The following is a 115,343-nucleotide window of genomic DNA, read 5'->3' as shown; positions in this document are numbered from 1 at the left end:
TATGCTATCGCGAACGGTGCAGACATAATAAGCATCTCGTCTGTCGGCGGAAGCAGCTCGAGACTACGTGAATCTATCCGCAGTGCCCTCGACGCAGATATCGTCATCGTGGCCGGTATTGGTAATCTCCCCCGAGATCAAAGCGTCGGCTATCCGGCCAGCGAAGAGGGCGTTATCGCGGTTGGGGGCGTCGATCGCGCTGGACAACATGCTCCCATCTCGGTCACCGGGCCGAAGATCGATGTGGTCGCTCCTGCGGTCGACATCTACAGCACCAGCTACGGCGGAAAGTACTCGAAGGGGACTGGCACGTCGAGCGCGACGGCGATCGTGGCGGGTGCGGCTGCGCTGATCAGGTCTAAGTACCCGTACCTGCCCGCCCGAGAGGTGGCGCACCGGCTTACGACTACCGCCGTCGACAAGGGTCCTCCAGGGCGCGACGACGAATACGGCTACGGGGTGATCGATCTTGTGGCGGCGCTGACGGCAGACGTACCGCCGCTGGGGTTTGAGTCGGTTAGCGCTCCGGCCGGTGCTGGCCCGACCACGACGGCTGATGCTCGGCAGAGTGACGAAAGCGATGGCGCGACCGCGCGCGGCCTGGCCGTCCTTGGGGTGATCGTGGCCGTCGGGGTTGGGTGGGCAGTGATAGCGCGGCGGCGCCGGCGCGGTGATGATCCGCCGCCCAGAATCAGTCGCTGATCGATCAATGAAGCGGTGATCGACTCGGGTTCCTTGATGTCGGCGTGTCCTGGCAGCGGGACACCCCGACATCGCCGACATCGAGTCGATCCCCGTATTGGGCCGGGGCGGCAAGGGCGGTGATCCACTCGCCTTTCAGGAAACCGCGGTATCCGGGGCGAGGGGATGCCGCGTTTTCCTGAAAGTCGAGTGGATCAAGGATGGCTGACCATCCGGGCCAGCCGAACACCGAGCCACCGAGCAGCCGGCTCGCCGGGCAGCCTGCACTGGGCGGGGTTTCGGTCTCGGTGAGGGTTAGCCGGTAACGTCGGGTGGGTGTCTGAGACTCTGCCGCTCCGCCTCGTGCTCGCCTCGGCGAGCCCTGCCCGTCGCAAGTTGCTCCAGGCTGCCGGGATTGAGCCAGATGTGCTGGTCAGCGGGGTGGACGAGTCGTTGGTGGTGACCGAGCGGGCCGAGGAGTTGTGCCTGGAGTTGGCGCGGCTCAAGGCGCAGGCGGTGTTGACCCGGCTGAGCCCTGGCGCCGACCAGCGGACGTTGGTGATCGGGTGTGACTCCGTGCTCGCGTTCGACGGGGAGATCCTCGGCAAGCCAGCGGACCCAGCGGATGCCACCGGGCGTTGGCTGCGGATGCGGGGGCGCAGCGGCGTCCTGCACAGTGGGCACTGCCTGATCGACGTTGCCGCCGGGCGGCGCGCGGAGGCGGTCGCCTCGACCACTGTCCACTTCGCCGATATCAGCGACGACGAGATCGCCGCGTACGTGGCAAGTGGCGAGCCACTGGCGGTGGCCGGCGCGTTCACCATCGACGGGTTGGGCGGGCCGTTCGTGGAGCGGATCGAGGGTGACCCGGGGACGGTGGTCGGGTTGTCGATGCCGCTGCTGCGCCGCCTCCTCGCCGAGTTGGATCTGCGGATCACCGACCTGTGGACGAAGGTCGCGCCGGGCGGCCAATCGGTCGAGCCACTCGGTAACGTCCGGTCATGACCACGAAATCGATCCCGCTCACCGACGAACTGCACGAGTACCTGGTCGCGCACGGCTCCCCGCCCGACGAGATCATTTTGGACCTGGCCGAGGAGACCCGGTCGGTGCTGCCGGAGCACGCCACCATGCAGGTGGCACCGGAGCAGGCCGCCTTTCTGACATTCATGACGCGGCTGCTCGACGTACGGCAGGCCGTCGAGATCGGCACGTTCACCGGGCTCTCGTCGCTGGCGATCGCCCGCGGGTTGCCCGAGGGTGGGCGGCTGACCTGCTTCGACATCTCCGAGGAGTTCACCGGCATCGCCCGGCGCTACTGGGAGCGGGCCGGCGTGCAGGACCGGATCGAGCTGCGCATCGGCCCGGCCGGGGAGACGTTGCGGGAGTTGCCGCACGAGCGCTACCTGGACTTCGCGTTCATCGACGCCGACAAGACGGGCTACCCGGTCTACTGGGCCGAGTTGGTGCCCCGGATGCGGCCCGGTGGAGTGATCGCGGTCGACAATGTCCTGCGCGGCGGACGGATCGTGGCGCCGCAGGACGAGGGCGACCGGGCGATCGCCGCTTTCAATGATGAGGTGTTGGCCGACGTACGGGTGGACCCGGTGATGCTGCCGATCGCGGACGGCCTCACCCTCGCCCGGGTGCGTTGACCGGCAACGCCCGCCGGCCGTTCTGATCCACTCGGGTTCCTGAAAGTCGCGGCATCCCAGGCGTTAGGACACCGCGACTTTCAGGAAAGCGAGTCGATCACGCCCGGACCAGGCGCCGAACACGCCGGGACCGTCGGATCAGCGGACGCTGCGGGCGAACTGGCGGGCGGCCCAGTAGACGCCGAGCGCGGCGAGCACCGCGGTGATGCTGAGGCCCTGCCAGACCTTGTCGCTGGCCAGGTCACCGGCGAACAGCGCCCGGGTGCCGTCGACCGCCCAGGAGAACGGGTTCCAGTTGGCGATGCCCTGCAACCAGCCGGGGGCGAAGGTGAGTGGCAGCAGGATGCCGGACAGCAGCAGCACCGGCTGCGCCACAGTGTTCATCAGGGGGGCCAGCGCATCCTCGCTCTTGACCTTGAGAGCGACGCCGTAGGAGACGGCCGAGGTCATGAGGGCGATCAGGGCGAGCATCAGGTACGCCAGCAACAGGTCCCCGATGAACACCCGCAGGTCGAACAGGAGCGCCAGCAGGGTGATGATGATCGCCTGCACGACGAGCGACACGACGTCACGCAGCGAGCGACCGAGCAGCAGGGCGAGCCGACTGATCGGGGTGACCCGGGAGCGTTCGATGACGCCGGCGCGCAGTTCGGCGATCAGGCCGAAGCCCTGGAACAGACCCCCGAAGATCGCCAGCAGCACCAACAGGCCGGGTACGAAGATCTTGTAGGCGGCGGCCTGGGTGGGCGCGTTCAGTGCCGGCTTGAGCAGCGGGGCGAAGAGCAGCAGGTACATGACCGGCTGGAACACGCCGACGAAGACCCAGACCGGGTTGCGCAGCAGGAGTTGCGTCTGGCGCTGGAAGATCAGCCAGGTGTCACGGGCGAATTTCATGAGTGGTCTCCGGGTGGTCAGGACTCGCGCAGCGAGCGGCCGGTCTTGGTGAGGAAGACGTCGTCCAGGCTGGGTCGGTGCAGCTCGATCGAGCGCAGCTCCAGCCCGGCCTGGTCGAGCCTGCGCAGCACCTGCGGGATGGCGGTGGCGCCCTCGTCGACGTAGAGGCGCAGGCCGCCCTCGTCGATGGCCTCCAGCTTGTTGACGTAGGCCTCGCCGTCGAGCACCTGGGTGGCCTGCGGGGTTGCGGCCAGGTCGAGACCGACAAGCACCACGTCGCCGGAGATCTCGCGCTTGAGCTCGGCTGGCGTGCCCTCGGCCACCACCTCGCCGTTGTCCATGATCGCGATCCGGTCGCAGAGCGCGTCGGCCTCGTCCAGGTAGTGCGTGGTGATGAAGACGGTCATCCCGTCGTTGCGAAGCCGCCGGATCTCGTCCCACATGTGTGCGCGGCTCTGCGGGTCGAGGCCGGTGGTCGGCTCGTCCAGGAAGACGATCTTCGGCTCGTGGATGATGCCGAGCGCGATCTCGACCCGTCGGCGCTGACCTCCGGAGTAGGTCTTGCACTTGCGGTCCGCGTACTCGGTGAGCTGGAAGGCGTCCAGCGCGCGGACCGCGCGCCGCTGCGCGTCGGCCTTGCTGATGCCATACATGCGGGCGTGCAGCACCAGCTCGTCGCGGGCGGTGGACTCGTCCCAGGTGCTGCCGCCCTGCGGGACGTAGCCGATGCGCCGGCGCACCTCGGCTGGGTCCTTGCGCAGGTCGGCACCGGCGATGGTGGCGTCACCGCCGTCCGGCTCGATGAGCGTGGCGAGCATCCGCAGCGTAGTGGTCTTGCCGGCGCCGTTCGGGCCGAGGAAGCCGAAGATCTCGCCTTCGGCGACCTCGAGGTTGACGCCGCGTACGGCGTCCACCGTCTTCGTCTCTCGACCCGCGCGGGAGCGGAACGACTTCCGCAGCCCCCTGGTCTCGATCATTTCTGCTCCTGGTCGTTCGGGCCGGCGGGACCGGCCGTCGAGTGTCGTTCGGGCCGGCCGCGCGCCGGCCGTCGAGTGGGACGAACGCCGGACGGCGCACTCCCCCGCTGTGCCGACAGCAGGCTAACGCGATATAGCTCTTTTAGTCAACGTTGATTATTCCGCCTGTGTCGGTGGCGCCGACTCCGGGCGCCCCTTCCACCCCGACCAACCCTCGGCGCTCTCCAGCTCAGCAGGCAGGTACGACACGCCGGAGTCGATCCGTTCCGCGATCCGCTCGCACCACCCCATCTCCGCCTCCGCCCGCGCCGCCCACAGCTCGAACATCCAGCCCACGTGCGCCGGCTTGCGGTTACGCACCCAGTCCGACTCGAGGGAGGCCCGCATCGACTCGACGCCGGCACGCAGCAGATTGGCCCGATTGCGCAGGGCGGCGGCGGCCTCGGCACGCGGCATGGCCGGCAGGAAGGAGAAGGCCACCGCGAAGGGGTCCGATGGCTCGACGAGGTTCCACCAGAGGTTGCGCAGCATCGTCTCGAACTCGTCCTCACCCTTGGCGGTCACCTCGTAGGTGGTGCGGGCCGGACGGGCGCCGACCTGCTCGGTGGCGACGGCACGGAGCAGCCCCTCCTCGGTGAGCTTGCGCAGGGCGTGGTAGATCGAGCCGGGCTGCACGTTCGCCCACTTGTCCGCGCTCCAGCTCAACAGCTCGCGGCGCACGTCGTAGCCGTGCACGGGCTGCATCCACCGCACCAGACCGAGGATCATCATTCGAGTCGCAGACACCCAGCAAGCGTAATAGCCAAGTTTGACTATGATGAGTGCCGCATTCCACACTGAGCGATCGTTAGGGTCAGCGGGGCGGCCGATACACTCCCCGTCAGTAACCTGCCCGGTGAGGAGCTACGAAGGTGCGCAAGGTACTCATCGCCAACCGCGGCGAGATCGCCGTTCGGGTGATCCGTGCGTGCCGCGACGCCGGCCTGGGCAGCGTCGCCGTGTACGCGGACTCCGACCGTGCGGCCCTGCACGCCACCCTCGCGGACGAGGCGTACGCGCTCGGCGGGGACAGCGCGACCGAGACCTACCTGCGCATCGACAAGCTGCTCGACGTGGCCGCCCGCGCCGACGCGGACGCCGTACACCCGGGTTATGGCTTTCTCAGTGAGAACGCCGACTTCGCCCAGGCGGTCATCGACGCGGGGCTGACCTGGATCGGCCCCACCCCGCAGGCGATCCGCGACCTGGGCGACAAGGTCACCGCCCGGCACATCGCGCAGCGCGCCGGCGCGCCGCTGGTGCCCGGCACTCCCGACCCGGTGGCCAGCCCGGACGAGGTGATGGCGTTCGCCGTCGACCACGGCCTGCCGGTCGCCATCAAGGCCGCCTTCGGCGGCGGCGGGCGCGGCCTCAAGGTCGCCCGGACGATGGAGGAGATCCCCCAGCTCTTCGAGTCGGCCACCCGGGAGGCGGTCGCCGCGTTCGGCCGCGGCGAATGCTTCGTCGAGCGTTACCTCGACCAACCGCGCCACGTCGAGGCGCAGGTCCTCGCCGACCAGCACGGCAACGTGATCGTGGTCGGCACCCGGGACTGCTCGTTGCAGCGTCGGCACCAGAAGCTCGTGGAGGAGGCGCCCGCGCCGTTCCTCACCGACGCCCAGCGGGCCCAGATCCACGACAGCGCCAAGGCGATCTGCCGCGAGGCCGGCTACCACGGTGCCGGCACCGTCGAATACCTGGTCGGCAAGGACGGCACCATCTCCTTCCTGGAGGTCAACACCCGACTCCAGGTCGAGCACCCGGTCACCGAGGAGACCGCCGGCATCGACCTGGTGCGCGAGCAGTTCCGGATCGCCGACGGCGCGAAACTGCGGAGCACCGAGGACCCGACGCCGCGCGGGCACTCGATCGAGTTCCGGATCAACGGCGAGGACCCGGGCCGTAACTTCCTGCCCGCCCCGGGCACGGTCACCGCGCTGCGACTGCCCACCGGCCCGGGTGTGCGGGTGGACACCGGCATCTCGGCCGGCGACGTGATCGGCGGCAACTTCGACTCACTGCTAGCCAAGCTGATCATCACCGGGGAGACGCGGGCCGAGGCACTGGAGCGCGCCCGCCGGGCCCTGGACGAGATGATCGTCGACGGGATGGCGACCGCGCTGCCGTTCCACCGGCTGGTCGTGCGGGACGAGGCGTTCACCGCCGAACCGTTCACCGTGCACACCCGCTGGATCGAGACGGAGTTCCACAACACCGTGCCGCCGTTCGCCGCCGCCGCCGGCGCCGCCGAGGCGCCGGCCGAACGCGAGACCGTCGTGGTCGAGGTGGGCGGCAAGCGCCTGGAGGTCAGCCTCCCCGCCGGCTTCGGCGGGAGTACGACCACCGCGGCACCCGCCTCCCGTAAGCCGACGCGACGCGGCGGGGCGGCCAAGGCCGGCGCACCGGTCAGCGGTGACGCGCTCACCTCGCCCATGCAGGGCACCATCGTCAAGATCGCGGTAGCGGACGGCGACACCGTGGCCGAGGGAGACCTGGTGGTGGTGCTGGAGGCGATGAAGATGGAGCAGCCGTTGCACGCGCACAAGGCGGGCACGGTCAGCGGGCTCACCGCCGAGGTCGGCGCCGTGCTCACCGCCGGTGCCCCCATCTGCACCATCGCCTGACGGGCCCTTCCGAAGAGCTGGGCGCGGTGGGAGTGGTTTGCGGCACCGCACCCGGCAGCGGCGGCCGGGAGCGGGAATGATGGTCGGGTGCGGTTCCTTCACGGCGCGGCCCCCGCGCACGACCTGACCTATACCGACGTCTTCATGGCGCCGGCCCGTTCCGACCTGGGTTCCCGGCTCGACGTCGACCTGTCCACCGGTGACGGCACCGGCACCACCATCCCACTCGTGGTGTCCAACATGACGGCGGTCGCCGGCCGGCGGATGGCCGAGACGGTGGCCCGGCGCGGTGCGATCGCGGTGATCCCGCAGGACATCCCGATCGAGGTCGTCGCGACCGTCGTCGCCTGGGTGAAGCAGCGGCACCTGGTCTACGACACGCCGATCACCCTGGGCCCGACCGAGACCGTGGGTGACGCCATCCACCTGCTGCCCAAGCGCTCGCACGCGGCGGTGATCGTGGTCGACGACGCCGGCCGGCCGATGGGCGTGGTCACCGAGGCGGACACCACGGGCGTGGACCGGTTCGCCCAGCTGCGGCACGTGATGTCCACCGAGCTGCACACCGTCCCGGCGGACGCGGACCCGCGTACCGGCTTCGACCTGCTGTCCGCGGGTCGTCGCCGGCTCGCTCCGGTGGTGGACGCCGACGGCCGGCTGGTCGGGGTGCTGACCCGCCAGGGCGCGCTGCGCGCCACCCTCTACACGCCGGCCGTGGACGACCGGGGCCGACTGCGCATCGCCGCGGCCGTCGGCATCAACGGTGACGTGACCGGCAAGGCCGCCGCACTGCTGGAGGCGGGGGTGGACACGCTGGTCGTGGACACCGCGCACGGCCACCAGGCGCGGATGATCTCCGCGCTCCAGGCGGTCCGCAAGCTGGACCCGGGAGTGCCCGTGGCGGCCGGCAACGTGGTCACCGCAGAGGGGGTACGCGACCTGGTCGAGGCAGGTGCGGACATCATCAAGGTCGGCGTCGGGCCGGGCGCGATGTGCACCACCCGGATGATGACCGGCGTGGGTCGGCCGCAGTTCTCCGCCGTCCTCGACTGCGCGACCGCCGCCCGGCAACTGGGCCGGCACGTCTGGGCCGACGGTGGGGTGCGGCACCCCCGCGACGTGGCGCTGGCACTCGCCGCCGGTGCGTCGAACGTGATGATCGGCTCGTGGTTCGCCGGCACCTACGAGTCCCCCGGCGACCTCTACAGCGAGCCGGACGGCCGGCGGTACAAGGAGAGCTTCGGGATGGCCTCGGCTCGGGCGGTCAGCGCCCGAACCGCCGATGACAGCCCGTACGACCGGGCCCGCAAGGCGGTGTTCGAGGAGGGCATCTCCTCGGCCCGGATGTACCTGGACCCGGCCCGACCCGGCGTCGAGGACCTGATCGACGAGATCATCGCCGGGGTACGCAGCGCCTTCACCTACGCCGGCGCCCGAAACCTGACGCAGTTCCACGAACAAGCCGTCGTGGGCGTCCAAAGCGCCGCCGGCTTCACCGAAGGAATGCCCCTACCCACAAGCTGGTAACCCCCACCCCCGCTCCTCCCCCCAACCCCCACCCCCCTCCCGCCCCGCCCCGCCCCCGTTGATCATGGAGTTATTGCCACCCGCGTCGGCGTGTCGTGGCAATAACTCCATGATCAACCGAGGGAAGGGGGGAGGGGCGAGGGAGGAGCGGGGGTGGGGTGGGGTGCTTTGGTTGTCTCGCTTGGGCCGCGCACCGGTCCTGTAGATCGTGTTCGTGGCTACCGCTGCGGTAATATCGTTTGGCCCCTGACTATCAGGGAGCTAATCTGCTTCCTGTGGAAATCGTGACCCTCCAGGACGTGCCGCTCGGCAGGCTGCTGATGGTGGCCGGGCACCTCGTCGAACAGCGGTGGAACCGCTACCTCGCCGAGGAGCACGGTCTCACCCACGCCGGCATGGTGACGCTGATGACGCTCGCCCGACACGGCGAACTGCCCCACCGGGAGGTCGCCGAGATGGGCTTCGTTCGCCCGGCGACCCTGACCGGCATCGTGGACACGCTCGCCCGGGACGGGCTGGTCGAGCGGCAGCGCGACGACAGCGACCGACGCAGCATCCGCCTCGCGATCACCCCCGCCGGTCGGGACCGGGTGGCGGCACTCACGGCCCTGATCCACTCCGGACGCCCCATCACCTCGGTCGACGCCGACCCGGCGAAGGCACAGGTGATCCGGGAGTTCCTGCTAGAGGTCATCGGCAGCGGGGACGACCCGCGGATGACCGGCCGCCCTACCGAGCAGAAGGACCCGGCGTGCTGATCCGACTGTTGCGCAACCAACTGCGCACCTACCAACGACCGTTGCTGGCGGTGGTGCTGCTCCAGTTCGTGGGCACCATGGCCTCGCTCTACCTGCCCAGCCTCAACGCCGACATCATCGACAAGGGCGTGGCCCGGGGCGACACCGACTACATCGTGCACACCGGCGGGTGGATGCTGCTGGTCAGCCTGGTCCAGATCGTCTGTTCGATCGCCGCGGTCTACCTGGGCGCGCGGGTCGCGATGGGCTTCGGCCGAGACGTCCGGGCCACGCTGTTCGGGCACGTCAACCGCTTCTCCGCCCGCGAGGTGGCCCGGTTCGGGGCGCCGTCGCTGATCACCCGCAACACCAACGACGTGCAACAGGTGCAGATGCTCGTCCTGATGAGCTGCACCATGCTGGTCGCCGCGCCGATCATGAGCGTCGGCGGCGTGGTGATGGCGCTGCGCGAGGATGTCGGGCTCTCCTGGCTGATGCTGGTCAGCGTGCCGGTCCTGGCCATCACGCTCGGCGCGATCATCCGTCGGATGGTGCCGGGCTTCCGGCTGATGCAGACCCGCATCGACACGGTCAACCGGGTGCTGCGCGAGCAGATCACCGGCATCCGGGTGGTCCGCGCGTTCGTCCGCGAGCCGTACGAGACGGACCGCTTCGGCGTGGCCAACGCCGACCTGACCGCCACCGCCCTGCGGACCGGCCGGTTGCTGGCGCTGATCTTCCCGGTGGTCATGCTGGTGCTGAACGTCTCCAGCGTGGCGGTGCTCTGGTTCGGCGCACAGCGGGTGGACGCCAACGCAATCGAGATCGGCGCGCTCACCGCTTTCCTGCAATACCTGATGCAGATCCTGATGGCCGTGATGATGGCCACCTTCATGCTGATGATGGTGCCCCGGGCCGCGGTCTGCGCCGAGCGGATCGTCGAGGTGCTGGACACCGACTCCTCGGTGGTCCCGGCCGCCGCGCCGGTCAGCGAGCTGGCCACCCGGGCCGAGTTGGAGCTGCGCGGGGTGCGCTTCCAGTACCCGGGCGCGGTGGAGCCGGTGCTGCGGGACATCTCCTTCCGGGCCACCCCGGGCACCACCACGGCGATCATCGGCAGCACCGGCGCCGGCAAGACGACACTGCTGTCGCTGATACCCCGCCTGGTCGACGTCACCGCCGGCGCGGTGCTCGTCGACGGGGTGGACGTGCGCGAGCTGGCGCCCGACGAGCTGTGGCGGCGGATCGGCCTGGTGCCGCAGCGGCCGTACCTGTTCACCGGGACTGTCGCCAGCAACCTGCGCTACGGCAACCCGGACGCCACCGACGAGGAGCTGTGGGCGGCGCTGGAGATCGCCCAGGCCCGGGACTTCGTGTCCCAGATGCCCGGCGGCCTGGAGGCACCGGTCGCGCAGGGCGGCACCACCGTCTCCGGTGGGCAGCGGCAGCGCCTGGCCATCGCGCGGGCGTTGGTCCGGCAGCCGGAGATCTACCTCTTCGACGACTCGTTCTCGGCGCTCGACCTGGGCACCGACGCGCGGCTGCGCGCGGCACTGCGGCCGGTCACCGCGCAGTCCGCGGTGATCATCGTGGCCCAGCGGGTCTCCACGATCATCGACGCCGACCAGATCATCGTTCTGGAGAACGGAGGTGTCGTCGGAGTGGGACGACACGCGGACCTGTTGGAGACCTGCCCGACGTACGCCGAGATCGTGGCGTCCCAGCAGACCACGGAGGTGGCGGCATGAGCGAGCGCGACGAGCCGCGCGGCGCGGCCGTACCCAGTCAGAAGCCGGCCGCCGACGGACGGACGCCGGGAGGTGGCGCGCCGCAGGGCGCAGCCACGCCGCAGCCCGGCGGTGGCGGGGCGACGCCGAAGCGGCTGCCGCCCGGCCGTCCGGGCGGTGGCCCACCGTGGATGAGCGCCGGGATGCCCGCCGAGAAGTCGATGAACTTCGGGCCGTCCGCCCGGCGGTTGCTCGGCCGGCTGCGCCCGCACCGGCTGCACCTGGCCGCGATCATCACGTTGGCCGTGGTCAGCGTCGGGTTCAGCGTGGCCGGGCCGAAGATCCTCGGCCACGCCACCGACCTGATCTTCACGGGGGTGATCGGCCGGGACCTGCCCGCCGGCACCACCGCCGAGCAGGCCGTCGCCGCGGCGCGAGCCAGCGGCAACAACAGCTTCGCCGACATGCTGGCCCGGATGGACGTGGTGCCCGGTGTGGGCATCGACTTCACCGCCCTGGGTCGGGTGCTGCTGCTGGCGCTCGGGCTCTACCTGGCCGCGAGCGTGCTGTCCTGGTGGCAGGGCTGGCTGCTCAACGGGGTGGTCCAGCGCACCGTGCTGCGGCTGCGCGCCGAGGTGGAGGAGAAGCTCAACCGGCTGCCGCTGCCGTACTTCGACAGGCAGCCGCGCGGCGAGCTGCTCAGCCGGGTCACCAACGACATCGACAACATCTCGACAAGCCTCCAGCAGACGCTGAGTCAGCTGCTCACGTCGCTGCTGACCGTCGTCGGCGTGCTGGCCGTGATGTTCTGGATCTCACCGCTGCTGGCCCTGGTGGCCCTGGTCGCCGTGCCGCTGTCGGTGCTTGTCACCCAGCGCATCGCCAAGCGCTCGCAGAAGCAGTTCATCGCCCAGTGGACGCACACCGGTGAGCTGAACGGCCAGATCGAGGAGGCGTACACCGGTCATGAGCTGGTGAAGGTCTTCGGCCGGCAGCGTGAGGTGGAGGCCGCGTTCCACGCGAAGAACGAGGAGTTGTTCCGGGCGAGCTTCGGGGCGCAGTTCATCTCCGGGATCATCATGCCGTCGATGATGTTCATCGGAAACCTGAGCTACGTGGCGATCGCCGTGGTCGGCGGGCTGCGGGTCGCCTCCGGCACGATGAGCCTGGGCGACGTGCAGGCGTTCATCCAGTACTCCCGCCAGTTCACCCAGCCGCTCACCCAGCTCGCCTCGATGGCCAACCTGCTCCAGTCCGGCGTGGCGTCGGCCGAGCGGGTGTTCGCGGTGCTCGACGCCGACGAGCAGACTCCCGACCCGGTCCAGCCGGCCCGGGTCACCAACCCGCACGGGCGGGTCGAGTTCGAGCACGTCTCGTTCCGCTACAAGTCGGACAAGCCGCTGATCGACGACCTGTCGCTGGTCGCCGAGCCGGGGCACACGGTCGCGATCGTCGGGCCGACCGGCGCCGGCAAGACCACCCTGGTCAACCTGGTCATGCGGTTCTACGAGCTGGACGCCGGCCGGATCACGCTCGACGGGGTGGACATCACCACGATGCGCCGCGACGACCTGCGCGGCCGGATCGGCATGGTGCTCCAGGACACCTGGCTCTTCGGCGGCACCATCCGCGACAACATCGCCTACGGGCGGCCGGACGCGACCGAGGAGGAGATCCTCGCCGCGGCTCGGGCGACCTTCGTGGACCGGTTCGTGCGCAGCCTGCCGGACGGCTACGACACGGTCATCGACGAGGAGGGCAGCAACGTCAGCGCCGGTGAGAAGCAGCTCATCACCATCGCCCGCGCGTTCCTCGCCGAGCCGTCGCTGCTGATCCTGGACGAGGCCACCAGCTCGGTGGACACCCGCACCGAGGTGCTGCTGCAACGGGCGATGGCCGCGCTGCGCTCGGACCGGACCAGCTTCGTCATCGCGCACCGGCTCTCCACCATCCGCGACGCCGACCTGATCCTGATGATGGAGGACGGTCAGATCGTCGAGCAGGGCACCCACGAGCAGTTGCTCGCCGCCCACGGCGCCTACCACCGGCTCTACCGCTCCCAGTTCACCGGTGCCGTCGCCGACGAGGAAGCCGCCGATCCGGCCGCCCAGCCCGCAGCGGTCTGAGGCGGGTCGCCGTGCGCGCCACGCGACCGACGGCGACCCACCCCAGCTCGGCGGGTGGGTCAGCCGACCGGCAGCAGCTCGGCGGCGCGCGCGGCGACCTGCCCGCCGATCAGGGCGAGCGCCGCGTCCGCGGGCATCGGATCCAGGGACCGACCGCCGCGCAGACGCAGCGCGAGGCGCCCGCCGGCCGCCTCCCGGGCACCCAACACCCCGAGGTACGGGATACGGCGGCGGGCCGCGTCCCGGATCCGGGCGCCCAGCGAGCCGGCGACGTCCACCTCGACCCGCAGGCCGGCGTCGACGGCCCGCCGGGCCAGGTCGGCCGCCGCATCGGCCTGCCCGGTGTCGACCGGCAGCAGGACCAGCTGGACCGGCGCGTACCAGGCCGGGAAGGCGCCCTCGTGCACCTCGATGAGGTACGCGAAAAGCCGCTCCATGCTGCCGACGAGGCTGCGGTGCACCATGACCGGTCGACGCCGGCTGCCGTCCGAGTCGGTGTACGACAGGTCGAACCGTTCCGGCTTGTCGAAGTCCAGTTGGATGGTGGAGATGGTCGACTCGCGGCCGGCGGCGTCGACGATCTGAATGTCGATCTTCGGGCCGTAGAAGGCCGCCTCCCCCGGCGCCTCGACGTACTCCACCCCGGCCAGCGCGCTGCGGAGCAGGTCCTCCGCGAGGCCCCACTGCGCGTCGTCGCCGACGTACTTCTCGCCCGGTCCGCGCAGCGACAGCCGGAAGCCGGCCGGACGGACGCCGAGCGCGGCGTGCGCGGCGCGGATCAGCCGGAGGATCTCGACGACCTCCCCGCCCACCTGCTCGGGGGCGCAGAAGGTGTGCGCGTCGTTGAGCGAGATGGCGCGTACCCGGGACAGCCCGCCGAGCACCCCGGAACGCTCCGAGCGGTACATTCCGCCCAACTCCGCGATCCGCAGCGGCAGCTCGCGATAGGAGCGGCCCCGGGCGCGGAAGACCAGGGCATGGTGCGGGCAGAGCGCCGGCCGGAGCACGAACTCGTCGTCCGCGCTCAGCCGCATCGGCGGGAACATGTCGTCGGCGAAGTAACCGAGATGCCCGGAGAGTTCGAACAGTTCGCGTTTACCCAGCGGGGGCGAGTAGACGTGCTGGTGGCCGGAGCCGCGCTCCAACTCCCGGAGGTACTCCTCCACGGCATGCCGGGCGGCGGCGCCGGCCGGCAGCCAGATCGGCAGGCCGGCACCGGCCAGCGGATCGGAGACGAAGAGGTCCAGCTCGCGGCCGAGCCTGCGGTGGTCGATCATGTCGGGCTCCTGGATCGGGTACGACCCGGAGGCGACCTGGGCTCCGTTCGGCGCGCGGCCCTCCGGGGCGGATCGCCCCGGGGCCTGGTCGACGGTGGTTACGTCAGAGCGGCGCGCCGGGGATTCCCGGCGTCGTGGTCACCACTACCGCACTGCGCATACGGCGACCGTACTCGCCGGACGACCGGGGGCGCACCCGGATTCGCGGCGGCGAGGGAGGAGGTGGGCCGCCGGCGCGGGACCCGCCGGCGGCCCTCGCGGCCCGATTCGTCAGGAACGGGGGACCCGACGGGCGTGGGCCGCGCCCGTCAACGGTACGCCGACGTACGCCGATTCGCCGACCGGTCCGGCACGGGTGGGACGGGCACCGGACCCGTCACCCGAGACTGGTTCGCCTCGTTGTATCCGGGTGGGTCCTGTCGTGTCGACCGTCACGACGGGCCGGGCCTGTCCACCGTGACGCCGGACACGCCGTCAGGCTCAGGGCACCCAATCGGCCGCATTCGGCGAGGTGGCAGGCGTGCCCGAACTACTGACTGACGTCGCATCGCCGACGTGGGCGTACCTGGTGCTGCTCGCCCTGCTGATCGCGGACGCCTTCGTCCCGGTGATCCCCACCCAGATCGTCATGATCACCAGTGGTGCGCTCACCGTCTACGGCGGGCTCAACCTGCCGGTCACCATCGCCGTCGGCGCACTCGGCGTCTTCGCCGGCGACCTGGCCTGCTACCTGCTCGGACGCAACGCACCGGACCGGCGGGCACCCCGGCACGCCGAGCTGAGCCGGGCCCGCCGAGTGGCCAGTCGGGTCACCAAGGGGCTGCGCCAACCCGGGCCGATGGTCATCCTGCTCTGCCGGTTCGTGCCCGGCGGCCGGATGGCGGCCTGTTTCTCGGCCGGCCGCAGCCGCTACCCGTACCGGCTGTTCGTGCTCTACGAGGCAGTCGCCGCGCTGGGCTGGGCCACCTACGGCGCGCTGGTCGGGCACCTCGGCGGCACCGCGCTCACCGAGTCGGCGTGGCGGCTGGCCATCATCGCCACCGCCGCCGCGGCCGGGTTCGCCGCGGCCGGATGGGCCATGACGCTGCTCAGTGCCCGCCACGCCCGCGCCGCCGGAGCAGACATCCCCATCGACTGAGTGTCGGCCCGCCCTTCGGGTATAAGCTGGACTTATATTGACACGATGTGGGACGTCAAACTTCATCCTCAGGTCGAGGAGTGGTTCCTCGACCTCTGCAGGACGGCCGTACCCTTGGCGGACGATCGGTTTCAGGAGCACCTCATCAGCCTGAAAGGCACACAACGATGACCGGTGGAACTGACTGGCGGGACGTGAAGGCGAAGGCCCGGGAGCTCGACCCGTCCTGGGATCATCCGGAGCGGGTTGCCCGACGGGCTCAGCAGCGCGAGCAGATGTTGGCGTCAGTCAGCGGTGCGCAGTTGGCGGAGATCCGTAAGCAGTTGGGCATGACCCAAACCCAGCTCGCCGAGGCCGCCGGGCTAACCCAGGCGAGGATCAGCCAGATCGAGAACGGCGAGCACACCAGCCTGGAAACACTCCGTGCCTACGTCACTGGACTCGGGGGCCACCTCGACGTCGTCGCCCGCATCGGGAACATCCGCCTGAACGTTGCCTGACCGAGCGATGGCCGCCTGTGGAGAGGCCAACACACGGCCGCACCTGAGGGGACCACACCGACTCTCCGGATGCCTCTAGGGGTCGTCTCTCGGGGCGATCTCGGTGTCCGTCCCGGATCCGGCTCGGGTGTCAGCGGCGACAGGCTGAGTCATGCCTGGAACCCGCAACACCGGCCTGCTGGCGCTCGGCGGGATCGCCCTGGCGGCGCTGCTCACCGTGATCGGTCACCTCGAAGTCAACGACGACCTCAACCCGTGGGCGCTGACCATCAGCGACTTCGCGGTCTCCGACCGGGGCGGCGTCATCGACGTCGCCATGGTGGTGCTGGCGCTCGCCACGGTGGCGCTGCTGTACGGGCTACGCCGCACCGGCCCGCCCCGACCGCGCGCTGGGACCGCCGAGCTGCTGCTCGGCGGGTGGGTGGGCGGGCTGCTGCTGGCCGCACTGGTGCCGACGAACGAGCCCGGCACCGCCATGACCACCGCCGCGTACGTCCACCGGTACGCCTCGGTCGTCGCCTTCCTGGCGCTGCCGGTCGGCGGTTGGCTGCTCGCCCGCCGACCGGATCTGGCCCCCGCGGCCCGGACGCTCCGCACCCTCGTCCTGTTCAGCCTGGCCCTGGCGGCGGCCATGGTCTGGTCCGCCTACCCCGGCGACCGGGTGCTCATCGGCCTGGCCGAACGCCTGCTCATCCTCACCGAGGTGGCGGTGCTGGCCACGGTGGCGATGACCCAGACCCGGCGGGTCACTCCAGTTCGTGCAGCATGAGCTGGCGGGCCGCCTCGGTGATCGAGCCGGACAGCGACGGGTAGATGGTGATGGTCTGGGCCAGCTCGTTGACCGTCAGGTTGTTCTCCACGGCCATGGTGATGGGCAGGATCAGCTCGCTGGCCTTCGGCGCGACCACCACACCGCCGATCACCTGGCCGCTGGCCGGACGGCAGAACAGTTTCACGAAGCCGTCGGAGAGATCGTCCATCTTCGCCCGGGCGTTGCCGGACAGCGGCAACATCACCTGCCGGGCCGGGGTCTTGCCCGCGTCCACCTCGTCCTGCGAGACGCCCACCGTGGCCAGCTCCGGGTCGGTGAAGACGTTCGCGGCGACGGTACGCAGCCGCAGCGGGCGCACCGCCTCACCGAGCGCGTGCCACATGGCGATCCGACCCTGCATCGCGGCGACGCTGGCCAGCAGCAGCACCCCGGTGCAGTCGCCGGCGGCGTAGATGCCGGGCACGTTGGTGCGGGAGACCCGGTCGACTGTCACGTAGCCGCCCCGGCCCAGCTCCACGCCGTACTCGGTCAGGCCCAGGTTGGCCGTGTTCGGGATGGACCCGACCGTGATCAGCGCGTGCGAGCCGGTGACCCTGCGGCCGTCGGAGAGCTCCACCTCGACGCCGTCGGCGGTACGCCGGACCGCGTCGGCCCGGGAGTTGTTGAGGATCTCCATGCCCCGGTTGCGGAAGACCCGTTCGATGGCGGACGCGGCGTCGGCGTCCTCGTGCGGCATCACCCGGTCGCGACTGGACACGAGGGTGACCTGGACCCCCATCGCCAGGTACGCGCTGGCGAACTCCGCACCGGTGACACCGGAACCGACCACGATCAGGTGCTCGGGCAGCTCCGGTAGGTCGTACACCTGGCGCCAGGTCAGGATGCGCTCGCCGTCCGGGACGGCGGTGGGCAACTGGCGGGGTGTCGAGCCGGTGGCCACCAGCACGGTGGTCGCCGCGATGGAGTATTCCTCGCCGCCGTCCGCGGGAGTCACGACGACCCGGTGGGTGTGCCCGAGGGCGTCCTCGCCGAGCCGCGCGGTGCCGGCCACGACGGTGACGCCGGCCTTGAGCAGCTTGGCGTGGATGTCGGCGGACTGCGCCAGCGCCAACCGCTTGACCCGCTCGTGCACGGCCCGCGCGTCGACGGTGACCGCCTCCAGGCCGTCCGAGTGCACCCCGAACTCCTCGGTGTCCCGGTAGCCGGTGACCACCTGGGAGCTGGCGATGAACGTCTTCGACGGTACGCAGTCGGAGAGCACACACGCGCCGCCCGCCCCGTCGGCCTCGACCACTGTGACATCGGCGTCCAGCTGGGCGGCGACCAGGGCCGCCTCGTACCCGGCCGGCCCCCCGCCGATGATCACGATCCGGCTCACAGCGTTCGCCCTTCGTCCATTTTCACAGTGACTTTGTTCTCCCGAGCGCATTCGACACGCACTGTCGTATTCTCCCCCACCCGTCCGCCGGGCTATCGTCATCGCCGTGCGTCATCACGCCGCCTACGGCTCAAATCTCGACCCTGCCCGGATGCGTGCCTACTGTCCGCATTCGCCGATGGTGGGCACCGGCTGGCTGGAAGGCTGGCGGCTGACCTTCGCCGGGGCGGACGTGATCGGCTGGGAGGGCGCGGTCAGCACCCTCGTCGAGTCGCCCGGTGACCGGGTCTTCGTGGCGCTCTACGACATCCACCCGTACGACGCGGGCCAGCTCGACGAGATCGAGGGCGTGACCGCCGGCACGTACCGCAAGCTGCACGTCCGGGTCTCCACCCTCGACGGCGACGTGACCGCGTGGATCTACGTCTTCAACGGGTACGAGGGCGGCCTGCCGACCTCGTGGTATGTGTCCGAGATCGCGAACGCCGCCGAGAAGGCGGGCGCCCCGGACGACTACGTCACCGAGCTGCGGTCCCGCCCCACCGGCACCGCGTCGGCGTAGCAGCGCGTCTCGCACGCCTCCAGTCTGCTCCCGCCGCCGACCGGACCGGAGGGCGGGCCCGACCGGGGTCGGCAATCACACACCGGCGGCGAGGTCGGCCCGGGTGCGGTGCAGCAACTCCACCAGCTCGGCGCCGTCCGCCGGGCCGAGAGCCGTGAACGCCGGCGCGACGAGACGGTTGGTCACCGCCTCCGCCCAGAGTCGTCGGCGCACCAACGGCCCGATCGGCGGGTAGGGCGGCGGCCAGCCGCAGGCCACCGCCCCGGCCTCCCCCTCCGGGCCGGCCAGCACGGCCTCCAGCGGGGTCATCCCGGCGGCGCGTACGGCCAGCAGGTAGGCACCGGTGAAGTGTTCCCGCAGCAGTCGCAGCCCGGCGGCACTCCGGGCACCCGGGGAGAGATCCGGCAGTGGCATGACCCGCCACGCGGCGAAGAGCGGCATCCCGCTGGCGTCCGCCGCCGCCACCGCCCGCTCGACGAGCACCGCCAGGCGCTCGGTGGTGGGCAGGGCATCGAGCTGCTGCGACCCCCACCGGCAGCACTCGGCGAGGCTCGCCGCCGCCACCTCGACGGGCGGGACGACCCGGGCGGCGGCGTCCCAGCCGTCGGCGACCGCGTCCGGGGCGATGAACCCGAGAGCGGCGGCGGCCGTCTCGGCCCGCACGTCGCCGAGCGCGCCGGCCCGGCCACTGATGTAGAACGCCCAGCCGGAGATGCCGAGCAGCCGGGCACGACGCAACGTGGCCGGGTCCCGGGCGAACGCGTCGCCCAGGTCCAGCACGACGGGCTTGCTGGCGGCAGCGACCTGCTCCGGTGTCATCCGAGCAACCCTCTGGGGCAGCCCGGTCCGTCGACCACGACGGGGCCCCGACCCGGGGTCACCCGCCCTGGACGGCCCGCACACTCGTCGTCGTCCATCGATGGTCAGTCTGCCGCGCCACCGCCCGCGTCCGCATCCCCCTCTTCGGCGGCCAACGCCTCGACCGCCGCCTCCACCTCACCCGCACGCCGCCGCGCCACGGTGACCGCCCGCTCGGCGGCACGCCGAGCGAGTTTGGCCCGGCTGAGATCCTGCTCGGCGACCGCCCGCCGCCGCTCCAGTTCGGCCAGTTCGGCCTCGATCCCATCGAGTACGGCAGCGTCGTCCCGCTCCTGCCCGGCCGCCTCGGTCAGCTCGGCCTCCGCGCGCTGCTGGTCGGTCCGGGCTTTGGCCAGCTCCCGATCCAGGGCACGGCGCTGCCGGGCCCGCTCGGCGCGGGCGGCCCGCTGCGCGGTCCGTTCGGCCTGCTCGGCGCGCTCCGCCGACCGGTCCGTGCGGGGCACCGCCTCGGGACGCCCCCGCTGGGCAGTCGGCCGGCGGGTCGGGCGTTCCTCCGCCGGCTCCTCGTCCTCGCCGGTGACCAGCCTCAGCTGTGGCCGGGGCACCTCGCCGAAGCCGGCGTAGCTGGTCGCCCGGAGCAGGCGGCCGGCCCGGACCTGCTCGGCGACCTCGACGTCGGAGAACGCGGCGTTCAGGGTGGCCTCCACCTCGGCCAGTGGCAGCCGGCTGGCCGGTGGGGCGTCCGGCTCCGCCGCCGCGAGCCTGCGGACCTCGGCGACCAGGGCGCCGACCACCGCCCGGCGCTGCGCGGACAACTCCCGCAGTCGGGCACCCCGCAGCTCGCGCTGGGCGGTACGCAGCGCGTCGGCGAGCTGAACCAGGTCGGCGACCAGCTCCGGGCGTTGGATGGCGAGCAGGTTCACCAGCCAGGCGGCCACCGTCGGACGACGTAGTCGGGCCACCTGTCGGGCGGTGCCCGGATCGCCGGCCCGGCGGGCCTCGGCCACGGCGGCGTCCCGGGCGGCCACGAACCGGTCCGGTGGGATGCGGTAGAGCTGCTGCACCAGCTCCGCTGAGGGGCCGGGCATCGGGTCAGACGTCCACCCGGCTGCCGGGCTCCAGCCGCTGGTACTCGGTGCCGGACAACGCGGTGTACTGCCGGTCGAGCACGCCCAGCCCGTTGTCGTTGAGCAAGGCGTCGTGCAGGGCGTACGCGCGCCGGGGCGCGACCGCGCGGATGAAGTCGACCACCTCGGAGAACTTCGACCAGGGGGCGTGGATCGGCGCGAAGAGGGTGTCGACGGGTGTCTCGTCGGGCACCACCAGGGAGTCGCCCGGGTGGTAGACCACGTCGTTGATCAGATAACCGAGGTTGTCGATCACCGGGATGTCAGGGTGGATCACCGCGTGTCGCCCCCCGTACGCGCGGACGGCGACCCCGGCGGCGGTGAACGACTCACCGGGGGCGACCGGGCGCAGCGTCTCGGCCGTGTCGCCGAGTGCGCCGGCGAGCGAGGCCGGCCCGTGGATCGGGAACGGCTGCCTGTCCAGTTGCCGGCGCACCGCGGCCAGGTCGAGGTGGTCGGGGTGTTCGTGGGTGATCAGCACCGCGTCCGCACCGTCCAACGCCGTCGCGGAGTCGCTGAACACGCCGGGGTCGACGACGAGCACTCCCCCGTCGTGTTCCACCCGGAGGCAGGAGTGGGCGTACTTGGTGAGCCGCATCGTGACTCCTCGATTATCGAATCGTGATGTCCTCAGCGCAGTCTGCCGGAACCAGCCGACGCGTGCGCCGCGTCCGAGCTATCACCACACCGGATCACGACGATGGGAGCGGGGATGGACGGACAGGCGGTACGACGCCGCGGCACACTGCTGGCGGCAACGGCACTGGCGGCAGCGCTGCTGTTGACCGGGTGCGGGGCCGGCGACGACGGATCGACGGGCACCGCGGCCGACGCCCCGGCGAACGGCGACGCCGCGAAGCGGGACAACGCGATGGGAGCACCCGAGGCCGCGGCGGACCCGCAGAAGGGCGGGGCCGGGGCACCCCAGGAGGGCGGCACCGGCGCGGCGGACCTGCGGGTCGACCAGCGGGCCATCATCTACACCGGTTCGATGCGGGTGCAGGTGGACGATGTGGACGCCGAAGCCCGGGAGGTGACCGCCCTGGTCACCCGAGCGGGTGGCTTCGTCGGCGGTGACCAGCGGCGCAGTGCCGGCGCCGACGCGGTGGCGGAGTTGGAGTTGCGGGTGCCGGCGGAGAAGTTCACAGCTGTGGTGGACGAGATCGCGACGCGCGGCAGCCAGCTGAGCCGGGAGATCAGCACCGAGGACGCCACCGAGGCGATCGTCGACCTCGACGCGCGCATCACCAGTCAGCGGGCCAGGGTGGACAGCGCCCGCCGGTTGCTGGCCCGCGCCAGCTCGATCACCGACCTGGTGTCGTTGGAGAACGAGTTGGGTCGCCGCGAGGCCGACCTGGCGTCGCTGGAGGCCAAGAAACGGCGACTGGCCGACCTGACCGCCCTCTCCACGATCACCGTGACGCTCGTCGGGCCGGCGGCGAAGGCCACCGGGGAGAAGGCCGAGACCGGCTTCCTGGTCGGGCTCAAGGGCGGCTGGAGGGCGTTCGTCGTCTCGTTGACCGTCCTGCTCACCGTGCTGGGGGCGCTGCTGCCGTGGCTCGTGGCATTCGGCGTGCCGGTGGCGGCGCTGCTGCTGGTGCTGCGTCGGCGCAGGAAGGCCCCGATCCCGACCGCTCCGGTCAGCGCGCCGCCGCCAGTGCCCGCAGCGCGGTCTGCACCATGACGCGTACGCCGGCGGGGATGGCCCGCTCGTCCACGTCGAAGCTTGCCCGGTGCAGGTCGACGTTGGGGCCCGAGCGACCCACACCGAGCCGGGCGAGGGCGCCGGGGACGTACTCCAGATACCAGGAGAAGTCCTCGCCGCCCATGCTCTGCGGTGTCTCGGCGATCCCCTGCGGGCCGAGCGCGGCGGCGGTGGCTGCGGTCAGCAACTGGATGGCCTGGGCGTCGTTGGACACCGGCGGCCGGCCGCGCAGGTATTCCAGGTCGACGGTGGCACCGGTCGGCGCGATCACGTCCCGGACCACCTGAGCGACGATCTTGGGTGCCTGCTCCCACGTGTCGCGGTCCATCACCCGCAGGGTGCCGGAGGCGCTCGCTTCGGAGGGGATGACGTTGTAGCGGGTGCCGGCCGAGGCGTGGCCGAAGACCAGCAGCAGACCACTGTTGGCCGGCACCCGGCGGCTGACCAGGGCGGGCACCTCGGTGACCAACCGGCCGAGCGCGTCGACCAGGTCGACGGTCAGGTGCGGGCGGGCGGTGTGCCCGCCCGGACCGGAGAGCCGGACGGTGACGTTGTCGGCGGCCGCGGTGATCGGGCCGACCCGCAGCCCGACCCGCCCCACCGGCAGGTTCGGGTCGCAGTGCAGCGCGAAGATCTGCACCACGTCGTCCAGACCACCGGCCTCGATGACCTCGAGCGAGCCGCAGGGCAGGATCTCCTCGGCCGGCTGGAAGATGAGCCGGACCCGCCCGTCCAACTCACCGAGGTCCGCGAGTTGGGCCAGCAGCATGCCGACGCCGAGCAGGATCGTGGTGTGCACGTCGTGGCCGCAGGCGTGGCAGACGCCCGCCACTGTCGACCGGTAGGGCACGTCCTTGGAGTCGTCGAGTGGCAGGGCGTCGATGTCGGCGCGCAGTGCGACCACGGGGCCGTCCGGCCGGCCGTTGACGTCGCAGATCACGCCGTTGCCCTTGGGCAGCAGGCGCGGGTTGAGCCCGGCCAGCGAGAGCTCCCGGGCGATCAGTGCGGCCGTCTCGAACTCGGAGCCGGAGAGCTCAGGGTGCGAGTGGAGGTGACGGCGGGTAGCGATCAGCCCCGGCACGCGGAGCGCTAGGAGGTGGTCCAGCTCGCGGGGCAGTGGCTCGGATCCCGGGGGCAGCTCCCGCCAGGACGACGCCAGCTGGCCATCCGTGGGCAGCGTCAACGCACTCGTCACGTCGAATTCTCGATCAGTAGAAACGGATGGATCATCGGGGACAGCAGACAGCCTAGACCTCCGACGGTGACGCTGCGCAACCTCGCTACGGTAATGATCAGACCGCACAGCGTCACGTATGCCCCGTTCTGGGCGCTCGGAGATGCCTGGGACAGCAGGTAGATCGCCGTCGAACGCCGCCATCCGTCCCTCACCTCCTACAACGCGTAACCAATCGCGGCGGCCGTGAAGCTGGTGGCACACGCGCGGGTCCTGGTGCGAATTGTCGCATTAGTCGGGGTGATGAACTGACACTCCGACAATTAGCCGACCACACTCCGCAACCAGCCGGATAGGGACGCTCACATGGCGCCGTCCGCCACGGGCGCACACCGTGTGCGTCCGTGTTCCCCCGTCCCGGTACCCGCCAGGCCCGGCGGACACACCGCGTCCGCGACCGGAAACGGTCAGAAGCGGTCGGTGGGCCGGTACAGCCCCCACACCTCGCGCAACGTCCCGCAGACCTCACCCACGGTGGCCCGGGCCCGCAGCGCCTCCTTCATCGGGTAGAGCACGTTGTCCGAGCCCTCCGCCGCGGCGCGTAGGTCGGCGAGGGCCCGCGTCACGGCGTCGGCGTCCCGCTCGGAGCGCAGCCGCGCCAGCCGCTCGGCCTGGGCCGCCTCGATCGTCGGGTCGACGCGCAGCGGCTCGTACGGCTCCTCCTCGTCCACCGTGAACCGGTTGAGCCCGACCACCACCCGCTCACCCGAGTCGATCTCCTGCGCGATCCGGTACGCGGACTGCTCGATCTCCCGCTTCTGGAACCCGGCCTCGATGGCGTCCACCGCCGAACCGTGATCGGCCACCCGTTCCATCAACTCCAGGGCGGCGGCCTCGATCTCGGCGGTCATCGCCTCCACCACGTAGGAGCCGGCGAAGGGGTCGACGGTGGCGGTCAGGTCGGTCTCGTACGCCAGCACCTGCTGGGTCCGCAGCGCGAGCCGGGCGGCCTTCTCGGTGGGCAGTGCGATGGCCTCGTCGAAGCTGTTGGTGTGCAGCGACTGCGTGCCGCCGAGCACCGCGCCCAGCCCCTGCACCGCCACCCGGACCAGGTTGACCTCCGGCTGCTGCGCGGTGAGCTGCACGCCGGCCGTCTGGGTGTGGAACCGCAGCATCATCGACTTCGGATCCCTGGCGCCGAAGTCGTCGTGCATCAGTCGGGCCCAGATCCGCCGGGCGGCGCGGAACTTCGCCACCTCCTCCAGCAGTGTGGTGCGGGCCACGAAGAAGAACGACAGCCGGGGTGCGAAGTCGTCCACCGCGAGCCCGGCGGCCAGCGCCGCCCGCACGTACTCGACGCCGTTGGCCAGGGTGAACGCGATCTCCTGCGCGGGCGTCGCGCCGGCCTCGGCCATGTGGTAGCCGGAGATGGAGATGGTGTTCCACTTCGGCACCTCCTTGCGGCAGTACGCGAACGTGTCCGCGACCAGGCGCAGCGACGGCTTCGGCGGGAAGATGTAGGTGCCCCGGGCGATGTACTCCTTGAGGATGTCGTTCTGGATGGTGCCGTTGAGCGCCACGCCGGGCACCCCGTTCTCCTCGGCGACGAGTTGGTAGAGCAGCAGCAGCACCGAGCCGGGCGCGTTGATGGTCATCGAGGTGGAGACCTTGTCCAGCGGGATGTCGGCGAAGAGCAGCCGCATGTCCTCAATGGAGTCGATCGCGACGCCCACCTTGCCGACCTCGCCGTGCGCGATCGGCTCGTCCGAGTCGTAGCCCATCTGGGTCGGCAGGTCGAAGGCGACCGAGAGGCCCATCGTGCCGGCCCGCAACAGTTGGTGGTAGCGCGCGTTGGACTCGGTGGCGGTGCCGAAGCCGGCGTACTGGCGCATGGTCCACGGACGGGAGGTGTACATGGTGGGATAAACCCCCCGGGTGTACGGAAACTCGCCGGGGGCGCCCAGCCTGGAGTCCAGATCCTCCGGAAGGTCGGCACCCGTGTAGACGCCCTTGATCGGAAAACCGGACTCGCTTGACCGCCGTTCACTCATCCCCGGATGGTAGGACGCGCAGGCAGCCGCCGGGGGGAGGGATACCGCACAGCGGATTCCGACCCGCCCACAGGAGGTGAACGGAGCAGTACTTTCTGTCGACTTCGACAAACGTCCGTCGCGTCGGCTTTCGCATCGGGCGTCGGAACCAGCAAGATAGGGGGGTTGTGTCCCAGCCCCCCTCGATTTCCCCCGGTGGCTTTTCTGTGACTCAGATCCCGACGTGGAGCGGCGGACCAGTCAGTCCCGCCAACGGCCGCGCAGCACCAGGCACCACCATCGGTGACCGGTACGCGCTGCGGTCCTCGGTGGGCAACGGCGGCATGGGCACGGTGTGGCGCGCCACCGACACCCTGCTCCGCCGCGACGTGGCGGTGAAGGAGGTCGTCCTGCCCCCGGGGCTGGCCCCCAGCGACCGCGACGCCATGTACGAACGCACCCTGCGTGAGGCGCGCGCCGCCGCCGCCATCCAGCACCCGGCCGTGGTGCAGGTGTACGACGTGGTCACCGAGGCCGGTCGGCCGTGGATCGTGATGGAGCTGCTGGACGCCCGCAGCCTCGCCGACATGGTGATCGAGGACGGGCCGGTCGCGCCCCGCGCCGTCGCCAAGATCGGCATCGCGCTGCTCGGCGCGTTGGAGGTGGCGCACGCGATCGGCGTGCTGCACCGCGACGTCAAGCCGGCCAACGTGCTGATCTGCACCGACGGGCGTTGCGTGCTGACCGACTTCGGGGTCGCCCGGATGCCCACCGACGTGCAGCTCACCACCCCCGGCATGGTGCTCGGCTCGCCGCACTTCATCTCGCCCGAGCGGGCCATGGGCCAGGAGTTCGGCCCGCCGAGCGACCTGTTCTCGCTGGGTGTGACGCTGTACACGGCGGTGGAGGGGCGGCCCCCGTTCGACAAGGGTGACCCGATCGAGACCATGCACGCCGTGGTCGAGGACCCGCCCGCCCCGCCGCAGCGCAGCGGCCCGCTGACCCGCGTGCTCATGGGCCTGTTGGAAAAGGACCCGGCCCGCCGACTGGACGTGCACGCCTCCCGGGCCATGCTGCGCGAGCTGCTCGCCGGCCCGCTCGGCAGCACCGCGACCTCGGTGCACTCGGTCACCGACCCGTACGCGGTGGTGCCGGTGCAGCAACGCCCGGTGCCCGTCCTCCCACCGGCCCAGCCGGAGCCGAAGCCGGACAACCAGATCGGTGGCCCGGCGATGCTGGCCCCGAACGAGTCCCTGACCGACCGGCTGGCCGCGCTGCGCCGGGGCGAACGCCCACAGCCGGTCACCCCGGTCGGCGGCAGCGGGTTCGACGAGACAAGCGCCGACGCGTTGGCCGGCCCGCTGCACACGCCCACCGGCGCGATGCCCGGCCCCGACCAGTCGCCCAGCGGGCGCACCTACGGCGGCAGCGCCGACGCCACCCAGCGGGTGGACGCCGGCGCACACCCGGACGCCACCCAGCGGGTCAGTTACGGCAGCCCGGCCGATGCCACCCAGCAGGTCGGCTACGGCGGCGCACCGGAGGCCACCCAACGAATCGGCGGCGGCGCACCGCAGGCCAGCCCGCGCGGCGGCGGCACCTACGGCGGCGGCAACCAGTGGTCGGTGCCGGGCACCGGCCAGCCCTGGGCCACCTCGCCCGCCGCGCCGGGCGGCGGCGCTCTCGGCAAGGTCCGCGCCACCGGTGGTCAGCTCGTCAGCACGGTCAAGGGCTGGCCCCGCAAGGTGCAGCTCGCCGCGGCCGGCGGGTTGGCCGTCGTGCTGCTGCTCACCGTGGTGGCCCTGTCCAGCGGCGACGACCCCCCGCCGAACACCCCGGCGGCCCAGCCCACCGCGTCCGCCCCGGCGGCTCCCACGGTCGAGATGCAGGAGCACACCGCCCGCGGCATCCAGGTCATGGTGCCGAAGGGTTGGAAGAAGGCCAGCGGCGGCTCGTACACCGACTACATCGACCCGGAGGACAGCGGCCGCAAGGTCCGCATCATCACCGAGAAGTGGTCCAGCGACTCCAACCGCTGGGCCGAGACGGCCGCGAACGGCCTGCAGACCAGGAGCACCTCCTGCGTCAAGCCGTACGCGCAGGTCGCCTCCAGGGAGACCCAACTGGCCGACAAGCCGGCCGCCGAATTCGAGTACACCTGCGGCGCGGGCGACACCATGCGGCACGGCATCTGGCTCGGCGTGGCACAGGACGGCAAGGCGTACTCGTTCTACCTCACCGCAAACGACGCCAAGTTCGCCGAGAGCAAGCCGATCTTCGACGAGATGGTCAAGACGTTCCAGCTCACCGGGGAAGGCTGAGCCGGAGGGAACCGCCAGCGGTGATCCGCCGCCGTGCTATCAAGGGGCATGGCGGCGGACACCACTGACATCGACGACATTCGCGAGCAAGCCCGACGCTGGCTCGCCGACGACCCCGACCCGGCCAGCCGGGCCGAGCTGACGGCGGTGCTCGACCGGCTGCCGGCGAGCGCCCCCGAGCTGGCCGACCGGTTCGCCGGCCCGCTGACCTTCGGCACCGCGGGCCTGCGCGGCCCACTGCGCGCCGGCCCGAACGGAATGAACCTCGCCGTGGTCACCCAGGCCGCTGCCGGCCTGGTCGGCTGGCTCGCGGCCCAGGGTGGCACCGGCCCCCTGGTGATCGGGTACGACGCTCGGCACGGCTCCCGGCAGTTCGCCGAGCGGACCGCCCAGGTGGCGACCGGGGCGGGCCGCCCGGCGCTGCTGCTGCCCCGCCCGCTGCCCACCCCGGTGCTGGCGTACGCCGTGCGCCACCTCGGCGGTGTCGCCGGGGTGATGGTCACGGCCAGCCACAACCCGCCCCAGGACAACGGCTACAAGGTCTACCTCGGCGCGGAGCTGGGCGGTGAACTGGGCGCGGGGGCGCAGATTGTGCCGCCCGCCGACGCCGGCATCGAAGCGGCCATCCGAGCGGTCGGGCCGCTGACCCAGGTGCCGCTGGGCCAGCCCGGGCAGGTGCTCGGCGACGACCTGGTCGCCTCGTACGTGGAACGGGCCACCGCCGTGATCGACCCGGACGGGTCCCGGGACCTGATGGTGGCGTACACCCCATTGCATGGGGTGGGCGCGGCGGTGCTCACCGCCGCCTTCGCCCGCGCTGGTTTCCCGGTTCCCGGTGTGGTGCCCGACCAGGCCGAGCCGGACCCGGCGTTTCCGACTGTGTCGTTTCCCAACCCGGAGGAGCCGGGGGCGGTGGACCGGCTGATCGCGCTGGCCGACTCAACCGGCGCGGACCTCGCCATCGCCAACGACCCGGACGCCGACCGGTGCGCGGTGGTCGTCCGGAACGACCGCGACGGCTGGCGGATGCTGCGCGGCGACGAGGTGGGTGTCCTGCTCGCCGACCACCTGATGCGCCGTGGGGTGACCGGGCTCTACGCCACCACCATCGTGTCGTCGTCCCTGCTGCGAGCGATGTGCGCGGCCCGGGGCCTGCCCTACGACGAGACACTTACCGGCTTCAAGTGGATCGTGCGGGCCGGCGGTGGCAGCGCGCCGCTGGTCTTCGGCTACGAGGAGGCGCTCGGCTACTGCGTCGCCCCGGAGCACGTCCGGGACAAGGACGGCATCACCGCCGCGCTGACCGTGGCCGAGCTGGCCGCCGGACTCAAGACGCAGGGCCGCACGTTGACCGACCGGCTGGACGAGCTGGCCGCCGAGTTCGGCGTGCACCACACCGACCAGCTCTCCGTCCGGGTGGACGACCTGCGGGTGATCGTCGACGCGATGGCCCGGATCCGGGCGGCCACCCCGACCACCCTGCTCGGGCAGCCGGTCGACAGCGTCCGGGACCTGCTACCCGAGGCGGACGTGGTGATCCTGCGGACCGCTGTGGCCCGGGTGGTGATCCGCCCGTCCGGGACCGAGCCGAAGCTCAAGGCGTACCTCGAGGTGGTGGAACCGGTCGTGGACGGTGACGTGCGGACGGCCCGCAGCCGGGCAGCGTCGGCCGTCGCGGCGCTCCGCGGCGAGGTCAGCGCTGCCCTTGGCATCTGAGCCCGCAGGTCCCACCCACCACAAGTCCGTCCTTTGCTCTGCACCCGCGGAGGCGCCGGTCACCTGTCGCCCGGTGGCGCCCCGGCGGGTGCAGAGCAAAGGACGGCGCCCCGGCGGGTGCAGAGCGGCCGGGTGTGGCGCCTCCGCGGGTGCAGAGCCGGGTGGCGCCTCCGCGGGTGCAGAGCCGGGTGGCGCCTCCGCGGGTGCAGAGCCGGGTGGCGCCTCCGCGGGTGCAGAGCAAAGGGCAGGCCGAGCGGGGTCGGTCCGACGGTCAGCGGCGCGGGCCGAGGGCCTGGTCGACGGCGCGGCCCAGAGCGGCGACGACCAGGCCGACCGAGGGACGGACCACCGAGTCGTCGGTGCTCACCTCACCAGAGAAGCCGGCTCCGGTGGCGATCTCCTCCAGCCGACGGCGCGCGTCGGCGGCGGTGTCGCCGCTCACCCCGAGCGCGGACTCCATCCGCAGCACCACGACCAGGGTGGCCAGTGCGGCGGTCCGCTCGTCCGGGGCCGCCGCGCCGGCCAGGGCCTCGGCCAGCCGCTGCCGGGTCTCCGCCTCGACGGAGGCGTCCACGACCGGGTAGCGGTGCACGTGGATGAAGCCCAACTCGGTCTCGTCGACGTCGCGGACCACACCCTGGCTGCACAGATCCCCGAGGATCCGGTCCCGCAGGCCGTGCCGCAGGCGCTGCACCCAGGAGGCCGGGCTGTGCGGGGTGTCGGCCGCGACCCGGCCCAACACCTCGTCGGCGACCGGCTCGCCGGTGGGCGTCGGGTCGATCACTGCCAACGATCCGTCGGCGTACGCGATCCGGCCGGCCAGGGCCAGCTCGACCAGCACCGCGGCGGCCATGCCCAGGTCCAGGCTGATTCGCGGCATGGTCGCCTTGCCGGTCGTGTCGTCGTAGGCGAGGAGCAACAACTCCTCGGCGAGCGCAACACCAGTCATGGCCGGAGACGGTAGCGGGTCCGCGCACCACCGCGCACGGACCCGCCCGACCCGGCACCAACCGGGTGCCGCCCTCAGAACCGGGGCATGCCGCCGAACTGGCGGTCACCGGCGTCGCCGAGCCCGGGAACGATGAACATTCGGTCGTTGAGCCCCTCGTCGATCGAGGCCGTGACCAGGCGCAACGGCAGACCGGAGCGTTCCAGCCGCTCGATGCCGACCGGCGCGGCGAGTACGCAGAGCACGGTGATGTCGGTGCAGCCGCGGTCGGCCAGCAGCCGGCAGGAGTGCTCCAGCGAGCCACCGGTGGCCAGCATCGGGTCCAGCACCAGCACCGGCTTCCCGGCCAGGTCGCGGGGCAACGACTCCATGTACGCGCGCGGCTCGTAGGTCTCCTCGTCCCGGGCCAGGCCGACGAAGCCCATCGAGGACTCGGGCAGCAGGCCGAGCGCGGCGTCCGCCATACCCAGGCCGGCCCGCAGCACCGGGACCAGCAGCGGCGGGTTCGCCAGCCGGGTGCCCTCGGTGCCGGTGACCGGCGTCTGCACCGGGTACCGCTCGACGGGGAAGGTACGCGCCGCCTCGTACACCAGCATGGTGGTCAGTTCGTGCAGCGCCGCCCGGAACGTCGAGGAATCGGTGCGCGCGTCCCGCATGGCAGTCAACCTGGACTGGGCCAGCGGGTGGTCAATGACGTGTACGTCCACGATCGCTCAACCTACCGGTCCACCCGGCTCGGCGGTGCGGCCGCGCTCGGACCAGCGACGCCGCTCACGTCCGGCCCACCCGCTGTGAGCAAGATCACTTGGCCTTCCGGTGCGTAGACTTCGGGGCATGACGGCGACAACGACGTCGGCCCGGTCGGAGCTCTCCGAGCTGGGACGATCCGAGACCACTCTGCGGACCTTCCTGCACGGCCTACCGGGCGTGGACCAGGTCGGCGCGGAGCAGCGGGCGGCACAGCTCGGCACCCGATCCATCAAGACCACCGCCAAGGCCCAGGCGATCGACCTGGCGATCCGCATGGTCGACCTGACCACCCTGGAAGGCGCGGACACCCCGGGCAAGGTGCGCGCGCTCGCCGCGAAGGCGCTGCGCCCGGACCCGGCCGACCCGTCCTGCCCGCACGTCGGCGCGGTCTGCGTCTACCCGGCGATGGTCCCGTACGTCGCCGAGGTGCTGCGGGGCAGCGCCGCCGGGGCCGGGCGGTCAGCCGGCGGACCGGTTGAGGCGGCCGGCGCCGCGCCGGCCGGACCCGGCATCGTTCACCTGGCCAGCGTGGCGACCGCGTTCCCGTCCGGCCAGGCGCCGTTGGAGATCAAGCTGGCCGACACCCGGGCCGCCGTGGCGGCCGGTGCCGACGAGATCGACATGGTGATCAACCGGGGTGCGTTCCTGGCCGGGCGGTACCAGGAGGTCTACGACGAGATCGTGGCCACCAAGAAAGCCTGCGGCGACGCCCACCTCAAGGTGATCCTGGAGACCGGCGAGCTGGCCACCTACGACAACGTGCGGCGGGCCTCCTGGCTGGCCATGCTGGCCGGCGGCGACTTCATCAAGACCTCCACCGGCAAGGTCCCGGTCGCGGCGACGATGCCGGTGACCCTGGTGATGCTGGAGGCGGTCCGTGACTTCCGCGAGGCGACCGGGCGGCAGGTGGGCGTGAAGCCCGCCGGTGGCATCAAGACCACCAAGGACGCCATCAAGTACCTGGTGATGGTCAACGAGACCGTCGGCCCGGACTGGCTCGACCCGGACTGGTTCCGCTTCGGCGCGTCCAGCCTGCTCAACGACCTGCTGATGCAGCGCACCAAGCTGACGACCGGCGTCTACTCCGGTCCCGACTACTTCACCCTGGACTGATAGCCGATGTTCGAATACGCCCCTGCGCCCGAGTCGCGCGCGATCGTCGACCTCAAGCCGTCCTACGGTTTGTTCATCGACGGCGAGTTCGTCGACGGCGAGGATCTCCACAAGACGATCAATCCTGCTTCGGAGGAGGTGCTCGCCGAGGTCACCTGGGCCGGCGCCGCCGACGTCGAGCGCGCGGTACGCGCCGCCCGCAAGGCGTACGACAAGGTCTGGGGCCCGATGTCGGGCCGCGACCGGGCCAAGTACCTGTACCGGATCGCCCGTCTCGTCCAGGAACGCTCCCGCGAGCTGGCCGTCCTGGAATCGCTGGACAACGGCAAGCCGATCCGGGAGAGCCGCGACGTCGACCTGCCGCTGGTCGCCGCGCACTTCTTCTACTACGCGGGCTGGGCCGACAAGCTGGGTCATGCCGGCTTCGGGCCGAACCCGCGGCCGATCGGCGTGGCCGCGCAGGTCATCCCCTGGAACTTCCCGCTGCTGATGCTGGCCTGGAAGATCGCCCCGGCGCTCGCCGCCGGCAACACGGTGGTGCTGAAGCCCGCCGAGACCACCCCGCTGACCGCGCTGCTGTTCGCCGAGATCTGCCAGCAGGCCGACCTGCCGGCCGGTGTGGTCAACATCCTCACCGGCGCCGGCGACACCGGTCGCACACTTGTCGAACACCCCGGCGTGGACAAGGTCGCCTTCACCGGCTCCACCGAGGTCGGCCGGGCCATCGCCCGTTCCGTCGCCGGCACCCGCAAGAAGCTCACCCTGGAGCTGGGCGGCAAGGCCGCCAACATCGTCTTCGACGACGCCCCCATCGACCAGGCCGTCGAGGGCATCGTCAACGGCATCTTCTTCAACCAGGGGCACGTCTGCTGCGCCGGCTCGCGGCTGCTGGTCCAGGAGAACGTCGCCGACCGCGTACTGGAGTCGCTGAAGCGGCGGATGGCCCAACTCCGGGTCGGCGACCCACTGGACAAGAACACCGACGTCGGGGCAATCAACTCCGCCGCCCAGCTGGAACGGATCCGCGAACTGTCCGACGCCGGCTCGGCCGAGGGCGCCGAACGCTGGTCACCGCCGTGCGACCTGCCCGACCGTGGCTTCTGGTTCGCGCCGACCATCTTCACCGGCGTCACCCAGGCCCACCGTGTCGCCCGGGAGGAGATCTTCGGCCCGGTGCTGTCGGTGCTCACCTTCCGCACCCCGGCCGAGGCCGTGGAAAAGGCCAACAACACGCCGTACGGGCTGTCGGCGGGAATCTGGACGGACAAGGGCTCCCGAATCCTGTGGATGGCCGACCGGCTGCGCGCCGGCGTGGTCTGGGCCAACACGTTCAACAAGTTCGACCCCACCTCGCCGTTCGGTGGCTACAAGGAGTCGGGCTACGGTCGCGAGGGCGGCCGGCACGGGCTGGAGGGGTACCTCAATGTCTGAGCGGGTCGCGGTACGCAAGACGTACAAGCTCTTCATCGGCGGGAAGTTCCCGCGCAGCGAGTCGGGACGGTCGTATCTCGTGCAGTCCTCGAATGTGTCACTGGCCTCCCGCAAGGACGCCCGGGACGCGGTGGTCGCCGCCCGCGCCGCCGTGAAGGGCTGGGCCGGTGCGACCGCGTACAACCGGGGTCAGATCCTCTACCGGGCCGCCGAGATGCTGGAGGGCCGCCGCGCGCAGTTCGTCGCCCTCGGCATCCCCGGCGACGAGGTGGACGCCGCGGTCGATCGCTGGGTCTGGTACGCCGGCTGGGCCGACAAGCTCGCCCAGGTCTACGGCGGCGCCAACCCGGTCGCCGGCCCGTACTTCAACATCTCCGCCCCGGAGCCGACCGGTGTGGTCGCGGTGGTCGCTCCGGAACGCCCGGCGCTGCTCGGCCTGGTCAGCGTCATCGCCCCGGCGATCGTCAGCGGCAACACGGTGGTGGTGGCGGCGTCGCCGTCGGAGCCACTGGCGGCGGTGACGCTGGCCGAGGTGCTGGCCACCTCCGACCTGCCCGGCGGGGTGGTCAACATTCTCACTGGCGCGATCACCGAGACCGCGCCGGCGCTGGCGGCCCACATGGACGTCAACGCGATCGACCTGACCGGGGTGACCGACACCGCACTCGCCACCGACCTTGAGGTCAAGGCCGCGGAGAACCTCAAGCGGGTGCTCCGCCCGGCCTCGGCCGACCACGACTGGACCGCCGACCCGGGGGTGGCGCCGATGACCGCGCTGTTGGAGACGAAGACGGTGTGGCACCCCAAGGGGGTGTGATCGTCTTTCTCGGCCTTTGGGTTTTCCGGGGGAGCCCGCCCACTCCGGGCGGTCAGGCTTGATCCCTGCGTGGGCGGGCTCCCCCGGAAAACCTGACGTGGGCCGGGTTCGCCGGCTGGTTCAGCTCAGGGGCACTGCCTCGGGGTGGGTTGCCGGTCGGCGGGCGTCGGCCGCCGGCCCCGCGTCGGCGCCGCCGATCCTGGCTGGTGATCACGGGGGTGGCGGGGTGTTTGATCTCCGTCAAGCCGGTCAACCCCATGATCGCCGCTGGCGTGGGTGGGCGTGGGCAGGGGACGGCCTGGTGGGGTCGGTGGGGGGTCTACTACCGGGGGTAGGATTGGGTGGTGACTCGGTTGGGCGATCTTGAGCGTGCGGTGATGGACGTGCTGTGGGACGTGGTCCCCGGCACGTCGGATGGTGTGACCGTGCGCGAGGTGGCCGACGCGCTCGATGGTCGCGAGCTGGCGTACACCACGGTGATGACAGTGCTGGACCGGCTCGCCGGCAAGGGCATGGTGCAGCGGGAGCGCGAAGGTCGGGCCTGGCGGTACCGTCCAACGGCCAGCCGCGAGGCGCACATCGCTCAACTCATGCTCGACGCCCTGGACCTGGGTGGCAGCCGGGACGCCGCGCTGGTGCGCTTCGCCCGCTCGGTCACCGGCACCGAGGCCGAGGTGCTGCGGGCGGCACTGGGACACGAGGCCGGGCTGGACACCACCGCCGGTGGCACGGGTGCCGCCGGGCCGAACGCGCCGGGCCCGGCCGGGTCGGGTGCCGACCTGACCGACCGGGTGGACGGGCCGGTGGGCCGGCGACCCGCCGGCGAGGCAGCGGAGCGGTAGGGCGCGCGCCATGGCCTACGCCGTGCACTTCGCCGCCACCATGCTGGCCTGCTATCTGACGGCTCAGGTGCTGGCCCGCTCCACCTGGACGTGGCGCAGCCCCCGGGTGGCGATCATCTGTTGGCAGGCTGTCGGGCTGGCGCTGGGCCTCTCCGCGATGGGCCTGCCGATGGCGCTCGGCTTGAGCGCGTACGACCTGCCAACCGGTAGCGCACTGCTCGCCCTGGCCAACGACCTCGCCCACGGCGCCCTGCCGATCGGGGTGGGCACGTTCCACCTGGCCGGCGTCGGCGTGGGCTTCGGCATCGGTGCGGTGCTGGTCACCACGACCGTGCGCAGCATCCACGGCACCGTACGCGCCCAGCGCCGGCACCGGGACCTGCTCTCCCTGGTCGCCCGGGACGACCCGGCCGCACCCGGCGCGCTGGTGCTGGATCATCCGAGTGCCGCCGCGTACTGCCTGCCGGGCGTGAAACCGCAGGTGGTGGTCAGCGCCGGCACACTGAACCTGCTGGACCGGGCCGAGCTGGCCGCGGTGCTCAGCCACGAGCGTGCGCACGCCCACGAGCGGCACGACCTGGTCCTGTTGCCGTTCACCGCGCTGTGCCGCGCGTTGCCGTGGTTCGCCTGGGTCCGCGACGCCCATGAGCGGGTCGCCCTGCTGGTCGAGATGCGCGCCGACGACAAGGCCCGTGAGTTGCACGCCGAGGCCCCGCTGGCGGGGGCCCTGCGCCGGTTCGCCGCCGCCGGTCACCGAATCACCCCGGCGGGCGCGCTGGGCATGGGCGACCGCGATCTTGACGTACGGGTCCAGCGTCTCCTGGTCAGCGACCGGCCGCCCCGGGTGCTCGGCACCACCGCCCTCGCGGTCGCCAGCACGCTTGTCGCCCTCCCGATCTCCCTCTTCCTGAGCTGACCCCGGCGCTCCACCCGAGCTGACCCCAGCGCCACACGCACCCCACACTCGCGCCCGCCCACCCCGCGTTCCCGCGCGCCGCGTTCCCGCGCACCGATCCGAAGATCGCGCTCGATCCAGGTTCGAGTGGCATCCACGGCCCGCCGGCGAGGCCACTACATCCTGGTCAACGCCGTTGCGTTAGGTGGAACGCCAGCACTGCCTCGCCGATCATGGAGTTGTGGTGGGTAACAGAACGCCCGTAAAACCCCCAAAGTCGGCACCACAACTCCATGATCGCCAAGCCGGACCCGACCCGCTCCCCGATCGGGGCACTTCCTCACCCGGGTTGACCCGCCGGGTACAGCCCTGACGCAATCTACTACATGATGTCGTAGACTTACTTACGACGGGGCGTAGTAGTCGGACATGTAGAGAAACTACGTGTAGGGTGACTACGACAAGGGAGCCAACACTACGGAGAGCCGGCCATGGACACCCTGCTCCTCGCCCGCCTGCAGTTCGCCACTACCACCTCGATCCACTTCCTGTTCGTGGTCGTCACGCTCGGGCTGGTCACCCTGCTGGTCGGGATGCAGACCGCCTGGGTGATCACCGGCAATCCGAAGTGGGAGCGGCTCACGCGCTACTGGGGCCAGCTCTACGTGATCAACTACGTGCTCGGCATCGCCACCGGCATCGTGATGGAGTTCCAGTTCGGGCTGAACTGGAGTGGCCTGTCGCGCTACGTCGGCAACGTCTTCGGCGCGCCGCTGGCCCTGGAGACGCTTGTGGCGTTCTTCCTGGAGTCCACGTTCCTCGGGATGTGGATCTTCGGCTGGCACCGGCTTCGCAAGGGTGTCCACCTCGCGTTGCTGTGGGGCGTGGCGATCACCGCGTACGCGTCGGCGTTTTGGATCATGGTGGCCAACTCCTGGCTACAGAATCCGGTCGGATACGAGGTCCGCGACGGGATCGCCCACCTCACCGACTTCGGCGCGCTGCTCACCAACCCCACCCTCGGCATGGCGTTCGGTCACGTGGTCTCGGCCGCGTTGCTGGTCGGCGGGATGCTGATGGCGGCGGTCAGCGCCTGGCACCTGCTCCGGCGTACCCTTGACTTCGCGTTCTTCCGCACCTCGCTGCGGATCGGCCTGGTCACCTCGGCCCTGGCGATCTCCCTGGTGCAGGGCTTCGGTTTCGCCCAGTTCGGCCCGGTGGGCGAGGTGCAGCCGACCAAGTTCGGCGGCCAGGGCGCGGAGGCCCAGGCGCTGATCGCCGAGTGGACCGTCCGGTTCGGCCCCGGCGACTACACGCCACCGGTGCTGGCCAGCGTCGGGCTCGGGTTCATGATCCTGACCGGTTTCACCCTCGGCTGCGTCTGGTTCCTGCTGCCCCTGCTCTTCCGCGACTGGATCATCCGGTTGCGCTTCCCGCTCTGGCTGATCCTGTTGGCGCTGCCACTGCCGTTCGTCGCGGTGATCCTCGGTTGGATCTCCCGGGAGGTCGGCCGGCAACCCTGGGTGGCGTACGGGCTGCTCCCCACCGAGCAGGCGGTCTCCCCGGTCGGCGCACCGCTGATGCTGGCCTCGCTGATCGGGTTCAGCCTGCTGTTGGGCGCCCTCGCCGTCACCAACTGGGTGCTGCTGGCCCGACACGCCAAGCGCGGCGCGGTCGACCCGGCACTCGGCCGCCCGCCGGCGACGCCCGGCGAGCCGGCCCTTCCCGAACCCGCCCTCGTCTGAGCATCTGAGGAGAAGACCGTGGACCTCGCCTGGTACGCCCTGCTCGGCCTCTTCTTCGCCAGCTACCTGGTGCTCGCCGGCTACGACTACGGCGTCGGGCTGCTGCTCGCGCGGGGCGCAAGCCCCGCCGGGCGGCGGGCCGCGCTCACCGCGCTCGGCCCGTTCTTCCTGGGCAACGAGGTCTGGCTGGTGGCCGCCGTGGGCATCCTGTTCGGCGCGTTTCCGCTGCTGGAGGGCGAGTTGCTCGCCGGCTGCTATCCGGCCGTCGCCGGCGCTCTGGTCGGCGTCATCCTGGTCACCGCCGGGGTGCAACTGCGCAGCCGGCACGCCGACGAGCGGATCCGCGCCCGGTGGGACCGCATCGTGACGATCGGCAGCGCACTCGCCGCACTGGGCTGGGGTGTGGTGCTCGCCGCACTGTTGCAGGGCGTACCCCGCCAGGCCGACGGGCACGTCGCCGGGGTGGCGCACCTCGCCACCCCGTTCGCGGCCGCCGCCGGGCTGGCCATGGTCGCTCTGGTCGCGGCACACGGCGCGACCTTCCTCGCCCTGCGTCTGCCGGCCGCCGAGGCCGCCGTGCTCGGCCGCACCGCCCGCCGGCTGGTGCGGGTGGCGCTCACCGCGGTCGCGCTGGCCACCGTCGTGGGCCTGCTGTCTGCCCGGGTACGCGACGCGGTCCAGCGGCCGGCGGTGGCCGTACTCCTGCCGGTGCTCCTCGTGGTGGCGCTGCTGGCGGCCCGCGCGGCGCTGGCGCGGCGGCGGCCGGGGTGGGCTCTGGTCGCCACCGGTGCCGCCCTGGCGCTGCCGGTGGTGCTGGTCGGCGCAGCCCTCTGGCCCTACGTGCTGGTGTCCACGACCGACCCGGGTGCCTCGCTGACGGTGGCCGACGCGGCCGCCAGCGCACCGACACTGCGGCTGCTGGGCTGGGTGGCGCTGCCGCTCCTTCCGGCCCTACTAGGCTTCCAGGCGATGTGCTGGTGGGTTTTCCGAGGACGGACCGACGGTAGGGCACCGGTGTACTGGTGAACCGCCGTCCGTTCGACCCGCGTCTGCTGCGCCGGGTCCCCGCGGCCCGGCGCGATCTTGCCGTGCTCGCGCTGCTGGGTGTGGTCTCCGCCGGGTTGATCGTGGCGCAGGCCACCGCGCTCGCGTCGGTGCTGGCCACCGCCGTCGACGGTCGGCTGGATCGGCAGGCGTTGGCCGGCTTCGTGGTCGCGGTCGCGGCCCGCTCGGCGCTGGTCTGGGCCCAGGGCACGTTCTCGGCGCGGGTCGCCGCCACGGTCAAGGCCGTGCTGCGGGCCGACCTGCTCGGCGCGGTGGGCCGGCACGGCCCCGGCTGGGTGGCCGGGCAGCGGGCCGGTCAGCTCGCCACCCTGGCCGGGCGCGGGTTGGACGCGTTGGACGCCTACTTCACCGGGTACCTGCCGCAGTTGGTGCTCAGCGTGACGGTGCCGCTGGCGGTGCTGGCCCGGGTCGTCTTCGCCGACTGGAGTTCGGCGGTGATCATCGCGCTGACCCTGCCGCTGATCCCGGTCTTCGGCGCACTGCTCGGTTGGCAGGCGCAGGCCGCCACCGAACGGCAGTGGCGCCGACTGTCGCTGCTCGGCGGGCACTTCCTGGACATGGTCGCCGGGCTGCCCACGCTGCGCGCGTTCGGGCGTGCCCGGGCGCAGACCGACGTGGTACGCCGGATGGCCGACGGGCACCGCGTGGCCACCATGAAGACGCTGCGGATCGCGTTCCTGTCCGCGCTGGTGCTGGAGCTGGTCGCCACCCTCTCGGTGGCCCTGGTCGCGGTGCCGGTCGGCATCCGGTTGCTCGGCGGCGGGCTGGCCCTGCAGACCGCGCTGCTGGTGCTGCTGCTCACCCCGGAGGCGTACCTGCCGCTGCGCTCCGCCGGCAGCCGCTTCCACGCCAGCATGGAGGGGCTCGCCGCGCTGGACGAGGCACTGACCATCTCGGCCGCGCCCGCCGCACCCCGGGCCGCCGAGGGCGCCACAGTCCCCAACGCTCGCGCCGAGATCCGGTTCGAGAGGGTGACCGTGGCGTACGAGCGGACCACCGCGCTGCGCGACGTGACCCTGACCATCCGGCCCGGCGAACGGATCGCCGTCATCGGGCCCAGCGGCGCCGGCAAGAGCACCCTGCTCGGCCTGCTGCTCGGTTTCGTGACCCCGACCAGCGGCCGGGTCACCGTGGACGGGGTCGACCTCGCCACCGCCGACCTGGACGCCTGGCGTCGGCAGCTCGCCTGGGTGCCGCAACGGGCCCACCTCTTCGCCGCCTCGCTGGCCGACAACATCCGGCTCGGCGCACCGGACACCCCCGCTGACGCACTCGCCGCCGCGGTGCACGACGCCGCCCTGGACGACGTGGTGGCCGGTCTGCCGGACGGCCTGGACACTCTGCTCGGCGAACGCGGCCACGGGCTGTCCAGCGGGCAGCGGCAGCGGGTCGCGCTGGCGCGGGCATTCCTGCGTGCCGCACCTGTGGTGTTGCTCGACGAACCCACCGCCCGACTGGACACCGCGGCCGAGGCGGTGGTGCTCGACGCCACCCGCCGGCTGGTCGCCGGGCGCACCGCGCTGCTTGTCGCACACCGACCGGCGCTGCTCGCCGACGCCGACCGGATCCTGCGTGTCGAGGACGGTCGGGTCACCGAGCTGACGCCCGAGCCCAACGGAGGGGCGCCCCGATGACCGCGGCACACGGACCGGACCCGGCAGACGCGCAGCCGGCCGCCGCCGCACCGGCCGGGCAGGCCAGCGCCGACGCCACCCTGGACGGACGGGCCAGCGCCGCCGACGCACCGGGCGGGCGGGCCGGCGCCGAGCGGGCCGTGTTGCGGTTGGCCCGGCCGTACCTGGGCCGCCTCGTTGGTGCCGGGCTGCTCGCGGCCGCCACCGAGTTCGCCGGGCTGGCCCTGATGGCCACGGCCACCTGGCTGTTGATGAGCGCCGCCGGTCAGCCCCCACTGGACCGGCTCACCGTGGCGATCGTCGCGGTCCGGGCGCTGGCGATCAGTCGGGGCGTGTTGCGCTACACCGAACGGCTCGCCGGGCACGACGCGGTGCTCCGCATGATCACCGACGTCCGGGCCCAGGTGTTCGCCACCCTCGCGGCCCGCCGCAGCGCCGTACACCGCTCGGGAGACGTGCTGAGCCGGCTGGTCTCCGACGTCGAGGCGGTTCAGGATCTGCTGCTGCGGGTGCTGGTCCCGGGCTCGGCGGCGGCCCTGGTCGGTGTGCTGGCGGTCGCCGGGGCCGCGTTGATCTCGCCGCCGGCCGCCGGGGCGCTCGCCGCCGGGCTGCTGGTTGCCGGCGTGGCGCTGCCCGCGCTGGCCACCGTGGTCACCCGCCGCAGCGCGGCCGAGGTGGCCCCGCTGCGCGGCGCGCTGGCCACCGACGCGATCGACCTGACCCACGGCGCCGCCGACCTGGCCGCCTTCGGGGCGACCGACGGCATGCTGCGCGCCGCCGAACAGCGCGCCCGCCGGCTGGCCCGGCTGGAACGCCGGCTGGCCGCCACCGGGTTCGCGGTGGACGCGGCCGGGGTGCTGACCGCCGGGGTGACCGCCGCGGCGGTGGTGCTGGCCGCGCTGGCCGCCGACGTGCCGGGGGTGCTGGTGGGCGTCCTGGCCGTCGGCGCACTGGCCGCCGTCGAGGTGACACTGGCGCTGGTCGCGGCGGCCCGACAGTGGACGCAACTGCGGCCCGGCCTGGCCCGGGTGGCCGCGCTGCTCGACCCGGGCCCGCCGGCTCGCCCGGCCACGGACGGCAGCACCGACCTGACCGGTCCACACGAGCTGCGCTTCGACGACGTGACGGTGCGGTACCGGGCCGGCGCGGCGCCCGCCCTGGACGGCGTCAGCCTGGACCTGCCGGCCGGACGCCGGATCGCGGTGGTCGGCCCGAGCGGCGCCGGCAAGAGCACCCTGGCCGCCGTGCTGACCGGCACCGTCCGGCCGGTGTCCGGCCGGGTCACCCTGAACGGTCAAGACCTGTCGGCGTACGCCGCGGAGGCGCTGCCCCGCGCGGTCGGCGGGCTGCTCGCCGAGGCGTACGTCTTCCACGCCACGGTGCGGGAGAACCTGCTGCTCGGGCGCGCCGGGGCGGGCGAGGAGGAGCTGGGCGCCGCCACCGCCGCCGCCGGTCTGCTGGAGTGGGTACGCGCCCAGCCGGCCGGCTGGGACACGCTTGTCGGCGAGGAGGGCGGGCAGCTCTCCGGTGGCCAGCGGCAACGGCTGGCCCTCGCCCGGGCCCTGCTCGCCGCGCCGCCCGTGCTGGTGCTCGACGAGCCCACCGAGGGGCTGGACCCGGCCGCCGCGGACGCGGTGCTCGCGTCCGCTCTCGCCGCCACCCCCGTCGGGCACTCGGTGCTGCTGATCAGCCACCGGCTCAGCGGGCTGGCCGGGCTGGACGAGATCGTCGTCCTCGACGCCGGGCGGGTGATCCAGCGGGGTCGGCACACCGAGCTGGTCGCCACCGACGGCTGGTACCGGGACCAGTGGCTGCTTCAGGCGGCGGCCGAACGGGGTTACCTGGCGCTCGCCCCCTGACCGTCTTCCGGGGCGGACCAGGGTTCCCCCCGAGGCCGGTGTGGTGAAGTCGTGGCAGGGTGGTGCCATGCCGCGCTGTGAGGACGTGTTGGTCGACGAACACCTGCGGGAGTTGGCTGCCCGCCTGCAGGGGCCGGCGCGACTCAAGACCGACCTGCTGACCGAGGCCCGGCACGGGCTGCTGGACGCCGTCGAGGCGTACCAGGAGAGCGGTGTGCCCCCCACCGAGGCGCAGCGCCGGGCGGTGGCCGAGTTCGGCTCACCGGCGCAGTTGCTGCCCTCCTGGCAGGCGGAGCTGGCGGTGGGCGCGCTGCGCGGCCTCTCCCTGCGGATGTTTGCCGTCGCCGGGGTCGGGATGGCCGCCGGCGACCTGACCTGGCGCGGTGCGAGCTGGAGCGACGGCCCCCGCCCGCCGGCCGGTTACGTGCTGCTCTCCCACTCGGTCGACTGGATCTGGATGGGCACGTTGCTGGTCGCGGTGGCCGGTCTGCTGGTGGTCGCGGTGAGCGCCAGGTCGCCACGACCGGGGCTGGCCGTGGCGCAACGCGCGGTAGGCGCCGGCCTGACCGGTCTGCTGGCGCTTGGCATGGTGGCCGGCTGCGCCCTCTTCACGTGGTCACTCAACCTCTGGGACGAGGCGCTGCGCTGGCCGCCGATGTTCATCGGTGCGGTGCTGGTGGGCGGGGCGTACTTCTCGCTGACCCGCGCCACGCGCGGGTGGCTGCTGGCCGTCGCCCGCTGACCCGGGCCCGGGAGGGTCAGGCCGGGGTGCCGGGTGGGCTGCCGGGACCGAGGAACCGGCCGACGGTCAGTTGGAACTCGTGCCAGCCGGCGCGCTCCCCGGCCAGCGCCCGGCGGCCGGAGTCGGTGAGCTGGTACGTCCGCCGTTCCCGACCGTTGACCGTGCTCCAGGTGCTCGCCACGTGCCCCGCGCGCTCGAGGCGACGTAGCGCCGGATAGATGGTGCCGGTGGGCAGGTCCAAGCTGCCGTCGCTGCGCTCGCGCAGCGCCTCGATGATGGCGTAGCCGTGCTGCTCGCCCTGCTCCAGCACGGCGAGCAGCAGAGCGTCGAGATGGCCGTGCAACGACTGGGCCTTCATACGTAGCTACGCTACTTGTCGAACGGCCGCTTCGCCAGCGGCAGCCACCAGCAGGTCGAACCCACGCGCCAACCGGCCACCGGGGTGCGGGCATCGGTCACCCAGGGCCGCCGACTAGGGTATGTGCCCAGAGTCACTCGTCGGTCAGAGACCCCGGCGGGTGGGCAACCCGAAGCACACGGAGGTCAGCGTGGCCCGCCAGTCGCCCCAACGGCCCGACGCCGACGAGCCCGAGCTCGACGACACCACCGGCGCGGCCGAGCCAGATCAGGCCGAGGAGACCGACCGCGCGTCGGCCCCGGTCGACCGTTCACTCTGGGACGAGCTGCGCATCGATCCGGTGGAGATCGCCCTGCCCGCCGGCACCGGCTTCACGCTGCGGGCGTACCGGCCGGCCAGCTCGCTGACCCCGACCGACGTCACCGAGCGCGACCAGGACGACCCGTTCCTCGCCCGCCGCCAGGTCGTCGAGGAGGAGGACGACGAGACAGTCGTCATCCTCGACGAGGAGCTGGCCGACGAGTTCGCCGACAGCGACGAGGACGAGTCGACGGGCCGCCGTGCCACCGGCAAGGCCGAGGCCGAGGACGAGACCGAGGCCGACGAGGCCGTCACGGACGAGACGGACGACGAGGAGGTGCCGGTCTTCCTCAGCAACCGGGGCAAGCTGCTGCTGTTCAAGACCCCCGAGTCGTTGGTCAGTTTCATCCGGTCCGGTGCTCCCAACGATCTGTCCCAACTGGACAGCTGGAATGAATTGTCCGAACGGGTGGAGCCGGCCGACATCGCTCCGCTCGACGAGGACGCCTACGAACTCGACCTGGTCGTGGAGAATCTGCGCGGCGGGCACGACACCTGGGATTCGACCCTGCTGATCGAGGCTGGCGAGATCGCGCGGGACATCTCGTACGCATTGCGGCTGCCTGCGGTACTCGACATGCTCTCCGCCGGCTCCAGCCTGGACGACCTGGACGAGGCGCTGCGCGCCACCACCAACGGCGGGATCGGCGCTTTCATGGGTCGGCGGCGGCTGAAGAAGATCGGAGCACAGACAGCGAGTTTGGGTTGGCGCACCATTGTCGGCAAGATCTCTGCGGTGGTGGACTGGCGCGACTGACCCGTACCGGGGAGCATCAGTTGCTGGCAGAGGAAAGACCTGTCCCGGGAGGAGGACGACGCCGTGGCGCTCGTGCGCGTTTACTGCGGTCTGGCCTCGGCGGATCCGGCTGACCGACCGGCCTCCGCCGGTTCGACGCTGACGTCCGCTGTGGTCGACGACGCAGGCCGTCTGCTGCATGTCTGCGAGATCAGCGATGACGCCGCTGGCTACGCCCAGCTCGTCGCGCTGCTCGTGGAGCGGTCGGGCGGGCCGAGCGGTGCGGCCATCGCCGCCGACAGCGACGACCACACGGTCACCTCGCTGTTGAGCGCGGCGGGTCGACCGTTGGCCATCGCCGACGACGACTCGGTGGACGACTTCGCCGAGCGGTTCGCCGATGACGACTCGTTGGAGGAGATGCAGTCGCCTCCGGCCGAACGACGGGCCGTCGGCCTGGCCCGCGCGTTGCAGGCGGGCGCGCTCTCCGCGGTCACCCTGCCGGCACCCCGGGACCTGGCCGGCTACAAGCAGGTGCTCTCCGCGCACGCCGCGCTGGCCAGCGGTCGGCACTCCGCCGCCGTGGCGCTGCGCGAGGTGCTGCGTGAGCTCTACCCGGCGGCGCTGCGCGCGTACCCGGATCCGGCCGAGCCGGTCTCGCTGGCGGTGCTGGACGCGCTGCCCGAGCCGGGCATGCTCGGCGGCACCGTCGCCCGGGGCCGCGAGGTGTCCGTCGCGGCGGATGCCATCGCCGCGCACCTCGCCGCCGACGGGGTCGCCGACGCCGAGGAGATCAACGAGGCGGTCACCGCGCTGCGGGTCGCCATCTCCGAGACGCCGCGCCGCGCCGCGGTCAACCGGGCGCTCACGTCCGCGGTGGCCGAGACGGTCCGTCAAGCCGTGGCCTCCGTGCGGGCCTGCGACGCGGGGTGTGAGGCGCTGGTCAGCGCGCTCAGCTCCCGGGTCAGCACGCCCGTCCAGGCGCCCGGTCGCCGGGCCGCTGCCCGCCGTGGCGAGACGGTCGGCGAGTTGACCGGTCTGGCCGGCAACAACGCGGGGCTGACCGGTCTGGCCGGCACCGGTGCCGGTCTGCGGTCGGTCCGACCCACCCCGCCCGCGGTCGACCCCGCACCGGCCGTCGGTCGGCGCAGCCGCCCCGAGCCGGTCCCCGGTAACGCACCGCTGGCATCGCCCCGCCCACTCGGGCCGCCGCCGGTCGCCCCGCCGCCGGTCACGCCGCCGCCGGTGGCGCCCGCGCCGATGGCCCCGGCGGCGATGGCCGGTCCGCCGTCGTCCACGCTGCCCGGGCGCACCGATCCGATGCCCAACCGGATCGACGGCCCGACCAACCGACCGGTGTCGTCTCCGCCTCCTCCGCCGCCCGGGATCACCCCGATCGCACCCGCGCAGCGGGGCATGGTGCCGCCGGCCGAGGCCGGTGAGCCGTTCCGGCCGACGCTGACCACCGCCGCGATCAACCACGCCCGCGCGGAGCGGCAGCGCACGGTCATCCCGCCGCGTCCCAAGACCAACGGCGAGCCCCGGCCGAGCCACCTGCAACGCCCGGTCGAGGAGCCCCCGACGGGCGGGTTCAGCGCCACCGATCTCAGCATTCCGGTGCCGACGCCCCGGCCTGGTCAGGAGTCGGCGCCGCCCGGCTCCCGGGCCAACTGGCCGCTTGTCAACAACCCGGAGGACCCGGCCGACAGCTCGCCGAACAACCCGGCTCCCTACTCGTACGGTGGTGGCCGCGGCATCGACGCGCCGACCGACCCGGGTCGCGCCGACGGTCGGGTCACCCCGCCCTGGTTGGCGGACGACCTGCCCCAGGAGCCCCCCATGCTGCGGCTGGTGGAGCCACCGCCGCTCGCTGACCGGGCGCTGCGCGAAGGGCTCAACCCGCCGGCCGACGCGCACCTGGAGACGCCGCCGTTGCGGTTGGTCGACCGGGAGCAGGCCGCTCGCGGCGGTCGAGCGGCCGCGCGCACCGACCGCACCGCGGAGCACCGGCCGGCACCCCCGGTGGAGCACCGGCCACCTCCGCTGGAGCGCCGATCGCCTCCGGTCGAGCACCGCCCGCCACCGGTCGCCGACGAGGGCGACGGCGACCTGCTGATCTTCGCGCAGGCCAAGTCGGCCTGGTTCGTCGGTCAGGCCGAGGAGTCCGACCTGGACTGGTCGACCACTGCCGACACCGGCTGGCAGGCCGCCGAGCAGGCGGCGCGTCCCGCGGTGGGTGCCGAGACCAACGCCGGGCTGCCGAAGCGCGTGCCGCAGGCCAACCTGGTCCCTGGTTCTCCGCTGCGCGAGGAGCGCCCGTTGCGGATAGTGCGTGATGCGGCGAGCCTCGCGGAGAACACCACGGGCTACTTCCGTGGCTGGCGTCGCGGGCAGGAGATCGGTGGCTTCGCGGTGGGTGGTCGGCCCGGCCGCGAGGCGGCCGGCGGCTGGGACTTCAGCCGCGACCATGGCGACCGGGACGACGACCGGGAGTACGAGTACCGCTCCGCCGGTTACCAGTCCTGACCGCACACCCTTCTGCCGTCCACGAACGCGCCCCCAGTCAGCTGACTGGGGGCGCGTTCGCGTCAGCGCGATGCGGACACGACAACGCCGCTCCTCGAAGATCGTGGAAGAGCTGCGCCTGGCAGGGGCAGACGCCTTCCAGATCTCGAGAAGCGGCGCGAAGAGCGCGACGGGGCAGGGCGCAACGCCCGGTGGCGGCCGGAGCCACCACCGGGCGTGCGGTGCCCGATCAGGCCGGGGCGACCGCGCGCGTACGGCGCATGGTGAGCACGTACTCGACAAGCGAGATCAGCACGTGCTTCGTCGACTCCCGGTTACGGGCGTCGCAGGCCACCACCGGCACGTCGCTCGAGATCGCCAGGGCGTCTCGAACGTCCTGCGGGTCGTGGTACTGCATCCCGTCGAAGCAGTTGATCGCCACCAGGTACGGCAGGCGTCGGTGCTCGAAGAAGTCGATCGCCGCGAAGCAGTCGGCCAGCCGGCGCGTGTCGACGAGCACGACCGCACCGATGGCGCCCCGAACCAGTTCGTCCCACATGAACCAGAATCGGGTCTGACCCGGCGTACCGAACAGGTACAGGATCAGGTCACGGTCGATCGAGATCCGGCCGAAGTCCATAGCCACCGTGGTCGTCGTCTTACCCGGCACCTGCCGGGTGTCGTCGACGCCCACGCCGGCGGAGGTCATGATGGCCTCGGTGGTCAGCGGCGTGATCTCCGAGACCGAGCCGACCAGCGTCGTCTTACCTACGCCGAATCCACCGGCGATAACGATCTTCGCCGACGTCACGCGCCCACTCGGGTTCGGTGGGCGGTGCGACATGTCAGAGCCTGCGAAGTCCACTCAGCACCCTCTCCAGCAGTTCAGTGCCCACCGCGTCGTCGGAGTCGTCCAAAATGGTCGGCTCGTGAACCGCGACCAGGCCGTCCGTCGCCATGTCGGCGATGAGCACCCGGGCCACACCGAGCGGGAGCTGCATCCGCGCCGCGATCTCCGCGAGCGATTGCACACGACCGTCACACAGCGCGGCGATGTACTGGTGTTCGCGGCCCTGGCCGCCGTTGCCATTGGCAGCGGCCCGGCCGCGCACCGTCGTCTCGACGAGCGCCTCCAGCGCGATGTCGAGCCGAGGACGGGTACGACCGCGGGTCACGGCGTATGGACGCACCAACGCTCCGGTTGGTTCGTCACGATCGGCCATCTCGCCGCTCACCCCCTTCGTGCCCGCTACCGGCTCCCACCGGTGAAACCCGTCGTTGTCGTCGTTGCAGTCTTGCCGACCTCACGATCGGCGAGGCGTCAGCCCAGCATGCCCGCAGCCGCACGCGGCTGCGGGGTAAGCGCGTCGCCCACCCGGTCGACCAGCAGTGCCATCTCGTAGCCCACCTGGCCCACGTCGGAGCTGCGGGCGGCCAGCACGGCGAAGGAGGAGCCGTCCGAGATGGACATCAGGAACAGGAAACCATTGTCCATCTCCACGACGGTCTGCAACACCGCGCCTCCCTCGAAGCAGCGGGCTGCCCCCTGGGTCAGACTGACCAGACCCGAGGAGATCGCGGCAAGCTGATCGGCCCGGTCGCGCGGCAGATCCCGTGACGACGCCAGGAGTAGGCCGTCCGCCGAGACGGCGACCGCATGCGCGACGCCGGGCACCCGGTCGGCGAAGTTGGCCAGCAGCCAACCAAGATCCTGCGTAGTTGTCATCCTTCTTGCTCCTTCTGCCCGCTCCCGGCCACCGGGCCTGAGCCAGACTGCGAGGATTGCCCTCCCGGAGTTGCCTCCGGGCTGGTCGGGTTGTCCGAGGTGCTACGCCCTCGCTGCACACCCCGGTGGTAGGCGGAGAGCAGGCCACGGACCGCCTCCGGGGAACGGCGCTGGACCGAGGTGGCGGGCTTCTCCACCGCACCCGGTACGAGTTGCGCCATCGGCTTGCGCTTCGGCAGGCCGGTAGTGGTGGTCTCGCTCACCGGTGCCGCGCCGGCCGCCGCCGAAGCGGCACGCCAGCCGTCGTCAGCCGCGGTCTGCCAGCCGTTGCTCTGCGGTTGGGGCCGGCGGTTCGGCAGGCTCTCGGCGAGGCTGGGGCGGGTGCCCTCGTTCGCTGTGGAGCCGTTGTCCCGCGGCGCTCCTCCGGCCGTCGGAGTGTCTGCCATCGGTGTGTTACCTGTCGTCCCGGGTGGTGTCTTGTGGACTGTCCGACCGGTGGCCTCGACCGTGGCGAACTGCTGGGTCGCGGTGTCGCCGTTCGTGCTCGGCTGGGCGGCGGCGGTGGACTCCTCCGAGCCCGGGCGGCGGGTCCGGAACCAGGCCGACTCCAGCTCCCGGAAGATCGGCAGCTCCATCGTCTCGTCCGCGTACCGCTGCCGGTTCTGCGCCTGCGGTTGCTGTGGCGCCGGCCGGGTCTGCGGAGCCTGAGCTGGCGGCTGGGCCGCGGCGGGCGGCTGCTCGCCGGGTCGCGGCACGCGCGGCAGCTCCGTCGTCATGTCCAGGGCGGCGGCGAGCCGCTCCGGCACCGGCGGGGTCGCCGCGTCCCGGTCGCCACCCGGCACCGGCGGCCAGGCCGGGGGTGCGGGGGCGCTGGGCGCCTGCGCGGGTGGGGTGGACCGGGTCGTGAACCCGCTGAACGACTGGCTGGACGCCGGTGGCACCGAGTACGGCTGAGCCGAGTACGGCTGACCGGACGCCGGCGACGCGGACACCGGCGAGGCGGACACTGGCGAGGCGGACACTGGCGGACCAGCGTACGGCTGCCCGGAGGCCGGCGCGGCGGACACCGGCGGACCGCCGTACGGGGCACCCGAGTAGGGCTGCCCGGAGTAGGGCTGACCGGAGGCCGGCGAGGCGGAGACCGGCGCGCCGGAGTAGGGCTGCGCGGAGACCGGCGGCACCGAGTACGGACGCGTCTCGGGGCTGCTCGGCAACTGCCGGGGAATGGACGGCTGCTGACCGGTGGCCGGAGCGTCGTCCCCGGAGCGGCGCTGCGGCAGCGGGTCGATCGGCTGGCCGTTGGCCGGCCGCGGGGTGAACCCGTCGCCACCGTTGACGCCGTTCGTCCCGGCCGCACCGGTCAGATCCGACCAGGCCGGCATCGAACCGTACGCACCGGCGTTGGCGGGGGTGCCGGCACCGTTTCGCGATGCCGGCTCGAACGGACGACCGCCGAGGGTGACCTGGTTGCCGGACTCGCTGGAGCGCGGGTGGTTGCCCAGCGCGGGCAGCGCACCGAAGACCGGCACGGACCCACCCTGCTGGGGGCCACCGGACGCGGGCAGGGCCGGCGGCTGCTGCACCCGGCCGGAGAGCGCCCGGGGCACCAGCACCGAGGTGGGCAGGGTCACGTCGGCGACCGTGCCGCGGTCGGAGCCGGGGCGCAGCTCGACACGGACACCGTGCCGGGACGCCAGCCGGGCGACCACGACGAGGCCCATCATCCGGGACACCGCGACGTCCACCTGCGGCGGCGTGGCGAGCCGCTCGTTGAGGTCGTGCAGCTGCTCGGCGCTGATGCCGATGCCGCGGTCCTCGACGTACAGCGAGGAGCGGTCGCCGACCCGGCGGGCCTCGACCATCACCTGCGAGTCGGGCGGCGAGAACGCGGTGGCGTTGTCGAACAGCTCGGCGACGAGGTGCACCAGGTCGTTGACCGCGTGCGCGGCGACCTCGATGTCCCGGTCGATGACACCGAACTCGATGCGGGTGTAGTGCTCGACCTCGGACTGCGCGGCGCGCAGCACGTCGATCAGAGCGGCCGGCTCACGCTGCACACGTGTGGAGTCGGCACCGGCGAGCACCAGCAGGTTCTCGTCGTTGCGGCGCATCCGGGTGGCCAGGTGGTCGAGCTGGAACAGCTCGGCCAGCCGGTCCGGGTCCTCCTCGCCGCGCTCCAGCCGGTCGAGGTGCCCGATGAGGCGGTCGACCAGGATCTGTGAACGGCGGGCCAGGTTGACGAACATGGTCGCGACGGAGGCGCGCAGGGCGGCCTGCTCGGCGGCCGTGCGGACGGCTTCCAGGTGGACGGCGTTGAACGCCTCGGTCACCTGACCGAACTCGTCCTTGCTGCGCACCGGTAGCGGTTCGGCGATCTGGTTGGCCAGCTGCACCGGGGAGAGCTGCCCGACGACCTGCGGGTCGCGCAGTCGGGCCACCGCCTGCGGCAGGCCGTACTGGGCGACGGAGAGCGCGCCCTGCCGCAGCTCACGCAGTGAGCGGGCCATCGAGCGGGCGACCAGGTACGCGAAGAGAATGGCCAGCAGCAGCATGCTGAGCAGCAGACCGGTCTCCAGGAAGACCTGGCGCTGGACGTCCGAGCGGAGGGTGTCGGCCCCGGTGACCACCTCACTGTCGAGCTTCCGCTCGACGGTGCGGATCAGCTTGGCGTTGGCCGTCATGGCGGCTTCCCACTGGTCCGGCTTGAACGGCGCATCGCGCATGTCGCCGGTGGTGTTGCCGTCGATCCAGCCGGTGTAGTTCTGCGCCTCCCGGCGGTCGCCGCCCGCGACCGTCTGGTCGTGGAACTTCGCGTCGTCCGGGGTGGCGACGGCCTTGAAGCTCTGTAGTGCCTGCTGCTGGCCGGTGCCGCTGGCGATGTAGTCGGTGCGCAGCGCGGGCGTCAGGCGCTTGCCGCCCTTCACGCCCAGCGCGCGGTGCACGACGACCCGGCGTGCGGCGAGGAACTCCTTCTCCCGGGCGACCGCCGCGGCGGCGCGCATCCGGTCGCTCAGGTCGTTGTCGCCGGCGAGCTGCGTGGCCGAGTCACGGATGGCGAGCAGGTCGCTGATCAGGCCCTCGTACGCCTGGACGGTCTCGGTGAGCGCGAGCTTGCCGTTGAACACCTGGCTGCGGATGCCGGACAGGTCCTGCAGGTTCTGGTCGATGCCGTCGAGCAGCGTCTCGAGGCTGCTCGGCAGGTCCTCGACCTCGGTCCGCTGCTGGCGGTAGGGGCCAGCTTCCTGGTCCACCCGGGAGTTCACCCGGTTGTAGGCCTCCTGGTACTGAGCCGTCGGCTGCGTCCCGTCCGCGCCCAGCAGCAGCACGGCGGCGGTCCGCTCGTCCTGCAGGGCGTCGACCAGGTCACCCGAATAGCTCGACAGGTTGGCCAGGTCACCGGCTCGGTTGGCATTGTTGAGCGTCTCCACGTGGTCGACAAGACCACTGGTGCCCACCACGACCGTGGCGATGGTCGGCACGATCATGATGAGACCGAGCTTGGACCAGATCGGCATGTCCCGGAGCCGGCTGGCCGGCCGGCGCAGCCGCGACAGGAAGGAGCCCGCCGTCTTTGGCCGTTTGCTCACGTCACCGCCCTCGCGATTACAGCTTCAACGCGTTGCCTCCGGGCAACGCCCAGCGACCGACCCGGCGGGTCGGACCCCCGAGATTCCATCACGCCGGTCGACAAGAAGAAAGCCCAGGTTGTCACCTACCGAAGGTGTGATGAGATGTTGATGCGATTTGATAGCAGTCCGTCTGGCCGGAGTAACTGAAGGTAATGAAACATCCGCACCGCGTTGTCCTCCTCGCCGGGCCTTCCGGGTCCGGGAAGTCGTACATAGCCCAGCAAACCGGCCTCCCGGTGCTCTGCTTGGACGACTTCTACAAAGACGGCGATGACCCTACGTTGCCGCGACGAAACGACCAGGTGGATTGGGAATCACCAGAGTCCTGGGACGCGCCGAGTGCGGTGGAAATCATTGCCCAGCTCGCTCGTGAGGGCCGAGCCGATGTGCCGGTTTATGCGATCGGCGCAGATCGACGGGTGGCCACCCGGTCATTTGATCTCGCCGGATCGCCACTTTTCGTGGCTGAAGGGATTTTCGCCGCCGAGATCGTCGCGGAGTGCCGTCGCCGCGGACTGCTGGCCGGGGCGTACGCGCTGCGCCGGCCGCGTGGTGCGACCTTCCTGCGCCGGCTGGCCCGCGACCTGTCCGAGCAGCGCAAGGCACCCCGGGTGCTGGTCAGCCGGGGCGTGGCACTGTTGCGGGCCGAGCCGGCGGTGCTGCGTCGGCAGACCGGGTTGGGCGCGGAGGCGGCCCGCGCCCGGGAGGTGCTGCATCGGGTGGCCGGCCTGCTCGCCGGCCACCCGCACGCCTGAGCCGATCAGGCCAGCAGGTCGGCGTACGCCGGCTTGATCACCTCGTCGATGATCCGCAGCCGTTCGTCGAAGGGGATGAAGGCGCTCTTCATCGCGTTGATGGTGAACCACTGCATCTCCTTCCAGCCGTAGCCGAAGTTCTCCACCAGCAGCGACATCTCCCGCGACATCGAGGTGCCGCTCATCAGCCGGTTGTCGGTGTTGACGGTGGCCCGGAACCGCAGGTCCCGCAGGAGGCCGATCGGGTGCTCGGCGATCGAGGCCACCGCGCCGGTCTGCACGTTCGACGAGGGGCACAACTCCAGCGGGATCCGCTTGTCCCGCACGTACGCGGCCAGCCGGCCGAGCGCGCCGTCGGGGGCGATGTCGTCGACGATCCGCACCCCGTGACCGAGCCGGTCCGCCCCGCACCACTGGATCGCCTGCCAGATCGACGGCAGACCGAACGCCTCACCGGCGTGGATGGTGAAGTGGAAGTTCTCCCGCTGCAGGTATTCGAAGGCGTCCAGGTGCCGGGTGGGTGGGAAGCCCGCCTCGGCGCCGGCGATGTCGAAGCCGACCACCCCGGCGTCCCGGTGCCGCACGGCCAGTTCCGCGATCTCCTGCGAGCGGGCGGCGTGACGCATCGCGGTGAGCAGGGTGCCCACCCGGATGGTCAGGCCCGCCTCGACGGCCTGGGCGGTGCCCTCGGCGAACCCGGCCAGCACCGCCTCGACGACCTCGTCCAGGCTCAGGTCCTGTTCCAGGTGCTGCTCCGGGGCGAAGCGCACCTCGGCGTAGACCACCCCGTCGGCGGCCAGGTCCAGTGCGCACTCGCGGGCCACCCGACGCAGCGCGGGCGGGGTCTGCATGACGGCCACGGTGTGCGCGAACGTCTCGAGGTAACGCTCCAGGGAGCCGGAGTTGGCCGCTTCCACGAACCAGCGTCCGAGCGCCTCGGGGTCGGTGGTGGGCAACTCGTGGCCCACCTCCGCGGCCAGGTCGACGATCGTCGCCGGCCGCAGCCCGCCGTCGAGGTGGTCGTGCAGCAGCGCCTTCGGAGCCTTGACAATGTCCTCGTACCGGATAGTTGCGACCATGCTCAGACCCTAGCCAGCGGCCTGGGCGGACCGGTACGGGACCGGCCGGGCGTCATGGCCGCCACCCGTACACCCGGTGCACGTCGAGGCGGATCACAAGCCGCCCGTCGGCGACCATGGCGGCGCGGTAGTCCGCCCAGTCCGGGTGGTCGCCGCGAATCCGGCGGTAGACCTCGACCAACTCGTCGACCGTCTCGTCGGTGCTGGCCGCGGCCGGCTCGGTGAGCGTCACGGTCCCCTCGGCGACCGCGTACGCGCCGCCGTCCGGCGTGGTCACGTGGAAGCTGGCCCGGGGATCGCGGCGCAGGTTGCGCACCTTCGCCCTGCCCGCGGTGGTGGAGCAGCGGATCAACCCCGGCTCGGCCAGGTAGTCGAGGTTGGACAGCTGGGGCCGCCCGTCCCGGCGAAGGGTGACCAGCACCCCGCGCCCCCGCTGACCGAACAGCTCCCACAGCCGGTCGTCCACGTCGGCCCGAGCGGGACGGCTGGTCGGGTCGTCCTGGAGAGAATTGGTTGACATGTCATCGAAGCTAGAGGCAGATTGATGACATGTCAACGAAAGCGTTAGACTCGCCGGATGGACGCACCCCGGTGGCTGGACGAGCGGGAGGACCGCGCCTGGCGCGGCTACCGCCGGATGCGTCGACTGCTCGACCTGGAGCTGGCCCGGGACCTGACCCAGGACGCCGGCCTCTCCGAGCCGGACTACGACGTGCTGTCCGACCTCTCCGAGACACCCCAGGGGCGCCTGCGCCTCAGCGAGCTGGCAGACCGGATGCTGTGGTCACGTAGCCGGCTCTCCCACCACCTGAGCCGAATGCAACAGCGTGGCCTGGTGACCCGCGAGGAGTGCGCCGACGACGCCCGCGGCTCGGTCGTCGTGCTCACACCGGCGGGCCGGCAGGCCATCGAGTCCGCCGCACCCGGTCACGTGGCCGCCGTCCGCCGGCACCTGATCGACCTGCTCACCCCCGCGGAGGTCGACGCCCTCGGCGCGCTCACCCACCGGGTGGTCGACAACCTCGCCGACCCGGCCCCTCGGGCCACCCGGCCGCGGCCCGCCGCGGAGGCCTGAGGTGGACCCCCACATCCTCGACCGACTGCGCTGCCCGGTCTGCGCCGAACCGCTGGGGCTGGCCACCGACACGAGGGCCCTGCGCTGCCCACGGCGGCACAGCTTCGACATCGCCCGCCAGGGCTACGTCAACCTGCTCACCGGCCGGGCCCCGCACGTGGGCGACACCGCCGAGATGGTCGCCGCGCGCGCGGACTTCCAGGCCGCCGGGCACTACGACGTCATCTCGGCCGCCCTCGCCGCTGCCGCGACGCAGGCCACGGCCCGGCTGCGCACGGCGGCCGCCACGCCACCGGGAGCCACCCCGTCCGACTCCCGCTCCGCGGCAACCGACGCGACGATGTCCGAGCAGGACCGGCGCGCGGAGATAAACAGAGCAAAGGACACCACGGCAGGGGTACGTGTCGAACCGGCGGCGACGGACGTCGGGGCGTACCCCCTGGTGGTGGATGCCGGCGCCGGCACGGGCCGGTATCTCGGCGCGGTGCTGGCGGCGCTGCCGGACGCCGTGGGTCTGGCCCTGGACGTGTCCAAGCCGGCGCTGCGGCGCGCGGCCCGCGCGCACCCCCGGGCCGCCGCGGCGCTCGCCGACACCTGGCAGCGGCTGCCGCTCGCGGACGCCTCGACCGCCGTGCTGCTCAACGTCTTCGCCCCGCGCAACGGCCCGGAGTTCCACCGGGTGCTCGACCCGGCGGGCACCCTGCTGGTGGTCACACCCGACACCGACCATCTCACCGAGTTGGTGGGTGCGTTGGACCTGCTGCGGGTGGACCCGGACAAGGCCGACCGGGTGACCGGCAGCCTGGGCGGGCACTTCACCCTGGTCAGCTCGTCGGCGCACCGGGCGGAGCTGGCCCTGGCCCGGCCGGAGGTCGCCACCCTGGTGGGCATGGGCCCGAACGCGTGGCACACCGACCCGGAGGCACTGCGCGCCCGGCTGGCGGCGCTGCCCGAACCGGTCCGGGTGACCGTGGCGGTGCGGGTCGACGCGTACCGACCGCGCTGAGCTCAGGTGGAGAGGTCGACCTCTTCCCAACCCGGCGGCTCGTCGTGGTACGGCCCGCGCAGGATCACCGCCCACTCCAGCGCCCAGCGGCGCTGCCCGATCGCGTTCGCGTCGACCAGGCCCGGCGCCCGTCGACCGTCGCGCTCGGTCTCCAGGTACGCCCAGTCCAGGCAGTAGTGCAGGTCGAGCAGGGCGGCCGCGTCGGCGGGGTGCTGCGGCGCGGTGAGGATGCGGGAACGCCAGCGCGGGAACGTCTCCCCCTCGGCGATGTGCGGCAGCCGCTCGACCAGCCGTTCGTCGACGGCCAGGGTCGGGTCGAGTTGCTTGCTCAACCCGAGCACCCAGGCCAGCGCGAAGAGCGCGTCGTGGTGCAGCACGAACGAGCGGTGGTCGCCCTTGCCGCCCATCACGAACTGCCACTCCGGCGGCGTGACCATCTCGACCAGGTGCGAGCCGAGCAGCCAGCTCATCGCCGCCTCCGGGGGCATCCCGAAGCAGCGGGCCAGGATCAGGTGCAGCACGGCGATCCGCGCCTCGATCTCCGCAGTGGGGCGCAGGTCGATCTCGTCGCCCGGCTCCCAGACCAGCGGGAACTGGGCCGGCGGCAGCGGCAGGCCGAGCCGGGACAGCTCGTCCAGGCTCGCTTCGCGCACCTCACGTGGGTTGGGAGCAGCAACGGTCACGGCGGGTCTTCCTGTCTGCTCGCGCCGGCTCAACGCCGGTTGTCCCCCCTTGGCCTGCGACAATAGCGCTCCAAGGTGACCGGCACCACGCCACCCCGACCCCTGTTTCGCCTCAGCCGATGCGTTCGATGACCAGTGGCGTCGCCGCCGGGGCGGTCGGCGCGATCCGCACCGCGTCGGCGGCCTCGGCCAACGCCGCCGGAATCCGCGTCGCGTCCTCGGCACGCAGCTCATAGAGGGGGTCACCAGCCCGGACCGGGTCACCCGGCCGCCGGTGCAACACCACCCCGGCCGGCACGCTGACCGGGTCCTCCTTGCGGGCCCGACCCGCGCCGAGCCGCCACGCCGCAACCCCCATGGCGTACGCGTCGACGGCCGCGACGTGCCCGTCCCGCTCGGCGCGGACCACCTCGACCTCGTTCGCGGTCCGCATCGGCGCGTCCGGGTCGCCACCCTGCGCCCGGATCATCGCCCGCCAGGAGTCCATCGCCCGGCCGTCGCGCAGTGCCGCCGCCGGGTCGGCGTCCGGCAGGCCGGCCGCGTCGAGCATCTCCCGGGCCAGCGCGAGGGTCAGTTCCACCACGTCGGCAGGTCCACCTCCGGCCAGCACCTCGACCGACTCGGTCACCTCCACCGCGTTGCCGATCGCCAGGCCGAGCGGGGTGGACATGTCGGTGAGCAGGGCGACCGTCCGAACGCCGTGCGCACCACCCAACTCGACCATCGTGCGCGCCAGCTCGCGGGCCTGGTCGACGGACTTCATGAAGGCACCCGAGCCGACCTTCACGTCGAGGACCAACGCGCCGGTGCCCTCGGCGATCTTCTTGCTCATGATCGAGCTGGCGATCAGCGGGATCGCCTCCACCGTGCCGGTGACGTCGCGCAGCGCGTACAGCTTGCGGTCGGCCGGGGCGAGCCCGGCACCGGCCGCGCAGATCACCGCGCCGACCTCGTCGAGCTGGGCGATGAACTCGTCGTTGCTCACCGTGGCCCGCCAGCCCGGGATGGACTCCAACTTGTCGAGCGTGCCGCCGGTGTGCCCGAGCCCGCGGCCGCTCAACTGCGGCACGGCCGCGCCACACGCCGCCACCAGCGGGGTGAGCGGCAGAGTGATCTTGTCGCCGACGCCGCCGGTGGAGTGCTTGTCGACTGTCGGCCGGCGTACCGCCGAGAGGTCCAGCCGCTCGCCGCTGGCGATCATCGCGGCGGTCCACCTGGCGATCTCCGGCCCGGTCATGCCGTTGAGCAGGATCGCCATCGCCAGCGCCGACATCTGCTCGTCGGCGACAACCCCCCGGGTGTACGCGTCGACCACCCAGTCGATCTGTGCGTCCGACAGCACCCCGCCATCCCGCTTGACCCGAATAACGTCAACAGCAGCAAAACCACTCATCAAAAGATCTTCCCTAGTCGTTTGGAGGAACCGACCGGCGGCCCGCGCCCAGGTCGGGGCGGGGGCCGACCGTGCCCGGCGGAGGGATCAAGCCTGACCGCCCGGAGCCGGGCACGGTCGGCCCCCGCCCCCAACCGCAACCACAATCAAGACCAGCGCACCGGGATCTCCAAAGGCGGCTCACCCTCCCCAGCCCAGAAGATCGTGCCGGTGGCGTCGACCACCACCACACGCGGTGTCCGGGCCAGGCCCCAGGTGATCGCCTCGGCCGGGTCGTCCCAGCTCGGGGCCTCCTCCAGCACACCGGTCTCGGCACCGACGTCGTCTCCGGCCGACCGCTCCCAGTACGCCGTCCAGACCTGCTGCCCGGCGGACATGTCCGGGTGCACGAAGACGGTGCCACGCCCACGCCAGGCGGCCAGCCGCTCCGGGACCACCGGCACCGGCGTCTCCCCGGTGACGGCCTCCAGGTCCTCCACGCCGAAGGCGTGCGGCAGCAGCTCGGCCATCCGCAGCGGGCGGGTCTTGCTCTCGATCAGGCACTCCGGCCCGCCGTGTTCCCAGAGCAGCTGCCGACAGCGACCACACGGCATCAGCGGTTCACCTGTCGCGTCGACGCAGGACAGCGCGACGAGTCGACCGCCACCGGTGGCGTGCAGGCTGGAGATGACGCCGCACTCGGCGCACAGCGTCACCCCGTACGCGGCGTTCTCCACGTTGCAGCCGACCACCACGCGGCCGTCGTCGACGAGCGCGGCCGCGCCGACCGGAAACGTCGAGTACGGCGCGTACGCGTGCCGCATCGCGTCGGTGGCGGCGGCGCGCAGTCGCGCCCAGTCAATGTCGGTCATGCCACCATTCTGCCCAGGCGGCCCAGGTCAGGAGCGGGCAGGGCGGGGTCCACGGGCGGGCTGTACCTACTGGTATGTACAGTGACGCCATGGACTCGCGACAACTACTCGTCGACACGATGAGGCAGCTCATGTGGGAGCGCGGCTACGCCGACACCAGCCCGCGTGACGTTCGCGAGCGGTCCGGCGTGGGTCAGGGCAGCATGTACCACCACTTCCCGACCAAGCGGGATCTCGCGCTCGCCGCCCTTGAGCGCAACGTCGCCGATCTGCTGCCGGCCCGGTCCGAACTCGACGGTCCGGGCGACCCGATGGCTCGGATCGAGGCATACCTGATGCGACCCCGCGACGCCCTCAAGGGCTGCAAGGTCGGCCGGATGACCCAGGACCCGCAGGTCCGCGAGGACCCGGTGCTGCTCGCCCCGGTGGCGCGCGCGTTCGCTGAGGTCCGCGTCCGCTGGGTCACGGTGCTGCGCGAGGCCGTCGCCGCGGGCGAACTGCGGGACGACCTCGACCCCGAGCAACTCGCCAACACCCTGATGGCCGTCCTACAGGGCGGCTATGTGCTCGCCATCGCCCAGCAGGACCCGGGCCCGTTCGACGATGCCCGCGCCGGTGCTCTCGCCCTGCTCCGGGCGGCGGCACCAGCCGGGCCCGCCCACGAGAACAACAGGAGGAACTGAAGCCATGACGGTACGCATCGGCATCAACGGGTTCGGACGGATCGGGCGCACCTACCTGCGCGCGGCCCTGGCCAACAACGCCGACGTCGAGGTGGTCGCGGTGAACGACCTCACCGATGCCCGCACGCTGGCCACCCTGCTCGAGTGGGACTCGGTCTCCGGCCACCTGGACGGCGTCGCCTACGACGGCGACGCGATCGCCGTCCAGGGCACGCGCATGAGGGTCTTCGCGCAGTCCGACCCGGCCACCATCCCCTGGGGCGACGTCGGCGCCGACGTCGTGATCGAGTCCACCGGTCACTTCACCGACGGCGGCGCGGCGGCAGCCCACCTCAAGGGCGGCGCGAGGAAGGTCATCATCTCGGCGCCGGCCAAGGGGGACGTCCCCACGTTCGTCCTCGGCGTGAACGACGACAGCCTCGACCCGGACAGCCACGACGTCTTCTCCAACGGCTCCTGCACCACGAACTCGCTGGCGCCGCTGGCGAAGGTGCTCAACGACTCGTTCGGCATCGAGTCGGGACTGATGACGACGATCCACGCCTACACGGGCGACCAGCGGCTCCACGACGCGCCACACTCCGACCTGCGCCGTGCCCGCGCGGCGGCCGTCTCGACCATCCCGACGTCGTCGGGCGCGGCGAAGGCGATCGGCAAGGTCATCCCGGAGCTCGACGGGCGTCTCACCGGCGCCGCACTGCGCGTACCCGTCGCGACGGGCTCGATCACCGACCTCACCGTGGTCCTCCGCCAGCGCGCCGACGTCGAGGACGTCAACGCGGCGTTCCGTGAGGCCGCCGCCTCCCCGGGGCTGCGGCGCTACCTGCAGTACTCCGAGGCGCCGCTGGTCTCGGCGGACATCGTCGGCAACCCCTACTCGGCGGTCTTCGACGCGCCGCTGACCGAGGCCGTCGGCAACCAGGTCAAGGTGTTCGGCTGGTACGACAACGAGTGGGGCTTCTCCAACCGCCTCGTGGAGTTCTCCGAGCGGATCGCGGCGACCGCCGCCGCCTGACGTCGTAGTGGGCGGACGCTGTCATCGTGCCCGGCGGGACGTCCCGCCGGGCACGCCTGTGGGCGTCAGCCCTTGATGTACGGCTTGCCGTCGGCGGCCGGCGCCCTAACCCGGCCGACCAGGCCGGCGACCGCGAGGATGGTCGCCAGGTAGGGCAGCATGGCCAGGAACTGGCTGGGGATCGAGCTGCTGATCGCGCCCAGGTAGGTGGCGAGCTGGTCGGCGAAGCCGAAGAAGAGCGCGGCGAGCAACGCGCCGGTCGGGTTCCAGCGGCCGAAGATCAGCGCGGCCAGCGCGATGAAGCCCTTGCCGCCGATCATGTTCTTGGTGAACGAGTAGAGCGCCAGCGTGTAGGACGCGCCACCGATGCCGGCGACCACCCCGGCCAGCAGCACGTTGCGGTAGCGAACCCGCAGCACCTTGACGCCGAGCGTGTCGGCGGCGATCGGGTGCTCGCCGACCGAGCGGGTGCGCAGACCCCACCGGGTGCGGAACAACCCGATGTGGATCACCAGCACCAACAGCAGCCCGAGGTAGAGGAAGATGTTGCCGCGGAACAACGCCGGCCCGAGCACCGGGATGTCCTTCAGCAGTGGGATCTCCCAGTTGCTGAAGCGTGGCGCGCTGTTGTATTTCGCCGCGTCGGTCTGCATCAGGCGCTCGTAGAGGAAGCCGGTGACGCCGACCGCGAGCAGGTTCAGCACGATGCCCATGACGACCTGGTCGACCAGGTAGCGGATGGCGAAGACGGCGAGCAGCAGCGAGATGAACGCACCGCCGATGGCGGCGGCGACCAGACCCACCCAGACGCTGCCGGAGATGCTGCCGAACAACGCGCCGCTGAACGCGCCCATCAGCAACTGGCCCTCGATGGCCACGTTGACCACGCCGGACCGTTCGCAGAGGACCCCGGCGAGCGCGCCGAAGATCAGCGGCAGGGCCAGGATGAACGTGCCCCGGATGATGTTGACAAGCGGCATGAAGTTCTGCCCGGCCGGCGCGGCGGAGACCTGCCAGCAGAGGAACGAGAGCACGAAGCCGGCGAGCCCGACGCCGAGCACGGGGAGGAACCACCGCTTCGGCACCCCGGCGAGCAGCGCCGCGCCGGCGGCGATCGCGATGATCCCGAACAGGATCGCCCCGATCGTGCCGTTGATCTCCAACGCGGCACCGGCCGCGTCGTCGCTGAGCGTGAACCGGGCCTGCTGGTCGGTGGCGAGCGCGCCGAAGAGCACCGCGGCCAGCAGGCCGAGCGCCAGCAGGGTGAGGCCGACCTTGCGGCTCCGGGTCCAGAAACCCTGGTGGACCGGGGCGACCGCGATGTCGGGGACAGCCATGGTGGACATGAGCTACCAGCCCTTCGCCAGGCTCGTCTGCAACCGGGCGGCGCGCGCGGCCCGAAGCTGGAAGATCGCCTTCACCAGGGCCGGCGCGGCGATGAAGATGACGATCAACGCCTGGAGCACTGTCACCAGCTCCAGCGAGATCCCGGAGTACGACTGCATCCGGTTGCCACCGGCCTGCAACGCCCCGAACAGCAACGCGGCAAGCAGCACCCCCCAGGGCTTCACCCGCCCCAGCAGCGCCACCAGGATGCCGTCGAAGCCGATCTGCGCGACCACCAACGGGGTCAGCGCGCTGGCGGTGGAGCCGAGGACCATGTTCGAGCCGCCGAGGCCCGCCAGGATGCCGGCGAAGACCATGATCAGGATGTACGTCCGCGTGACGCTGATGCCGGCGGTGCGGGCGGCGTCCGGGTTGGCGCCGACCGCGCGCAGCTCGAAGCCGAGCGTCGAGCGGTTCAGCAGCCAGGCGACCGCCCAGGTCGCCAGCACGGCGAGCAGGATGCCGGCGTGCACCCGCAGGTTGTCACCGAACAGTCGGGGCAGCTGGGCGGAGGTGTCCACCGCCTTGCTGATCGCGTCGGTACGGTTCGGGTCCTGCACCCCGTCCTGCACGATCAACCAGGTGAGCAGGTACGTGGCGACGTAGTTGAGCATGATCGTGGTGATCACCTCGTGCGCGCCGGCGCGGGCCTTGAGGATGCCGGGGATGAATCCCCAGATCGCCCCGCCCAGGGCGCCGGCCAGCACCGCCACCAGCAGGTGCAGGCCGGGTGGCAGGGGCAGCAGGAAACCGGCCAGCGCCGCCAGGATCACGCCGACGGTGGCCTGACCCTGGGCGCCGATGTTGAACAGGCCGCCCCGGAAGGCCAACGCCACCGACAGGCCCGTGAAGACCAGCGGCGCCGTGTAGGTGAGCGTCTCGGAGATGGGCGCGAGCACGGCCTCCCACCCGTTACTGCCGTTCAACCAGCCGGAGAACGCCTCGGGGTCGAAGACCGAACCCTTGAACAGGTTCGCGTACGCCTCGCTGACAAGCGTCCAACTGGAGTTGATCGCGTCGGACGGCCGCGAGGTGATGTACGAGTAGGTGGACAGCACCGTCGGATCAGAAATGATCATCAGCACCGCGCCGACCACGATCGCCAGCACCAACGACAGCAGCGTCACCGTGAAGGTGTTGGCCGCCCAGAGGTTGTCCACGAACAACCGGCCCAGGCTGGGCTCGGGACGCTGGTCCGGCGCCGACGTCGCCGCCGAACGGTCCGGTTCGGTCGCCGACTCGGCCCGTTCGGTGTTACCGAGCGCGTTCTGCGCGGCCTGCGCCTCGCTCGCCGGCCCCTTGTCCGGGGAACCCGACTGCGACGTGGGGTCGCTCATGCCGTCACTCCGCTTCGCTGCGCGACGCCATGAGACACCAACGCCCTGAAACGATGATTCGCTCGCTGACGCTCGCTCATGCCGTCACTCCGCTTCGCTGCGCGACGCCATGAGACACCAACGCCCTGAAACGATGATTCGCTCGCTGACGCTCGCTCATGCCGTCACTCCGCTTCGCTGCGTAACGCCATGAGACACCAACGCCCTGAAACGATGATTCGCTCGCTGACGCTCGCTCATGCCGTCACTCTCGCTCATGACTCGTCCTCGTTCGCGGGGCCCGCGTCGCTCGCCGGGCCCCCGTCGGCCACACCGGGCTCGTCGGCGGCGGGTGTCGCGACGGCTTCGTGGGCCTCGTCCGGGCTGATGCCGGCCATCAGCAGGCCGATCTCCTCACGCGGAGTGTCCGGGCCGACGACGCCGATGATCCGACCGCGGTACATCACCGCGATCCGGTCGGCCAGCCCGATCACCTCGTCGAGCTCGCTGGAGACCACCATGACGGCGGTGCCGACGTCCCGCTCGCGGATGATCTGGCTGTGGATGAACTCGATCGACCCGACGTCGACGCCACGGGTCGGCTGGGCGGCGATGAGGAGCTTCAGCGGCCGGGACAGCTCCCGGGCCACGATCACCTTCTGCTGGTTACCACCGGAGAGGGTGCCCACCGCCGCTTCCGCGGACGAGGTGCGGACGTCGAACTGTTCGATCCGTTCCTTCGCCGAGGCCGCGATGGCATCGGGCCTGAGCGCGAGCCCCGCACCGAACGGCGGACGGTCGTAGATGTCCAGCACCAGGTTCTCCGCGACGCTGAACTCCTTGACCAGGCCGTCCACGCTGCGGTCCTCGGGCACGTAGCCGACGCCCGCGCGGAGCACCTTCTTCGGCGTCCAGCCGTCGATCCGGTCACCGACCAGGCTGACCGTGCCGGCGAGCACCGGGCGCAGGCCCATGATCGCCTCGATCAGCTCGGTCTGACCGTTGCCCTGTACGCCCGCCACGCCGAGCACCTCGCCGGCGCGAACGGTGAGGTCCACCCCGTCGACCGCGCGGACCTGCCGGTCGTCGTCGACGACGAGCCCGGCCACCTCCAGCACCGGGTCGCCCGGCGTGGCCGGGGACTTGTCCACGGTCAGCCGGACGTTACGCCCGACCATCAGGGCGGCCAGCTCGTCCCGGCTGGCCTCGGGTGAGGCGGTGCCGACGGTCTTGCCGCGTCGGATCACGGTGATCCGGTCGGCGATGGCCTTGACCTCGCCGAGTTTGTGGGTGATGAAGACGATCGACTTGCCGGCGGCCTTGAGCGACCGCATGACCGTCAGCAGTTCCTCGGTCTCCTGCGGGGTGAGCACGGCCGTCGGCTCGTCCAGGATGAGCAGGTCGACGTCGCGGGTGAGCGCCTTGACGATCTCGACGCGCTGTTGGATGCCGACCGGCAGGTCCTCGATCACCGCGTCCGGGTCGACCCGCAGGTTGTAGCGCTCGGACACCTCGGTGACCTCGCGCCGGGCGCGACGCCGGTCCAGGAAGCCGGCGATGCCGCCCCGGGTCTGCTCGGCGCCGAGCATGATGTTTTCGGCGACGGTGAACACCGGCACCAGCATGAAGTGCTGGTGCACCATGCCGATCCCGGCGCCGATCGCGTCGGACGGGCCCCTCAGCTTCAGCGGCTTGCCGTCGACCAGGATCTCGCCCTCGTCGGGCTGGTAGAGCCCGTAGAGCACGTTCATCAGTGTCGACTTGCCCGCGCCGTTCTCGCCGAGCAGGGCGTGAATCTCTCCAGGCTCCACCGTCAGGTCGATGTGGTCGTTGGCGACCAGATCACCGAACCGCTTGGTGATGCCGCGCAGTTCGAGTCTCAGCGCAACCTCCTGGAGTGCGAGCGATGGTGCAGCGTAGCTGCCGTCGACCCGACCGGACCGGCCCGGCCGACGTGGTGCGCGATCGGCCGCTCCGACCCCACGGTCACCCGCGAGGCCGAAGCGGCCGATCGGTCGTAGCTGTCCCCGCCGACCCACCCGATGATCTCACCGGAGGGGCTGGCCGGACGTCACTTGGTCGGCTGGGCCTTCGAGGTGACGGTGATGGTGCCGGCGGCGATGTCCGCCTTGATCTTGTCGACCTCGGCCTTCAGCTCGGCCGGAACCTTGCTGTCGAAGTCGTGGTACGGGGCGATCGAGACACCGGTGTTGGCCAGGGTGCCGACGAAGCCCGGGTTGGCCGGCAGCTTGTCGCCGCCGGCGGCCTTGACCACGGCCTCCTTGACGGCTTCCGGGATGTTCTTGACGACCGTGGTGATGATCGCCGAGCAGTCCGGGGTGCTCTGGCAGCCGTCGACGTCCACCCAGATGGTGCTGTACTTGCCGCCCGAGGCCTTGGCCGCGGCGGTGGTGCCGAGGCCGGAACCGCCGGCGACCGGCATGATGATGTCCGCACCCTGGGCGACCAGCGCGTCGGAGACCTTCTTGCCCTCGTCCTGCTTGGCGAAGTCGTTGGTGAAGGAACCCTTCTGGGTCTCCTTGTTCCAACCCAGCGCCTGGACGTTCTTCTTCTTCGTGGTGTTGAAGTACTTCACACCGTCGACGAAGCCGTCCATGAAGATGGTGACCGGCGGAATCGGCAGACCACCGTAGGTGCCCACCTTGCCGGTCTTGCTCATCCCGGCGGCCAGGTAGCCGGCCTGGAACGCGGCCTGGGCGGTGTCGAACTGCATCGGGTAGACGTTGGCGTCACCCGGGTTCGCGTCGACGATGCCGAACTCCTGGTTCGGGTTCGCCTTGGCGATCTTCGAGGTGGCGTTGGCCATCAGGCCACCGACCGCCAGGATGAAGTCGCACTTCTGGTTGACGTACTGCGTCAGGTTCGGCTCGTAGTCGGCCTCTGCCTTCGACGCGACGAACTTGATGTCGATGTTGTCGTTGGCGGCCTTGGCGTCCTTCAGACCCTGCCAGGCCGAGGTGTTGAACGACTTGTCGTCGATGCCACCGACGTCGGTCACCATGCAGGCGCTGAACTTCTTGCCGCCACTGCCGGCGTTGTTGTCATCCTTGGGGGCCTCGCCACAAGCGGCGGCGGTGAGCGCGAGCCCACCCACCGCGACGATCGAGGCGATCCGCATCCCACGCACCGAGCGCAAGACGTCTCCTTCCCATTGCACACCGCGCCTAGTGCGGTGGCAGCCCATCAGCCGACCTGCGGTGTGCCGCCGGCTGTCCCACGTTACGGACGGGAGCGTACGCCCGCGCCCACCCACCGGCCGACAATCGTGCACGACTGTTGAGCGCCTGTTACCCGGGTGTAACCCTTGCGTGGGGCAGGTCACTCCTGGCGCTGGTAGGCGCGTGTCCCGGCGTCCGCAACGTCCGCTTTCGGGGGCGGCTGCCCCCCTCGGACGTTACCGCCAAAAGACCGCGACCGCCGCGTTGACCAGGGTCAGACCGACTATCGCGAGGAAATGGCCACGGTTTACCACGTCCCGCTTCCGGGAGAAGAAGACCATGACGAAGATCAGCAGCGCGATGACCAACTTCGTCACAAGTTTGGCGAGTGCCGGCTCGTCGCCGTCGCCGCGCAGCGGGGCGGAGAGGCCCAGCCCGGTCAGCAACTGGATCACCGAGCCCCAGAGCATGGCCGGGTTGATCCGGAGCCGGCCACTGACGTATTGAGCGATCGAGCCGCCGAGCAGCAGGGCGAAGCCGATCAGATGGACATAGAGGAGAATGAGTCGCAGCGCTTCCACGCCGCCCATCCTCCCCTATCAACGACGCTTTGTAGTAGGGGGCCGGGCCGCTCGGCGCGTCGATGCCGCGCGGAGCGACCGTCGGGCCCGGGCCGGGTCGGTACCAGCACACCCGAGCGTCGGGCGCAGCCGGTTGTCAGCAAGATTTTGCAGGCGATGGAACGGCTTGCAGAACGCTCCGCAAGAACTTGCCGGTGGGCTAAAGTGCCGCCATGCGCGCTCGCCTGTCCGACATCGCCCAGCAGGCCGAGGTCAGCGAGGCCACGGTGTCGCGGGTGCTCAACGACCGCCCCGGCGTGGCCCCGGAGACCCGGCAGGCTGTCCTCACCGCACTGGACGTGCTCGGCTACGAGCGCCCGGCCCGACTGCGCAAGCGCAGCGCCGGGCTGGTCGGCTTGGTGGTGCCGGAGCTGGACAACCCGATCTTCCCCGCCTTCGCCCAGGTCATCGAGTCGACCCTGGCGCAGAGCGGGTTCACCCCGGTGCTCTGCACCCAGACCGCCGGTGGCGTGACCGAGGACGAGTACACCGAGATGTTGCTGGACCGGCAGGTCTCCGGCATCGTCTTCGTCTCCGGGCGGCACGCCGACGCGGCCGCCAACCACGACCGCTACCGGGCGCTGCTCGCCCGGCCGCTGCCGGTCGTTCTGGTCAACGGGTACGTGCCCGACATCGGCGCTCCCTTCGTCTCCTGCGACGACCGGGAGGCAGCCGAGCTGGCCGTCGCCCATCTGGTCGCGCTCGGGCACCGACGGATCGGGCTGGTCACCGGCCCGAACCGGTTCGTCCCGGTGCGGCGCAAGGTGGCCGGCTGGCGCTCCGCGATGACCCGACTCGCCGGTGTCGCGGAGGCCGACCTCGGCCCGCTGGCCGAGCTGTCGCTGTTCGGTGTGGAGGGTGGTGAGGCGGCGGCCGGCCGCCTGCTCGACCGGGGTGTCACGGGCGTGGTCTGCGGCTCCGACCTGATGGCGCTCGGCGCGATCCGGGCGGCCCGCCAGCGCGGCCTCCGGGTGCCCGACGACGTCTCCGTGGTCGGCTACGACGACTCGCCGCTGATGGCCTTCACCGACCCGCCGCTGACGACCATGCGGCAGCCGGTCGCCGCGATGGCGGTGGCCGCCGTCCGGGCGCTGGTCGACGAGATCAACGGGTACGGCGCTCCGCACTCGGAATACCTGTTCCGTCCGGAGCTGGTGGTACGCGGCTCGACCGCTGTCGTACCGAGTGCCGCACGGCTGCCTTACGCAAGAACTGCTTGACTCTTGCAACTCCGGGGCGGCATATTGCTCCGATGATCAGCACCGCCACCCCGGCCCAAGCCGACAGTCTGGTTACCACGGCGCTGAACGGGTAAGACCTACTCGACCTGGTCGTTCGTCGTGCCCCGCGCCGGCGGGCGACTGGGCTACCGGCCCCTTGTGGTGGGGGGTGAGGTGCCACCGGCGCCGCGCGGAGTCCGCTCCGCGTGGCGCCGGTGTCCGTGCGACGCGGGTGGTGTGGCCCGCAACCGACGCGGGTACCGCATCGGGCACCGTCGCCACGGAGGTGACCCGATGGGGGTACGGATCGGGCAGTGCACGCTCGACGTCGAGGACCTGGACGTGATGGTCGCGTTCTGGTCAGCGGCGCTCGGCTACGAGGTTGAGCGGGGCGACGACGGCAGCGCCAAGCTCTGGCCGCCGGGGCAGTCGCCGGCCACCGCCCCCACCGTCTGGTTGCAGGGCTCGGGCACCACCAAGCGGGGCAAGAACCGACTGCACCTCGACCTGGTCGCGGACACGGACCCCGAGACCGAGGTACGACGGCTGCTGGGCCTCGGTGCGCGGCACGTCGACGTCGGGCAGACCGGGACCGAACGGTTCACGGTGCTCGCCGACCCGGAGGGCAACGAGTTCTGCGTGCTGGACGGCCCGCCGACCCGCTGACGGCCCCCGAGGTCACTTCGCGGTGAGCAGCGCCGCGATCCGGGTGAAGCCTTCGCGTACCTCGGCCTCGTCCGGCGGCTCGGCGGACGCAGCGTGGCCCGCCTCGTCGGCGGCGGCGTCCAACTCCTCGTCGATCACGTCCTCGAAGTCGCCGTACAGGTCGGCGCCCTCGACCTGGCGGGCCTCGTCCTCGGCGGCGACCTGCGCGGCGGCGATCTCACTGCGGATCTCGTCGGCCGACAACGCCGGCAGCAACGGCTCCACCACCGCCATCAGTTGCTCCTCGGCCACCACCGCCTCGGCCAGCGCCAACGCGTGTGGCCGCTCGTACGGCCCGCAGACCACCGGCTCCCACTCGTCGAGGTCGCCGAGCGGACCGAAGGTGATGATCCACGGCAGACCGAGGAGCGGCGAGTCGGCCGGCAGGTCCAGTGTCATGAGTGCGCCCACCGGCTCATCATGGTCCGCGAACGCGAGCGCCGACGGCTTTCGGCTCAGTTTTCGCCCGTCCGGCGGGTGATCGACGACCCTCAGCCGGGGCGGGCCGCATCCAGGGCGGCGCGGACCAGGGCGAGGGCGGTGGCCGGTGGTACGCCGAGCCGTGCCGCCTCGGCCGCGTAGCCGGCCGCCGCCCGCTGGAGCCGGTCGACGGCGTCGTCCCGCCCGGGGGCGACGAACGTGCCGTTGCGCCCCCGGGTCTCCAGCAGACCGGCAGCCTCCAACTCCCGGTACGCCCGGGCCACCGTGTTCGCCGCCAACGTCAGGTCGGCGGCGAGCTGCCGGACGGTGGGCAGTCGGCTGCCCACCGGCAGCCGACCGTCGCCGATCAGCTCGGCGAGTTGCCCACGAACCTGCTCGTACGGGGGCACCGACGAGTCCGGGTCGACCGAGATCAGCACCTGCACACCTTCCGTCCTCAGCCCGCACCGCCCGGCGTACCGGGATCGGTGTCCTCGTCGACCACCTTCGGTGCGGCGGGGGTCTCCGCCAGGTCCACCACCCGACCGTTGGTGCTTGTCGCGAGCAGGGCCGCACCGAACAGCACCAGTTGGTTGAGCAGGTAGAGGTAGAGCAGCAGCCCGACGGCGCCGGCCACCACCGTGTACGCCGGGTTGCGCTCGGTGCGCACCACGTAGTAGCGCCCCACCGTGTTCAACAGGGTGATGCCGACCGCGACCAGCAGCACCACCGGACGCAGCCGGGACCGGCTCATCCGCAGCCGGGGCACCGCGAGGAGTAGCGCGGTGGCGAGCACCGCGTTGACCACCACGCTCAGCACCGCGCTGATCGTGGTGAGCCCGACCGACCCGGTGCTGCGCAGCAGGAAACGCAGCAACGACTCCAACGCGTCCACCGCCGCGACCGAGACGCCGAGCAGCACGAAGATGCCGATCATCACGCCCAGGTCGACCAGCCGCCGGATCACCAGGTTGCCGGGCTGCTGGTTGAGCGCGTACATCAGCCGCTGCGAGGACCGGATGGCCTCCACCCAGCCGATCCCGGTGAAGACCAGGATGACCAGGCCGACCACCCCGACCGTGCCGCTGGAGTTGGCGATCTGCTCGGCGTCCAGGAAGGGCAGGTTCTCCTTGAGGAAGCCGGCCGCCGCCGCGCTGACGTCGTCGTTGTCCTCCAGGATCGCACCGAAGATGGAGAACGCGACAAGGGCGAGGGCGAACACCGCGAAGAAGCCGTAGTAGGCGATCGCGGCGGCCAGCCGCCCGGCCAGCACCTCGCCGTACAGGGCGCCGGCCCGCCAGACGTGATCGAAGAGCCCCGACCGGTGGCGCGCGGCGCTCACCCAGCGGTCGATGGCCGCCTCGATCCCGCCGATCACGTTCACGCGATCATCCTCGCCGATCTCCCACCGCCGTAGTGGCAACCGGCTCCCGATGCTCACCTACCGGCGCGTCGCCGACGGGTCAGTCGCCGAGGCAGAAATCCCGACGCGGCTGCCACCGGGCCTCCCCGCTGTGCGAGAAGAGGGTGAACGCGTCGACCTCGAACATCGCGGAGAAGTCGGCCAAGTCCTCGTACACCTTGTCCAGGGCCTCCGGAGCCACGTCCTGCGCCACGGTGACGTGCGGATGGTACGGGAAGCGGGCCCTGCGGTGTAGGTCCGGCGTCGCGGTGATGGCGGCGGCCAGCAACTCACACTCGCTGATGCCGGCGGCCACCGCGACGAACACCACCTGGGTGACCGGCCGGAACGTGCCGGTGCCCCGCAGGTGCAGCGCGAACGGCAGGTGCGCGGCGGCGACGGCGGCCAGGTGCCGCTCGACGGCGGGCAGATGTGCCGTCGGGATCTCGGTGGGCCCGAGCAGCGTCACGTGCGCGGGCACCGCGAGCGGGTCGCCGGCCTCGATCCGCCGGCGGGTGAGCTGGGCACCCCAGGGCTCGGGAATGTCCACCGCGATGCCGATCTGGATGGTGTCGCCGATCGGCGGCACCCCGCCACTGCGATCCACGCTTCGCGCCGCCCCTCCGGCCACCGACCCGTCCACCTGTCCCGCGGCGCTACTCGCCGCGCACGGGCGGGAAGAACCCGACCCGCTCGTACGTGGAGCGCAGGGTCGCCGCGGCCACCGCGCGGGCCTTCTCCGCACCGGAGGCGAGCAGCTTGTCCAACTGCGCCGGGTCGTCGAGGTACGCGCGGGTGCGCTCCTGGACCGGACGGACGAAGTCCGCCACCACCTCGGCCAACTCCTTCTTCAGGTCGCCGTAGCCACGACCGGCGAACGCGGCCACCAACTCGTCGATGCCGCGACCGCTGAGCGCCGAGTGGATGGTCAGCAGGTTGGACACACCCGGCTTCGTCTCGGCGTCGAAGACGATCTCCCGACCGGTGTCCGTCACCGCCGAGCGGATCTTCTTGGCGGATCGGGCCGGATCTTCCAGCAGGTCGATGATGCCGGCCGGCGAGGACGACGACTTGGACATCTTCGCCGTCGGGTCCTGCAGGTCGGTGATCTTCGCGGTGTCTTTGACGATGTGCGGCGCGGGCACCGTGAACGTCGGGCCGAACAGCGAGTTGAACCGCTGGGCCAGATCCCGGGAGAGCTCCAGGTGCTGGCGCTGGTCCTCCCCGACGGGGACCGCGTTGGCCTGGTAGAGCAGGATGTCGGCGGCCTGCAGGACCGGGTAGGTGAACAGCCCGACGCTGGCCCGCTCGTTGCCCTGCTTCTGCGACTTGTCCTTGAACTGGGTCATCCGGCTGGCCTCGCCGAAGCCGGTGATGCAGCCGAGCACCCAGGCGAGCTGCGGGTGCTCGGGCACCTGCGACTGCACGAACAGGGTGCTGCGCTCCGGGTCGAGACCGACCGCGAAGAGCTGTGCGGCGGCTACCCTCGTCCGCTGCCGCAACAGCGCCGGGTCGTGCCCCGCGGTGATGGCGTGCAGGTCGACCACGCAGTAGAACGCGTCGTGGGTCTCCTGTAGTGCCACCCAGTGCCGCACCGCGCCCAGATAGTTGCCGAGGTGGAACGAGTCGGCCGTCGGCTGGATGCCGGAGAAGACGCGGGGACGGGCGGGAACGTCGGACATGGCGATAATTCTGTCAGCAAGCAAGCGGGTCCGTCATGACGGGCCGGCGGGTCGGCTGCGGCCCGCCGTCGTCGGGGTGCTGACCTCGGGTGGTGCGCTCGGGCCGACCCGGCGCGTCGGCCCGGCCGCCGGCTGCCGCGCCGACGCGCCCTGGTGCTCGCGGGGCCGCTCGTGTTGCTGCTCGCGGCGCTGCTCCGGCACCCGGACGGCGGAGACGGCGAGCCGGGCCACCCGGCGGCCGTCCAGGGCGAGGACCCGCAGCAGCCAGCCGTCCGCCGGGTCGGCCGGATCCGGTCCGACGCCGTCGGCCGCTTCGCCGAGCACCGGCACCTCGTCGCCGGTCACCGGGAGCCGACCCAGCGCGGCCATCACGAACCCACCGACCGTCTCGTACGGCCCGGCGGGCAGCGCCACCCCGGTCCGCTCGGCGAAGTCGGCGAGGTTGAGGCGACCGTCCACGACGGCCGGCAGGCCGACGCGCACCGGGTCCGGAGTCGCGTCGTACTCGTCGCGGATCTCACCGATCAGCTCCTCGATGAGGTCCTCCAGCGTGACGATGCCGGCGGTGCCGCCGTACTCGTCGACCACCACCGCCAGGTGCTGGCCCTCCCGGCGCATCTCGGTGAGCGCGGGTAGCACCCGTTTGCTCCCGGGCAGGCGCTTCACCTCCCGGGCCAGCTCGCCGACTGTGACACACGGATCGGCGTCCGGACGCAGCAGCACGTCCCGCAGGTGCACGAAGCCGACCACGTCGTCGTGGGTGCCGTCGGTGACCGGGTAGCGGGTGTGCGTTTCGGCGCGCACCAGCCGGGCAGCCTCGGTGATGGTGAGCCGCGCCGGGAGGAAGACGACCTCGGTGCGCGGCATCATCACCTCGCGGATCAGGCTGGCACCGGCCACCAGGACCTCGTCGATGATCCGCCGTTCGTCCGGGTCGAGCACCGTGTTCGCGGCGACCAGGTCCCGCAGCTCGGCCTCGGTGATCCGCTCCCGGCCGGCCGCCGGCCCGGCCCCGAGCAGGTCGGTGACGAGTCGGGAGGCACCGTCGGCGGTGCGGACCAGCACCCGGGCGACGGCCCGGGCGAGCGGCCCGGGGTCGCGACGGGGTCGCACCCGCACGCGTCGCCGGAGCCCGGTACGGGCCACTTCCCGCATGACAGAGATGGTAGACACCGTTGGCTCACCGCACCCGCGGATCGCGCGGAGGAGCCGCACATGTTCGGCTCTGTTTAATCATGAAGGATTATGATGGAATGAGGATGGCGGTGCCGTCGGCCAGCGTGCCGGCCGCCGCCTTAGGGTGATCAGCGAAGGCCACGTCCCGGGCGGGCCAGGCAGGAGGCAACGACGTGAAACTGCTCGTCACCGGGGGCGCCGGCTTCATCGGCAGCGTGGTGACCCGGATGCTGCTCGACGCGGGTCACCAGGTGGTCGTCCTGGACGACCTGCGCACCGGGCACCGCGAGGCGCTCGCCCCGGACGCGACCCACGTCGAGGCGTCCATCCACGACGCCGCCCGCGTCCTCACCCGCGACGCCGGGTTCGACGGGGTGCTGCACTTCGCCGCCCTGATCGCCGCCGGCGAGTCGATGGTCAAACCGGAGCTGTACTGGCAGAACAACACAGTTGGCAGCCTCGCCCTGATCGACGCGGTCCGGGCCGCCGGCGTGCCGCGGATGGTCTTCTCCTCCACCGCCGCCGTCTACGGCAACCCCACCGAGCTGCCAATTCCGGAGACCGCCGTCAAGGCGCCCACCAACACGTACGGCGCCACCAAGCTCGCCGTCGACATGGCGCTCACCTCCGAGACGATCGCGCACGGACTGGCCGCCGTGTCACTGCGCTACTTCAACGTCGCGGGTGCCCACCTCGACGGCGACATCGCGCTCGGCGAACGGCACGACCCGGAGACGCACCTGATCCCCATCGCGCTGGAGGTCGCCGCCGGCCGACGGGAGAAGCTCCAGCTCTTCGGCGACGACTACCCCACCGTGGACGGCACCTGCGTCCGGGACTACATCCACGTCGCCGACCTGGCCCGCGCGCACCTGCTGGCCCTGGACGCGGCCACCGGCGGCCAACACCGGATCTACAACCTGGGCAACGGCAACGGCTTCACCAACCGCCAGGTCGCCGACGTGGTCCGCGAGGTCACCGGGCACCTTCTGCCCGTCGAGGTGGCCCCACGCCGCGAGGGTGACCCGGCCGAGCTGGTCGCCTCCTCCGCGCTGGCCCGCGACGAGCTGGGCTGGGTGCCGCAGAAGCCGACCCTGCACGACATGGTCGGCGACGCCTGGGCCTTCTACCGCGCACACGTCCTGGAGCAGCAGCCGTGACCGACCCCACGCGTGCCGTGGCCGACCGGGCCGCCGCCGGCTTCACCACGCGGTACGGCGGCCAGGCCGCCGGCCGCTGGGCGGCTCCCGGCCGGGTCAACCTGATCGGCGAGCACACCGACTACAACGAGGGGTTCGTGCTGCCCTTCGCGCTGCCGTTGCAGACAGTCGTCGCCGCCGACCGGCAGGACGCGGAGCAGTGGACGGTCTGGTCCGAGCTGTCCGACGAGACGATCACCTTCGGGGCGGACGACGTCGCCGAGGCGGGTCGGGTGACCGGCTGGGGCGCGTACGTCGCCGGGGTGGTCTGGGCACTGCGCGAGGCCGGTCACCCGGTTCCGGGCGCGCGGCTGGCCATCGCCTCCGACGTGCCGCTGGGCTCCGGGCTCTCCTCCTCGGCCGCGTTGGAGTCAGCCGTGCTGGCCGCCCTGCTCGACCTCGGTGGGCTGGAGCTGCCCGCGGAGCTGCAGCCCCGGCTGGCGCAGCGGGCCGAGAACGTCTACGTGGGCGCGCCAACCGGGATCATGGACCAGTCCGCGGTGATCCGCTGCCGTGCCGGGCACGCCCTCTTCCTGGACTGCCGCGACGAGTCGGTCGAGCAGATCCCCTTCGACCTGGACGCCGCCGGCCTCGCGGTGCTCGTCATCGACAGCCGGGCGCCGCACCGGCACGCCGACGGTGAGTACGCTGCCCGCCGCCGTTCCTGCGAGGCCGGAGCCGCCGCGCTCGGCGTCCCCGCGCTGCGGGACGTGAGCGTCGACCAACTCGACACCGCACTGGCCCAACTCGACGACGAGGAGACCCGGCGACGGGTCCGTCACGTCGTCACCGAGGACCAACGCGTACTGGACACGGTGGCGCTGCTGCGCGCGGCCCGGGTCCGCGACATCGGCCCCCTGCTCACCGCGTCGCACGTCTCCATGCGCGACGACTTCGGAATCACCGTGCCGGAGATCGACACGGCGGTCGAGGCGGCGTTGGCGGCCGGCGCGCTCGGCGCCCGGATGACCGGCGGCGGCTTCGGCGGCTGCGTCCTGGCCCTGATCGACGCCGACCGCGCCGACGAGGTGGCCGCCGCCGTGACCGCCGCGTACGCCGAACGAGGCTTCACCGCCCCCGGCACCCTGACGGTCCGGCCCTCCCCCGGCGCCACCCGCCTGCCCTGAGCCGTGATTCGGTGATCGTGCTCGAACATGGAAGTAGTGGCCTCGCCCAGTGGGTGAGGCCACTACTTCATGGATCGAGCGCGATCTTGCCGGCGGTCAGCAGCCGGCGACCGCCCGCGGCCAGCAGCGGTGAGCCGGGCCCTAGCTCGCTTCGACGATCATGGCGGCACCGACCGTGCGGTTGGTGGTCTCGTCGATGATGACGAAACCTCCGGTGGTGCGGTTGCGGCGGTATTCGTCGGCCAGCAGCGGGACCGTCGTCCGCAGCCGCACCCGGCCGATCTCGTTGAGCCGCAGCTCGTCGGCCGACTCGTCGCGGTGCAGCGAGTTGATGTCCAACCGGTAGTGCAGTCCGCGCACGATCGCCCGTGCCGAGCGGGTGGTGTGCTTGATCGCGTACCGACCGCCGACCCGCAGCGGGGCTGTCTCGTCCATCCAGCAGACCATCGCCTCGATGTCCTGCGCGACCGCCGGTGCGTTGTTCGGCCGGCAGATCAGGTCACCCCGGGAAATGTCGATCTCGTCAGCCAGTCGTACCGTCACCGACATCGGGGGGAACGCCTCCGGCACCGGCCCGTCGGCGGTCTCCACGGCGGAGATCCGGCTGGTGAACCCGGACGGCAGCACCATCACCTCGTCACCCGGCTTGAGCACGCCGGAGGCGACCTGACCGGCGTAGCCGCGGTAGTCGGTGACAGTCGTGGACTGCGGCCGGATCACGTACTGCACCGGGAACCGGACGTCGACCAGGTTGCGGTCACTCGCGATGTGCACCCGCTCCAGGTGGTGCAGCAGCGACGGCCCCTCGTACCAGGGCATGTTCTCCGAGCGGGCGACGATGTTGTCACCGCGCAACGCCGAGATCGGCACCACGGTCAGGTCCGGTGCGTCGAGCTTCGCGGCGAACGCGGTGAACTCGTCGGCGATCCGTTCGAAGACCTCCTGCGACCAGTCCACCAGGTCCATCTTGTTGACACAGAGGACCAGGTGCGGCACCCGCAGCAGGGAGCACAGGAACGCGTGCCGGCGGGACTGCTCGACCAGGCCCTTGCGGGCGTCCACCAGGATCAGCGCCAGATCGGCGGTGGAGGCGCCGGTGACCATGTTGCGGGTGTACTGGGTGTGCCCCGGGGTGTCGGCGATGATGAACTTGCGCCGGGGGGTGGCGAAGTACCGGTACGCCACGTCGATGGTGATGCCCTGCTCCCGCTCGGCCCGCAGACCGTCGGTGAGCAACGCCAGGTTGGTGTATTCGTCACCGCGGGCCGCGCTGACCGCCTCGACGGCGGCCAACTGGTCGGTGAAGAGCGACTTGGTGTCGTAGAGCAGCCGACCGATGAGTGTCGACTTGCCGTCGTCCACGCTGCCGGCGGTGGCGAACCGGAGCAGGTCCATCGCCCGGGCCTCCGGCCCGGCCCCGGTAACAGCCCGGGCCTCCGCATCCGCGGACGCCACGATCTCGGTGCTCATCAGAAGTAGCCCTCCCGCTTGCGGTCCTCCATGGCGGCCTCGCTGACCCGGTCGTCACCACGGGTCGCGCCACGCTCGGTGATCCGGGTGGCGGCCACCTCCTCGATGACCTTCTCCACGGTGTCCGCGTCGGAACGGACCGCGGCGGTGCAGGAGGCGTCGCCCACGGTGCGGTAGCGCACCTGTGCCTTGAACCGCTCCTCACCCGCCCGGGGGCGGAAGAACTCGTTGACCGCGTAGACCATGCCGTCGCGTTCGATCACCTCACGCTCGTGCGCGTAGTAGATCGAGGGCAGCGGGATGCGTTCCCGGGCGATGTAGTGCCAGACGTCCAGCTCGGTCCAGTTGGACAGCGGGAAGACCCGGATCGACTCGCCCGGGTGGTGTCGGCCGTTGTACAGCGACCACAGCTCCGGCCGCTGGTTCTTCGGATCCCACTGGCCGAACTCGTCGCGGAAGCTGAACACCCGCTCCTTGGCCCGAGCCTTCTCCTCGTCGCGGCGGGCACCCCCGAACAGCGCGTCGAAGCGGTGTTTCTCCACCGCGTCCAGCAGCACCGGCGTCTGGATCCGGTTGCGCATCCCGTCGCCGGACTCCCGGACCATGCCGCTGGCCAGGGCCTCCGGCACGCTCGCCACCACGAGCTGCAACCCCAACTCGGCGACCCGCTGGTCGCGGTATTCCAGGACCTCGGGGAAGTTGTGCCCGGTGTCGACGTGCATGACCGGGAAGGGAATGCTGGCCGGCGCGAACGCCTTCTGCGCCAGCCGCAGCATGACTATCGAATCCTTGCCACCGGAGAAGAGCAGCACCGGGCGTTCCATTTCGGCAACCACCTCGCGCATCACGAAGATGCTCTCCGCCTCCAGGGCGTCCAGGTGGGAGACCCGGTAGGCGGCGGGGGTGGTCATGACACCGGCTCGATTCGCTCGATCATCCGATTTCCAGACCTTTCCGGTCGGACATGTCAAGAAAGTGCGCTCAGGCTACCCGGAATGTCTCTGCAACGCTGCAAGCAACCGAGTGGCGAGATCCTTGCGACAGACCAGCAGGTCCGGCAGGCGCGGATCCGCCTCGTTGTATTTCAGCGCAGAACCATCGATCCGGGAAGCGTGTAGTCCGGTGGCCGTCGCCACAGCCACCGGTGCCGCCGAGTCCCACTCGTACTGACCACCGGCGTGGATGTACGCGTCCACCTCGCCGGTGACCACGGCGGCGATCTTCGCGCCGGCCGAGCCCATCGGCACCAGATGCGCCCCGACGTCCTCGGCCAGGTCGGTCAGGAAGACCGGCGGTCGGCTCCGGCTGGCCGCCAGGCGGATCTTCCGCTCGCCGGCGGTCGCGGCCTCCACCGTCATCGGCGGGTACGCCGGCGGGTAGTCCGTGCCCAACACCCGGTGCTGCGCCGGCAGCCCCACCGCCCCCGCGACCAGCCCGTGCGGGCTCGGCGCGTTACGTGCCCAGAGCGCCACGTGCACCGCCCAGTCCGAGCGGCCCTCCTCGGAGAACTCGCGGGTGCCGTCCAACGGGTCGATGATCCACACTCGGTCCGAGGTCAACCGCGACACCGCCCCGGTGTTCACCTCGGCCGCCCAGGCCAACCGCGACCCCTCGTCCTCCTCGGAGAGCACCGCGTCGCCCGGCCGCCACTTCGCCAACTCCGTGCGGATCAGGTCGTGCGACACCTTGTCCCCGGCCGACTTCAGCGCGCCGGTGTCCGCGAAGCCCATCTCGGCGCGCAGGTCGAGCAGCGCCTGCCCGGCCCGGGACGCCAACCACCTGGCGAACGCGCCGTCGATCATCGGAGGACTGGTCATCTGCCCGCTCCCGTCGCCTCGCCGCGACCCGTGCCCGCACGGACCGATTCGCCGCGACCCGCGTCGTGGGCGCGGCACGCCGAAAGGCGCAGACTACCGGCCAACCGTTTCCGATCCGGTACGCCCCGCCCGACTCAGCCCCCGTGGTAGAGGTTCTGCGTCGGCTCCACACCCTTGAGGATCACCGACTCCACCACGTCGGCAGCCCGGTCGACCAGGAAATCCAGCTCCTTGCGTTCTGCCGCGCCGAAATCCGACAGCACGTAATCCGCCGGATCCTGCCGCCCCGGCGGTCGGCCGACGCCGAACCGGACCCGGGCGTAGTCCTTCGTGCCCAACGACTTCGACATCGACCGCAGGCCGTTGTGCCCGCCCTCGCCGCCGCCGAACTTGACCCGCACCTGGCCGAACCCGATGTCCAACTCGTCGTGCACCGCGATCACCTGCGTCGCCGGCACCTTGTAGAACTGCGCCAGCGCCGCCACCGGCCCGCCGGAGAGGTTCATGTACGTCAGTGGCTTCGCCAGCACCAGCTTCGGCCCACCAAACCCCAGCCGCGCCTCGCCCACCTCGGCCACCGCCCGCTTGTGCCGACCGAACCGCGCACCCAACCGCCCGGCCAGCAGGTCGGCCACCATGAACCCGACGTTGTGCCGGTTACCGGCGTACTCCCGACCCGGGTTGCCCAGGCCGACCACCAGCCACGGCCCCACCACCTCGTCCGTCACGACCCGTCCCTCTCGCCGTCCATCCCACCGGATACGCCGACAGGCGCCCCCGAACGTCCGGGAGCGCCTGTCGCAAAGCTGGAACCGATCAGGCCTCGGTGCGCGCCTCGGTGGTCTCTGCGCCCTCGGCGGTGTCCGCGCCCTCGGAGCCCTCGGTGGTCTCGCCGACCTCGGCCTCGGCCTCGTCGGTGGCCGCCTCGACCTCGGGCAGCGTCGCCTCGAGCTGCTCGGCGGTGGGGGCCGCGGTCACCGACGCGACGGTCAGGTCCGAGTCGGCGGCCAGCTCGACACCGGACGGCAGCTCGACGTCGCCGGCGGTCACCTGGGTGCCCGCCTCCAGACCCTCGATCGACGCCTCGAGGTGGTCCGGAACCTTGGTGGCGTCGGCGGTCACCGACAGGGTGTCGTGGTCGTGCACGATCAGGGTGTCGCGGGCGGCCTCGCCGGTCAGCTGCACCGGGACCTCGACGGTGACCTTCTCGCCCCGACGGACCAGGATCAGGTCGACGTGCTCGAAGGTGTCCCGGATCGGGTCGCGCTGGATCGCCTTCGGCAGCGCCAGCACCTGGGTGCCATCGGTGATGTCGATCGCGAAGAGCTGGTTGGCACCGCCCTTGCGGATCGCCGCGGCGAACTCCCGCGACGGCAGCGCGATGTGCTTGGGCTTCTCGCCGTGACCGTAAAGCACGGCGGGCACCTTGCCGGCCCGGCGGGTACGGCGGGCACCACCCTTGCCGAACTCGGTGCGGGGCTCGGCGCTGATCTTTACCTCGGACACGGGGAAACTCCTGATGCTTTTCGCTGCGGCGGCTTGTCGTCTGGCGGTGCTGGGGCGAGGGGCTCGCTGGGGCTCATGCGTCATGAACGACTGCCCGGAGCACCGCGTCGATGACGGTGCCTCCGTGCGGCGCTTTATCAGCGGCCCGCCGGGCACCCTCGCCGTGGCAACCGCACCAGTCTACCCGAGCTGTTTCCGGGGTTTCCGGCAGTCCCCGTTCACGGCTCCAGACCGGCGCGTCGGTGGTTTTCCCACCAGCGCGCCGGCCTCGTTTCCCTCAGTCTGCCAGCCCCGTTGCCCCCGGGGCGCGGGCTCAGCTCAGACCACCGAAGAGGGTGGTCACCGAGCCGTCGTCGAAGACCTCCCGGATCGCCCGCGCCAGCAGCGGCGCGATCGACAACACGGTCAGCTTGTCCAACTGCTTCTCCGGCGGAAGCGGCAACGTGTTGGTCACCACGACCTCGCTGATCGAGCTGTTCTTCAGGCGCTCGGTGGCCGGGTCGGACAGCAGCGCGTGGGTGGACGCGACCACGATCTCCGCCGCCCCCGACTCCTTGAGGATGTCCGCGGCCTTGGCGATCGTGCCACCGGTGTCGATCATGTCGTCGACGATCAGGCAGACCCGGCCCTCGACCTCGCCGACCACCCGGTTCGCCACGACCTGGTTCGGCTTCATCGGGTCACGGGTCTTGTGGATGAAGGCGAGCGGGCAGCCACCCAGCCGGTCGGTCCACCGCTCGGCCACCCGCACCCGGCCCGAGTCCGGTGCCACCACGGTCATCGGCCGGCCGGCGTACTTGTGCTCCACGTACTCGGCCAGGATGTCCATCGCGAAGAGGTGGTCCACCGGGCCATCGAAGAAGCCCTGGATCTGCGCGGTGTGCAGGTCGACGGTGAGGATGCGGTTGGCGCCGGCGGTCTTCAGCAGGTCCGCCACCAGGCGGGCCGAGATCGGCTCCCGACCACGGTGCTTCTTGTCCTGCCGCGCGTACGGGTAGAACGGCAGCACCACGGTGATCCGCTTGGCCGACCCCCGCTTCAGCGCGTCCACCATGATCAGGGTCTCCATGACCCAGGTGTTCACCCCGTGCGTGACGGACTGCACCACGAAGGCGTCCGAACCACGCACCGAGTCCTTGAAACGTACGAAGATCTCACCGTTGGCGAACTCGTACGCGTCGGCCGGGGTCGGCGCGACGCCGAGCACCTCACCGATCTCCTTGGCCAACTCCGGAAAGCCACGTCCGGAAAAGAGCATCAGGCTTTTGCGGTTTTCGGCGACGATGCTGCCCATGGGCCCGTCTGCTCCCGTTTTGTCGGCGGTACCCGACCCGGTGGTGGTGGGTCAGGGACTATTCGGTTGCAGTATCTCCCGTGCCGGACGCGCCGCCCACCGTCTCGGTCACCCCGTGGATTGCCTCACTGTCGCTTGCGGCGCGGGCCACCTCCGACGCACCCTCGGCACCGCGTACCGCACGCTCGGCAGCCGCCGCGGAGATCGTTCCGGCCCGCTTGCGCGCCACCCAGCCCTCGATGTTGCGCTGCGGCGAGCGGGTCACCCCGAGCGCGCCCGGCGGCACGTCCTGACCGATCGCGCTGCCCGCCGCGACGTACGCCCCGGCACCCACCTCGACCGGCGCGATCAGGCTCGTGTCGCACCCGACGAACGCAGCCTCGCCCACGACCGTGCGGTGCTTGTGCACGCCGTCGTAGTTGACGAAGATCGTCGCCGCGCCGATGTTGGCCTTCGCGCCGATCGTCGCGTCACCCACGTAGCTGAGGTGCGGCACCTTCGCACCCGGGCCGATCTCGGAGTTCTTCACCTCGACGAACGTGCCGACCTTGGCCTTCTCGGCCAGCTGGGCGGCGGGCCGCAGGTACGCGTACGGCCCGACGCTGGCACTCGCACCGACCTCCGCGCCGACGGCGTGACTGCGGATCACCGACGCGCCAGGGCCGACGATCGTGTCGATGAGCGTGACGTCCGGCCCGACCAGCGCTCCCGCACCGACGACCGTACCGCCGCGCAACTGGGTGTTCTGGTCGATCACCGCGTCGCGGTCCAGTGCCACCGTCACGTCGATCCAGGTGGTCACCGGGTCCAGCAGGCTGACCCCGGTGCGCATCCACGCCTCGTTTACCCGGTCGCGCAACAGCCGGCGCAGCGTCGCCAGCTCCACCCGGTCGTTGCAGCCCAATGTCTCGGAGTGGTCGACGGCGACGTGCACCGCCACCGGCTCGCCGGCCGAGCGGAGCAGACCGAAGACGTCGGTGAGGTATTCCTCGCCCTGGTCGTTGTCGGTGGAGAGCTTGCCCAGCGCCGCACGCAGCCGCACCGCGTCGAACGCGTAGATGCCCGCGTTGATCTCCCGGATCGCGCGCTGCGTCGCGTCGGCGTCGCGTTCCTCGACGATCTGCTCCAGCCGGCCGTCGGCGTCCCGGACGATCCGCCCGAGGCCGGTCGGGTCGGGCACCTCGGCGGCCAGCACGGTAGCCGCCGCGGCCGCCTCCTCGTGCGCGGTCACCAACGCGCCGACCGTCTCGGGGCGCAGCAGCGGCACGTCCCCGTTGATCACCACGACCGTGCCGGCGCCCTCCGGGACGGCGTCCAGCGCGATCCGCACGGCGTGCCCGGTGCCGAGCTGCTGGGCCTGCAGCACCGGCGTGGCGTCCGGAGCGACCTCGGACAGGTGCGCCCGGACCTGGTCGGCACCGTGCCCCACCACGACCACGGTCCGATCCGCGGCCAGCGGCGCGGCGGCGCTCAGCACGTGACCGAGCAGCGTCCGACCGAGCAGGGGGTGCAGCACCTTGGGCAGTGTCGACTTCATCCGCTTGCCCTCACCGGCGGCGAGCACGACGACGGTACGAAGGTGGGGCTGGGGCACGACGTGGCTCCCGTCGGGACGGCGGACACTCTCGCGGCCATGCTAACCGCGGGGCCCGGCACCTTCCCCTCTTACCCCCACCCGAACCTAAAACGGACGTAGGGGGCAGCTCGGCCGCCAGGGTTCGAACCTGAAATACGGGTACCAAAGACCCGGGTGTTGCCAATTACACCACGGCCGATCAGCGACGCGAGGACGTCGCGCGGGTGACGGATCTCCCGCCGCTACACCTTAGCGCCCCGGCCGCCAGACGCCATCGCTCATCCCCGCCAGCACAACCACTGACAGCTCCGCCCCACACCGCCGCCGACACCTCCAAGCCGCCGGCCCACCACGTGCCCGCACCCCGGTGATCATGGAGTTATCGCCCAACACGCCGACGACACGCGCGCGTAACTCCATGATCAACGCGTGTGGGTGGGGGTGGGGGTGGGGTGGGGTGGGTGGACGGGGGCTCACCTGCGAGTTTGGGCGGGTACGCGAGGGTGTTTCGAAACTTCCCCGTGCGATCTACGGGGCGGTAAGTTACGGTGACGTAGGCGTAGCTTCGTGACCGTCCCCCGTCCCCCTGCGAGGTCTCATGTCCACCACACTGCTCGATCCCAACCCGCCCGCCAGCGGTCCCAAACCACTCACCGACGGCAGTCAGGCCAACGGCATCCTGGCCGCTCTCTGGGCCTTCGTGGTGATCCCCTTCGTCGCCCTGCTGGTCGCCGTGCCGGTCGCCTGGGGCGGTTGGCTGGGCTGGAGCGACGTGATCATCGGCTCGGTCTGGTACGTCGTCTCCGGGCTCGGCATCACCGTCGGCTTCCACCGCTACTTCACGCACGGCTCGTTCAAGGCCAAGCGTTGGCTGCGGGTGACACTGGCGGTGGCGGGGTCGCTTGCGGTGCAGGGCGAGATCATCCAGTGGGTCGCCGACCACCGGCGCCACCACGCGTTCTCCGATCTGGAGGGTGACCCGCACTCCCCCTGGCGCTTCGGCACCAGCCTCTGGGCGTTGACCCGGGGCCTGTTCCACGCGCACGTGGGCTGGCTGTTCCGCCGGGAGCTGTCCAACCGTGAGCGTTTCGCACCGGACCTCATCGCCGACCGTGACATCAGCCGGGTCGACAGGCTCTTTCCCGCGTTGGTGGCGATCTCGCTGCTCGGCCCGGCACTTATCGGCGGTCTGGTGACCTGGTCCTGGCAGGGCGCGCTCACCGCGTTCTTCTGGGCCGGGCTGGTCCGGATCGGCCTGCTGCACCACGTCACCTGGGCGATCAACTCGGTGTGCCACGTCTACGGCGAGCGTCCGTTCGCGATGCGCCAGGGCGACCGCGCGTCGAACTTCTGGCCGCTGGCGATCCTGTCGTTCGGCGAGAGCTGGCACAACCTGCACCATGCCGACCCCACCAGCGCGCGGCACGGCGTGCTGCGTGGCCAGGTGGACATCTCCGCCCGGGTGATCTGGTTGTTCGAGAAGACCGGCGCGGCGACGCAGGTGCGCTGGCCAAAACCGGAGCGCCTCGCCGCGAAGCTGGTGAAGCCGGTCGCACCCCGGTAAAACCGGGCGGTGCGCCAGGATGGCGCCTGGCAGGATAGCCGGATGACCGAGCGACGCGGGGGGACCGGGCGGCTCGGCAGACGGGGGCCGGGCCCGATCCGGGTCCGATCGGACGGCGCGGCAGGGCGGTCGGACCGCCGGCCAGTGAGGCGACGACGTGAACGGGCACAGCGGAGGCACCATTCCACGGCAGGGCGTCACCGAGCGCCAGCTAGGCGGCGACATGCCTGAGGTCACCGATGGTGACAGCGTCGGCGGCCGACGGGTGACACCGTCGGTCCCGGCTCCCAAACCCAAACCCACCTCCCGGGTCCGCATGTCGGCGGCCCAGCGCCGCGAGCAGTTGATCGCGACCGGCCGGCAACTCTTCGCCGAGCGTGGCTTCGACGCCACCTCCATCGAGGAGGTGGCGGCCCGCGCCAAGGTCTCCAAGCCTGTGGTATACGAGCATTTCGGCGGCAAGGAAGGGCTCTACGCGGTGGTGGTGGACCGGGAGGTCCGGGCCCTGCTCGACCGGATCACCACGGCGTTGACCGCCGGGCATCCACGGGAGCTGCTGGAGCAGGCGGCGCTGGCCCTGCTGACCTACATCGAGGAGGAGACCAGCGGCTTCCGGGTGCTGGTCCGCGAGTCCCCGCTGATGTCCGGCACGGCCAACTTCAGCAGCGTGATGAACGACGTCGCGCACCAGGTCGAGCACATCCTGGGCGCCGAGTTCAAGAGCCGGGGGTACGATCCGAAGCTCGCCGAGCTGTACTCGCAGGCACTGGTGGGCATGGTGGCGTTGACCGGCCGCTGGTGGCTGGAGGTGCGCAAGCCGCGCAAGGAGACGGTGGCGGCGCACCTCGTCAACCTGGCCTGGAACGGGTTGTCGCACCTGGAGGCGAAGCCGACGCTGATCACGGCCCGGCGCCACTGACCATCCGTCAGCGGCGGTGCACGTCGGCCACCGGGTGCTTGCGGTTCTCCAACTCCGCCTCGGCGTGCTCCGGCGGGCCGACCTTGTCGTAGAGGCCGGTGCCGAGCAGGATCAGGCCGAACAGCATCGACACGATCACCGTCGACATCGAGAAGTTGAGGAAGTTCGCGCCGGTCTGCAGCACCGACATCATCAGGATGCTGGTCGCCAGGAACACCACGCCGGCCGTGAGGTTCATGTAGTGGCCGAGGTTGGTGCGCCGGGACGCTCCGATGATCAGGACGACTCCGAAGACCACCGAGGCGAGTGAGAAGGCCAGGTTGGTCCGCAGCCCGAGGGCCCAGGTGCTGTTGCGGGCGAAGAGCGGGTCACCGATCGTCTCGGCGACGCCCCAGACGCCGAACACCAGGATGTAGACGCCGATCAGACCGGAGAGGACCCGGTAGAGCGGCCGTGCCGGATGGTTGACCGGAAAGTGCGGCATACCAGACCCCATCCACCTGAGTTAGACCATTTCAGGAGGATTGTCGCCCAACCAAGAGCCAACTGTCCGAAGAACCCGAAAGCCGGAAAGGGTCCGCCGAACGGCTGGACCAGGTCAGGTTTTCGCCGGAGCCCGAGCTGCGCAGGGATCAAGCCTGACCGCCCGGAGCAGCTCGGGCTCCGGCGAAAACCCACAACCGCAACCAGAAAAATCAGAGAACCAGCCGAGCCTTCTGGAAAGCCTCCGCCTCCTCCTCCGAACCGACCTTGCCGTACATGCCGACCATCAGCAGCACCAGGGCGACGGTCATCGCGACGATGACGGTGACGATGCTGAAGTTGAGGACATTGGCGTCGGTCCGGATGAAGGCGAGGCTGGCCAGGCTGATCACCATCAGGGCGTACGACAGCCACTGGTTGATCGCCACGTCGATGTTGCGGCCGAGCGCGGTGCCGACCAGCACGACGAGCCCGAGCAGCACGCTGAGCAGCCCGAGGCCGAGGTTCGTGCCCTGACCGAGGACCCGGGTGTCGTCCTGGGCGAGGATCTCGTTGCCGGTGCTCGCGATGATGCTGAGCACACCGAAGACCACCAGGTACAGACCGGTCAGCCCGCCGATCGCCCGGTAGATCGGCCGCGCGGGGTGGTTGACGGGGGTGTGGGCCATGTCTGAGTCTCCAACGCCGTGGGGTAGGTGTCGCCGACGATTGTCCCGCATGTGGCGGTGTGACGCCGCACACGGCCCCCGGGCTGGTGCGTCCGGCCCGGTCAGCTCTCCGGAAGCTCCTCGGCGAGCGTCATCCAGGTCTCCTCGATCCGCTCCCGCTCGGCGCGCAGATCCTTGAGCTGGGTGTCCAGCTCGGCTACCCGGGCGTAGTCGGTGGCGTCCGCGGCGAGCTGGTCGAGCAGCGTGGTCTCGCGCTGGTCGAGCTTGCCGAGCTGCCGTTCCAGCCGGGTCAGCTCCTTGCGGGCCTGGCGGACCTCGGCGGCGGACATGCCACCTCCCGAGGCGGCGGCGGGCGCGGCGGACGACGTGCCGCCCGCCCGCGGAAGGCCGGCCCGCTCCGCGGTCCGGGCGAGGTATTCGTCCACACCGCCGGGCAGGTGCACCAGCCGGCCGTCGCCGAACATCCCGTACGCCGTGTCGGTGACCCGCTCGATCAGGTAGCGGTCGTGGCTCGCCACGATGATCGTGCCGGGCCACGAGTCGAGCAGGTCCTCCAGCGCGGCGAGGGTGTCGGTGTCCAGGTCGTTGGTGGGCTCGTCGAAGAGCAGCACGTTGGGCTCGCCGGCCAGCAACCGCAGCATCTGCAACCGGCGTCGTTCCCCACCGGAGAGGTCACTGACCGGGGTCCAGAGCCGGCGGTCGTCGAAGCCGAACACCTCGGCGAGTTGCGCGGCGGAGACCTCCCGGTCGCCGAGCTGCACCCGGCGGGCGACCTCCTCGACGGCTTCGAGCACCCGCAGGTGGCCGGGCAGCTCGCTGAGCTCCTGGGAGAGGAACGCGGGCCGCACGGTGGAGCCGGTGCCGAGGCGGCCACCGTCGGGGCGGGTGATGCCGGCCAGCATCCGCAACAGCGTGGTCTTGCCGGCGCCGTTGGCGCCGAGGATGGCGATCCGGTCACCGGGGCCGACCAGCCAGGTGACGTCGCGCAGGATCTCCTTGGGGCCGGCGTGCAGCTCGACGTTCTCCAGCTCGTACACCTGCTTGCCGAGCCGGGAGGTGGCCATGCGCTGGAGCGACATGGTGTCGCGGGCCGGCGGCACGTCGGCGATCAGCGCGTTCGCGGCGTCGATGCGGAACTGGGGCTTGGAGGTCCGGGCCGGCGGCCCACGGCGCAGCCAGGCGATCTCCTTGCGGAGCAGGTTCTGCCGGCGAGCCTCGGTCGCGGCGGCGACACGATCGCGTTCGGCGCGGGCGAGGGTCCAGGCGGCGAAGCCACCCTCGTAGGCGCGGACGGTCTGGTCGGCGACCTCCCAGGTGTAGGTGCAGACCGCGTCCAGGAACCACCTGTCGTGGGTGACCACGACCAGGGCGCCCTTGCGCCCGACCAGGTGCCGGGCCAGCCAGTCGACACCGCCGACGTCGAGGTGGTTGGTGGGCTCGTCGAGGATGAGCAGGTCGGAGTCGCGCACGAGCAGCGCGGCGAGTGCCACCCGGCGCCGTTCGCCACCGGACATCGGGCCGACCGGCTGGTCCAGGCCGAGGTGCGGCATGCCGAGGCCGTCGAGGATGGCCCGCACCCCGGCGTCGCCGGCCCACTCGTGCTCGGCGCCCATGCCCTCGGCCAGCCAGGCGGTGCCGAGCACGACATCCCGGACGGTGGCTTCGGGAGCGAGGGTGAGCTGCTGCGGCAGCCAGAGCACGCGGAGGTCACGGCGGTGGGTGACCCGGCCGTCGTCGGGGTCCTCCTGCTTGGTGAGCAGCCGCAGCAGGGTGGACTTGCCGGCGCCGTTGAGGCCGACCACGCCGATCCGGTCGGCGTCGTCCAGGCCGAGCGAGACGTCCGTGAGTAGCCGCCCCGCGGCGCCGTACCCCTTGGACACCCGGTCCAGATTGACGATGTTCGCCACGTTCCACCCTTCATGATCAAGGCGTCCGGGTGCCGGCGGGCACCTGGACGCCTGACCCAAGGGTACGCGGACGCCCGCGCTGCCCGCGCCGCGCGCCCGCCGGCCCGCCGGGACGTGCGGTCAGCCGACGCGAGCGCCGGCGACCGGACCGCGCGCGACCCGCGCCTGACGGCACACGCCAGCGGCGGTCAGCTCGGCGGCGATCCGCTCCGCGTCGGCCGCGTCGGCGGCGAGGAACACGCAGGTCGGCCCGGAGCCGGAGACGATGCCGGTGAGCGCGCCGGCCGCCTCGCCGGCCTTGAGCGTGTCGGCCAACGCCGGACGCATGGCCAGCGCGGCGTCCTGCAGGTCGTTGCCGAGCGTCCGGGCCAGCACCCGGGGGTCACGTTGGCGCAACGCGCCCAGCAGCGCATCGGTGCTGCCCAGCGGGGCACCGGCGGCACCGGAGTCGCGGAGCCGGTCCAACTCCCGGTACGCGGCCGGGGTGGACAGGCCGACGTCGGCGATCGCCACCACCCAGTGCCAGGAGGTGGGGCGGACCAGCACCGGGCTGACCGCCTCGCCCCGGCCGGTGCCCAGCGCGGTGCCGCCGTAGATCAGGAACGGCACGTCGGAGCCGAGGTCGGCGGCGATCCCGGCCAACTCGTCGCGGGACAGCCCGGTGCCCCAGAGCGCGTCGCAGGCCACCAGTGCGGCGGCCGCGTCGGCGCTGCCACCGGCCAGCCCACCGGCGAGCGGGATCTGCTTGCGCAGGTGCAGTCGGGCGTGTGGCAGCACGCCCGCGTACCCGGCGAGGGCGTGCGCGGCGCGGATTACCAGGTTGGTGTCGTCCAGCGCCAACTCGCCGGTGCCCTCGCCCTCCATGGTCAGGGCGAGCGTGTCGCCCCGGCGGGCCGTCAGCTCGTCGTAGATCGAGATGGCGTGGTAGACGGTGTTCAGCTCGTGGTAGCCGTCCCGGCGCAGCGGGCCCACCCCGAGGTGCAGGTTGACCTTCGCGGGCACCCGGACCTTCACCGGCCCGATGGCCCCGCGTCGCTCGTCCTCGTCGTCAGGTCGCCAGGCCTCGGTCACGGGGTGATGTCCCGCACGTGCAGGCGGATGTCGAACGGCTTGGCCACGATCAGCTCCTCGGCGGAGTCGGCGGCCAGCTCGTACCGGCCGTCGACCAGGTCGTACGCGTACACGTGCACCGGATTCTGCTCGACCCGCCAGTAGTGCGGGATCCCGGCATCGGCGTAGTCGGCAGGCTTCTCCAGCCGGTCCCGCCGTCGGGTGCTGCGGGAGACGACCTCGACAACCAGAATCACGGGCTCAGCGGTCGAGTAGTGGCTGTCATAGTTGATCGTCTCGGCCGCGAGCAGCATGACGTCAGGCTCAAAGGTCTGGTCGACGCCGACCATGACGCCTGTGGCGAAGCTGGGCTCCATCCCCTTCGGCGAATGTTGCCTCAGCCAATTCCAGAGCAGGCCGCTGATCTTCTGATGGCCGAACGTCGGGGAGGGGACCACGATCATGACTCCGTCGCGTAGCTCCACCCGGGGAGCGTCATCGGGCAGGGAGAGCACGTCTTCGACGGTGTAGTTGCCGAGCCTCTGGCGCCAGAGGTCCGGACCGGACCAGCGGTCGCGCGGCGGGGGCAAAGCATCCGCGGTCACTCGTACACCTCCTCGGCGGGCACGGCGTCAGCCTACTTCGCGGCCCGCGTACCGGCCGGAGCCGACGCGGCGATGGCGGCGAACTGCTCGACGGTCAGTGACTCCCCTCGGGCGCCGGGGTCGACACCGGCCGCGGTGAGCGCGGCGGCGGCCCGGTCCGGGCCACCAGCCCAGCCGGCCAGGGCGGCGCGCAGCGTCTTGCGGCGCTGCGCGAACGCCGCGTCGACCACGGCGAAGACCTGCTCCCGCCGCACGTCGGTGCGGGGTGGTTCGTGGCAGGTGAAGGCGACCAGGCCGGAGTCGACGTTGGGCACCGGCCAGAACACGTTCGGCGGCACCTTGCCGGCACCTCGGGCGTGGGCGTACCAGGCGAGCTTGACCGACGGGATGCCGTACACCTTGGAGCCGGGACCGGCGACGAGCCGGTCGGCGACCTCCTTCTGCACCATCACCAGGCCGTGCCGCAGGGTGGGCAGCACGGCGAGCAGGTGCAGCACCACCGGCACGGCCACGTTGTAGGGCAGGTTCGCCACCAGTGCCGTCGGTGCGGGGTCGGCCACGTCGGCGGCGGCGATGCGCAGCGCGTCGGCGCGGTGCACGGTGAGCCGGTCGGCGTCCGCGCCGGCGTGCCGGGCGACGGTCTCCGGCAGCGCCCCGGCGAGCACCGGGTCGATCTCCACGGCGTGCACGTGCCCGGCGACCGGCAACAACCCCAGGGTCAGCGAACCGAGGCCGGGACCGACCTCCAGCGCCACGTCGTCGGGGGTCAACCCGGCGGCGGTGACGATCCGGCGCACGGTGTTCGGGTCGTGCACGAAGTTCTGGCCCAGCTTCTTGGTGGGCGCGACGCCCAGCCGGGCGGCGAGTTCCCGGATCTCCGCCGGGCCGAGGAGACCGGTCATGCCGGGCAGCGTAGCGACGGGGTCGGGGCCGACCGTCGGGCCGGGCTCACCACGGGCCGAAGGCCCGGTCACCGGTGGCGGAGATGGCCGCGCACAGCTCGTCCAGGTCGCTGCCGGTGGTCGCGGCGAGCGCGCGGACGGTGAGCGGGATCAGGTACGACGCGTTCGGCCGGCCCCGGTGCGGCGTCGGGGTGAGGTACGGGGCGTCGGTCTCCACCAGGATCTGGTCCACCGGGGTGAGCGCGGCGGCCTCGCGCAGGGCGGCGGCGCTGCCGAAGGTGACGGTGCCGGCGAAGCTGAGCAGGTAACCCCGGCGGACGCACTCGCGGGCGAACTCGGCGTCACCGGAGAAGCAGTGCAGCACCACCGTGTCCGGGGCACCCTCGTCGTCGAGGATCCGCAGCACGTCGGCGTGTGCGTCCCGGTCGTGGATGACGAGCGTCCTGCCGTACCGCTTGGCGATGGCGATGTGCGCCCGGAAGCTCGCTTCCTGCGCGGCACGCCCCTCGTCCCCGGTGCGGAAGAAGTCCATTCCGGTCTCGCCGATCCCCCGGACCCGGTCGCGGGCAGCGAGGGACTCGATCTCCCGCAGCGCCTCGTCGAGGTCGGTCAGCCGGGGCGCCTCGTTGGGGTGCAGCGCCACGGTGGCCAACACGGCGGGATACGCCTCGGCGGTGTCCGCACTCCATCGCGAGGAGGCGACATCCACCCCCACCTGGACCAGCCGGTCCACGCCGACCTTGCCGGCCAACGCGATCGCCACGCCGACCGGGTCGTCGGCCGGCCCGCCACCGGGCACACCCGCCTCACTGACCGTGATGTCCAGGTGGGTGTGGCTGTCCAGCACCGGCCGGGGCAGCGGCTCGGGGGCGGGCGGAAACTCTCCGGCCCGCCGGGCGGCACGCTCGCGACGGGATTCAGTGGGCTCGCTCATCAGCCACAGCATCACACACCGGGCCTGTCCATCTGCCCGCCACCCGACGTTCACCCCGACTACGCCGCGCGACTCTACCGTCGCCGCGTGAGCCGAGCGCGGCCGAGCGCAGCGAGGCGGTGGCGTGAGCGAGCGCGGCCGAGCGCAGCGAGGCGGTGGCGTGAGCGAGTGCAGCGAGCGAACCAGGTGGCACAGCAGCCTGGCGTCTCACGCCGCTGCCGAGCGCAGCGAGGCGGTGGCGTGAGACAGCGAACCGAACAGGGGGAGGTGGCAGCATGAGCGTCACCCCTCAGGTCGGCGCGGCCGGCGAACGCACCGGGCTGCACGTGGCGTTCGGCGGTGGCGTCTACCCGGCCGAGGAGATCGCCCGAGGCGCCGCGTACGAGTTGTTCAGCGCCGACGAGGTGGCCGGCTTCGAGTGGGCGCCCCGACCGGGCAGCGCCCTGCCGTGGCGGCGGTTCGTGCACGTCACCGAGGTGACCGCGGTGCACGGCGCGGGCGAGCCCTCCGACGAGCCGGAGACACCGCTGATGGTGCCGGCGCACCGCGAGCGGGGTTGGGCGTACCTGCACCAGCTCAGCCAGCAGCCGGCCGCGGCGGGAGACCCGACGCTGGTCGCGGCACGGGCGTCGGCGGTGGTCCGGCGGGGCACCCGGATGGTGAAGGTGCTCTCCACCCAGCAGGTCGCCGGGTACCTGCGGGGCTGGCTGCCGCACGGCTTCTGCTACCGCGAACACGACGTGGCGCATCTGCGTACGCCGGCGGCGACGACGGTGTTGCGCACCGACGGTGAGGTCGGCCGGGACGGCCCGGAGGTGACGTACGCGTTGCGCTGGCGGGCGTCCGACCCGGGCGACTACGACGTGCCGGCGGGCGAGGCGCACCGCGGCCTGACCGCGTTGGCCGCCCGGGACCGGCTCGGTGCGCCGGTGCTGGGCACGGGCTTCGTGCCGAGCAACGGTCAGCTCATCCCGGAGTTCGTCACCCGTGACTTCGCCGACCTGCCGATGCCGGCGAACGCCGCCCTGCTCGCCTACCCGGCCCAGGGGGAAGAGGTGGTGCTCTACACCTACCAGGCCGAGCAGCGCGGGTGGCTACGGATGGTGGGACCGCAGTGGCGGCACCTGCTGGCCGCGGTGCCGGGCCTCTCCCCGGACCAGGAGTACGTGCCGAACGCCGACGCGCCGCGCTCCACCCAGTTGGTGGGGCTCTACGGCGACACCGAGTACGAGGCGGTGGCCGACCTGCCCGGCGGGTTCCGGGTGTTGGCGATGACCCGGGCGGCCCGTTATCCGGTCAGCGCGGTGGCCCGCCGGGTCCGGTTCGCCCAGTGGCGGGGCGTGCCGTGCCTGGTGCTGCGGGAGGAGGCCGGCTGGCTGCGGGTGCGGCTGCGCCACCCGAACCCGGACGCGGTGCTGACGACCGGCGCGCAGTGCCACGAACGGGGCGTCTACGAGGCCTGGGCACCGGGTGCCGAGGTCACCGACGACCAGGTGATGGACACCCGGTACGCGATGTGACGGCCCCCGGTCGACAGGATGCCCTGCCGACCGGGGTGTCGGGACGTTCAGTCGGCCAGCCGGGCCAACTCCTCGTCGACGATCGACGGGTCGAGCTTGCGGAACACCGGCTTCGGCGTGACCAACGGCCGGCCCGCCTCGATCGACACCGACTCCCAGCGCGCGCCGACCGTGTAGTCCCCGGTCAGCACCGGGTACGCCGGGCCGCCGTCGAGGTCGTCGACCTGCTCGATGACCGGCATCGGCGCGTGCACGCCGGTGCCGCCGAGCAGCTCGTGCACCTGCTGCGCGGAGTGCGGCAGGAACGGCGTGAGCAGCGTGTTGGCGTCGCTGATCACCTGGAGGGCGACGTGCAGGATGGTGCCCATCCGGGGCTTGTCCGCCTCGTCCTTGAGCTTCCAGGGCGCCTGCTCGGAGAGGTACCTGTTGGCCTCGGCGACCACCTTCATGGCCTCGCCGATGGCCTGCTTCTGCCGGTGCCGGCCGATCAGGTCACCGACCGTGGTGAAACCGGTGCGGGCCGCCGCGAGCAGCGCCTCGTCGGCCTCGGTGAGCCCGGCCGGGTCGACCGGCGGGATCGCACCGAAGTTCTTCGCCGCCATCGACACACACCTGTTGACCAGGTTGCCCCAGCCGGCGACCAGCTCGTCGTTGTTGCGGCGCAGGAACTCGGCCCAGGTGAAGTCGGTGTCGTTGCTCTCCGGGCCGGCGGCGGCGATGAAGTAGCGCAGCGCGTCGGCGTCGTAGCGCTCCAGGAAGTCGCGAACGTAGATGACCACCTTGCGGGACGAGGAGAACTTGCGCCCCTCCATGGTCAGGTATTCGCTGGAGACCACCTCGGTGGGCAGGTTGAGCCGGCCCAGCTCGCCCGGCTCACCGTCGCGGGAGCCCTCGCCGGAGTATCCGGAGAGCAGCGCCGGCCAGATCACCGAGTGGAAGACGATGTTGTCCTTGCCCATGAAGTAGTAGGAGCGCGAGTCCTTGCCCTCCGCGTCAGTCGACCACCACTTGCGCCACGCCTCCGGGTCGCCGGAGCGGCGGGCCCACTCGATGGAGGCGGACAGGTAGCCGATCACCGCGTCGAACCAGACGTAGATCCGCTTGTCCGGCCGGTCGCGCCAGCCGTCCAGCGGGATGGGCACGCCCCACTCCAGGTCGCGGGTGATCGCCCGGGGCTGGAGGTCGTCGAGCAGGTTGCGGGAGAACCGCAGCACGTTGGGCCGCCACCCGTCCCGGGTGTCCAGCCACTGCCGCAGCACCTCGGCCAGGGCGGGCAGGTCCAGGAAGAAGTGCTCGGTCTCGACGAACTTCGGAGTCTCCCCGTTGATCCGCGACTTCGGGTCGATCAGGTCGATCGGGTCGAGCTGGTTGCCGCAGTTGTCGCACTGGTCGCCGCGGGCGCTGTCGTACCCACAGATCGGGCAGGTGCCCTCGATGTACCGGTCGGGCAGGGTGCGCCCGGTGGACGGCGAGATCGCGCCCATGGTGGTCTTCGGCACGATGTAGCCGTTGCGATACATCCCCTCGAACAACTCCTGCACCACCGCGTAGTGGTTGCGGGTGGTGGTGCGGGTGAACAGGTCGTAGGAGAGCCCGAGGCCGTGCAGGTCCTCGACGATCACCCTGTTGTACCGGTCGGCCAGCTCGCGCGGGGTCACCCCGTCGGCGTCGGCCTGCACCTGGATCGGGGTGCCGTGCTCGTCGGTGCCGGAGACCATGAGCACGTCGTGGCCAGCCATCCGCATGTACCGGGCGAAGACGTCGGAGGGAACGCCGAAACCGGAGACGTGGCCGATGTGGCGGGGGCCGTTGGCGTACGGCCAGGCCACTGCCGCGAGAACGTGACTCATGAGCAGCAAGCCTAGTGACCCGTCCGGGGCGTCCGCGAACCAATAGGGGGTGCCCGGCCAGCGGACCGGACCAACCACCCCGGCCTTTGGTCCGATTTGTCGCCGACACGCGCCTCAACTGCCCGTTCCGCCCTCCCGGTCGGTGTGCAATGAACCTCGTGACTGGCAGACGAGCGGCGTGGGACCACGAGGACCGTCCCAGCGGCCCGGCGGTCGGCGGCGACCCCGGCAGCGAGCCTGCCGCGCCCCGCGGTGCCGGGGTCGCGCCGCAACCCCGGCTGGTGCCCGGCGTCGACTCCGGTGCGCAGCGGCCCACACCGGCGGGCAGGGCCGGCCCACCGGCCCGCCCCACGCCGGCGACGCCGACGCCGGTCCGTCCGACCCCGGCCGCACCGGTGCCCAGCCCAGCCCGACCCGGTCCACCGGGCCCCCCGGCCGGCACGGCCCCCGCCTCGGCACCGGGCTCGGACGCCGTCGAGGTGGAGCCGACCACCGGGGCGCCGGTGGACGCCGTGCCGAGTCGGGTGCCCGTCCGGCAGCAGAGCCGCCGGCAGCGGGGCCGCCAGCCCGGCAGCGACCTGCCGGACGACGACGACGGCGCCTTCTGGGCACCGATCGAGCAGGTGCACTGGGACGGCACCCCGGTCCGGGAGGACCCGTCGCCGGAGCGCGACCGCGGCTCACGACCGGCGGGGCGCCGAGCACCCAGCCGTGCCGTCCCACCGCCGGATCCGCTGCCCGGACTCGCCGCGCTTGTGGCACTGACCCTGGTCACGGCCTTCTTCGCCTGGGTCAGTGCCGGCCCGTTCTGGCTCGCGGTCGGGCACGCCCGGCCGGGCACGGTGGTGATCACCGACTGCACCGGCGGCGGGCTCACCCAGCGGTGCCGGGGGATCTTCACGGCCGAGGACGGGCGGTTCATCGCACACGGTGTCCGGGTCGGCGGCGTGCCCGCCGGAGGGGACGCCCCGGGTACGCCGCTGTCGGCCCGGATGACCGGCCCCGACGGCGGCACCGCGTACGCGGACACCGGAGTGGGCCGGCACCTGCGCTGGCTACCCGGCCTGCTGGTGATGCTGGGCTGCACCGTCGGCATCGTGCGGTGGACCGGGTCGGCGCGGCTGCCCGGCCGCCGGCACCGCCGCTGGGCCGTGGCCGTCGCCGTCGCCGGCCCGACGCTGATCACCGTCGGCTTCCTGGCCGCCGCCTGGTGAACCCGGGCTTCCGCGCGACGTGGGAGAGCCTCGGTCAGCTGTGCACGATCGTGTAGACGTCCCGGCGGCGCAGCGCGTACTCGGTGGCGACGTCGGTGATGGCGTCGCGGCGCGACCGGCCGGCGGCCTCCCGCTCGGCGACCGCCGCGCGCAGGGTGTCGTCGTCGGGGCGTTCCGGGGCGGTCACCGGTGCCCCGGCCACCACCAGGGTGATCTCACCGCGCGGGTCGCCCTCGGTGGCCCACCGGGCCAGCTCGCCGAGGGGACGGCGGAGCACCTCCTCGTAGGTCTTGGTGAGCTCGCGGCAGAGCGCGGCCGGCCGATCCGCGCCGAACGTGTCGGCCAGGTCGGTGAGCGCCGCGCCGATCCGGTGCGGGGCTTCGAAGAAGACGAGCGTGCGCTCCTCGGCGGCGAGCGCGCGCAGCCGGGACCGGCGGGCGCCGGGAGTGCGGGGCAGGAAGCCCTCGAAGCAGAACCGGTCGCAGGGCAGCCCGGACACCGCCAGCGCGGTGGTCACCGCGCTCGGCCCGGGAGCGACGGTGACCGGCGCGCCGACGTCCAACGCGGCCCGGACCAGCCGGTAGCCGGGGTCGGAGACGCTCGGCATCCCCCCGTCGGTCACCAGGGCCACCACGTACCCGCCGAGGATGACCTCGACCAGCTCGGGCGTACGCCGCTCCTCGTTGCCCTCGAAGTAGGAGACGATCCGACCGCCGACGGTGATGTCGAGATCGCGGGCCAGCCGGGTGAGCCGGCGAGTGTCCTCGGCCGCCACCACGTCGGCGCTGACCAGCACCTCCCGGAGCCGGGCCGAGGCGTCGGCGGGGTTGCCGAGCGGGGCACCGAGCAGGATCAGGCGCCCAGCTTCGGACATTTCACCCACGAATTCGTCTCCTTCATCGACAGCTGATACCGGTATCGGGGACGACGGGCGCCACCGGGCACCTTGGCAGCCTACGATCGCCGGGTGACGAGTGCGTCGACAGCGCAGAGCCCGAGCGCCGATCCTGCCAAGATGGTCGAGGTGACGGGCGAGCCCAGTCCCAACCAGGAGCCGACGGCACCACCTGCCGGTGCCGGCGGCGCGCCCGAGAGGATCCGGCGACGGTTCGGCACCGTCGACACCCAACTGGACCGGTTCTCCTGGGCGGCCACAGCGGTGGTGGTGGCCATCGCGGCGATCCTGCGTTTCGTCGGGCTGACAAACATCAAGGGCAAGATCTTCGACGAGACGTACTACGCCAAGGACGGCTACGGGCTGATCAGCCGGGGCGTCGAATGGAACTACAAGGACAACGGCCCGTCGTACGTCGTGCACCCGCCGCTGGGCAAGTGGCTGATCGGCCTCGGCGAGTGGGCCTTCGGCTACCAGGACGCCGACTCGAAGGTCTCCGTCCCCGGGCACCTGGTCACCGCAGCACCGGAGCTCGGCTGGCGGTTCTCGGCGGCCGTGGTCGGCACCCTGTCGGTGTTGCTGCTGGTCCGCATCGGTCGGCGGTTGTTCCGCTCGACGGTGCTCGGCTGCGCCGCCGGCCTGCTGCTCGCCCTGGACGGCTTCCACCTGGTGCTGTCCCGCACGGCGCTGCTCGACATCTTCCTGCTGTTCTTCGTGCTGGCCGCGTTCGGCGCGTTGGTGCTCGATCGGGACGCCCGCCGTCGCCGCTGGGCGCGGGCCCTGGACGACGGGCTCGACCCGAGCCAGCCGGGCCGGGCCGGGCGCCCGCCGACCGGTTGGCGCACCTGGCCGTGGTGGCGGCTGGCCGCCGGGGTTCTGATCGGGTGCGCCTGCGCGGTGAAGTGGAGCGCACTGTATTTCGTCCCGGCCTTCGCGCTGCTGGTCCTCCTCTGGGAGGTCGGCGTCCGCCGGTCGGCGGGGACCCGCCGACCCTGGCGGGACGCCCTGCTGGACGAGCTGCCCTGGCTGCTGCTGGCCGGCGTGCTCATGATCGGCACCTATCTCGCCACCTGGTCGGGTTGGCTGATCACCGACGACGGCTACTACCGGCTCGCGTCGGCCTACCCGGCCGCCCACCTCAGTGACCGCCCGGTGATCGGCCCGCTGATCAACCTCTACGAGTACCACCGGGCGGCGTACGGCTTCCACGCCCAGCTCGACGATGCGCACAAATACCAGTCGTGGCCGTGGCAGTGGTTGCTACTCGGCCGCCCGGTGGCGTTCCACTGGACGCAGGAGGTCGGCTGCGGCGCGCCGAGCTGCGCCTCCGAGATCCTGCTGCTGGGCACTCCGCTGCTCTGGTGGTCGTTCCTGCCCGCCCTGGCGGCGCTGGCCTGGCTGGGCCTGGCCCGGCGCGACTGGCGGGCCGGCGCGATCCTGCTCAGCGTGGCCGCCGGGCTGCTGCCGTGGTTCTGGTTCGCCCTCGACGGCCGGACGATGTTCTCGTTCTACACCGCTCCGGCGCTGCCCTTCCTGGTGCTGGCCGTGGTCTACGTGCTGGGCGCGATGATCGCTCCCGCCGGGGGTGACGTGGGCACGGTGGCGCCGCTGGTGCCCGGCGACCCGGCTTACGAGCGCCGACTGGTGGGCAGCATCGCGGCCGGGGCGTACGTGCTGCTGGTGGCGCTCTGCTTCGCGTACTTCTATCCGATCTTCGTCGGCAAGAACATCCCGTACGCGGACTGGTTGTCGCGGATGTGGCTCGACGGTCGGTGGATATAAGCACCGACAGGCGACGCGCCGCACAGCGCGACGGAGAAGGGCCCGCACGCCGAAGCGTGCGGGCCCTTCTGACATAGACGCGCGCCCCGATCGCCTGCCACGGGGGAAGCGGGCGATTGGGGCGCGCATGAAGAGCTTAACCACCGCGCACCACCGGCACAACGGGTCAACTTAAGTCAGATTTCCGACCGATGGCGGCCGAACCCATGCTTGCCGTCGAGCAGTTGACCGAGGGTGACCCGGAGTGGACCCAGAGCGCGATGTCGATCGACCAGGGGTGGTCGTCGGTTCGGGCGGGTCCGGCAGGACTGGAACCCGCACCAACCCGAGTGATCATCCAAAGTGGATCTCACTACACTGCGGGCCGTGATCAACTTCAGACGATCGGCGGCTGTCCTTCTCGGACTGTTGGCGACCACCGCGCTGACCGGGCCGGCCCCGGCGCGGGCAGACGAGGAACAGGCGCCGGAGCCTCCCCGGGTCGAGCTCGTGCTCGACGTCAGCGGCTCGATGCGCGCCGCCGACATCGACGGACGCAGTCGGATCTCGGTCGCCCAGCAGGCCTTCAACGAGGTCGTGGACGCGCTGCCGGAGGAGACCCAGCTCGGCATCCGGGTGCTCGGGGCGACCTACCGCGGCAAGGACAAGCAGGTCGGCTGCCAGGACACCCAGCAGATCGTGCCAGTCGGTCCGGTGGACCGTGCCGCCGCCAAGGCCGCGGTGGCGACACTGCGGCCGACCGGCTTCACACCCGTCGGCCTCGCCCTGCGCTCGGCCGCACAGGACCTGGGCACCGGGGCCACCACCCGGCGGATCGTGCTGATCACCGACGGCGAGGACACCTGCGCCCCGCCGGACCCGTGCGAGGTGGCCCGGGAACTGGCCGCCCAGGGCACCAGCCTGGTCGTCGACACCCTCGGTCTGGCCCCCGACGAGAAGGTCCGGCGGCAACTGCTCTGCATCGCCAGCGCGACCGGCGGCACCTACACCGCTGCCCAGAGCGCCGAGGAGCTGACCGGCCGGATCAAGCAGCTCGTCGAGCGGGCCGGCGACACCCACACCCGGGCGCCGACAGTCGTCGGCGGCGCGAACGCCTGCGACTCGGCGCCGCTACTCGCCCCCGGGGTCTACGCCGACCGGGAGGCGTTCTCCGAGCACCGCTACTACCGGGTGCCGGTACGCCCCGGGCAGGAGCTTCGCGCGTCGGTCAGCATGGCGCTGGACCGCCCCGTGAACCGGGACTACGGGGTGTTGCTGCGGGCCACCGCGGCGGACGGTCGGGAACTGGTCCGCGGCGCGGACGCCGGAAGCGGGCGGGCCGACGTGCTCGCCGCCGGGTTGCGCTGGTCCGCCACCGCCGACGACGAGGATGCCGCGCAAGCCGAGGAGACCGCCAACCCGGTCGTCGAACCCACCACCGTCTGCCTGGTGGTGAGCAACTCGTTCGCCCCGCGCCCCGGCACCGCGGCGACCCCGGGCATGCCCGTGGAGTTGACAGTCGACGTGGTCGCCGCCGCCCCCGCGCCGGACGGACCCGACCTCGGCCGGGGTTGGGTGCTGCTCGCCCTGCTCACCGTCGCCGGGCTGCTCACCGGTCTACTCGCCGGCCTGCTCACCCGCTGGTGGGTTGCCACCTGGAGGGAGAACTGATGCGTACCGCACTGTTGCGTTCGCTGGCGGCGCTGCTCGCCGCCGGCGGGGCCGCGCTGCTCCCGGCCACGGCCGTCGCCGCGCCGACCCCCTCCCCCGGGGCCACCCCGGTGAACCGGGCCGGTACGTCGTTCCTCAGCGCCACCCCGATCTCCGCCGGGCAACCGGTGCGGGTGGACGCCTCGATCGGTGACCACCTCTACTGGTCGTTGCCGGCGACCGCCGGTCAGGTGCGGGAGGTCAGCGCCACCGTCACCTTCCCGAAGGGACGCAGCGGCCCCTCCACCTGGACGGTCGACGTCTTCGACGGGTTGCGGCGGCGCCAGGCGTGCACCGCGGGGGCGCAGACCCCCACCGTGGACGCGAAGGCGACGAGCGTGGCGCTGGGCTGCACCCTGCGCGAGGTGCGGCCGTGGGCCGAGCCCTGGTCGGCCGACCCGCTGCCCGGCACGTACGTCGTCCGGCTCTCCGTGACCGATCTGCCGGAGTCGGATCTGGGTGCGCCGATCGACGTGGACCTGCTGGTGGGCACCATCGCCGACCGGGGTTCCTCGGCCGACGACGGTGAGTTGGCCGCACCGCTGGTGCCGAACACCAAGGCGGGCACGGTGCTCAACGCCGTACCCCCGGTGGACCCGGAAGCCGACGACGAGAGCGACCCGCTCGCGGACTGGTTGCCGGACCTCGGCTCGCGCTGGGTCTGGACCAGCATCGGCGGCGTGCTCGCCGCGGTGGCCGGCGTGGTCGGTTTCGCGGTGACCCGACGACCCCGGCGGCGCTGAACGACGCCCGGCCCCGCTGGTGGCCCCGCCCGACGGCGGGGCCACCAGCGCTCAGGCGCGCCGGCGACCGCGTGGCAGCCAGCCGATGAACCGGCTCTGCAGTGACATCACCGGGGCAGCGCGCAGATCCTCCGTGGCGGCGGCGAGGCAGGAGCCCAGATAGACGCTGAGCATTGCCCGGTCACTGCCGTACTCGGCCAGCAGCCGGCTGCGTTTCGTCGCGCACGGCCATTCGTCGCCGCAGGAGCCGCAGCTCCAGCAGGGGGTCTTCGGGGCGTGATCATCGGCCCGCACGCCCGGTCGTTCGGCACCATCGGTCATCGCACGTCCTCCCAGATGTCCAAGGGTCTGGCCGGCAGCCGTGCCCGGCCAAGGTTCGATGGTCGTCCCCCCGGAGCCATCAGAGAGAGCGATGCGCAGCCCTCCGGTGATACATCCTTGCGGTACCTTCTCCGGTTGTGGGAGTCGGAAATTTGACGCTTGACCCGATGCTCCATCCCTACCGACGGGTAAGCCAGCGCGATGCGTGACCTGTTGCCGTCGACTGTCGCGGTGGCCGTCGCCGGCCCGGACGACTGGGTCGGCGAGCTGCTCGCCGCCGAGCAGGCGTGCCTCAGCGACCAGGCCGTGCCGACCCGCCGGAGGGACTTCACCGCCGGGCGGGTCTGCGCCCGCAGGGCTCTGACCGGGCTTGGCCTGCCACCGACCGCCGTGCCGGCCGCCGACCGCGCGCCGGTCTGGCCCGCGGGGGTGGTCGGCACCATCACCCACACCGCAGGCTACTGCGCCGCCGCCGCGGCGCGCGCCAGCGACATCCGGTCCGTCGGAATGGACGCGGAACAACACCGCGAGATCAGCCCGGGAGTACGCAGACTCGTGCTGCTGCCCGAGGAGGAGGCCGATCTCGCGCGGTTGCCCAGCGGCATCTTCTGGCCGATCGTGCTGTTCAGCGCGAAGGAGACCGTCTACAAGGTCTGGCATCCGGTCGTCGGGAGCTGGTTGGATTTCCAGGACGCCCGGCTCGACATCGACCCCGACGCGGGCACGTTCACGGCCCGGATCGCGCCGGCCCGGATCGCCGAGGCGGACGTCGACGACCCACCGGCGACGATCAGCGGCCGCTTCGTCGTCGCCGACGGGCTCGTCCGCACCGCCGCGGTGCTCCCCCCGCGCTGAGCCCCGGGCGCTCGGCGCTTGAGCCCGGGCCCTCGGCGCTGAGCCCCGAGGCGCTCGGCGCGACGGTCCGGCGGTCGGCCACGCACGGTAGCGTCGGTCGGGTTCCCGGAACCGCACGTACCGAGGCGTCAAGGAGTACGGTGACCCACCCCCAGCCCCCCGTCGGGCCGCACCACCGCCAACAGTCGTACCAGGGGTCGTCGTTTGTGGCGACAACGCAGCCGCCGTTCTCGGGCGCCGCGTATCCGACGGCTGGCGGTGGGCACCCGGGCACCGACCGCCCGTTCCCGGTGACCGGTCTGCCGGGCTATCCGCTCGTCGCACCGGCGACGGCACAGACGAACACCTCCAAGCGCACCGCCGTGGTCGTCGCGATCACCACTGCGGTGCTCACCCTGCTCTGCTGCGTGGGCGGGATCGTGGCGGCGGTGGTCAGCACCAAACAGGACGACGACGCCAAGACCAACGCGATCGGCACCACTGGCTGGAAGTCGTAACCCAGGCGCGGGGCGACCGCACGCGCGGAGGGCGGGCACCCGTACGGGTGCCCGCCCTCCTTGTCAGTTGCCTCCGACGTCAGCAGCCCGTCCAGCGCACCGGGGTGACTCGCTCCGCGTTGCGGAACCCGACGATGGTGCCCGTGTCCGAGATGGACCGCGCGCCGATGGTCACCCGGTCGCCGCCGCCCGGCAGCACCCGGGAGATAGCGCCGCGGGCGACCCGGTCACCGCCCACCACGACGCCCTTGGCGTTGACGTCGCCCAGCCACTGCAGCTGCGGGTCGAGCATCGTGTACGAGCCGTCCCGCAGGTTCCACCGCACCTTGTCCCAGCTGCCGTTCAGGTCGACATTGCCGATCGCCCAGTGACCCGCGGCCGTGTTGACCTGGGCCGTCTGCGCGCCGGGGACCGTGAGTGCGTCGAACCGACCGTTCGGCCGGCGGACCCAGCTGGTCCAGGCCGCGAATTCACCGGCGAAACCGACGATGGTCCCGTTCGCCGTGATCCCGGTCGGCTGGGCGTTGGCCGGGGCGTCGAGCACCTCGACGGTGCCCGGCCGGGTGGCCGGCCAGCGCACCGCGAAGAACTCCCCGGTGTCGGCGTCGTTGCCGCTGCCGACGATGTCGCCGGCCGCGTTGATGGCGGTGACGGAGACACCCGTGGAGGACGGCACCACCGGCAGCAGCTCGACCTTGCCGTTGCGGTACCGCCACGGCTGGCCGTCGCCGCCCCAGCCGTTGCCGATCACGACGCCGTCGGCGTTGACGTCGGCGGGGGTCGCCATGCTCGGTGCCTCGACCTCGGTGAGCCGATTCCCGTCCCAGAGCAGCAGCAGGTACTGGTTGCCGGTGCCCACCTTCCGCAGGGCCGTGCCGGCGACGTAGCGGCCCGTCGGGTCGATGACGTTCGCGTCGGCACGATAGGTGTCCGTCGGGTACGGCAGAGTGCTGATCTTGCAGGTGTTGAAGGTCGCAGGCCTGGGCGCGGCGGTCGCCGGTGCGGAGACAGCGACGCCGAGAGAGGCGGCCAGCAGTCCGGCGGCGGTGACGCCGGCCAGAGTCCGTCGAGCGGTGTGAGTCATCTCTACTCCCCGTGTGAGCCCGGGTGATCCCGAGCGCCGTTTACTACTTGTGTCACACGCGACCGGGCCGCACGGTTGCAGCGTGTCGGGGAAAATCTGCGACGGAACTAGGGCGCCCACGGTTCGGCAGCGGTGACGACCGGCCCGCCGGTGCGTACCGATTCTTCGATGGCGAGGCTGATCAGATGGTCCTGACACGCCTCGGCCAGGGGGTACGGCGCCGGGCCCTCGTCGCGCGCCCACGCACCGGTGCGGGCGACGATGTCCGCGACCGCGATGTCGTCGTCGGACATTCCACTGCCGACGAACGGATTGCGGTAGACCACGACACCGTCGAAGCTGATGTGCTTCAGGTCGAGCCCCTCCAGGTTCAGGTCGAGCCCGGTCTGGCGGCGCACCAGGGACGACTCCACAGGTGTTTCCGGGTCGACGAGGCGGACGACCCGCTCGTCGACCAGCTCGCCGAGAGACCCCCGGACCACCAGCCGGCGTGCGCGCAGCGGATTCCACCACTGGTTGTCGGTGAAGTCGTACAGGCCCATCCGCCCGTCGAAATCGATGGTCGCGAGGGTGGTGGTGAGCTGCTGCGGGGTGCTGTCGGCCCGCCAGCCGGCCGGTGACAGCGGATCGGCCAGCGGTGCGACGAAGGCGCGCGCACTGACCTCGGCGACGTCGAAGCCGACGCCGAGCAGGCCACGGATCAGGGAGACGGCGTGGTAGAGGTGCGTCGAGGAGAGCTGGACCGAGGTCGGCTCGCCGAGCACCCCGGCGCGGACCAGACCCAGCCGGGCCGCGTGCCCGGGCATCAGCAGGTACTGCTCGGCGACCTGCACCAGACCGCTGCCGCCGACGTCGGTCCAGAGTGACCGCAACCCCGCCAGGTCGGGGGCGGGCGGCGTTTCGGCGAGCACCGGTACGCCGGCCGCGACCAGCTCGCGGGTCACGTCGGGCGTCACGGGCCAGGGCACCGACACGATGACGAAGTCCGGTCGCTCGTGGGCGAGTAGGTCGGCCGTCGTGCGGAAGGTCGGCACGCCCCATTCGGCCGCGACCACGGCACCACGCGATTCGGTACGCGTGACCACCCCGGTCACCCGGAACCGCTCCGGTAGGAGGCGAGCCAGTCGGAGGAAGAACTCGCCCCGCCAGCCGCTGCCGACGATGCCGAACCGGGTCTGGGTCGCCGCTGTCATCTGGGCTCCTCTCGTCGAGACCCGGATGCTAGTCGCCCGACCCTCGACTGCCCGACGGATTGGGGCCACACGGGCGGCTGGTCCCCTTTGTGCGGATTGTCGCACCGGCCGAATATGACCATCAATCCGTGCCGTAATTGGCGGACAGTAACCGCCGGGCAACCGCCCGTGCGGCTGTCCTGCTCCAGAGAGGAACGGGGATGCAAGGATCCTGGCGTAAGGCGGCACTCGCGGCCACCCTGTCGATCGTGGGTGTCTCGGCCGGGTTGGCCCTGGCGACACCCGCGCAGGCGCAGATCGTGGAGTCCGGTTCGGTCTCCTTCGGCGGCGACCCCGGCGACTACATCACCGATGGCGGCTCCTACTCGTACTCCACCGACGACGGCGACCAACTCAAGGTGGACGGCCCGCTCGACAACAGCCGTGTGTCGGTCAGCATCAGCGGTTACAACGGCGACCAGTGGTCCCTCACCTTTGACGCACCCGGCAGCGCGGCACTGACTCCGGGCACCTACGAGACAACGAACCGATACCCGTACAACGGGGCCGGCCCCGGCCTCGACCTGTCCGGCAACGGGCGGGGCTGCGAGAACGCGACCGGCACCTTCACGATCATCAACGCGGTATTCGGCTACAAGGGCTACCTGCGGACCTTCGACGCCACCTTCGAGCAGTACTGCAACGGCGCGACGGCGGCTGCTCGCGGCGAGGTGCACATCGCCAACCCGCCGCCGCCCGAGCGGCTGGAGCTCTCCCTCGCCGTGGCGACCGACGGCATCGCCCACCGGGTGAACGGCAACGCGGTTCTACACGGCACGGTGACCTGCAATCAGCCCGTCTCGGTGTCGCTGGACGGCACGGTCACGCAGATCGTCCGGAAGGTGATCGTTCGTGGCAGCTTCTCCACTCAGGTGACCTGCACACCGGGCAGCGCGGTCCCGTGGACGGCGGCGGCCGTCCCGACCGGCACCACCCCGTTCGCCAAGGGCCTGGCCGAGGCCATCACCCGGGCCATCGGTTACGACATTCCCTACGACGAGTACGTCTTCGTGACCGACACCTCGACCGTCAAGCTCACCCGGTCCTGACCCGTCGACGCCTGGCCGCCAGGCACGGCCGAGCGCACCTGATCGCCGGCCGCACCTGGTCGCCGGGCGCGACGGGCCGCCGGGCGGCGACGATGGCCGAGCACGCTTGGTCGCCAGGCGACGACGAGCCCCCCAGGCGCTACGGTGGCCGGGTCCGCGACGGAAGCACGACGAAAGATGTCACAGATGGCTGCCCACCCCGGACACACCGCGCCTCGCCCAGCGGTCACCACGGCGAGCCAGCCACCGTCCTCCTTGGACTACTACCTGGTCCTGCCTCGGCCCGGTGACCCCGACCCGGCCACCGCGGTCGGAGGGCTCGTCGTCGAGGAGTTCACCCGCGAGCACGACCAGGTCAGCACGGGCCTGGACAGCGCGGGCTGGACGCCGGCCACCGGCTGGTGGAGTTCCGCCTCGCTCAGCCGGGGCATCCGCACCGACCCGGCCACGCTGGCACGTGTGGTGCCCACCTCTCGCGCCCAGGCCGAGGGTCACTACCGCAGACTCGGCGGCGGGCAGCTGCCCGACGAGGCGGTGCTTCGCTCGTACTTCCTCGCCCACCAGCCGATCCCGACCGCCGCACCGCTGCGGCTCGGCCCCGCCCAACCGCCGGCCGGCTACCGTGAGCGACGCGTCTACCGCGTCCTCTTCGCCAAGGACCTCCACCCAGACCAGGTGACGAGCCTCCGGGCGGGCTGGCGTACGCCGGTCGACGCCACCAGCACATCAGCCGCGAGCGGCCACCTGGAGACGAACGTCGACCGGTTCAGCTGGGAGCTGCGACGGGTCGGCCACACACGTGCCTGGGCTCTCGACGTGATAGTCCTGCTGGGCACCGCCGCCGACGACGTGGTGGGTTCGGCCCTGTCCGACCTGACGAGAGTCCTGCGTCAGCACGGTCTGATACCGGTGACGACCGAGCGCTTCAGCTAGGAGCAGCGGTGACGTCACATTCCGCCTCATGGCGGCGCCAAGACGTCCCCTCCGATGGCTGAGATGGTAAGCGCACATGGCTGAGCAAATTTCGGCAGGTCAGATTCTGAAGATCGGTATGGCCATTGGTGTGATCCCAGAATCCGCGACGGTGGATCGCAAGGGACATGCTACGTGGTCTTCGGATGAGTTGGCGCTGGTGGCGATGCTGGAGCGACGCCCTGATGGCCGGCTTGGCTGGCACATTTTCGTTGGCGACCTCAAGCTCGGCCCGGCATTGTCCAGCTTTGGCAGCCTGACGGTCGCGATCGATCCCGCGGTAGATGATGCCATCGGTTGGCCGATGACAGACGAAACCGTCGAGCAATTCTTGCGCGGTGGCATCGGGATTGCCCGAGGGTTCGTTGTGGACCGTCTCGATCTCGCACAGCTGCTCGCCTCGGCATTGAACGTGCGACGGGGCAGTCTGACCACCTGGCTTCCCTTGGCCAACTATCCCGCGCGACTCGTCCAAGCACTGATCCTTGCTCGCGACCTGGGAGCGACCGAACTCGAAGTTGAAATCCAGGCAAAGCTAGGGTCCGGGACACTGCTGCTGCCCGGGGGGCAGGAAGTCGATGTTGCGGGCTCGGCGAAGCGCTGGGCGAAGCAGTACGCGGGGGCCCTCGGCCGCGAGATCTTGGTCTAGTGGCCGTCGGTAAGACAGGACTCAAGTTCAGCCCTGCCTCTATCGGTCAGGGTGGCGCTGCTGGATCAGCACTCGAGGATTTCGGAGCAGAAGATCAGGGCCGGGCTCGGTGCCCGACGTCGATGACGGGCTGCACGTGGGCCGCCACGGACAAGCGGACGGCGGACCGCGGCCGGCGCGGGTGCTCGCATTGGCGCCGTCGCCGCCGGAGGCGAGCGCCCTGGTCAGCATGTCCGTGGGCCGGCAACCTGCCACAAGGCACTAACCGGCAATGCGCGGAGCCTGTCGCCGAACGGCAGTGTCGAGGTCCCGGTGTAGAGGACGATGCCGGCGATGAAGTCGTCGCCGAGGCGGTCGGCGAGTCGACGTAATCCGCGGAAATCGTCGGATCCGACGGTTGTGGCTGCCTTGACCTCAATCCCGACCACATGGCCGGATCTGTTTTCGAGCACTGCGTCGACCTCGTACCTACTCTGGTCGCGGTAGTGGGAGAGGTCGGCAGACTGCTCCGACCAGGTGAGCTGGCGGGACAGCTCGGACAAGACAAATGATTCGAGCAATGCGCCGAAAGATGCGCCCGGCCGGAGCAGTGCGCGGGCGTCGGTCGCGATCTCGTTGGCGGCGATGCCCGAGTCGACAAAGATCAGTTTCGGCGCGGCAGTTGAACGGGTGCCAAGATTTCGGGACCAGCCAGGGATCCGCTTGATGAGGAAGATCTCTTCCAGTGCCTGGAAGTATCGTGCGATCGTCGGGCGGCTCAGTCCGAGGGCGGATTCGAGGGCGTTGGCGGCGATGATGGTCGCGGATCTGGCGGCGAGTAGGCGCACCAGCTTGCGCAGCTCGCCCTTGTGCTGAATGTCGGACAGTTGTCGCACATCGCGATCGATGAGCGCTTGGACATACGCGTCAAGGAATCGTTGGCGGCGCCGCGGGTCGACGCGGTTCGTGGCCTCGGGCAGGCCGCCTCGCACGATCCTGGCCGCGTAGTCGGCGCGGGTCACGTCCGACTCGTGTCGCAGTTCGGGGCCGAGCGCGAAGACGGCGTCGACGAATCCGTCCGGCTCGCCGTCGAGTTCGCCTTGTGAGAACGGCCAGAGCTCGACGGTTTCCATCCGGCCGGGCAACGCGTCCGGGGCAGCCACCATGCCGAACAGCCGCGATGAGCCGGTGAGCAGATAGCGGCCGGGACGAACGTCCTCGTCGACGGCCGCCTTGATGGCCAGCAGCAGTTCCGGAGCGCGCTGGATCTCGTCGATCACCAGCAGTTCGGCGGAGTCCACGAAACCAACCGGGTCGGCGATCGCCGCAGCCCGGTCCTGCGCCCGGTCGAGATCGCGGCGCTCGGCGAGCCGGTCGCCCGCGACGATGCGAACCAGGGTGCTCTTGCCTGCTTGGCGTGCTCCGTTGATCAGCACGACGCGGGTGTCAGCGAGTGCTGCGTCGACTTGCGCGGCGGCGTGGCGGGGGATCAAGTGCGGTGTGGGCACGAGTCATGATAACCGGCGGGGTTACGATCTGCGGGCAAGTCTGCTTTCGATCTGCGGCTCGGCGATGTTCGGTTCGCGGGCCTGTGGCGTTCGATATGCGGCGGCACGCCGATCGACGAGGAACATCGCCGGACCGCCACCTGGCTCGGCCGCAATCACTTGCCGCAGTCTTGGTCAACTGGCGGTGAGCACTCTGATTTTGCTGAAGGTCACGAACAAGCCGCCAGCGGCTGTCGTCGGGTGGGTGGTCTCTTGCGGACCCGGTGGCCCGTGCCAGGCAGCAGGACGTACCGAACCGGTTTCGCGGACGCCCAGGTCCGGTTCGGTAATCCGCCAGAGGTTTTTCGCGTGCCGGTGGATCAATGCGCCGCAGATCGGTGCTGGCATCAGCGCCTCTACGCCAGGAGTGCTAGCGGTCAATTTTCCCACAACAACCGGGACGCACTCTGTAGCTGGCAATTACTTCAGCATCCAGCGAACCACATCTTCATCGACGCACAGCGCCCGTCAAATGAGGGGCGGGAGCTATGAGCCGCACGGTGACGCACATCGTGGGGGCACTCGACCGCTGCGCAACCTCACGCTTGGGGCCACCGCCTCCGTCGAGCTCAGCCGTTCGGCTCAGGTTCTGCCGCCCCGTGCCGCGGTCTGGGGCCTCCGTCCGGCGGTCAAACGACGGTCAAATGTTCAAGGGCGGGTTCCCCGTCATCCGGAAACCCGCCCTTGACCTGCTGTTTCTTGGTGGAGCTGAGGGGATTTGAACCCCTGACCCCCTCGATGCGAACGAGGTGCGCTACCAGTCTGCGCCACAGCCCCCCACCGGCGAACCGGCTTCGGTCCCACCCGGCTTACACCGGGCGGGCCGGCAGCAAGGCTAACAGGTCGCCGGCCCCCACCGCGAATCCGCCCCCGGTGCGGCGCTCCACCCCACCCGGAGATCCACTCGGGTTCCTGCAAACCGGGGCATCCGGGACGCCCCGACACCCCACTTTCCTGAAACCCGAGTCGATCAAGCCGCCGGCCACCACCCGGCCAAGCCGCCGGCCACCACCCCGGCCACCACCCCGACCAAGACGCAGGCCGGGGCGCAGGCCAAGCCGCCGGCCACGACGCCGGCCACGACGCCGGCCAAGACGCCGACCACGACCCCGGGGCGCTGGCGGTCAGGCTCCTCGGCCGGCCTCGTAGGGGCGCCCGCGAAGCCCGCCGGACCGTCGGTACGAGACCGAGCCACCGTTGACCGCCGCTGGCAGGTCGCCGGGGCGGTCCAGGCCCATCGCGGCTCGGCGTACCCCCTCGCGTTGGGCCGCCAGGCGGCGCTGCGCCTCTCGGCGGGCCGCGGCGCGGCGGGCCTGTTCCCGGCGCACCTCGGCCTGCCGGGCGGCCAGCCAGGCGGCCTCCCGGGCCCGGGCGCGGCGGCGGCGACGCCCGGCGAGGGCCCGACCGCGCAGGTGGACGACGTAGACGGCCAGGAGCAGGAAGGTGACCGCGAAACCGATCCAGAAACCAGGGCTGGCGAACAGCACGCCGACCAGCTCGACGACGTTGAGCAGCAGCAGAGCGGCGAGCACCCGACGACGCCGGTAGACGGCGGGAGTGTGCTGGCGGCGGGGCGGTGGGCGGCGGCGGGACCGCTTCGATGCGGGTGGCACGGCGCGCAGGCGACCGGAGCGGCGGCTGGCCGGAGGCGCGGAGACCGGCGCGGTCAACGCTCCGGTGGTCGCATCCTCGCTCAGGGTGACGACAAGTGCGCGCGGAGGGTGGACCGGGCTCCGACCCGGCACAGTACGGCGCCGCCGGCGGCGCTGGAGCACCCGCGCCGTCGACTGCGCCCGCTCCGCCACCAACCGCTCGGTGGCGTCGTACCGGCGAACCAGCGCCGGGGCCAGGGCGAGCAGGCCGGCGGCGGCGAGGACGGCGAGGAGCACCGAGGTCGGCACCCTCACCCCTCCCGTCACCGAATTCGGAGCAACCGTCGCCCGACCGCAGGATCTTCCACCGATCGCGCCTGGGTGCGTGGATCGTCCGGCCGGGGAGCGCTTGCCGCAGCTTGCAGTTACTTGAGGTTACGGCGCGCCGACCAGGATGCCGCCACGCCGCGCCGATCCCGTCCGTGGGACAGCCTCTACCGGGCGTTGGCGCGTACCCGATGCCAGCGGGCCAGCAGGCCACCCTCGGCGGCGATCTCCTCACTCGTCAGCGCGTATCCGATGTGGTCACGCCACGCGCCGTCGATGTGCATGTAGCGCACGTGGTACGACTCCTCGCGGAAGCCCAGCTTTTCCACCACCCGCCGCGACGGGCGATTCTCCGGGCGGATGTTGACCTCCACCCGGTGCAGCCCGCCCGGACCGAACGCGTGGTCCACGGCGAGGGCGAGCGCCGTCGGGATGACACCCTGCCCGGCGACCCGGGCGTCCACCCAGTAGCCGACATAGCCGGAGCAGAGCGCCCGTCGCACGATGCTGCCCACGTTGATGTGCCCGACCAGCCGGTCCCGGTTGGCCTCACGCAGGCAGACCGCGAACGGCATGCCGTCACCCGCTCGGGCCGACCGTCGCTGGTCGCGGTGCACCCAGCGGAACGCGGCGGGTGAGTTCAGCTCGTCCCAGCCGCCGGGCAACGATGACTCCCAGGGCGCCAGCCAGGCCCGGTTGGCCCGCCGGATATCCGACCACGCGGCGGCGTCGGAGCGCCGGTAGGGCCGCAGCAACACCGGGCCGTCGGCCAACTCCACCGGCCAGCCGGGTGACCGCGCGGGTCCGAAGAGACTCACCCGCACAGTCTCCCGCGCGGGACCGTGTCGTGCGCAAGTGGACCCGCGGTGATCCGGCGACCACGCGACGCGGAGGCCGACCGCGGACGGACCGAACGGACCGAACGAACAACCGTCACCGGCGACGGTCGAGCAGCAGGACGTCCACGGTGGAGCCGGCGGCGGCGGTGGTGACCCGCTCACCGAGCACCAGCAGCCCGTTCGCCTCGGCCAGCCCGGAGAGGGTGAAGGGCCCGCCGCTGAGTGGCTGGACCGTGTACCCGCCACCGCGCCGCTCGGCGACGTGCGCCGGTCGGAACTCGCGCAGCCCCGCCGGGGACGACACGGTCTCCAGCAGGTGCGCCCGCACGCTGGGACGGAACACCGGCTCGGCGCCGGCGAGCAGTTGGATGGCGGGACGGGCCAGCACCTCGAACCCGATCAGCGCGGCGCCCGGGTCGCCGGGCAGGCAGACCACCGGCACCTCCTCGGCGCCGACCGTGCCGAACCCGAGCGCGGTGCCGGGGTAGAGCGCCACGTCGGTGAACGTGACCGGCCCGGCCCGGCCGCCCTCGCGGCGGGACAGGATGCGGCGCACCATGTCGCCGGGGCCGGTGCCGGTGCCCCCGGTGGTGAGGATGAGGTCGGCGCGCAGGGTCTGGTCCTCCAGCAGGCCGCGCAGCCCCTCCGGGTCGTCGTCGCAGATGCCCACCCGGTACGCCAGTGCGCCCACCTCGGCCGCGGCGGCGGTCAGCGCGTGCGAGTTCGCGTCGACGACCTGCCCGGGTTGACTGCCCCGACCCACGTCGACGAGTTCGTCACCGGTGGCCACGATGACCACCCGCGGACTGGGCCGGACCACCACGTGCCCGATGCCGGTGGCGGCGAAGACCGCGACCAGGGCCGGGGACACGTACGTGCCGGCCCGCGCGAGCAGGGTGCCGGCGGGCAGTTCCTCGCCGGCGCGGCGCACGCCGTACCCCCGTTTGGGGGTGCGGAAGATCTCCACCGCGGCCATGCCCTGGTCGGTCCACTCCACCGGGACCACGACGTCGGCGGCCACCGGCAGCGGTGCCCCGGCGGCCACCGAGAAGCACGAGCCCGGGGTGAGCCGCACCGGCCGCCAGCTCGCCGCCCCGAGATCGCCGACCACGTTGAGCCGGATGGTCCGGCCACCGCGCGTGCCGGAGGGGGCCGGGACGTAGCTCGGGCCCCGGCCCCCTCCGGAAATGTCCTCCCAGCGTGCCGCGTAGCCGTCCACGGCCGCCTGGTCGAAGGCCGGGAAGGCGTGCGGCGCGACGACGTCCTCGGCGAGGACGTTGCCGTGCGCCTGGGTGAGCTCGAGGTCGAGTGGCGGCAGCGCACGCAACCTGCGCAGCACGCTGCCCAGGTACTCGGCGAGCGGCGTCAACTCGTTCGC

105 protein-coding genes and 2 tRNA genes (2 of these 107 only partly in view) are annotated in these 115,343 nt (G+C 71.6%); 48 read left to right on the top strand and 59 right to left on the bottom strand.

Features of this window, described 5'->3' with window-relative positions:
- The 3 genes from mycP to AB0B14_RS04620 form a co-directional block, all read left to right on the top strand.
- A protein-coding gene (mycP, locus tag AB0B14_RS04630) for a type VII secretion-associated serine protease mycosin (protein ID WP_357521249.1) crosses the window boundary here: on the top strand, positions 1-702 show its 3' portion. Its footprint begins 450 nt before the window's first position; 702 of the gene's 1,152 nt are visible here — the last part of the coding sequence; its start codon lies off the left edge, out of view; its stop codon occupies positions 700-702.
- 315 nt (positions 703-1,017) lie between these two features.
- Positions 1,018-1,686 (top strand): nucleoside triphosphate pyrophosphatase, encoded by a 669-nt coding sequence (locus AB0B14_RS04625; RefSeq protein ID WP_357076439.1) that lies wholly within the window; start codon positions 1,018-1,020, stop codon positions 1,684-1,686.
- Entirely contained in the window at positions 1,683-2,336 is a 654-nt protein-coding gene (locus AB0B14_RS04620) for an O-methyltransferase (RefSeq protein ID WP_357521247.1), read from the top strand. Before AB0B14_RS04625 ends, AB0B14_RS04620 begins: the two co-directional genes overlap by 4 nt.
- A gap of 138 nt (positions 2,337-2,474) precedes the next feature.
- Here the strand turns inward: AB0B14_RS04620 and AB0B14_RS04615 are convergent, their stop codons facing one another.
- The 3 genes from AB0B14_RS04615 to AB0B14_RS04605 form a co-directional block, all read right to left on the bottom strand.
- Entirely contained in the window at positions 2,475-3,230 is a 756-nt protein-coding gene (locus AB0B14_RS04615; protein WP_357076433.1) for an ABC transporter permease, read from the bottom strand.
- A 17-nt stretch (positions 3,231-3,247) separates the two neighbouring features.
- Entirely contained in the window at positions 3,248-4,207 is a 960-nt protein-coding gene (locus tag AB0B14_RS04610; RefSeq protein WP_357076430.1) for an ATP-binding cassette domain-containing protein, read from the bottom strand.
- 156 nt (positions 4,208-4,363) lie between these two features.
- Complete coding sequence (locus AB0B14_RS04605; RefSeq protein ID WP_357521316.1) at positions 4,364-4,978, bottom strand: PadR family transcriptional regulator; 615 nt, start codon at positions 4,976-4,978, stop codon at positions 4,364-4,366.
- Positions 4,979-5,118: 140 nt separating this feature from the next.
- Here AB0B14_RS04605 and AB0B14_RS04600 point away from each other — a divergent pair, with 140 nt between their 5' ends.
- From AB0B14_RS04600 to AB0B14_RS04580, 5 genes are all read left to right on the top strand, one after another.
- Positions 5,119-6,870: a biotin carboxylase N-terminal domain-containing protein gene (locus tag AB0B14_RS04600; protein WP_357521245.1), complete on the top strand. Its 1,752-nt coding sequence runs from the start codon at positions 5,119-5,121 to the stop codon at positions 6,868-6,870.
- 87 nt (positions 6,871-6,957) lie between these two features.
- Positions 6,958-8,397 carry a GuaB1 family IMP dehydrogenase-related protein gene (locus AB0B14_RS04595; RefSeq protein ID WP_357521243.1) on the top strand — a complete coding sequence of 480 codons (1,440 nt, stop codon included), beginning with the start codon at positions 6,958-6,960 and terminating at the stop codon, positions 8,395-8,397.
- A gap of 275 nt (positions 8,398-8,672) precedes the next feature.
- A complete protein-coding gene (locus tag AB0B14_RS04590; protein WP_357076421.1) occupies positions 8,673-9,155 on the top strand; it encodes a MarR family transcriptional regulator in 483 nt (160 codons plus the stop codon).
- The gene (locus tag AB0B14_RS04585; RefSeq protein ID WP_357521241.1) at positions 9,149-10,882 is read left to right on the top strand and encodes an ABC transporter ATP-binding protein; all 1,734 of its coding nucleotides are present in this window, start codon (positions 9,149-9,151) and stop codon (positions 10,880-10,882) included. Before AB0B14_RS04590 ends, AB0B14_RS04585 begins: the two co-directional genes overlap by 7 nt.
- A gap of 182 nt (positions 10,883-11,064) precedes the next feature.
- On the top strand, positions 11,065-12,987 hold the full coding sequence (locus AB0B14_RS04580) for an ABC transporter ATP-binding protein (RefSeq protein WP_357521314.1): 1,923 nt from the start codon (positions 11,065-11,067) through the stop codon (positions 12,985-12,987).
- 59 nt (positions 12,988-13,046) lie between these two features.
- Here the strand turns inward: AB0B14_RS04580 and thrS are convergent, their stop codons facing one another.
- Entirely contained in the window at positions 13,047-14,264 is a 1,218-nt protein-coding gene (gene thrS / locus AB0B14_RS04575) for a threonine--tRNA ligase (protein WP_357521239.1), read from the bottom strand.
- Positions 14,265-14,784: 520 nt separating this feature from the next.
- On the opposite strand from thrS, the gene AB0B14_RS04570 reads away from it, so the two are divergent.
- The 3 genes from AB0B14_RS04570 (at position 14,785) to AB0B14_RS04560 (ending at position 16,671) form a co-directional block, all read left to right on the top strand.
- Positions 14,785-15,402 (top strand): DedA family protein, encoded by a 618-nt coding sequence (locus AB0B14_RS04570; protein WP_357521237.1) that lies wholly within the window; start codon positions 14,785-14,787, stop codon positions 15,400-15,402.
- 167 nt (positions 15,403-15,569) lie between these two features.
- Complete coding sequence (locus AB0B14_RS04565; RefSeq protein ID WP_357076405.1) at positions 15,570-15,902, top strand: helix-turn-helix transcriptional regulator; 333 nt, start codon at positions 15,570-15,572, stop codon at positions 15,900-15,902.
- A gap of 151 nt (positions 15,903-16,053) precedes the next feature.
- Positions 16,054-16,671, top strand: a complete 618-nt coding sequence (locus tag AB0B14_RS04560) for a DUF998 domain-containing protein (protein WP_357521235.1) — start codon at positions 16,054-16,056, stop codon at positions 16,669-16,671.
- On the opposite strand, the gene AB0B14_RS04555 is transcribed toward AB0B14_RS04560, so the two are convergent.
- On the bottom strand, positions 16,649-18,052 hold the full coding sequence (locus AB0B14_RS04555) for an NAD(P)H-quinone dehydrogenase (protein ID WP_357076400.1): 1,404 nt from the start codon (positions 18,050-18,052) through the stop codon (positions 16,649-16,651). The two genes, AB0B14_RS04560 and AB0B14_RS04555, sit on opposite strands and share 23 nt — an antisense overlap.
- Before the next feature lie 106 nt (positions 18,053-18,158).
- Here AB0B14_RS04555 and AB0B14_RS04550 point away from each other — a divergent pair, with 106 nt between their 5' ends.
- Positions 18,159-18,614 (top strand): gamma-glutamylcyclotransferase, encoded by a 456-nt coding sequence (locus AB0B14_RS04550; protein ID WP_357076397.1) that lies wholly within the window; start codon positions 18,159-18,161, stop codon positions 18,612-18,614.
- A gap of 75 nt (positions 18,615-18,689) precedes the next feature.
- On the opposite strand, the gene AB0B14_RS04545 is transcribed toward AB0B14_RS04550, so the two are convergent.
- The 3 genes from AB0B14_RS04545 to AB0B14_RS04535 all read right to left on the bottom strand — a co-directional run bounded on the left by AB0B14_RS04545 (position 18,690) and on the right by AB0B14_RS04535 (position 21,158).
- Complete coding sequence (locus AB0B14_RS04545; RefSeq protein ID WP_357076394.1) at positions 18,690-19,433, bottom strand: hypothetical protein; 744 nt, start codon at positions 19,431-19,433, stop codon at positions 18,690-18,692.
- A 104-nt stretch (positions 19,434-19,537) separates the two neighbouring features.
- A complete protein-coding gene (locus AB0B14_RS04540; protein ID WP_357076391.1) occupies positions 19,538-20,521 on the bottom strand; it encodes a hypothetical protein in 984 nt (327 codons plus the stop codon).
- 4 nt (positions 20,522-20,525) lie between these two features.
- A complete protein-coding gene (locus tag AB0B14_RS04535) occupies positions 20,526-21,158 on the bottom strand; it encodes an MBL fold metallo-hydrolase (protein WP_357076389.1) in 633 nt (210 codons plus the stop codon).
- A 93-nt stretch (positions 21,159-21,251) separates the two neighbouring features.
- Here AB0B14_RS04535 and AB0B14_RS04530 point away from each other — a divergent pair, with 93 nt between their 5' ends.
- Positions 21,252-22,244: a DUF4349 domain-containing protein gene (locus tag AB0B14_RS04530; RefSeq protein WP_357521312.1), complete on the top strand. Its 993-nt coding sequence runs from the start codon at positions 21,252-21,254 to the stop codon at positions 22,242-22,244.
- On the opposite strand, the gene AB0B14_RS04525 is transcribed toward AB0B14_RS04530, so the two are convergent.
- Entirely contained in the window at positions 22,201-23,460 is a 1,260-nt protein-coding gene (locus AB0B14_RS04525) for an amidohydrolase (protein WP_357521233.1), read from the bottom strand. The two genes, AB0B14_RS04530 and AB0B14_RS04525, sit on opposite strands and share 44 nt — an antisense overlap.
- A 446-nt stretch (positions 23,461-23,906) precedes the next feature.
- Positions 23,907-25,490: a methylmalonyl-CoA mutase family protein gene (locus tag AB0B14_RS04520; RefSeq protein WP_357076383.1), complete on the bottom strand. Its 1,584-nt coding sequence runs from the start codon at positions 25,488-25,490 to the stop codon at positions 23,907-23,909.
- A gap of 206 nt (positions 25,491-25,696) precedes the next feature.
- Between AB0B14_RS04520 and AB0B14_RS04515 the strand changes: the two genes are divergently transcribed.
- Both AB0B14_RS04515 and AB0B14_RS04510 read left to right on the top strand, forming a co-directional pair.
- Positions 25,697-27,790: a protein kinase gene (locus tag AB0B14_RS04515; RefSeq protein ID WP_357521231.1), complete on the top strand. Its 2,094-nt coding sequence runs from the start codon at positions 25,697-25,699 to the stop codon at positions 27,788-27,790.
- 48 nt (positions 27,791-27,838) lie between these two features.
- Complete coding sequence (locus tag AB0B14_RS04510; RefSeq protein ID WP_357521229.1) at positions 27,839-29,506, top strand: phospho-sugar mutase; 1,668 nt, start codon at positions 27,839-27,841, stop codon at positions 29,504-29,506.
- Between the two features lie 271 nt (positions 29,507-29,777).
- Here the strand turns inward: AB0B14_RS04510 and AB0B14_RS04505 are convergent, their stop codons facing one another.
- Together AB0B14_RS04505 and upp are read right to left on the bottom strand one after the other, a co-directional pair.
- Positions 29,778-30,455 (bottom strand): GPP34 family phosphoprotein, encoded by a 678-nt coding sequence (locus AB0B14_RS04505; RefSeq protein WP_357076374.1) that lies wholly within the window; start codon positions 30,453-30,455, stop codon positions 29,778-29,780.
- 74 nt (positions 30,456-30,529) lie between these two features.
- A complete protein-coding gene (gene upp / locus AB0B14_RS04500; RefSeq protein ID WP_204943317.1) occupies positions 30,530-31,162 on the bottom strand; it encodes a uracil phosphoribosyltransferase in 633 nt (210 codons plus the stop codon).
- 127 nt (positions 31,163-31,289) lie between these two features.
- Here upp and deoC point away from each other — a divergent pair, with 127 nt between their 5' ends.
- The 10 genes from deoC to AB0B14_RS04450 all read left to right on the top strand — a co-directional run bounded on the left by deoC (position 31,290) and on the right by AB0B14_RS04450 (position 43,348).
- Complete coding sequence (gene deoC, locus AB0B14_RS04495; RefSeq protein WP_357521227.1) at positions 31,290-32,318, top strand: deoxyribose-phosphate aldolase; 1,029 nt, start codon at positions 31,290-31,292, stop codon at positions 32,316-32,318.
- 6 nt (positions 32,319-32,324) lie between these two features.
- Positions 32,325-33,749, top strand: a complete 1,425-nt coding sequence (locus tag AB0B14_RS04490) for an aldehyde dehydrogenase family protein (protein WP_357076367.1) — start codon at positions 32,325-32,327, stop codon at positions 33,747-33,749.
- Positions 33,742-34,566 (top strand): aldehyde dehydrogenase family protein, encoded by an 825-nt coding sequence (locus AB0B14_RS04485; protein WP_357076364.1) that lies wholly within the window; start codon positions 33,742-33,744, stop codon positions 34,564-34,566. The genes AB0B14_RS04490 and AB0B14_RS04485 overlap by 8 nt, the downstream gene beginning before the upstream one ends.
- A 344-nt stretch (positions 34,567-34,910) precedes the next feature.
- Entirely contained in the window at positions 34,911-35,408 is a 498-nt protein-coding gene (locus AB0B14_RS04480) for a BlaI/MecI/CopY family transcriptional regulator (RefSeq protein WP_357076361.1), read from the top strand.
- A gap of 10 nt (positions 35,409-35,418) precedes the next feature.
- The gene (locus AB0B14_RS04475) at positions 35,419-36,324 is read left to right on the top strand and encodes a M56 family metallopeptidase (protein WP_357076358.1); all 906 of its coding nucleotides are present in this window, start codon (positions 35,419-35,421) and stop codon (positions 36,322-36,324) included.
- 470 nt (positions 36,325-36,794) lie between these two features.
- Entirely contained in the window at positions 36,795-38,048 is a 1,254-nt protein-coding gene (locus tag AB0B14_RS04470) for a cytochrome ubiquinol oxidase subunit I (protein WP_357521225.1), read from the top strand.
- Between the two features lie 18 nt (positions 38,049-38,066).
- Entirely contained in the window at positions 38,067-39,074 is a 1,008-nt protein-coding gene (locus AB0B14_RS04465; RefSeq protein WP_357076352.1) for a cytochrome d ubiquinol oxidase subunit II, read from the top strand.
- Entirely contained in the window at positions 39,071-40,747 is a 1,677-nt protein-coding gene (cydD, locus tag AB0B14_RS04460) for a thiol reductant ABC exporter subunit CydD (RefSeq protein ID WP_357521223.1), read from the top strand. The genes AB0B14_RS04465 and cydD overlap by 4 nt, the downstream gene beginning before the upstream one ends.
- Positions 40,744-42,606, top strand: coding sequence for a thiol reductant ABC exporter subunit CydC (cydC, locus tag AB0B14_RS04455; protein WP_357521221.1), 1,863 nt, complete (start codon positions 40,744-40,746; stop codon positions 42,604-42,606). Before cydD ends, cydC begins: the two co-directional genes overlap by 4 nt.
- Before the next feature lie 67 nt (positions 42,607-42,673).
- Positions 42,674-43,348, top strand: a complete 675-nt coding sequence (locus tag AB0B14_RS04450; protein WP_357521219.1) for a permease prefix domain 1-containing protein — start codon at positions 42,674-42,676, stop codon at positions 43,346-43,348.
- A 16-nt stretch (positions 43,349-43,364) separates the two neighbouring features.
- Here AB0B14_RS04450 and AB0B14_RS04445 read toward each other — a convergent pair whose 3' ends face one another.
- Entirely contained in the window at positions 43,365-43,706 is a 342-nt protein-coding gene (locus tag AB0B14_RS04445) for a helix-turn-helix transcriptional regulator (RefSeq protein WP_357076340.1), read from the bottom strand.
- 160 nt (positions 43,707-43,866) lie between these two features.
- Here AB0B14_RS04445 and AB0B14_RS04440 point away from each other — a divergent pair, with 160 nt between their 5' ends.
- Both AB0B14_RS04440 and AB0B14_RS04435 read left to right on the top strand, forming a co-directional pair.
- Positions 43,867-44,823, top strand: coding sequence for a DNA primase (locus AB0B14_RS04440; RefSeq protein ID WP_357521217.1), 957 nt, complete (start codon positions 43,867-43,869; stop codon positions 44,821-44,823).
- Positions 44,824-44,862: 39 nt separating this feature from the next.
- Positions 44,863-47,328, top strand: a complete 2,466-nt coding sequence (locus tag AB0B14_RS04435; RefSeq protein WP_357521310.1) for a transposase — start codon at positions 44,863-44,865, stop codon at positions 47,326-47,328.
- Between the two features lie 229 nt (positions 47,329-47,557).
- Here AB0B14_RS04435 and AB0B14_RS04430 read toward each other — a convergent pair whose 3' ends face one another.
- The 4 genes from AB0B14_RS04430 to AB0B14_RS04415 form a co-directional block, all read right to left on the bottom strand.
- A complete protein-coding gene (locus AB0B14_RS04430) occupies positions 47,558-48,151 on the bottom strand; it encodes an ATP/GTP-binding protein (RefSeq protein ID WP_007455465.1) in 594 nt (197 codons plus the stop codon).
- A 1-nt stretch (position 48,152) separates the two neighbouring features.
- On the bottom strand, positions 48,153-48,530 hold the full coding sequence (locus AB0B14_RS04425; RefSeq protein WP_030329021.1) for a DUF742 domain-containing protein: 378 nt from the start codon (positions 48,528-48,530) through the stop codon (positions 48,153-48,155).
- Positions 48,531-48,628: 98 nt separating this feature from the next.
- Entirely contained in the window at positions 48,629-49,033 is a 405-nt protein-coding gene (locus tag AB0B14_RS04420) for a roadblock/LC7 domain-containing protein (protein WP_030329023.1), read from the bottom strand.
- Positions 49,030-52,620 (bottom strand): nitrate- and nitrite sensing domain-containing protein, encoded by a 3,591-nt coding sequence (locus tag AB0B14_RS04415; RefSeq protein WP_357521215.1) that lies wholly within the window; start codon positions 52,618-52,620, stop codon positions 49,030-49,032. The genes AB0B14_RS04420 and AB0B14_RS04415 overlap by 4 nt, the downstream gene beginning before the upstream one ends.
- Positions 52,621-53,123: 503 nt before the next feature.
- On the opposite strand from AB0B14_RS04415, the gene AB0B14_RS04410 reads away from it, so the two are divergent.
- Entirely contained in the window at positions 53,124-53,417 is a 294-nt protein-coding gene (locus AB0B14_RS04410) for a hypothetical protein (RefSeq protein WP_357521213.1), read from the top strand.
- A gap of 5 nt (positions 53,418-53,422) precedes the next feature.
- Here the strand turns inward: AB0B14_RS04410 and AB0B14_RS04405 are convergent, their stop codons facing one another.
- Together AB0B14_RS04405 and AB0B14_RS04400 are read right to left on the bottom strand one after the other, a co-directional pair.
- Positions 53,423-54,496 (bottom strand): adenosine deaminase, encoded by a 1,074-nt coding sequence (locus AB0B14_RS04405; protein ID WP_357076328.1) that lies wholly within the window; start codon positions 54,494-54,496, stop codon positions 53,423-53,425.
- 52 nt (positions 54,497-54,548) lie between these two features.
- Entirely contained in the window at positions 54,549-55,016 is a 468-nt protein-coding gene (locus tag AB0B14_RS04400; protein ID WP_357076325.1) for a PPOX class F420-dependent oxidoreductase, read from the bottom strand.
- Positions 55,017-55,073: 57 nt separating this feature from the next.
- Here AB0B14_RS04400 and AB0B14_RS04395 point away from each other — a divergent pair, with 57 nt between their 5' ends.
- Entirely contained in the window at positions 55,074-55,571 is a 498-nt protein-coding gene (locus AB0B14_RS04395) for a MarR family transcriptional regulator (protein WP_357076322.1), read from the top strand.
- Between the two features lies 1 nt (position 55,572).
- Entirely contained in the window at positions 55,573-56,577 is a 1,005-nt protein-coding gene (locus tag AB0B14_RS04390; RefSeq protein ID WP_357521210.1) for a putative RNA methyltransferase, read from the top strand.
- 2 nt (positions 56,578-56,579) lie between these two features.
- Here the strand turns inward: AB0B14_RS04390 and AB0B14_RS04385 are convergent, their stop codons facing one another.
- From AB0B14_RS04385 to AB0B14_RS04375, 3 genes are all read right to left on the bottom strand, one after another.
- Positions 56,580-57,260, bottom strand: coding sequence for a DUF4272 domain-containing protein (locus tag AB0B14_RS04385; RefSeq protein WP_357076316.1), 681 nt, complete (start codon positions 57,258-57,260; stop codon positions 56,580-56,582).
- Positions 57,261-57,372: 112 nt separating this feature from the next.
- A complete protein-coding gene (locus AB0B14_RS04380) occupies positions 57,373-58,653 on the bottom strand; it encodes a thymidine phosphorylase (protein WP_357076313.1) in 1,281 nt (426 codons plus the stop codon).
- Between the two features lie 146 nt (positions 58,654-58,799).
- Positions 58,800-59,504 (bottom strand): cytidine deaminase, encoded by a 705-nt coding sequence (locus tag AB0B14_RS04375; RefSeq protein ID WP_357076310.1) that lies wholly within the window; start codon positions 59,502-59,504, stop codon positions 58,800-58,802.
- A gap of 89 nt (positions 59,505-59,593) precedes the next feature.
- Between AB0B14_RS04375 and AB0B14_RS04370 the strand changes: the two genes are divergently transcribed.
- The gene (locus AB0B14_RS04370) at positions 59,594-60,187 is read left to right on the top strand and encodes a TetR family transcriptional regulator (protein ID WP_357076307.1); all 594 of its coding nucleotides are present in this window, start codon (positions 59,594-59,596) and stop codon (positions 60,185-60,187) included.
- A gap of 4 nt (positions 60,188-60,191) precedes the next feature.
- Positions 60,192-61,202: a type I glyceraldehyde-3-phosphate dehydrogenase gene (gap, locus tag AB0B14_RS04365; protein WP_357076304.1), complete on the top strand. Its 1,011-nt coding sequence runs from the start codon at positions 60,192-60,194 to the stop codon at positions 61,200-61,202.
- Positions 61,203-61,267: 65 nt separating this feature from the next.
- On the opposite strand, the gene AB0B14_RS04360 is transcribed toward gap, so the two are convergent.
- From AB0B14_RS04360 to AB0B14_RS04340, 5 genes are all read right to left on the bottom strand, one after another.
- On the bottom strand, positions 61,268-62,548 hold the full coding sequence (locus AB0B14_RS04360; protein WP_357075595.1) for an ABC transporter permease: 1,281 nt from the start codon (positions 62,546-62,548) through the stop codon (positions 61,268-61,270).
- Positions 62,549-62,551: 3 nt separating this feature from the next.
- Positions 62,552-63,925: an ABC transporter permease gene (locus AB0B14_RS04355; protein WP_357075598.1), complete on the bottom strand. Its 1,374-nt coding sequence runs from the start codon at positions 63,923-63,925 to the stop codon at positions 62,552-62,554.
- Between the two features lie 254 nt (positions 63,926-64,179).
- On the bottom strand, positions 64,180-65,943 hold the full coding sequence (locus AB0B14_RS04350; protein WP_357521208.1) for an ABC transporter ATP-binding protein: 1,764 nt from the start codon (positions 65,941-65,943) through the stop codon (positions 64,180-64,182).
- 32 nt (positions 65,944-65,975) lie between these two features.
- The gene (locus AB0B14_RS04345; protein ID WP_357075960.1) at positions 65,976-67,043 is read right to left on the bottom strand and encodes a BMP family ABC transporter substrate-binding protein; all 1,068 of its coding nucleotides are present in this window, start codon (positions 67,041-67,043) and stop codon (positions 65,976-65,978) included.
- A gap of 276 nt (positions 67,044-67,319) precedes the next feature.
- Complete coding sequence (locus tag AB0B14_RS04340) at positions 67,320-67,664, bottom strand: hypothetical protein (RefSeq protein ID WP_357075604.1); 345 nt, start codon at positions 67,662-67,664, stop codon at positions 67,320-67,322.
- A 212-nt stretch (positions 67,665-67,876) separates the two neighbouring features.
- On the opposite strand from AB0B14_RS04340, the gene AB0B14_RS04335 reads away from it, so the two are divergent.
- Positions 67,877-68,923: a LacI family DNA-binding transcriptional regulator gene (locus AB0B14_RS04335; protein WP_357075607.1), complete on the top strand. Its 1,047-nt coding sequence runs from the start codon at positions 67,877-67,879 to the stop codon at positions 68,921-68,923.
- A 294-nt stretch (positions 68,924-69,217) separates the two neighbouring features.
- Positions 69,218-69,589, top strand: coding sequence for a VOC family protein (locus AB0B14_RS04330; protein ID WP_357075610.1), 372 nt, complete (start codon positions 69,218-69,220; stop codon positions 69,587-69,589).
- 12 nt (positions 69,590-69,601) lie between these two features.
- Here the strand turns inward: AB0B14_RS04330 and AB0B14_RS04325 are convergent, their stop codons facing one another.
- The 6 genes from AB0B14_RS04325 to AB0B14_RS04300 all read right to left on the bottom strand — a co-directional run bounded on the left by AB0B14_RS04325 (position 69,602) and on the right by AB0B14_RS04300 (position 74,287).
- Positions 69,602-70,039, bottom strand: coding sequence for a hypothetical protein (locus AB0B14_RS04325; RefSeq protein ID WP_357075613.1), 438 nt, complete (start codon positions 70,037-70,039; stop codon positions 69,602-69,604).
- An 80-nt stretch (positions 70,040-70,119) separates the two neighbouring features.
- Positions 70,120-70,494, bottom strand: a complete 375-nt coding sequence (locus AB0B14_RS04320) for a GntR family transcriptional regulator (RefSeq protein WP_357075616.1) — start codon at positions 70,492-70,494, stop codon at positions 70,120-70,122.
- Positions 70,495-70,505: 11 nt separating this feature from the next.
- Positions 70,506-71,432 carry a YhjD/YihY/BrkB family envelope integrity protein gene (locus AB0B14_RS04315; RefSeq protein WP_357521206.1) on the bottom strand — a complete coding sequence of 309 codons (927 nt, stop codon included), beginning with the start codon at positions 71,430-71,432 and terminating at the stop codon, positions 70,506-70,508.
- 79 nt (positions 71,433-71,511) lie between these two features.
- Entirely contained in the window at positions 71,512-72,081 is a 570-nt protein-coding gene (locus AB0B14_RS04310) for a 2'-5' RNA ligase family protein (protein WP_357075622.1), read from the bottom strand.
- 25 nt (positions 72,082-72,106) lie between these two features.
- Positions 72,107-73,132, bottom strand: a complete 1,026-nt coding sequence (gene trpS, locus AB0B14_RS04305; protein WP_357521204.1) for a tryptophan--tRNA ligase — start codon at positions 73,130-73,132, stop codon at positions 72,107-72,109.
- Between the two features lie 33 nt (positions 73,133-73,165).
- Positions 73,166-74,287: a hemolysin family protein gene (locus tag AB0B14_RS04300; protein WP_357521202.1), complete on the bottom strand. Its 1,122-nt coding sequence runs from the start codon at positions 74,285-74,287 to the stop codon at positions 73,166-73,168.
- Positions 74,288-74,481: 194 nt separating this feature from the next.
- Here AB0B14_RS04300 and galE point away from each other — a divergent pair, with 194 nt between their 5' ends.
- Both galE and galK read left to right on the top strand, forming a co-directional pair.
- Positions 74,482-75,468 (top strand): UDP-glucose 4-epimerase GalE, encoded by a 987-nt coding sequence (gene galE / locus AB0B14_RS04295; RefSeq protein WP_357075631.1) that lies wholly within the window; start codon positions 74,482-74,484, stop codon positions 75,466-75,468.
- Positions 75,465-76,634, top strand: a complete 1,170-nt coding sequence (gene galK, locus AB0B14_RS04290; RefSeq protein WP_357075634.1) for a galactokinase — start codon at positions 75,465-75,467, stop codon at positions 76,632-76,634. The genes galE and galK overlap by 4 nt, the downstream gene beginning before the upstream one ends.
- Before the next feature lie 141 nt (positions 76,635-76,775).
- Here galK and AB0B14_RS04285 read toward each other — a convergent pair whose 3' ends face one another.
- From AB0B14_RS04285 to AB0B14_RS04250, 8 genes are all read right to left on the bottom strand, one after another.
- Entirely contained in the window at positions 76,776-78,029 is a 1,254-nt protein-coding gene (locus AB0B14_RS04285; protein ID WP_357075963.1) for a GTP-binding protein, read from the bottom strand.
- A 74-nt stretch (positions 78,030-78,103) separates the two neighbouring features.
- Entirely contained in the window at positions 78,104-79,015 is a 912-nt protein-coding gene (gene cysD, locus AB0B14_RS04280; protein WP_357075637.1) for a sulfate adenylyltransferase subunit CysD, read from the bottom strand.
- Between the two features lie 75 nt (positions 79,016-79,090).
- On the bottom strand, positions 79,091-79,921 hold the full coding sequence (locus tag AB0B14_RS04275; protein WP_357075640.1) for an inositol monophosphatase family protein: 831 nt from the start codon (positions 79,919-79,921) through the stop codon (positions 79,091-79,093).
- 134 nt (positions 79,922-80,055) lie between these two features.
- Entirely contained in the window at positions 80,056-80,649 is a 594-nt protein-coding gene (gene pth / locus AB0B14_RS04270) for an aminoacyl-tRNA hydrolase (protein ID WP_357521200.1), read from the bottom strand.
- An 88-nt stretch (positions 80,650-80,737) separates the two neighbouring features.
- On the bottom strand, positions 80,738-81,427 hold the full coding sequence (locus tag AB0B14_RS04265; RefSeq protein WP_357075646.1) for a 50S ribosomal protein L25/general stress protein Ctc: 690 nt from the start codon (positions 81,425-81,427) through the stop codon (positions 80,738-80,740).
- Between the two features lie 313 nt (positions 81,428-81,740).
- Positions 81,741-82,721 (bottom strand): ribose-phosphate diphosphokinase, encoded by a 981-nt coding sequence (locus AB0B14_RS04260; RefSeq protein ID WP_357075649.1) that lies wholly within the window; start codon positions 82,719-82,721, stop codon positions 81,741-81,743.
- Positions 82,722-82,779: 58 nt separating this feature from the next.
- Entirely contained in the window at positions 82,780-84,315 is a 1,536-nt protein-coding gene (gene glmU, locus AB0B14_RS04255; RefSeq protein WP_357075652.1) for a bifunctional UDP-N-acetylglucosamine diphosphorylase/glucosamine-1-phosphate N-acetyltransferase GlmU, read from the bottom strand.
- 109 nt (positions 84,316-84,424) lie between these two features.
- Positions 84,425-84,496, bottom strand: a tRNA-Gln gene (locus tag AB0B14_RS04250).
- A 399-nt stretch (positions 84,497-84,895) separates the two neighbouring features.
- Between AB0B14_RS04250 and AB0B14_RS04245 the strand changes: the two genes are divergently transcribed.
- Both AB0B14_RS04245 and AB0B14_RS04240 read left to right on the top strand, forming a co-directional pair.
- Positions 84,896-85,861, top strand: a complete 966-nt coding sequence (locus AB0B14_RS04245) for an acyl-CoA desaturase (protein ID WP_357075655.1) — start codon at positions 84,896-84,898, stop codon at positions 85,859-85,861.
- A gap of 223 nt (positions 85,862-86,084) precedes the next feature.
- A complete protein-coding gene (locus AB0B14_RS04240; RefSeq protein ID WP_357521198.1) occupies positions 86,085-86,780 on the top strand; it encodes a TetR/AcrR family transcriptional regulator in 696 nt (231 codons plus the stop codon).
- 7 nt (positions 86,781-86,787) lie between these two features.
- Here the strand turns inward: AB0B14_RS04240 and AB0B14_RS04235 are convergent, their stop codons facing one another.
- From AB0B14_RS04235 to AB0B14_RS04205, 7 genes are all read right to left on the bottom strand, one after another.
- Complete coding sequence (locus tag AB0B14_RS04235) at positions 86,788-87,264, bottom strand: DUF4383 domain-containing protein (protein ID WP_357521196.1); 477 nt, start codon at positions 87,262-87,264, stop codon at positions 86,788-86,790.
- Between the two features lie 211 nt (positions 87,265-87,475).
- Positions 87,476-87,931, bottom strand: coding sequence for a DUF4383 domain-containing protein (locus tag AB0B14_RS04230; RefSeq protein WP_357521194.1), 456 nt, complete (start codon positions 87,929-87,931; stop codon positions 87,476-87,478).
- Positions 87,932-88,032: 101 nt separating this feature from the next.
- Entirely contained in the window at positions 88,033-89,838 is a 1,806-nt protein-coding gene (locus AB0B14_RS04225) for an ABC-F family ATP-binding cassette domain-containing protein (RefSeq protein WP_357075667.1), read from the bottom strand.
- Between the two features lie 120 nt (positions 89,839-89,958).
- Complete coding sequence (locus tag AB0B14_RS04220) at positions 89,959-90,909, bottom strand: 4-(cytidine 5'-diphospho)-2-C-methyl-D-erythritol kinase (protein ID WP_357521192.1); 951 nt, start codon at positions 90,907-90,909, stop codon at positions 89,959-89,961.
- Positions 90,906-91,493, bottom strand: a complete 588-nt coding sequence (locus AB0B14_RS04215; protein ID WP_357521190.1) for a Uma2 family endonuclease — start codon at positions 91,491-91,493, stop codon at positions 90,906-90,908. Before AB0B14_RS04215 ends, AB0B14_RS04220 begins: the two co-directional genes overlap by 4 nt.
- A gap of 32 nt (positions 91,494-91,525) precedes the next feature.
- On the bottom strand, positions 91,526-92,395 hold the full coding sequence (rsmA, locus tag AB0B14_RS04210) for a 16S rRNA (adenine(1518)-N(6)/adenine(1519)-N(6))-dimethyltransferase RsmA (RefSeq protein ID WP_357521188.1): 870 nt from the start codon (positions 92,393-92,395) through the stop codon (positions 91,526-91,528).
- 46 nt (positions 92,396-92,441) lie between these two features.
- Positions 92,442-93,341 (bottom strand): TatD family hydrolase, encoded by a 900-nt coding sequence (locus AB0B14_RS04205; protein WP_357521309.1) that lies wholly within the window; start codon positions 93,339-93,341, stop codon positions 92,442-92,444.
- Between the two features lie 263 nt (positions 93,342-93,604).
- Here AB0B14_RS04205 and AB0B14_RS04200 point away from each other — a divergent pair, with 263 nt between their 5' ends.
- A complete protein-coding gene (locus tag AB0B14_RS04200; RefSeq protein WP_357521186.1) occupies positions 93,605-94,849 on the top strand; it encodes a hypothetical protein in 1,245 nt (414 codons plus the stop codon).
- Positions 94,850-94,896: 47 nt separating this feature from the next.
- Here AB0B14_RS04200 and metG read toward each other — a convergent pair whose 3' ends face one another.
- Positions 94,897-96,699 carry a methionine--tRNA ligase gene (metG, locus tag AB0B14_RS04195; RefSeq protein ID WP_357075685.1) on the bottom strand — a complete coding sequence of 601 codons (1,803 nt, stop codon included), beginning with the start codon at positions 96,697-96,699 and terminating at the stop codon, positions 94,897-94,899.
- 158 nt (positions 96,700-96,857) lie between these two features.
- Here metG and AB0B14_RS04190 point away from each other — a divergent pair, with 158 nt between their 5' ends.
- On the top strand, positions 96,858-97,913 hold the full coding sequence (locus tag AB0B14_RS04190) for a hypothetical protein (RefSeq protein WP_357075688.1): 1,056 nt from the start codon (positions 96,858-96,860) through the stop codon (positions 97,911-97,913).
- A gap of 34 nt (positions 97,914-97,947) precedes the next feature.
- On the opposite strand, the gene rsmI is transcribed toward AB0B14_RS04190, so the two are convergent.
- A complete protein-coding gene (gene rsmI, locus AB0B14_RS04185) occupies positions 97,948-98,796 on the bottom strand; it encodes a 16S rRNA (cytidine(1402)-2'-O)-methyltransferase (protein ID WP_357075690.1) in 849 nt (282 codons plus the stop codon).
- 84 nt (positions 98,797-98,880) lie between these two features.
- Here rsmI and AB0B14_RS04180 point away from each other — a divergent pair, with 84 nt between their 5' ends.
- The 3 genes from AB0B14_RS04180 to AB0B14_RS04170 all read left to right on the top strand — a co-directional run bounded on the left by AB0B14_RS04180 (position 98,881) and on the right by AB0B14_RS04170 (position 103,022).
- Positions 98,881-100,590, top strand: a complete 1,710-nt coding sequence (locus AB0B14_RS04180; protein WP_357521184.1) for a phospholipid carrier-dependent glycosyltransferase — start codon at positions 98,881-98,883, stop codon at positions 100,588-100,590.
- A 366-nt stretch (positions 100,591-100,956) separates the two neighbouring features.
- Positions 100,957-102,240, top strand: a complete 1,284-nt coding sequence (locus tag AB0B14_RS04175; protein ID WP_357521182.1) for a VWA domain-containing protein — start codon at positions 100,957-100,959, stop codon at positions 102,238-102,240.
- Complete coding sequence (locus AB0B14_RS04170; RefSeq protein ID WP_357075699.1) at positions 102,240-103,022, top strand: peptidase; 783 nt, start codon at positions 102,240-102,242, stop codon at positions 103,020-103,022. Before AB0B14_RS04175 ends, AB0B14_RS04170 begins: the two co-directional genes overlap by 1 nt.
- A 51-nt stretch (positions 103,023-103,073) precedes the next feature.
- Here AB0B14_RS04170 and AB0B14_RS04165 read toward each other — a convergent pair whose 3' ends face one another.
- On the bottom strand, positions 103,074-103,343 hold the full coding sequence (locus AB0B14_RS04165) for a hypothetical protein (protein WP_357075701.1): 270 nt from the start codon (positions 103,341-103,343) through the stop codon (positions 103,074-103,076).
- Positions 103,344-103,544: 201 nt separating this feature from the next.
- Between AB0B14_RS04165 and AB0B14_RS04160 the strand changes: the two genes are divergently transcribed.
- Together AB0B14_RS04160 and AB0B14_RS04155 are read left to right on the top strand one after the other, a co-directional pair.
- Positions 103,545-104,198: a 4'-phosphopantetheinyl transferase superfamily protein gene (locus AB0B14_RS04160; RefSeq protein ID WP_357075704.1), complete on the top strand. Its 654-nt coding sequence runs from the start codon at positions 103,545-103,547 to the stop codon at positions 104,196-104,198.
- Between the two features lie 140 nt (positions 104,199-104,338).
- Positions 104,339-104,695, top strand: coding sequence for a hypothetical protein (locus AB0B14_RS04155; protein WP_357521180.1), 357 nt, complete (start codon positions 104,339-104,341; stop codon positions 104,693-104,695).
- Positions 104,696-104,774: 79 nt separating this feature from the next.
- On the opposite strand, the gene AB0B14_RS04150 is transcribed toward AB0B14_RS04155, so the two are convergent.
- Both AB0B14_RS04150 and AB0B14_RS04145 read right to left on the bottom strand, forming a co-directional pair.
- Positions 104,775-105,779, bottom strand: coding sequence for a hypothetical protein (locus AB0B14_RS04150; protein WP_357075709.1), 1,005 nt, complete (start codon positions 105,777-105,779; stop codon positions 104,775-104,777).
- Between the two features lie 107 nt (positions 105,780-105,886).
- A complete protein-coding gene (locus AB0B14_RS04145) occupies positions 105,887-106,972 on the bottom strand; it encodes a Gfo/Idh/MocA family oxidoreductase (protein ID WP_357075712.1) in 1,086 nt (361 codons plus the stop codon).
- A 200-nt stretch (positions 106,973-107,172) separates the two neighbouring features.
- Here AB0B14_RS04145 and AB0B14_RS04140 point away from each other — a divergent pair, with 200 nt between their 5' ends.
- The 3 genes from AB0B14_RS04140 to AB0B14_RS04130 all read left to right on the top strand — a co-directional run bounded on the left by AB0B14_RS04140 (position 107,173) and on the right by AB0B14_RS04130 (position 109,681).
- The gene (locus AB0B14_RS04140; RefSeq protein ID WP_357521178.1) at positions 107,173-108,060 is read left to right on the top strand and encodes a hypothetical protein; all 888 of its coding nucleotides are present in this window, start codon (positions 107,173-107,175) and stop codon (positions 108,058-108,060) included.
- 186 nt (positions 108,061-108,246) lie between these two features.
- On the top strand, positions 108,247-108,993 hold the full coding sequence (locus tag AB0B14_RS04135) for a hypothetical protein (RefSeq protein WP_357521176.1): 747 nt from the start codon (positions 108,247-108,249) through the stop codon (positions 108,991-108,993).
- A gap of 76 nt (positions 108,994-109,069) precedes the next feature.
- The gene (locus AB0B14_RS04130; protein ID WP_357075721.1) at positions 109,070-109,681 is read left to right on the top strand and encodes a hypothetical protein; all 612 of its coding nucleotides are present in this window, start codon (positions 109,070-109,072) and stop codon (positions 109,679-109,681) included.
- Positions 109,682-109,905: 224 nt separating this feature from the next.
- Here AB0B14_RS04130 and AB0B14_RS04125 read toward each other — a convergent pair whose 3' ends face one another.
- From AB0B14_RS04125 to glp, 6 genes are all read right to left on the bottom strand, one after another.
- Positions 109,906-111,168 (bottom strand): ATP-binding protein, encoded by a 1,263-nt coding sequence (locus AB0B14_RS04125; RefSeq protein WP_357075724.1) that lies wholly within the window; start codon positions 111,166-111,168, stop codon positions 109,906-109,908.
- Between the two features lie 174 nt (positions 111,169-111,342).
- Positions 111,343-111,555 (bottom strand): hypothetical protein, encoded by a 213-nt coding sequence (locus AB0B14_RS04120; RefSeq protein ID WP_357075727.1) that lies wholly within the window; start codon positions 111,553-111,555, stop codon positions 111,343-111,345.
- Positions 111,556-111,907: 352 nt separating this feature from the next.
- Positions 111,908-111,984 (bottom strand) — tRNA-Ala (locus tag AB0B14_RS04115).
- Positions 111,985-112,331: 347 nt separating this feature from the next.
- On the bottom strand, positions 112,332-113,114 hold the full coding sequence (locus AB0B14_RS04110; protein ID WP_357075729.1) for a hypothetical protein: 783 nt from the start codon (positions 113,112-113,114) through the stop codon (positions 112,332-112,334).
- A gap of 179 nt (positions 113,115-113,293) precedes the next feature.
- Positions 113,294-113,944 (bottom strand): GNAT family protein, encoded by a 651-nt coding sequence (locus AB0B14_RS04105; RefSeq protein WP_357075732.1) that lies wholly within the window; start codon positions 113,942-113,944, stop codon positions 113,294-113,296.
- Between the two features lie 115 nt (positions 113,945-114,059).
- Positions 114,060-115,343, bottom strand: partial view of a gephyrin-like molybdotransferase Glp gene (gene glp / locus AB0B14_RS04100; RefSeq protein ID WP_357075735.1) — the 3' portion only. The gene runs 30 nt beyond the window's last position; the window shows 1,284 of its 1,314 coding nt (coding positions 31-1,314); its start codon lies off the right edge, out of view; its stop codon occupies positions 114,060-114,062.

It is taken from the genome of Micromonospora sp. NPDC049171, from assembly GCF_040648275.1.
Taxonomy (GTDB): Bacteria; Actinomycetota; Actinomycetes; order Mycobacteriales; family Micromonosporaceae; genus Micromonospora.
The sequence above is the reverse complement of the archived record's forward strand: the minus strand, read 5'-3'. Positions and strand labels throughout refer to the sequence as shown.

Excerpts from the sequence above, each read along its gene's own strand:
- AB0B14_RS04620 (WP_357521247.1), top strand. The coding sequence starts at position 1,683 with ATGACCACGAAATCGATCCCGCTCACCGACGAACTGCACGAGTACCTG.
- AB0B14_RS04615 (WP_357076433.1), bottom strand. The coding sequence starts at position 3,230 with ATGAAATTCGCCCGTGACACCTGGCTGATCTTCCAGCGCCAGACGCAA.
- AB0B14_RS04610 (WP_357076430.1), bottom strand. The coding sequence starts at position 4,207 with ATGATCGAGACCAGGGGGCTGCGGAAGTCGTTCCGCTCCCGCGCGGGT.
- AB0B14_RS04605 (WP_357521316.1), bottom strand. The coding sequence starts at position 4,978 with ATGATGATCCTCGGTCTGGTGCGGTGGATGCAGCCCGTGCACGGCTAC.
- AB0B14_RS04580 (WP_357521314.1), top strand. The coding sequence starts at position 11,065 with ATGCCCGCCGAGAAGTCGATGAACTTCGGGCCGTCCGCCCGGCGGTTG.
- thrS (WP_357521239.1), bottom strand. The coding sequence starts at position 14,264 with ATGATCGACCACCGCAGGCTCGGCCGCGAGCTGGACCTCTTCGTCTCC.
- AB0B14_RS04565 (WP_357076405.1), top strand. The coding sequence starts at position 15,570 with ATGACCGGTGGAACTGACTGGCGGGACGTGAAGGCGAAGGCCCGGGAG.
- AB0B14_RS04560 (WP_357521235.1), top strand. The coding sequence starts at position 16,054 with ATGCCTGGAACCCGCAACACCGGCCTGCTGGCGCTCGGCGGGATCGCC.
- AB0B14_RS04545 (WP_357076394.1), bottom strand. The coding sequence starts at position 19,433 with ATGACACCGGAGCAGGTCGCTGCCGCCAGCAAGCCCGTCGTGCTGGAC.
- AB0B14_RS04540 (WP_357076391.1), bottom strand. The coding sequence starts at position 20,521 with ATGCCCGGCCCCTCAGCGGAGCTGGTGCAGCAGCTCTACCGCATCCCA.
- AB0B14_RS04535 (WP_357076389.1), bottom strand. The coding sequence starts at position 21,158 with ATGCGGCTCACCAAGTACGCCCACTCCTGCCTCCGGGTGGAACACGAC.
- AB0B14_RS04520 (WP_357076383.1), bottom strand. The coding sequence starts at position 25,490 with ATGAGTGAACGGCGGTCAAGCGAGTCCGGTTTTCCGATCAAGGGCGTC.
- AB0B14_RS04510 (WP_357521229.1), top strand. The coding sequence starts at position 27,839 with ATGGCGGCGGACACCACTGACATCGACGACATTCGCGAGCAAGCCCGA.
- AB0B14_RS04505 (WP_357076374.1), bottom strand. The coding sequence starts at position 30,455 with ATGACTGGTGTTGCGCTCGCCGAGGAGTTGTTGCTCCTCGCCTACGAC.
- deoC (WP_357521227.1), top strand. The coding sequence starts at position 31,290 with ATGACGGCGACAACGACGTCGGCCCGGTCGGAGCTCTCCGAGCTGGGA.
- AB0B14_RS04490 (WP_357076367.1), top strand. The coding sequence starts at position 32,325 with ATGTTCGAATACGCCCCTGCGCCCGAGTCGCGCGCGATCGTCGACCTC.
- AB0B14_RS04485 (WP_357076364.1), top strand. The coding sequence starts at position 33,742 with ATGTCTGAGCGGGTCGCGGTACGCAAGACGTACAAGCTCTTCATCGGC.
- AB0B14_RS04475 (WP_357076358.1), top strand. The coding sequence starts at position 35,419 with ATGGCCTACGCCGTGCACTTCGCCGCCACCATGCTGGCCTGCTATCTG.
- AB0B14_RS04470 (WP_357521225.1), top strand. The coding sequence starts at position 36,795 with ATGGACACCCTGCTCCTCGCCCGCCTGCAGTTCGCCACTACCACCTCG.
- cydC (WP_357521221.1), top strand. The coding sequence starts at position 40,744 with ATGACCGCGGCACACGGACCGGACCCGGCAGACGCGCAGCCGGCCGCC.
- AB0B14_RS04450 (WP_357521219.1), top strand. The coding sequence starts at position 42,674 with ATGCCGCGCTGTGAGGACGTGTTGGTCGACGAACACCTGCGGGAGTTG.
- AB0B14_RS04445 (WP_357076340.1), bottom strand. The coding sequence starts at position 43,706 with ATGAAGGCCCAGTCGTTGCACGGCCATCTCGACGCTCTGCTGCTCGCC.
- AB0B14_RS04430 (WP_007455465.1), bottom strand. The coding sequence starts at position 48,151 with ATGTCGCACCGCCCACCGAACCCGAGTGGGCGCGTGACGTCGGCGAAG.
- AB0B14_RS04425 (WP_030329021.1), bottom strand. The coding sequence starts at position 48,530 with ATGGCCGATCGTGACGAACCAACCGGAGCGTTGGTGCGTCCATACGCC.
- AB0B14_RS04420 (WP_030329023.1), bottom strand. The coding sequence starts at position 49,033 with ATGACAACTACGCAGGATCTTGGTTGGCTGCTGGCCAACTTCGCCGAC.
- AB0B14_RS04405 (WP_357076328.1), bottom strand. The coding sequence starts at position 54,496 with ATGGTCGCAACTATCCGGTACGAGGACATTGTCAAGGCTCCGAAGGCG.
- AB0B14_RS04400 (WP_357076325.1), bottom strand. The coding sequence starts at position 55,016 with ATGTCAACCAATTCTCTCCAGGACGACCCGACCAGCCGTCCCGCTCGG.
- AB0B14_RS04395 (WP_357076322.1), top strand. The coding sequence starts at position 55,074 with ATGGACGCACCCCGGTGGCTGGACGAGCGGGAGGACCGCGCCTGGCGC.
- AB0B14_RS04380 (WP_357076313.1), bottom strand. The coding sequence starts at position 58,653 with ATGAGTGGTTTTGCTGCTGTTGACGTTATTCGGGTCAAGCGGGATGGC.
- AB0B14_RS04375 (WP_357076310.1), bottom strand. The coding sequence starts at position 59,504 with ATGACCGACATTGACTGGGCGCGACTGCGCGCCGCCGCCACCGACGCG.
- AB0B14_RS04370 (WP_357076307.1), top strand. The coding sequence starts at position 59,594 with ATGGACTCGCGACAACTACTCGTCGACACGATGAGGCAGCTCATGTGG.
- gap (WP_357076304.1), top strand. The coding sequence starts at position 60,192 with ATGACGGTACGCATCGGCATCAACGGGTTCGGACGGATCGGGCGCACC.
- AB0B14_RS04360 (WP_357075595.1), bottom strand. The coding sequence starts at position 62,548 with ATGTCCACCATGGCTGTCCCCGACATCGCGGTCGCCCCGGTCCACCAG.
- AB0B14_RS04355 (WP_357075598.1), bottom strand. The coding sequence starts at position 63,925 with ATGAGCGACCCCACGTCGCAGTCGGGTTCCCCGGACAAGGGGCCGGCG.
- AB0B14_RS04345 (WP_357075960.1), bottom strand. The coding sequence starts at position 67,043 with ATGCGGATCGCCTCGATCGTCGCGGTGGGTGGGCTCGCGCTCACCGCC.
- AB0B14_RS04335 (WP_357075607.1), top strand. The coding sequence starts at position 67,877 with ATGCGCGCTCGCCTGTCCGACATCGCCCAGCAGGCCGAGGTCAGCGAG.
- AB0B14_RS04330 (WP_357075610.1), top strand. The coding sequence starts at position 69,218 with ATGGGGGTACGGATCGGGCAGTGCACGCTCGACGTCGAGGACCTGGAC.
- trpS (WP_357521204.1), bottom strand. The coding sequence starts at position 73,132 with ATGTCCGACGTTCCCGCCCGTCCCCGCGTCTTCTCCGGCATCCAGCCG.
- AB0B14_RS04300 (WP_357521202.1), bottom strand. The coding sequence starts at position 74,287 with ATGCGGGAAGTGGCCCGTACCGGGCTCCGGCGACGCGTGCGGGTGCGA.
- AB0B14_RS04285 (WP_357075963.1), bottom strand. The coding sequence starts at position 78,029 with ATGGACCTGCTCCGGTTCGCCACCGCCGGCAGCGTGGACGACGGCAAG.
- cysD (WP_357075637.1), bottom strand. The coding sequence starts at position 79,015 with ATGACCACCCCCGCCGCCTACCGGGTCTCCCACCTGGACGCCCTGGAG.
- AB0B14_RS04275 (WP_357075640.1), bottom strand. The coding sequence starts at position 79,921 with ATGACCAGTCCTCCGATGATCGACGGCGCGTTCGCCAGGTGGTTGGCG.
- AB0B14_RS04260 (WP_357075649.1), bottom strand. The coding sequence starts at position 82,721 with ATGGGCAGCATCGTCGCCGAAAACCGCAAAAGCCTGATGCTCTTTTCC.
- AB0B14_RS04245 (WP_357075655.1), top strand. The coding sequence starts at position 84,896 with ATGTCCACCACACTGCTCGATCCCAACCCGCCCGCCAGCGGTCCCAAA.
- AB0B14_RS04240 (WP_357521198.1), top strand. The coding sequence starts at position 86,085 with ATGCCTGAGGTCACCGATGGTGACAGCGTCGGCGGCCGACGGGTGACA.
- AB0B14_RS04235 (WP_357521196.1), bottom strand. The coding sequence starts at position 87,264 with ATGCCGCACTTTCCGGTCAACCATCCGGCACGGCCGCTCTACCGGGTC.
- AB0B14_RS04230 (WP_357521194.1), bottom strand. The coding sequence starts at position 87,931 with ATGGCCCACACCCCCGTCAACCACCCCGCGCGGCCGATCTACCGGGCG.
- rsmA (WP_357521188.1), bottom strand. The coding sequence starts at position 92,395 with ATGACCGGTCTCCTCGGCCCGGCGGAGATCCGGGAACTCGCCGCCCGG.
- AB0B14_RS04205 (WP_357521309.1), bottom strand. The coding sequence starts at position 93,341 with ATGCTGTGGCTGATGAGCGAGCCCACTGAATCCCGTCGCGAGCGTGCC.
- AB0B14_RS04200 (WP_357521186.1), top strand. The coding sequence starts at position 93,605 with ATGAGCGTCACCCCTCAGGTCGGCGCGGCCGGCGAACGCACCGGGCTG.
- metG (WP_357075685.1), bottom strand. The coding sequence starts at position 96,699 with ATGAGTCACGTTCTCGCGGCAGTGGCCTGGCCGTACGCCAACGGCCCC.
- AB0B14_RS04170 (WP_357075699.1), top strand. The coding sequence starts at position 102,240 with ATGCGTACCGCACTGTTGCGTTCGCTGGCGGCGCTGCTCGCCGCCGGC.
- AB0B14_RS04165 (WP_357075701.1), bottom strand. The coding sequence starts at position 103,343 with ATGACCGATGGTGCCGAACGACCGGGCGTGCGGGCCGATGATCACGCC.
- AB0B14_RS04160 (WP_357075704.1), top strand. The coding sequence starts at position 103,545 with ATGCGTGACCTGTTGCCGTCGACTGTCGCGGTGGCCGTCGCCGGCCCG.
- AB0B14_RS04150 (WP_357075709.1), bottom strand. The coding sequence starts at position 105,779 with ATGACTCACACCGCTCGACGGACTCTGGCCGGCGTCACCGCCGCCGGA.
- AB0B14_RS04145 (WP_357075712.1), bottom strand. The coding sequence starts at position 106,972 with ATGACAGCGGCGACCCAGACCCGGTTCGGCATCGTCGGCAGCGGCTGG.
- AB0B14_RS04140 (WP_357521178.1), top strand. The coding sequence starts at position 107,173 with ATGCAAGGATCCTGGCGTAAGGCGGCACTCGCGGCCACCCTGTCGATC.
- AB0B14_RS04135 (WP_357521176.1), top strand. The coding sequence starts at position 108,247 with ATGGCTGCCCACCCCGGACACACCGCGCCTCGCCCAGCGGTCACCACG.
- AB0B14_RS04130 (WP_357075721.1), top strand. The coding sequence starts at position 109,070 with ATGGCTGAGCAAATTTCGGCAGGTCAGATTCTGAAGATCGGTATGGCC.
- AB0B14_RS04120 (WP_357075727.1), bottom strand. The coding sequence starts at position 111,555 with ATGCCAGCACCGATCTGCGGCGCATTGATCCACCGGCACGCGAAAAAC.